General features: G+C 42.0%; 80 protein-coding genes and 1 pseudogene. 29 read left to right on the forward strand and 52 right to left on the reverse strand.

Annotated features, from left to right (window positions below; translation table 11 throughout):
- Positions 1 to 190, reverse strand: a 190-nt coding sequence (locus WG906_RS17105) for a hypothetical protein (protein WP_339994058.1), incomplete at its 3' end; no start/stop codon positions are given.
- A gap of 38 nt (positions 191 to 228) precedes the next feature.
- Complete coding sequence (locus tag WG906_RS17110) at positions 229 to 1,458, reverse strand: glycoside hydrolase family 88/105 protein (RefSeq protein WP_339994059.1); 1,230 nt, start codon at positions 1,456 to 1,458, stop codon at positions 229 to 231.
- 427 nt (positions 1,459 to 1,885) lie between these two features.
- Here WG906_RS17110 and WG906_RS17115 point away from each other — a divergent pair, with 427 nt between their 5' ends.
- Positions 1,886 to 3,898 carry an ATP-binding protein gene (locus WG906_RS17115; protein WP_339994060.1) on the forward strand — a complete coding sequence of 671 codons (2,013 nt, stop codon included), beginning with the start codon at positions 1,886 to 1,888 and terminating at the stop codon, positions 3,896 to 3,898.
- Between the two features lie 67 nt (positions 3,899 to 3,965).
- Here WG906_RS17115 and WG906_RS17120 read toward each other — a convergent pair whose 3' ends face one another.
- Positions 3,966 to 4,499, reverse strand: coding sequence for a YciE/YciF ferroxidase family protein (locus WG906_RS17120; RefSeq protein WP_339994061.1), 534 nt, complete (start codon positions 4,497 to 4,499; stop codon positions 3,966 to 3,968).
- A 406-nt stretch (positions 4,500 to 4,905) separates the two neighbouring features.
- On the opposite strand from WG906_RS17120, the gene WG906_RS17125 reads away from it, so the two are divergent.
- A complete protein-coding gene (locus WG906_RS17125) occupies positions 4,906 to 7,929 on the forward strand; it encodes a glycosyl hydrolase 2 galactose-binding domain-containing protein (protein ID WP_339994062.1) in 3,024 nt (1,007 codons plus the stop codon).
- Between the two features lie 619 nt (positions 7,930 to 8,548).
- Complete coding sequence (locus WG906_RS17130) at positions 8,549 to 9,808, forward strand: PQQ-dependent sugar dehydrogenase (protein WP_339994063.1); 1,260 nt, start codon at positions 8,549 to 8,551, stop codon at positions 9,806 to 9,808.
- 208 nt (positions 9,809 to 10,016) lie between these two features.
- On the opposite strand, the gene WG906_RS17135 is transcribed toward WG906_RS17130, so the two are convergent.
- On the reverse strand, positions 10,017 to 11,264 hold the full coding sequence (locus WG906_RS17135; protein ID WP_339994064.1) for a glycoside hydrolase family 28 protein: 1,248 nt from the start codon (positions 11,262 to 11,264) through the stop codon (positions 10,017 to 10,019).
- 3 nt (positions 11,265 to 11,267) lie between these two features.
- The gene (locus WG906_RS17140) at positions 11,268 to 13,403 is read right to left on the reverse strand and encodes a glycosyl hydrolase (protein WP_339994065.1); all 2,136 of its coding nucleotides are present in this window, start codon (positions 13,401 to 13,403) and stop codon (positions 11,268 to 11,270) included.
- Positions 13,404 to 13,803: 400 nt separating this feature from the next.
- Between WG906_RS17140 and WG906_RS17145 the strand changes: the two genes are divergently transcribed.
- Positions 13,804 to 13,968 (forward strand): hypothetical protein, encoded by a 165-nt coding sequence (locus tag WG906_RS17145; RefSeq protein WP_339994066.1) that lies wholly within the window; start codon positions 13,804 to 13,806, stop codon positions 13,966 to 13,968.
- Between the two features lie 958 nt (positions 13,969 to 14,926).
- Here WG906_RS17145 and WG906_RS17150 read toward each other — a convergent pair.
- A pseudogene (locus WG906_RS17150) lies at positions 14,927 to 15,097 on the reverse strand (NAD(P)-dependent alcohol dehydrogenase); the annotation flags it as partial.
- Here WG906_RS17150 and WG906_RS17155 point away from each other — a divergent pair.
- Positions 15,047 to 15,211 (forward strand): helix-turn-helix domain-containing protein, encoded by a 165-nt coding sequence (locus WG906_RS17155; RefSeq protein WP_339994159.1) that lies wholly within the window; start codon positions 15,047 to 15,049, stop codon positions 15,209 to 15,211. The pseudogene WG906_RS17150 and the gene WG906_RS17155 overlap by 51 nt on opposite strands.
- Before the next feature lie 65 nt (positions 15,212 to 15,276).
- On the opposite strand, the gene WG906_RS17160 is transcribed toward WG906_RS17155, so the two are convergent.
- The 9 genes from WG906_RS17160 to WG906_RS17200 all read right to left on the reverse strand — a co-directional run bounded on the left by WG906_RS17160 (position 15,277) and on the right by WG906_RS17200 (position 24,864).
- Positions 15,277 to 16,563, reverse strand: coding sequence for an Hsp70 family protein (locus WG906_RS17160; protein ID WP_339994067.1), 1,287 nt, complete (start codon positions 16,561 to 16,563; stop codon positions 15,277 to 15,279).
- 330 nt (positions 16,564 to 16,893) lie between these two features.
- Positions 16,894 to 17,394 (reverse strand): cupin domain-containing protein, encoded by a 501-nt coding sequence (locus tag WG906_RS17165; RefSeq protein WP_339994068.1) that lies wholly within the window; start codon positions 17,392 to 17,394, stop codon positions 16,894 to 16,896.
- A 371-nt stretch (positions 17,395 to 17,765) separates the two neighbouring features.
- A complete protein-coding gene (locus WG906_RS17170; RefSeq protein ID WP_339994069.1) occupies positions 17,766 to 18,875 on the reverse strand; it encodes a glycoside hydrolase family protein in 1,110 nt (369 codons plus the stop codon).
- Positions 18,876 to 18,942: 67 nt separating this feature from the next.
- Positions 18,943 to 19,641, reverse strand: coding sequence for an SGNH/GDSL hydrolase family protein (locus WG906_RS17175; RefSeq protein WP_339994070.1), 699 nt, complete (start codon positions 19,639 to 19,641; stop codon positions 18,943 to 18,945).
- Positions 19,642 to 19,700: 59 nt separating this feature from the next.
- The gene (locus WG906_RS17180) at positions 19,701 to 21,110 is read right to left on the reverse strand and encodes a family 43 glycosylhydrolase (protein WP_339994071.1); all 1,410 of its coding nucleotides are present in this window, start codon (positions 21,108 to 21,110) and stop codon (positions 19,701 to 19,703) included.
- Between the two features lie 97 nt (positions 21,111 to 21,207).
- A complete protein-coding gene (locus WG906_RS17185) occupies positions 21,208 to 22,575 on the reverse strand; it encodes a glycoside hydrolase family 28 protein (RefSeq protein ID WP_339994072.1) in 1,368 nt (455 codons plus the stop codon).
- A 124-nt stretch (positions 22,576 to 22,699) separates the two neighbouring features.
- Entirely contained in the window at positions 22,700 to 23,746 is a 1,047-nt protein-coding gene (locus WG906_RS17190; protein ID WP_339994073.1) for a glycoside hydrolase family 53 protein, read from the reverse strand.
- A 58-nt stretch (positions 23,747 to 23,804) separates the two neighbouring features.
- Entirely contained in the window at positions 23,805 to 24,122 is a 318-nt protein-coding gene (locus WG906_RS17195; RefSeq protein ID WP_339994074.1) for a nucleoside triphosphate pyrophosphohydrolase family protein, read from the reverse strand.
- An 88-nt stretch (positions 24,123 to 24,210) separates the two neighbouring features.
- Complete coding sequence (locus WG906_RS17200) at positions 24,211 to 24,864, reverse strand: GDSL-type esterase/lipase family protein (protein ID WP_339994075.1); 654 nt, start codon at positions 24,862 to 24,864, stop codon at positions 24,211 to 24,213.
- A gap of 618 nt (positions 24,865 to 25,482) precedes the next feature.
- Between WG906_RS17200 and WG906_RS17205 the strand changes: the two genes are divergently transcribed.
- Positions 25,483 to 26,841, forward strand: a complete 1,359-nt coding sequence (locus WG906_RS17205; RefSeq protein WP_339994076.1) for a rhamnogalacturonidase — start codon at positions 25,483 to 25,485, stop codon at positions 26,839 to 26,841.
- A 691-nt stretch (positions 26,842 to 27,532) separates the two neighbouring features.
- On the opposite strand, the gene WG906_RS17210 is transcribed toward WG906_RS17205, so the two are convergent.
- Positions 27,533 to 27,736, reverse strand: coding sequence for a hypothetical protein (locus tag WG906_RS17210; protein ID WP_339994077.1), 204 nt, complete (start codon positions 27,734 to 27,736; stop codon positions 27,533 to 27,535).
- Between the two features lie 5 nt (positions 27,737 to 27,741).
- On the opposite strand from WG906_RS17210, the gene WG906_RS17215 reads away from it, so the two are divergent.
- Together WG906_RS17215 and WG906_RS17220 are read left to right on the forward strand one after the other, a co-directional pair.
- Positions 27,742 to 29,166 carry an SDR family oxidoreductase gene (locus WG906_RS17215; protein ID WP_339994078.1) on the forward strand — a complete coding sequence of 475 codons (1,425 nt, stop codon included), beginning with the start codon at positions 27,742 to 27,744 and terminating at the stop codon, positions 29,164 to 29,166.
- A gap of 674 nt (positions 29,167 to 29,840) precedes the next feature.
- Positions 29,841 to 32,984 (forward strand): DUF6298 domain-containing protein, encoded by a 3,144-nt coding sequence (locus WG906_RS17220; protein WP_339994079.1) that lies wholly within the window; start codon positions 29,841 to 29,843, stop codon positions 32,982 to 32,984.
- Between the two features lie 145 nt (positions 32,985 to 33,129).
- Here the strand turns inward: WG906_RS17220 and WG906_RS17225 are convergent, their stop codons facing one another.
- Both WG906_RS17225 and WG906_RS17230 read right to left on the reverse strand, forming a co-directional pair.
- A complete protein-coding gene (locus WG906_RS17225) occupies positions 33,130 to 33,327 on the reverse strand; it encodes a hypothetical protein (RefSeq protein WP_339994081.1) in 198 nt (65 codons plus the stop codon).
- Positions 33,328 to 33,498: 171 nt separating this feature from the next.
- Positions 33,499 to 34,692, reverse strand: coding sequence for an MFS transporter (locus tag WG906_RS17230; RefSeq protein WP_339994082.1), 1,194 nt, complete (start codon positions 34,690 to 34,692; stop codon positions 33,499 to 33,501).
- Between the two features lie 362 nt (positions 34,693 to 35,054).
- Between WG906_RS17230 and WG906_RS17235 the strand changes: the two genes are divergently transcribed.
- Complete coding sequence (locus WG906_RS17235; RefSeq protein ID WP_339994083.1) at positions 35,055 to 36,041, forward strand: DUF2157 domain-containing protein; 987 nt, start codon at positions 35,055 to 35,057, stop codon at positions 36,039 to 36,041.
- Positions 36,028 to 37,191 (forward strand): hypothetical protein, encoded by a 1,164-nt coding sequence (locus WG906_RS17240; RefSeq protein ID WP_339994084.1) that lies wholly within the window; start codon positions 36,028 to 36,030, stop codon positions 37,189 to 37,191. The genes WG906_RS17235 and WG906_RS17240 overlap by 14 nt, the downstream gene beginning before the upstream one ends.
- 660 nt (positions 37,192 to 37,851) lie before the next feature.
- On the opposite strand, the gene WG906_RS17245 is transcribed toward WG906_RS17240, so the two are convergent.
- The 8 genes from WG906_RS17245 to WG906_RS17280 form a co-directional block, all read right to left on the reverse strand.
- On the reverse strand, positions 37,852 to 39,468 hold the full coding sequence (locus WG906_RS17245; RefSeq protein ID WP_339994085.1) for a RagB/SusD family nutrient uptake outer membrane protein: 1,617 nt from the start codon (positions 39,466 to 39,468) through the stop codon (positions 37,852 to 37,854).
- A 38-nt stretch (positions 39,469 to 39,506) separates the two neighbouring features.
- A complete protein-coding gene (locus WG906_RS17250; RefSeq protein WP_339994086.1) occupies positions 39,507 to 42,455 on the reverse strand; it encodes a SusC/RagA family TonB-linked outer membrane protein in 2,949 nt (982 codons plus the stop codon).
- Between the two features lie 147 nt (positions 42,456 to 42,602).
- Positions 42,603 to 44,093: a fasciclin domain-containing protein gene (locus WG906_RS17255; RefSeq protein ID WP_339994087.1), complete on the reverse strand. Its 1,491-nt coding sequence runs from the start codon at positions 44,091 to 44,093 to the stop codon at positions 42,603 to 42,605.
- A gap of 40 nt (positions 44,094 to 44,133) precedes the next feature.
- Positions 44,134 to 45,615, reverse strand: coding sequence for a RagB/SusD family nutrient uptake outer membrane protein (locus WG906_RS17260; RefSeq protein ID WP_339994088.1), 1,482 nt, complete (start codon positions 45,613 to 45,615; stop codon positions 44,134 to 44,136).
- 40 nt (positions 45,616 to 45,655) lie between these two features.
- Positions 45,656 to 48,910: a SusC/RagA family TonB-linked outer membrane protein gene (locus tag WG906_RS17265; RefSeq protein WP_339994089.1), complete on the reverse strand. Its 3,255-nt coding sequence runs from the start codon at positions 48,908 to 48,910 to the stop codon at positions 45,656 to 45,658.
- Positions 48,911 to 48,971: 61 nt separating this feature from the next.
- Positions 48,972 to 50,519 carry a fasciclin domain-containing protein gene (locus WG906_RS17270; protein WP_339994090.1) on the reverse strand — a complete coding sequence of 516 codons (1,548 nt, stop codon included), beginning with the start codon at positions 50,517 to 50,519 and terminating at the stop codon, positions 48,972 to 48,974.
- A gap of 568 nt (positions 50,520 to 51,087) precedes the next feature.
- The gene (locus tag WG906_RS17275; protein WP_339994091.1) at positions 51,088 to 55,236 is read right to left on the reverse strand and encodes a hybrid sensor histidine kinase/response regulator transcription factor; all 4,149 of its coding nucleotides are present in this window, start codon (positions 55,234 to 55,236) and stop codon (positions 51,088 to 51,090) included.
- 989 nt (positions 55,237 to 56,225) lie between these two features.
- Positions 56,226 to 58,778, reverse strand: a complete 2,553-nt coding sequence (locus WG906_RS17280) for a glycosyl hydrolase 115 family protein (protein WP_339994092.1) — start codon at positions 58,776 to 58,778, stop codon at positions 56,226 to 56,228.
- Positions 58,779 to 59,601: 823 nt separating this feature from the next.
- Between WG906_RS17280 and WG906_RS17285 the strand changes: the two genes are divergently transcribed.
- Complete coding sequence (locus WG906_RS17285; protein WP_339994093.1) at positions 59,602 to 64,926, forward strand: glycoside hydrolase family 98 domain-containing protein; 5,325 nt, start codon at positions 59,602 to 59,604, stop codon at positions 64,924 to 64,926.
- Positions 64,927 to 65,304: 378 nt separating this feature from the next.
- Here WG906_RS17285 and WG906_RS17290 read toward each other — a convergent pair whose 3' ends face one another.
- Positions 65,305 to 66,519: a sensor histidine kinase gene (locus tag WG906_RS17290; protein WP_339994094.1), complete on the reverse strand. Its 1,215-nt coding sequence runs from the start codon at positions 66,517 to 66,519 to the stop codon at positions 65,305 to 65,307.
- Positions 66,519 to 67,685 (reverse strand): FIST signal transduction protein, encoded by a 1,167-nt coding sequence (locus tag WG906_RS17295; protein WP_339994095.1) that lies wholly within the window; start codon positions 67,683 to 67,685, stop codon positions 66,519 to 66,521. Before WG906_RS17295 ends, WG906_RS17290 begins: the two co-directional genes overlap by 1 nt.
- Before the next feature lie 765 nt (positions 67,686 to 68,450).
- On the opposite strand from WG906_RS17295, the gene WG906_RS17300 reads away from it, so the two are divergent.
- The gene (locus WG906_RS17300) at positions 68,451 to 69,692 is read left to right on the forward strand and encodes a multidrug effflux MFS transporter (RefSeq protein WP_339994096.1); all 1,242 of its coding nucleotides are present in this window, start codon (positions 68,451 to 68,453) and stop codon (positions 69,690 to 69,692) included.
- A gap of 391 nt (positions 69,693 to 70,083) precedes the next feature.
- Here WG906_RS17300 and WG906_RS17305 read toward each other — a convergent pair whose 3' ends face one another.
- Both WG906_RS17305 and WG906_RS17310 read right to left on the reverse strand, forming a co-directional pair.
- Positions 70,084 to 72,927 (reverse strand): response regulator, encoded by a 2,844-nt coding sequence (locus tag WG906_RS17305; RefSeq protein ID WP_339994097.1) that lies wholly within the window; start codon positions 72,925 to 72,927, stop codon positions 70,084 to 70,086.
- A gap of 410 nt (positions 72,928 to 73,337) precedes the next feature.
- Positions 73,338 to 74,312: a hypothetical protein gene (locus WG906_RS17310; protein ID WP_339994098.1), complete on the reverse strand. Its 975-nt coding sequence runs from the start codon at positions 74,310 to 74,312 to the stop codon at positions 73,338 to 73,340.
- A gap of 306 nt (positions 74,313 to 74,618) precedes the next feature.
- Here WG906_RS17310 and WG906_RS17315 point away from each other — a divergent pair, with 306 nt between their 5' ends.
- Entirely contained in the window at positions 74,619 to 74,957 is a 339-nt protein-coding gene (locus tag WG906_RS17315; RefSeq protein WP_339994100.1) for an erythromycin esterase family protein, read from the forward strand.
- A gap of 92 nt (positions 74,958 to 75,049) precedes the next feature.
- Here the strand turns inward: WG906_RS17315 and WG906_RS17320 are convergent, their stop codons facing one another.
- The 4 genes from WG906_RS17320 to WG906_RS17335 form a co-directional block, all read right to left on the reverse strand.
- Positions 75,050 to 75,988 carry a TerC family protein gene (locus WG906_RS17320; RefSeq protein ID WP_339994101.1) on the reverse strand — a complete coding sequence of 313 codons (939 nt, stop codon included), beginning with the start codon at positions 75,986 to 75,988 and terminating at the stop codon, positions 75,050 to 75,052.
- A gap of 432 nt (positions 75,989 to 76,420) precedes the next feature.
- Positions 76,421 to 76,828: a hypothetical protein gene (locus WG906_RS17325; RefSeq protein WP_339994103.1), complete on the reverse strand. Its 408-nt coding sequence runs from the start codon at positions 76,826 to 76,828 to the stop codon at positions 76,421 to 76,423.
- A gap of 145 nt (positions 76,829 to 76,973) precedes the next feature.
- On the reverse strand, positions 76,974 to 77,288 hold the full coding sequence (locus WG906_RS17330; protein WP_339994105.1) for a hypothetical protein: 315 nt from the start codon (positions 77,286 to 77,288) through the stop codon (positions 76,974 to 76,976).
- 237 nt (positions 77,289 to 77,525) lie between these two features.
- The gene (locus WG906_RS17335; RefSeq protein ID WP_339994107.1) at positions 77,526 to 78,134 is read right to left on the reverse strand and encodes a DUF6266 family protein; all 609 of its coding nucleotides are present in this window, start codon (positions 78,132 to 78,134) and stop codon (positions 77,526 to 77,528) included.
- An 884-nt stretch (positions 78,135 to 79,018) separates the two neighbouring features.
- Between WG906_RS17335 and WG906_RS17340 the strand changes: the two genes are divergently transcribed.
- The 10 genes from WG906_RS17340 to WG906_RS17380 all read left to right on the forward strand — a co-directional run bounded on the left by WG906_RS17340 (position 79,019) and on the right by WG906_RS17380 (position 86,196).
- Positions 79,019 to 79,177 carry a hypothetical protein gene (locus WG906_RS17340; protein WP_339994108.1) on the forward strand — a complete coding sequence of 53 codons (159 nt, stop codon included), beginning with the start codon at positions 79,019 to 79,021 and terminating at the stop codon, positions 79,175 to 79,177.
- Between the two features lie 370 nt (positions 79,178 to 79,547).
- Positions 79,548 to 79,781 carry a 50S ribosomal protein L28 gene (gene rpmB / locus WG906_RS17345; RefSeq protein WP_339994109.1) on the forward strand — a complete coding sequence of 78 codons (234 nt, stop codon included), beginning with the start codon at positions 79,548 to 79,550 and terminating at the stop codon, positions 79,779 to 79,781.
- 20 nt (positions 79,782 to 79,801) lie between these two features.
- A complete protein-coding gene (gene rpmG / locus WG906_RS17350; protein ID WP_339994110.1) occupies positions 79,802 to 79,984 on the forward strand; it encodes a 50S ribosomal protein L33 in 183 nt (60 codons plus the stop codon).
- A gap of 90 nt (positions 79,985 to 80,074) precedes the next feature.
- Positions 80,075 to 80,239, forward strand: coding sequence for a DUF4295 domain-containing protein (locus WG906_RS17355; protein ID WP_339994111.1), 165 nt, complete (start codon positions 80,075 to 80,077; stop codon positions 80,237 to 80,239).
- A 152-nt stretch (positions 80,240 to 80,391) separates the two neighbouring features.
- Positions 80,392 to 81,357, forward strand: a complete 966-nt coding sequence (gene ftsY, locus WG906_RS17360) for a signal recognition particle-docking protein FtsY (protein ID WP_339994160.1) — start codon at positions 80,392 to 80,394, stop codon at positions 81,355 to 81,357.
- Positions 81,358 to 81,467: 110 nt separating this feature from the next.
- Entirely contained in the window at positions 81,468 to 81,647 is a 180-nt protein-coding gene (locus tag WG906_RS19500) for a GxxExxY protein (protein ID WP_431844489.1), read from the forward strand.
- Positions 81,637 to 81,846, forward strand: coding sequence for a GxxExxY protein (locus WG906_RS17365; protein WP_339994112.1), 210 nt, complete (start codon positions 81,637 to 81,639; stop codon positions 81,844 to 81,846). The genes WG906_RS19500 and WG906_RS17365 overlap by 11 nt, the downstream gene beginning before the upstream one ends.
- Before the next feature lie 266 nt (positions 81,847 to 82,112).
- Positions 82,113 to 83,459, forward strand: coding sequence for a 30S ribosomal protein S12 methylthiotransferase RimO (gene rimO, locus WG906_RS17370; protein ID WP_339994113.1), 1,347 nt, complete (start codon positions 82,113 to 82,115; stop codon positions 83,457 to 83,459).
- Positions 83,460 to 83,482: 23 nt separating this feature from the next.
- A complete protein-coding gene (gene bshC / locus WG906_RS17375; RefSeq protein WP_339994114.1) occupies positions 83,483 to 85,108 on the forward strand; it encodes a bacillithiol biosynthesis cysteine-adding enzyme BshC in 1,626 nt (541 codons plus the stop codon).
- A gap of 2 nt (positions 85,109 to 85,110) precedes the next feature.
- Complete coding sequence (locus WG906_RS17380) at positions 85,111 to 86,196, forward strand: Ldh family oxidoreductase (RefSeq protein ID WP_339994115.1); 1,086 nt, start codon at positions 85,111 to 85,113, stop codon at positions 86,194 to 86,196.
- Between the two features lie 461 nt (positions 86,197 to 86,657).
- Here the strand turns inward: WG906_RS17380 and WG906_RS17385 are convergent, their stop codons facing one another.
- From WG906_RS17385 to WG906_RS17405, 5 genes are all read right to left on the reverse strand, one after another.
- Positions 86,658 to 87,053, reverse strand: a complete 396-nt coding sequence (locus WG906_RS17385) for a GreA/GreB family elongation factor (protein WP_339994116.1) — start codon at positions 87,051 to 87,053, stop codon at positions 86,658 to 86,660.
- Between the two features lie 72 nt (positions 87,054 to 87,125).
- Positions 87,126 to 87,638 carry a hypothetical protein gene (locus WG906_RS17390; protein WP_339994117.1) on the reverse strand — a complete coding sequence of 171 codons (513 nt, stop codon included), beginning with the start codon at positions 87,636 to 87,638 and terminating at the stop codon, positions 87,126 to 87,128.
- 70 nt (positions 87,639 to 87,708) lie between these two features.
- On the reverse strand, positions 87,709 to 88,107 hold the full coding sequence (locus WG906_RS17395; protein WP_339994119.1) for a GreA/GreB family elongation factor: 399 nt from the start codon (positions 88,105 to 88,107) through the stop codon (positions 87,709 to 87,711).
- Positions 88,108 to 88,192: 85 nt separating this feature from the next.
- Positions 88,193 to 89,602 (reverse strand): glutamate synthase-related protein, encoded by a 1,410-nt coding sequence (locus tag WG906_RS17400; protein ID WP_339994120.1) that lies wholly within the window; start codon positions 89,600 to 89,602, stop codon positions 88,193 to 88,195.
- A 1,213-nt stretch (positions 89,603 to 90,815) separates the two neighbouring features.
- On the reverse strand, positions 90,816 to 91,085 hold the full coding sequence (locus WG906_RS17405; RefSeq protein WP_339994121.1) for a hypothetical protein: 270 nt from the start codon (positions 91,083 to 91,085) through the stop codon (positions 90,816 to 90,818).
- A 114-nt stretch (positions 91,086 to 91,199) separates the two neighbouring features.
- On the opposite strand from WG906_RS17405, the gene WG906_RS17410 reads away from it, so the two are divergent.
- On the forward strand, positions 91,200 to 91,424 hold the full coding sequence (locus tag WG906_RS17410) for a CDGSH iron-sulfur domain-containing protein (protein ID WP_339994161.1): 225 nt from the start codon (positions 91,200 to 91,202) through the stop codon (positions 91,422 to 91,424).
- A gap of 245 nt (positions 91,425 to 91,669) precedes the next feature.
- A complete protein-coding gene (locus WG906_RS17415) occupies positions 91,670 to 95,047 on the forward strand; it encodes a DEAD/DEAH box helicase (protein WP_339994122.1) in 3,378 nt (1,125 codons plus the stop codon).
- 507 nt (positions 95,048 to 95,554) lie between these two features.
- On the opposite strand, the gene WG906_RS17420 is transcribed toward WG906_RS17415, so the two are convergent.
- The 5 genes from WG906_RS17420 to WG906_RS17440 all read right to left on the reverse strand — a co-directional run bounded on the left by WG906_RS17420 (position 95,555) and on the right by WG906_RS17440 (position 102,318).
- Positions 95,555 to 97,972: a carboxypeptidase-like regulatory domain-containing protein gene (locus tag WG906_RS17420; RefSeq protein WP_339994123.1), complete on the reverse strand. Its 2,418-nt coding sequence runs from the start codon at positions 97,970 to 97,972 to the stop codon at positions 95,555 to 95,557.
- Entirely contained in the window at positions 97,953 to 99,302 is a 1,350-nt protein-coding gene (locus WG906_RS17425; protein WP_339994125.1) for an HTTM domain-containing protein, read from the reverse strand. The genes WG906_RS17420 and WG906_RS17425 overlap by 20 nt, the downstream gene beginning before the upstream one ends.
- A gap of 21 nt (positions 99,303 to 99,323) precedes the next feature.
- On the reverse strand, positions 99,324 to 100,451 hold the full coding sequence (locus WG906_RS17430; RefSeq protein ID WP_339994128.1) for an imelysin family protein: 1,128 nt from the start codon (positions 100,449 to 100,451) through the stop codon (positions 99,324 to 99,326).
- Between the two features lie 72 nt (positions 100,452 to 100,523).
- Positions 100,524 to 101,681: a DUF4856 domain-containing protein gene (locus WG906_RS17435; RefSeq protein ID WP_339994129.1), complete on the reverse strand. Its 1,158-nt coding sequence runs from the start codon at positions 101,679 to 101,681 to the stop codon at positions 100,524 to 100,526.
- A gap of 223 nt (positions 101,682 to 101,904) precedes the next feature.
- Positions 101,905 to 102,318, reverse strand: coding sequence for a hypothetical protein (locus tag WG906_RS17440; RefSeq protein WP_339994130.1), 414 nt, complete (start codon positions 102,316 to 102,318; stop codon positions 101,905 to 101,907).
- A gap of 178 nt (positions 102,319 to 102,496) precedes the next feature.
- On the opposite strand from WG906_RS17440, the gene WG906_RS17445 reads away from it, so the two are divergent.
- Positions 102,497 to 102,934, forward strand: coding sequence for an Hsp20/alpha crystallin family protein (locus tag WG906_RS17445; RefSeq protein WP_339994131.1), 438 nt, complete (start codon positions 102,497 to 102,499; stop codon positions 102,932 to 102,934).
- Positions 102,935 to 103,099: 165 nt separating this feature from the next.
- Here the strand turns inward: WG906_RS17445 and WG906_RS17450 are convergent, their stop codons facing one another.
- The 8 genes from WG906_RS17450 to WG906_RS17485 all read right to left on the reverse strand — a co-directional run bounded on the left by WG906_RS17450 (position 103,100) and on the right by WG906_RS17485 (position 110,686).
- Positions 103,100 to 103,732, reverse strand: coding sequence for a cation efflux transmembrane domain-containing protein (locus tag WG906_RS17450; RefSeq protein ID WP_339994133.1), 633 nt, complete (start codon positions 103,730 to 103,732; stop codon positions 103,100 to 103,102).
- 15 nt (positions 103,733 to 103,747) lie between these two features.
- Positions 103,748 to 105,916: a TonB-dependent receptor gene (locus WG906_RS17455; RefSeq protein WP_339994134.1), complete on the reverse strand. Its 2,169-nt coding sequence runs from the start codon at positions 105,914 to 105,916 to the stop codon at positions 103,748 to 103,750.
- A gap of 52 nt (positions 105,917 to 105,968) precedes the next feature.
- A complete protein-coding gene (locus tag WG906_RS17460) occupies positions 105,969 to 106,277 on the reverse strand; it encodes a DUF6660 family protein (RefSeq protein WP_339994135.1) in 309 nt (102 codons plus the stop codon).
- Between the two features lie 143 nt (positions 106,278 to 106,420).
- Entirely contained in the window at positions 106,421 to 108,037 is a 1,617-nt protein-coding gene (locus WG906_RS17465) for a glycerol-3-phosphate dehydrogenase/oxidase (protein WP_339994137.1), read from the reverse strand.
- A gap of 133 nt (positions 108,038 to 108,170) precedes the next feature.
- The gene (locus tag WG906_RS17470; protein ID WP_339994138.1) at positions 108,171 to 108,560 is read right to left on the reverse strand and encodes a phosphoribosyltransferase family protein; all 390 of its coding nucleotides are present in this window, start codon (positions 108,558 to 108,560) and stop codon (positions 108,171 to 108,173) included.
- A gap of 402 nt (positions 108,561 to 108,962) precedes the next feature.
- The gene (locus WG906_RS17475; protein WP_339994139.1) at positions 108,963 to 109,865 is read right to left on the reverse strand and encodes an alpha/beta fold hydrolase; all 903 of its coding nucleotides are present in this window, start codon (positions 109,863 to 109,865) and stop codon (positions 108,963 to 108,965) included.
- A 16-nt stretch (positions 109,866 to 109,881) separates the two neighbouring features.
- Positions 109,882 to 110,226, reverse strand: coding sequence for an SRPBCC family protein (locus WG906_RS17480; RefSeq protein ID WP_339994164.1), 345 nt, complete (start codon positions 110,224 to 110,226; stop codon positions 109,882 to 109,884).
- A gap of 142 nt (positions 110,227 to 110,368) precedes the next feature.
- A complete protein-coding gene (locus WG906_RS17485) occupies positions 110,369 to 110,686 on the reverse strand; it encodes an ArsR/SmtB family transcription factor (protein WP_339994140.1) in 318 nt (105 codons plus the stop codon).
- Positions 110,687 to 111,101: 415 nt separating this feature from the next.
- Here WG906_RS17485 and WG906_RS17490 point away from each other — a divergent pair, with 415 nt between their 5' ends.
- The 3 genes from WG906_RS17490 (at position 111,102) to WG906_RS19505 (ending at position 115,335) form a co-directional block, all read left to right on the forward strand.
- Positions 111,102 to 114,443: a PAS domain S-box protein gene (locus WG906_RS17490; RefSeq protein WP_339994141.1), complete on the forward strand. Its 3,342-nt coding sequence runs from the start codon at positions 111,102 to 111,104 to the stop codon at positions 114,441 to 114,443.
- A complete protein-coding gene (locus WG906_RS17495; protein ID WP_339994142.1) occupies positions 114,436 to 114,831 on the forward strand; it encodes a hypothetical protein in 396 nt (131 codons plus the stop codon). The genes WG906_RS17490 and WG906_RS17495 overlap by 8 nt, the downstream gene beginning before the upstream one ends.
- Positions 114,832 to 115,164: 333 nt before the next feature.
- Positions 115,165 to 115,335, forward strand: coding sequence for a transposase (locus tag WG906_RS19505; protein WP_431844490.1), 171 nt, complete (start codon positions 115,165 to 115,167; stop codon positions 115,333 to 115,335).
- The last annotated feature ends 8 nt before the right edge of the window (positions 115,336 to 115,343 follow it).

Raw genomic sequence — 115,343 nt, forward strand, 5'->3', positions numbered from 1 at the left:
GGCAGAATAGATGAGAAAGAAAATGAAAGGTGTTATATGTATCCTTATCCAGACGGGAAATGCCGCAACCCGGAAATATCATGTCGGTTTGGCGACCGACGAATCCTTGCGCTGTAATTCCCCGGTTTCTGTAATAATATGAACCTTTACCATTTATAATACTCAGTTCTTTTGCAGCTGCTCCGGCCACCCGTTTTCATTTTCTGTCCGTTCAATCAAGCACTAAACCTATTTAGCAGCCTTCTCAAGTTTTAATATTTCCACCCCAGCGTCAAGCAGCGGACCGGTTCCGTGTTTTTCGTTTAGTCCCACCGGGCGATTGTAATAAAACGGAAGATTATCCTGAATACCGGTTCCGACACAAATGTCTTTAAGCTGGCCCAGTTCATTGAGTTTATTCTTTTTCAATCCTTCCCAGCCAATTTTCGCCATTGATGCGTAGCGTTTATCTATCCAGCCCTGGTTTACTGCATGTGCAGTGCCATACACAAACATAGCGCTACATGACGATTCTGTGTACGAATCCTCCTTATCAAGTATTTGATGCCATAAACCCTCCGCACCCTGGTAATATGACAGACCAAGAATCTGGCGTTCAAGTAGTTTTATTAGGTTCTTCTTTTCAGGATGATTATCCGGTAGTATATCCAGCAAATGAACGGTAGACAACATAATCCACCCATTACTGCGCCCCCAATGTGCAACACCATTTCGTTTTAGATCGCTATAGTAAGTATGCCAGTAGATTTGTTTCTCAGCATCCCATAAGTATTTATTAAAGTTCTTAACCTGCTTAATTGCGTCGTTTATGTATTTCTCCTGACCGGTAAACTTTCCCATCCGGGCCAGAAACGGGACACTCATATATAAATCATCGGCCCATAAAGTCATCTTATGGGGAAAAGCTCTGACAAAAGATCCATCTTCCAGGCGTGGCCGGTCTTCTGTTAAATGCTTTGCGGCCTTTTCAAGGTAAGCTTTATATTCAGGCTTTTTAACCGGGTTGGAGGCCTCTATTATGCTGGCACTCATAGCACCAAAATCGTCAAGCTCTTCCATTGTAAAAAACTCGCCGTACGGATAGGTATAATGTTTTACATCATGTTTGAACCGTTTCTCAAAGGTTTGGTAATTATCGAAGCCAAAAGCTATATGCCTGGCTGCGTAATCAAGATATTTTTGATCATTTAAGTAGTTCCCCAGGTTAACCATAGCTATATTAAGAACCCCATGGGTATAATGCCAACCTGTATATGGACTCGCATACTTCACCTTTACAGTCTCAGGAATTTCTTTAGAAGATTTGTAAAATTGCTTATTCTCAACTCCTTCAAATCCTAATACGGTCTCCTTTATTATTTGATCAGCGATTTTTCTAACTACCTCTTCATTTGACTGAGCCTTAACAATAAACGCACAAAGGATGATCAAGCAGACGCCTGTAAGGTTTCTAAGCATAAGATTTATATAGGCTATAATTGAATAGCACGAATTAACCTAAATTCCACCAAATTTTATCCTGGCCCGGCAGCTATCATAAAAATGTTACAGTAGGGGAAAAATGCTATTTAGAGCTTTAAGATTGCCGGTCGATACACGGAACACGATGACTGGGTTTTTATGATGCGGGTAACACAAAGGTAAAAAATCCGGAACTCCTGGATTCGTGCGCCCAAATATTTAAACAGCAATTTCAGTTCCTGGGCAGGGCACCATAGTAAAAACAGAATGTTTTACTACTTTTATGTGCTTTGATCCACTGTTACAGGAATTCGAGGAGAATTCGATTGTACAGTAACGGGGATTTTAAAAATTTGAAACAAATCAATAAAATAGTTATTATCAAAAAGCGTTTTCTTGTTTTTCTTACTTTTCAATATCTTCAATGCTATTAAATGAACGTTCATCACTACCTTACCAGAAATATTTAGAAGGTGGGGGTGAGATGGGAATGCTGACACGTTCTTATGACTGGTCTCAATCTATTCTCGGGACTCCCGAAAACTGGCCTACAATTTTACTTTCCACAATCAGAACAATTCTAAACGCAAAATTTCCAATGTTTCTGTGGTGGGGACCAGATCTCATCCAATTTTACAACGATGCATACAGACCAAGTTTGGGAAATGACGGAAAGCATCCCACTGCTCTCGGACAAAAAGGTGAAGATTGCTGGCCCGAGATCTGGCCCATTATTAAACCATTAATAGACAGTGTTCTGGAAACAGGGGAATCAACCTGGGCTGAGGATCAATTGATTCCGATTTACAGAAACGGGCGCCTGGAGGATGTTTACTGGACATTTAGTTACAGCCAGGTGATGGACCAACATGGAGGGGCTTCAGGAGTGCAGGTAATTTGCCACGAAACCACCGAAAAAGTAAAAGCGTTAATTGAATTAAAAAAAGCCAAAGAGGAGCTTGAGCGTGCAAAGGCCGAAACAGAAGCTGAACGCGACCGGCTCAAAAGATTTTTCATGCAGGCGCCGGCCCCGATTTGCATTCTGGATGGGCCGGAAATGATTTTTGAACTAATAAACCAGCCTTACCAACAGCTCTTTCCGGGCCGAAATCTTTCGGGGAAGCCGGTTCTTGAGGCAATGCCCGAAATTAAAGGGACAGCCATACAGGATATTTTAAATGATGTCTACAAAACGGGGAAAACATTTGAAGGCAACGAGCTTCATATTTCACTGGCGAAGAATGATGATGGCCCTATTGAGGACAGGTATTTTAATTTCATATACCAGGCCCGTCATAATTCTGCAAAAGAAGTTGATGGAATTTTGGTGTTTGTTTTTGAAGTAACTGATATGGTTTTGGCCAGGGCCGAACTGCAGCGGGAGAAGGATAAGCTGAAATTGGCCATCACCGCTGCCGAAATGGGCACATTCGATATGGATCTAAAAAAAGGAACCATGGATTGGGATGCCAGATGCAGAACACTTTTTGGAATTAGCCACAATGAACCAGTGACGTATGAAAAAGATTTTGTTGAGGGTTTGCATCCGGAAGACCGGAACAGGATCACAGAAATAATCAACAACTCCTTTATAAAATTAAAAAGCAATGGAGATTATGATGTAGACTACCGTACAATTGGTGCGGACGGCCATCAGGTTCGCTGGGTGAGAGCAAAAGGCAAGGTTTATTTTGATAACCAGGACGTTCCCATTCGCTTTACTGGCTCCGTGCTGGACATAACTGAGCAGAAATTAGACGAGATCCGTAAAAATGATTTTATTGGAATGGTGAGTCACGAACTCAAGACCCCGCTCACGTCTCTCACAGCCTATGTTCAAATGCTTATGGCACGGGCAAAAAGAAATGACGATATTTTTGCGGCAGAAGCGCTGTTAAAAGCAAACCAGCAGGTTAAAAAGATGGGCACCCTGATCAATGGGTTTCTGAATGTTTCACGATTCGAATCTGGTAAAATACAGCTAACTAAAGAAAGTTTCGATGTAGTTGAACTAGTAAAAGAAGTTATTGAGGAAAAAAGGTTAACTTTTGCAAGTCATCCAATAACTTTTCATCCATCCGGGTCAAATTTTATAACTGCAGATAAGGATAAGATAGGCTCAGTAATTTCAAACTTTCTAAGTAACGCGGTAAAATATTCACCTGCTGGTAAACCTATCGTTGTCTTTTGCGAAAAGATTGGGGATAACCTTCATTTCAGTGTTAAAGATGAAGGACGAGGTATAAAGGCCAGTGACCTCTCAAGACTGTTTGAGCGCTTTTTTAGAGTACAATCCAGAGACAATCAATATATATCAGGATTTGGTATCGGGCTCTACCTGAGTGCTGAAATTGTAAAACGGCATGATGGCCAGATTTGGGCCGAAAGTGAACCGGGTAAAGGGTCAACCTTTCACTTTGAAATACCTGTAGAATAATTAAGAAGTCAGAAGTTTAAAAAAAGAAGCTGAATCATTCGGATTCGGCTTCTTTCTTAAAAGCTGTTTATTCGGCCGACGCCTCTTCATTAACAAAACCTTCGGCCACTTTAGTTAAAGCAACATCGGTTAACTTTTCGTTGTCTAAGGTTTGCTGCAAAAGATTAGCAACTTTAGTATGACCCATTGTTTCAGCAAGGGTCCTTAAGGTTCCATAGGTTGCTATCTCGTAATGTTCAACCTTTTGAGCAGCCAGTATTAAACCCGCGTCTCTGGTCATAGAACCTTTATCGGTATCTTCCATTATACTCTTTGCTTCTTCAATAAGCCCTTCCATTGCGTCGCATTTTTTGGCCTGGGGTTTCTCTTCCATTAAAGCAAATACCTGTTCTAAAGAATCAATGTGCGTCTGCGTCTCTAGGGTATGCTTCTCAAAAGCAGCTGCGAGTTCTGTGCTTGTAGCAGCTTTCTGCATTTTAGGAAGCTCCTTTACAAGATGCTTTTCTGCCCAGTAGATATCTTTCAGTTCGTCTACAAAGAATTTGTGAAACTCTGAATCTTTCATTTTCCCGGTTAGTCCGGTTGGTTTTTTAGTAGCCATGTCTTTTTGTTTAGATGTTTGTATTTTGTATGTCCTTCCCAAAGGGGCGTTTTTCATCGGTAGATGTAGGGTTATGCTTGGTACAAAACTTTTTTAATAACAGTTTCCTATATGTATGGTTTCAGAAATCTCACTTGCCTGGTCCATGCTTTTTTTTAAAATGCGGAACGATCAATTTTCAGAAAGAAAAACAGGATACATTAGGCCTTTACATAAGGACAAAATATCTAATGTCTCGGAATGTCATGTTTCAGCCGGGAATTCCTGAAGTTGTACATTATTCCATCTTTTTTGAAACAGATTTACCGTACCCGGAAGAACTAAAGCCGTAAATTTGCAAACCGGGTTTAGCTTTATTATTAATTACTCCCGGACACAAACCTGTCTATAAACAACCTGTACATACATGATCAAATCTCTGATAGTTCCATTGCTGGCCGTACTAGTTTTCAACAACTTATCTGCACAAAGCCCTGCAGGCCGAAACAAATACAATTTCAACAGTGACTGGAAAGTATCAGTTGAAGACCACAAAGAAGCCGGCAACCTTAACTACGATGATTCCGGATGGAAGAAAGTAACCCTCCCCTATGCATGGAACGAAGACGCCGCGTTCAAAAAGGATATTGTCGATCATCCTACCGGGATTGCCTGGTATCGCAAGCGCTTTAAAATACCTGCCTCAGCGCGGGGACAAAAAGTATTCATCGAGTTTGAGGGAATCAGGCAAGCAGGCGATTTTTACCTGAACGGAAAACATATCGGCCTGCATGAAAATGGCGTTATGGCTTTCGGTTTTGATGTAACGGATCTCCTGAAATTCGGTAACGAAGAGAACATTATTTCAGCGCGGATAGATAACGACTGGGAATACGAGGAAAAAGCAACAAAGACAAAGTTTCAATGGGAAGACAAAAACTTTAACGCCAATTATGGTGGAATTAATAAGAATGTGTACTTGCACATAACACCCCGGATTTATCAAACACTTCCTTTATTCTCCAACCTGAAAACAAGCGGAGTATATGTTTATGCGGATAAACATGACATTAAGGGTAAATCTGCAGTTGTCCATTCTGAGTCTGAAATCAGAAATGAAACCAATGCACCTCAGTTAGTGGATTACGAGGTCTCAATCTACGATCCTAGCGGAAAGATTGTTAAAAGTTTCACCGGAGAATCTGCAACTATTGCTCCCTCCGGGACGAAAATATTAAAAGCCTCATCGCTTGTCAGGGGCCTCAACTTCTGGAGCTGGGGTTATGGCTATTTATACGATGTGCGCAGCACTCTGAAAATCGGCGGCAAGCCGGTTGATGTTGTGAATACCAGAACCGGATTCAGAAAAACAGCCTTCCAGAACGGAATGATATACCTTAACGACCGGGTTATAATGGTGCACGGCTATGCGCAGCGAACTTCAAATGAATGGCCCGCCGTGGGCCTTTCGGTTCCTGCCTGGTTAAGTGATTATAGTAACGGACTTATGGTAGAAAGCGGCGGAAATCTTGTTCGCTGGATGCATACCACTCCCTGGAAGCAGGATATTGAAAGCTGCGACCGTCAGGGACTTATGCAGGCCATGCAGGCCGGAGACGCCGAACACGACATAGAAGGCGTAAAATGGGAGCAGCGAAAAGCAGTGATGCGCGACGCGATCATTTACAACAGGAACAACCCCAGTATCATATTCTACGAAAGCGGGAATGAGTCTATAAGTGAGCAGCATATGCAGGAAATGAAGGCTATTCGTGACCAGTATGATCCAAAAGGAGGCAGAGCGATCGGGTCGCGGGAGATGCTTGATAGCAAGGTTGCTGAATATGGCGGCGAGATGCTTTATACAAACAAAAGCGCTCATATCCCGATGTGGGCCATGGAGTATTCGAGAGATGAAGGGTCAAGAAAGTATTGGGATGATTTTACTCCCCCCTATCACAAAGACGGAGCCGGTCCGGATACCTACCGCTCTGCGATGACCAACACCATACAAAAAAGAACAGATGCAAACCTGTATAACCGCAATATGGACTCGCATGCGGTCGAGAACGTTAAACGCTGGTATGAGTTTTGGCGCGAAAGGCCCGGAACCGGAAAGCGTGTTAGTTCGGGAGGTGTAAACATAGTATGGTCGGATACCAATACCCATTACCGGGGCGAAGAAAATTTCCGCCGCAGCGGTGAAGTAGACGCTTTACGGATTAAGAAAGAAAACTTTTATGCCCACAAGGTGATGTGGGATGGCTGGGTTAACCCGGAAAAGCAACACCTCCACATAGTAGGACACTGGAACTATAAGCCGGGTGTTAAGAAAGATATTTACGTTATCAGCACAGCAGATAAAGTAGAACTGAAGGTGAACGGTAAAGCAATTGCCGGGGGGATAAAGAGCGATGGATTTCTCTTCACTTTCAAGGATGTTGAATGGAAGTCGGGTAAGATCAGTGCCCTTGGCCTTGATCTGAAAGGTAAAAAAGTATGCGGAGACACCATTGCTACCACAGGAGCTCCGGTTGCTCTGCGATTAAAACAAGTTGAAAGACCTACCAAATTTATTGCTGACGGCCATGATCTTGCATTGGTAGAAGTTGAAGTTATCGATGCCGCCGGCAACCGCTGTCCGACTGCACTTAACATGATAGATTACTCATTAATCGGGCCTGCAGAATGGCGGGGCGGCATTGCGATGGGTTCGGAGAACTACATTCTAAAAAAGACGTTCCCCGTTGAAGGAGGAGTAAACCGTTTCCTTATTCGCTCCACTACACAACCTGGCACAATCACTGTAAAAGCAACCTCAGAAGGGTTGAAATCAGCAAGCATTACATTGACAACAAGTCCTTTTGTTGTCGAGAATGGACTTTCTGAATTATTACCGGCCCGGGGTTTACCTTCCAAACTTGATCGTGGTCCTACCCCTTCTACCCCGTCATTTAACATTACCCGTATTCCCCTTTCTATAGTAAGCGCCACCGCGGGAGCTAACGCCGGCAGCGCTTTAGCCAGTTATGACGATAACGAACTGACTGACTGGGTAAATGATGGTGAGACTTCTACTGCCTGGATAGAGTACACCCTTGAAAAAGCGGCTACAGTGAGTGAGATAACGGTTAAACTGAACAACTTCGGCTCAAAGATCTATCCTTTGCTGGTAACAGTGGATGGCAAAGAAGCTTTTAAAGGAAGTACGAAAACCAGCAAAGGATACTACACCTTAATGTGTAAGCCACAAAGCGGCAAGACCGTGAGAATTCAGCTTATTCGTGCTGCCGACGCTGTGGCGGCAAGTTCAGGCGTTGAGGTATCAGGTAAGACGCTCGAAGATGGCATTGTCAGGAGCTTGAATAAGGCTCGGGGAACTCTTAGTATTATCGAAGCAGAGATTTATGAGAGTATAGAAAGAAACTCAAAAACTTCGGTTCGCAAGTAATTTCAGAAGACAATCCCATGAGAGCAGGTATGTGCGATCTCGTCGGAGCAAAGAAGACCAAAACACATCTTCTATTAAGGGTGTCTCAAAAGACGTACTCGTCATCTTGGGCCTGTCGAAAGTCATCTTGAGCCTGTCGAACGACATCTTGAGCCTGTCGAAAGACATCTTGAGCCTGTCGAAAGATTATTGCTACCAAGTCAAAAGGCTTCGACAAGGCTAGCCTGACGGCAAGTGGCAGTATTCGGCGTCTTTTGAGACACTCTCGTTTTTTAAAAACAGTTTCAAGAATTTCAGAACAAACAAGTTCGTTAGAACTTAGTACAAATGAATGAACCGATTTCTGTTGGCTTAGTTAATTTCTTTTGGAGCAAATTCCCTTTTTATGAGTAATCAGTACTAATGGTACATTTCCGTAAAATATATACAGGTATGCAAGATTTCGGTCGGAACTTTGTGGTGTTTTAAACTTCCATCTACTGAGATATTAGGAAGAGTATTTTTGAACAACGTGAAGAACACCCTGCTATGATGTCTCGCAGAGAACGGGTTTGGGAGAAATTTGAATATCAAATTTACAGATACTGAATACAATTGATAACTACTAACTAATAGCTTTATGAATTTACTCCGTCAAAAAAGGATCTCGGGAATTATTATTCTCGCCAGCTGCTCATTAGTTTTAATGTCGTGCTCTAAAAAGAAAGGTACTGTCCCTGATCCCGGAACCACTCCTGTCATCGAAAATCCAGGTACATCAATTCCGCCGGTAGAAACCCTTCCTCCTAACGCCAATTATGCTCCTGCATTCGCGGGGCAAACAAGAATAAGTGGTGTAAAGACTGCCGCAAATATAAAGGCATCAATTATCACTTCATCGTTGACAAGTCCCTGGGGTATTACCAGCCTGCCCGATGGTCGACTTTTGGTGACTGAAAAAGCAGGGCGTATACGAATTGTAACTAATGCCGGTTCAGTAGGTGAACCTATAACAGGGGTCCCGGCAGTAAATGCAGCCGGACAAGGCGGTCTTTTAGGCATTTGTATTGACCCTGACTTTTCGACTAATCGAATGGTTTATTGGTCCTTCTCCGAACCGGGGAATCTTACTGCCGTGGCCAAAGGCAGATTGTCGGATAACGAGCGCTCTTTTGAAGGAGTAACCGTTATTTACAGGGCAACACCGGTTTACGCCGGGGCTAATCATTACGGCGGCAGAGTCGTATTTGATCGCAATGAGAACCTTTTTGCGAGTGCAGGGGAGCGGGCAGATAACAGTACCCGGACCCAAGCTCAATCACTTAGTTCTGGTTTTGGTAAAGTTGTCAGGATTAATAAAGATGGCCAGGCAGTTCCCGGAAATCCGTTTATCGGACAAGCAGGAGCGCGCCCGGAATTATACTCTATTGGTCACAGGAATCCTCAGGGATTAGCAGTTCATCCGGTAACCGGCGACGTATGGCAGAGTGAACATGGCCCCAGAGGAGGGGATGAAATCAACCGTCTTCAGGCTGGCGCTAATTATGGCTGGCCGATCATCACCTATGGTCTTGAATATAGCGGACAACGCGTGGGTGAAGGCATCCAGCAAAGAGATGGTATGACACAACCTGTTTACTACTGGGACCCTGTGGTCTCCCCTAGCGGGATGACCTTCTACAGTGGAAATCACATCGCAGAATGGCAGAATAATCTTTTTATAGGATCTTTAAGCGGGATGCACATTGTTCGCCTTGTCATTGAAAATAATAAGGTTACAGGTGAAGAAAGATTGCTGAGGAGTGAAAATCAACGATTCAGAGATATTGCTCAAGGAACTGACGGTGCTTTGTATGCAATCACAGATGGGGGCCGGCTGTACCGGATAGACAGAGAATAAATACCCGGAACGCGATTCGAACGCTGCAAATAAAATACACCCCTAATACATCAATCATGGAAAACTCAATAAATAAAAATATTGGGTTAAACCGAAGGGATCTGCTCAAATCCGGGCAGGCTGTCGCCGGACCGGATTGATTTATTGAATCAGGATCGGTAGATTCGGCTGTGACAGATCTTTCTTTATACCTGGATTCTAAGAATTACTACCGCACATTGGTTTTCAAAATCGGCTCTCCTGTCACCCCTTTAATCATTAAACCACTCAGGTCTACATTTGTGGCATGCTCTATTGAAAAACCCCGCTGGGCGGTGATCTCACAATTCTTAAATTTCACCCCCACAATCGGGCTTTGTTCCAGTCCCTTCATGTTTCCTACCGCTCTTGCTGTTCCTCTAACGTTAATAATCCGTACATTTCTTACAACCGGCAATACTTTAGCGGGAGGTTTAGGATTCACCATCCGCCATGCCATGTTAAACTCAAATGCTTGCCTGGTATCTTTAAGAATGAGGTTTTTGTAGGTTATATTTTCTACCACTCCTCCCCTGCTAGGCTGCGACTTGAATCGTATCGGAGCCCAGTTATCGGCTTCGATGATGCAGTTTCTTACCATAATATTTCTAATTCCGCCTGAAGTTTCGCTTCCCATGGCTACTGCGCCATGCCCATAGCCAAAACGACATTTCTCAATCAACACATCTTCGCAGGGACGATTAACTCTTAAGCCATCTTCGTCCTTTCCCGACTTTATCGAAATGCAGTCGTCATTTACATCGATATCACAACCCGTTATCAGAATATCTTTACTGGAGTCTATATCTATACCATCCGAACTTGGAATATTATGTTCTGCCCTAATCGTCAGTCCTTTGATCTTTACCTTGTTACTATAAAGAACAAAGAGCCCCCAGCTAGCCTGGTTATTCAGGCGAAAATTCTCAACTACCACGTTCCTGCAGTTTTGGATTCCTATCAATCTCGGCCTTCCGTATCGCGGGCCCGCGTTCTGCTGAACGCTTCTTCCTCTTGCCGTCCACACATCACCCGAGCCGTCAATTGTGCCTTTGCCGCTAATTCTGAAGTTGCTTAAGCTAATAGCATTTAAGAGACAGGCGGTCCATTTCTTTTCCTCGCCTTCCCAGCGTGTATCGATCTGAGGGTAATCTTCCGGGTTTACTGATCCTTTTAAGACCGCCCCCTCTCCGACCAATAAATTAACTCCTTGCTTAAGGAATATTGAACCGCTTACGAAAGTACCTTCAGGTATAACAATCGTTCCGCCTCCTTCAGCGGTGCATTTGTCGATAGCTGCCTGGATAAAGGTCGTGTTTAAAGTCTGCCCGTCTCCTTTAGCGCCAAAGTCGGTTATCTTATACGTTTTTTCGTTTTTGAAACTGCTAAAGCTGAGACTAGTGATGAGCAGGCATGCCAGGAATAGTTTCTTTTTCATAATTTATTTCGATGAAGCGATGAGGAAATATCTTGTCCCGTGTCCGGGAATCGACATCTGAAAATTTACATTCTCGTTCCTGGAGACAACATCTTTAACCGGCTCAATCTGAGCAGTTAAAGGATCCCAGCAGCTTATTTCTCCGCTTCCTTTTAATGTAGTTTCCAGGTTCTGATCAGATTCACCTTCGTTAAAGAAGAAGTATAAATCGGCATCCTTTAACTTTCTGTGGAGATATTTAACCGAGTGAGCCACTTTGTTAAACATCACATCGCGTGGGAGCAGCGCTTTTATACGATCGGTTAGTTCTCCGGAAGCCTCTGTAACCGCCCATTCTGCTGAAGGAACCATGCTCATATTCAGAAAGTTTTTATCAGTAATGTATTTTGGCTGATTGCCAAGAAATATCACCATTCCTCCTGCTTTAGTGAAAGATTTCAACCTTTTGAAAGCCTCAGAAGATATCACTGTTACTGAAGGGATGATAATAACCTGATAACCCTGTCCGCTTTCATTAACCAGATGGTTCTTTTCCAGGTTCAGCGTTTCGGTTAATGCCTGTTCATCTACAAAATCGTAGTCGAACTGATTCTCAAGCAATTGCTTTGAAATCGCCAGGGTACTTTTATCCGCGTCCGCATCTCCCAGCCACATGCTGGTTGTTGGATGATAGAGTGCGATCTTCGCTGCAGGTATCCCTTGCGCAAGCAGATAAGCAGCCCGGTTTGAATAAACCGCAAGGTCTCTGAACTCGGGTTTACCCAAATAACTGTTTGGTATACCTCGTCCCCCGGCCGATCCGCTCCAGAACATATACTCAAAAAGATTTATCCCCCTTACCATCTGATAATCCACACACCATTTGGCCTGCGATACCGTTGGAGGAATAGTATAAGCGGCAAAGCTTTCACTTAATGCACGCGGCCGGCCGAAGAGGTGTGCTGCCGATGAAGCAAGCTTAGGAAAGTCGGCTACTTTATCAAACCATACCTGATTCCAGATAGCATCAACTCCGGGTACTTGTACATTCCGCATGTTCTTGAAAAAATCGCCGCTGGAGCGCACCAGATCCATCATTTTTTCCTCGTGGTTGAGATGCACCATGTATTCCAGCTGATTCTTCGCGCACCAGGCGGCCTGAACATCGAAAAAATTCTCTTTGAACAGATCCGACCAGACATCCCAGTAATCTGCTTTAGCCCTTTTTTCTTCTTCGCTTAAACCAGTAGTAAAAAAGGAGGCAAGATATGGCGCAATGTCGTAACCTTTTCGCTTTTTAAACTCTGTGGGCATCTTCGGAGTCCATGGCGTAAACCCGTAATCGGGTTCATCACCCCTGAAGCCCAGCACTGTTTTTCCAAACTCCTTACCGATATACTTTTTGTACTGTTCGTGGGTAAATTCGAGAAACTGCTTTGTGGCCTCAGGATTCAGGTAGTCGCAAAGTGAATTGGTAGTGTCTTTTCCACCCTTTGGATTGTTGGCGGCTCTTGTAACAGAAGTTTTGAAACGATGTTGTATTAAGAGGATTTGCCAGCTACCTTTCGGTGCCTTCCAATGCAGTGCCCTGTTGTTTAGACGAAGAAGAACGTGACTCCTATCCTGTAGATTTACGGCAGCAGCGCTTATGATGTCTGCCGGCAGAGTTTCTTTTATTTCCTGGCCTTCGGATAAAGATATCCTGCGGGCAACGACCAGCCCCTGCATACGTAACTCAGGTTTTTCCAGGCTAAACTTACCTCCGGCAAAGCCGCTTGGATATTTCCCCTCATCAATTATCCAAACCCGCATATTCCGCTTTTTCGCTTCTTCAACCGCAATCTTCACCGTTTCGAACCAGCCGGAGGAGAGATAGGGATTAACCATTTTATAACCGGCTTCGATAGTCACCACTTTCAGGCCCTGCCCCTGAATGGCATCGAGATCTTTGATAATTGATTCGCGACCGACGGGTCCATCCCAGCCCCAGGTTAATGTATGCGCATATTCCGGAGGGTAGTCCTTGAAATTTGATTCAAGTTGAGCCCTTGTAGGGTTGTTTAACTTCTGCCAGCTTTGCTGAGCTCTGGTCGGCGCAGAAATAAAAGATAGGGCTCCAATAGCCAGATAAGAAAATCTGACCCAAATTCCTTTTTTCATGTATTTTTTTGTGAGGCTGGTAATTGACTGCTCAAAATTAATTCTTTACGGCGCTTTTCTGTTTAAAACAGATCGTGCAACGGATATTTTACCATTTATACTTTAGGCATGCCAAATTATGTCAAGCCCCCGGGGATGTCTCCGCGGTATTAAATTCTTCGCGATTATTTCGATGGACGTCGGGGACCGAATTCCACTAAAAACATCCCGGATGATTTGTGCAGAAAAGATTAAATTCCGGGTCACCGGATCTAAAAGCTTATCCTAAAAAAAACCGGCAATAATACTAGCTATCCTGGCACGATGTAAATATTTGTCTGGTTTTTTCTCACAACTATACACTTATTGTGTCTGAATGTCTCTGATATTAGGTATAGATTAGTATCTCAAATCCACCCTTATGATTTATTTTGTTTATATCGTATTCGCAATTGTCGTCGGCTTTATAGGTGATGAACGAAAAATAGGTTTTTGGACGGCCTTCCTGGCTTCCTTATTATTTTCACCTATAATCGGTTTCATCCTTGTTTTAATGAGCGGAGACAGAGAGATTCGAAATGGTTAACAACGGGGCCGGCTCATAAACCTTTCCCGGCCATTTTTGCAAAACCCGTGTTAGCACTTTATTTGTTCACCACTGCACGCCATTTCTAACATTACGGACTTTCACACCATCTTTCCTGCGTGGGGTGGAAGTGGGAGCAGATCATTAAAACTTCGAGAACTAGCCGCCCTGCAAAATCTACTTGGTGCTATGTGAATCGATCATCAACAGGGCGACCAGTAATCTATTTTTGCTAGTCGACCCTTAAACAAAGTAAAAACAAGGGCGTCATCAGATCTTCTCCCGTGGTCTGTGTCTCACAGACCGCCCCCCCGCATCGATGGTCTGCCAGAGCATAAATACCAATCTCTCACTGTGGTGTCTGCACATTCTCTGTTCACGGCATTCACACCAGGTTTCAACGTCTTTCTTTCCCCCTACCTTCTTCTGCCCATGCTCTGATATGCCGGCCATCTGTTCCGTATCTGCACCGAATCACCATACTGTCTGCTCCGAGATTTCTCGGTGCATATACGGTTCAGATACGGTGGTGATGCGGTGCAGTTCAATACCTGGCAGAATTGACATGGAAGAAAATCCCGGGTTTTTTTTCACCTCATTATCCGGCAATCATCAGCGCGCTAAAAGCCCTCTCCCGTAAAATCGACAAGCGGTATAAACCAGGAAAAAAAATGAAAAAAGCGGGAAAAACCGGAAAGGTAAAGATTGTTTTTTCAGCTTTTCTGCAGCTCTGGTTACGTTTGCTCTGTCAGCAAAGCGTACCTGAGGGAAATAAGTCGCAGCGACTATTAACAGAATGTTTAAGCTTTAATTTATTAACATGGCAGAATTAAAAAACGGACCACTGGGGTCCAGGAAACAAAACCAAAGTTTAAGCCAGGAAATTAAAAAAGGTCCGGATTACCGTTCGTTTCCCTGGAAAATGAAAAAACTGCCTTTTTTTCAGGCAGCTTTAAAATTAATTTTTCAACGAAGCCATGTCAATGACAAAGCGATATTTCACACCGCCATTGAGCAATCGCTCGTAAGCCTCATTGATTTTTTGAATATTAATCAGCTCGATATCGCAGGTAATTTTGTGCTCTGCACAGACGTCGAGCATTTCCTGGGTTTCTGCAATACCCCCGATAAATCCGTAAGCGAAATCGCATATGGGTTAGGTTTCAAATATCCCCAGCATTTCACCCGCGCGTTTAAGCAATGTGTCGGCTATACGCCGAATGAATACAAAACGATGAATTAAGGGCAACAGGGTGAAGCCATAAATGCGGTTTAACCAGATATATCAGGATTTCTTTAAGGTGAATATCAATAAGCAGATGAATTTTTATCATCCTCAAACAAATACCCGCTATACGCAAGCCCCTTAGCCACACTGGTGAAATTGTCGCCCGAATTTATCTTACTTTGAGGGAATTTATTTTGAAACAGATCTTTTATGCCCCTGACCATCGAAGTTCCACCGGTAAGAAACAAGCTGTCAATATCTTCGGCTGCGATTTTATTATTTAGCATAAATTTGTCCAGATAAGCAGAAATCTTCAGTATATCTTTGTCGATAATTGCATTATAGCCCTCAATCGGGACTTCCTCATCAATCTCAATTCCCATATTCGAATACTGGAACGGAAACATATCTAGGTCTGAAAGGCCAATCTTTGTTTTTTCAATAGCCTGAAAGACCGAATATCCAAGGTTGTTATCTACAAGCGTGAGCAGGTTCTTAAATTTGCGGTCATTTTTTGAATAATGATAATAATCCTCCATACTCTTCTTTATTCTGAGACTGTTGAAGAAGTTTATCTTATCCCATGAGCAAATATTATCAAAAAGCGATACCGGTACTTTCAGTACTTTTCCGGGACTGGCCTCATATAAAGTATCTTTACCAAAGTAAGGCGTGCCTTTCTCCCACATAAAAGCAGAATCAAAACTGTCGCCGCCAATGTAAACACCTCCGCTGGCAATCATATCGTTTTTGCGGTCCATGCTGTTAACTCTGTCCGGGTCAAGCTCCAGGTAAGTAAAGTCAGTGGTCCCCCCTCCAATGTCTGCCACCAATACCTTTTCTCTTCGAAGTATCGTTTTTTCATAGGCGAAAGCTGCCCCTATGGGTTCAAACTGGTAGCGCACATTAGTAAATCCGGCCTTTTCAACAGCCGTAGCCAGCCGTGTTTGTGCAAGGGTATCTTTTGCGCTGCTGTCATCATCAAAAAATACCGGGCGGCCGATAACTGCTTTCCGGCAATCGGAGCCTGTAATTTTATCCGCCTTGGATTTAAGGTCTTTAAGAATGAGGGTCACCAGATCAGACGCATTGTATCTTTCGTTTTGTATCCGGGTTTCTATAAAACTTGTGCGCGACAAGATATGCTTGATAGATTTAATAAACCTCCCCTTCATTCCGTCCTCAAGATAAGCTGTAATGGCCTGCTCCCCTATCACGTAATTTTTAGTCTGGCCCGACGCGCTCTCCGGAAAATAAATGAGAGAAGGCACCCTTATGGTTTCAATGATCTCTTTTTTATCTTCATCAAAAATGGACAATACGGAGTTCGTGGTGCCGAAATCTAAGCCGTAAAGAAATTTACTCATAGAAAGAAAAATAGTATTTTGATTAGGCGCCGCCTGATTAATTAAGGTATTTGAAATAAGATAAACGGAATTTTTTCTGATGTTGACAGAAAACCACTGATCATTTGCCCTGCGGTATCATTTTCCTCTTGCGCCATCCGGCAAAGATAATAGTTAAAACAAAATAGCAAACCTTCTTTAAGCTGCATAATCGAAATCTGGTTCCAAATCAGCGTATAAAAAGAAGTATTACAGGAAGAAATATGGTGTTTTTCTGGCAAAGCAAATTCATCTGCTGAAGCTTAAACTCCAAACAGCACTACCTCTTCCTGCTTTTAATTGACGACCTGGTCAGGGCATGTTCCGCGGGTCGTCAGCTGTGTTAACATAAGTAATGGCAAAAGGGCCGGTGCCATGTATTTGTACAACAGTTGGAAGGTTACAAAATGCATAATGAACAAAGTTAGCAGGCATTACAGCGAAACCGCTTTTTTCTATTTTTCTGGCCTTTTGTTTGTCAAAAGTTTTCTGAGTTCCCATAAAAAGGGCGCCTTCAATAACAGTGATATTCTCAGCAGTCGGATGCCAGTGGGGTTTTACCGTATAATTCGATGGAAACTTCACCCTTATGGTAAACGATCCGGCTTTTGAAGGATCGCCTGAAAGAACGGCCACCTTAGCTCCCTTTGGTAATCCCGGAGGGGCATCCATCCATTTTAACTCTGCGGCGCTCAGCATGGTATGACTGGCGGCGCTATCAGATGACATCATTGGATGGTCCTGAGCCATTAAACCAGGTTTCCAGGCAATTAAACACACCATTAACACTGTGATTTTCAATAGGACTTTCATCTTAACCTCCGCTTTTAATGTATTCTAAAAAACAATCGGGCTCGGCATTGTTCCAGGAAATTATCCGATTGTAAACCCCGGTGAGAAATATTCACCAACACCATCACACTTTGTTTTCTTGTCTGTGCGCTATTTAAGATCCTATTCATGGTGTGTCCTGGCCTTTCTCGCCTTCCGGGAGAAGTGTCGTAAGACAGAGAGGTTGTTACGCTTTACATGATTTTTACCTGCACTTCAATTCATGGAATCTGCACACCTCAAAAAATCAAAGTATCATAAAAACAATGCAGAACACACCTTCGCCAATCGCCGAAGCTCCGGCTGGCCCGAACAGCACCACCCACCAAAAAGATTAAGAATAAACCGGCTCTTTATTTCCAGGCCAGAGAACACTTACCAATGGCATAAAAATTCTTATTATTAATTTTTGTCATGGCTGTATAGATTACAGTAAAGGTTCCATTTTCTTCTTCAATAGCACAAAGTGGCGTACGTGTAAAATGATCGCCCGGCTCTGCCCAGAGATTATTAGCTGACTGCACTTTTACCCGGGTTTCAGGTTTCCAGTTTATACCGTCCGTGGAAATACTATAACCTATCTCCTGATCTCCGAAGGAATCGAAAATCATCAGGTAACGACCGTCTTTTAGCTGTGTGACTATTTCATTCTCCATAAACACGCCGGCTACCGGAATCGGATTAAACCCTTCAGGCATTCTGGTCCATGGACCGTTTAATTTCGGTGAAAAAGCAATGCCTGTTGGCCAGGGGCCTCTGGGTGTATGATAATGCCCGTCGTACATGGAAAACCATGTATTGCCTACTTTATAAGGACTAAAACATGCCACAGCCTGTTGCCCTTCCCAGGGTTGTGAACTGGCATCCGGTTCCATTACTATACCCATATCGGCGTATGGCCCGGCAATGCCATCACGTCCTTTTAATACCGATTTCGCCCTCCAGATCCTGCCAGCATAATCGGCGTAGTCGAGTTCACCTTTCGCCGCGTCTCCCGCACGATAAGCGACATAGAAGATATTCCAGGCATCTTCTTCTTCATTGAACACTACCCCTGTTACCCATACTTCAGAACGGGGATTAAGATGGGTTCTCCCGGGTATGCTTTCCCTTATCGTCGATTGTCTTTTCCAGTTTATAGCATCCACACTTGTCCAATAGGAGATCCGCAGGTCCCGGTGCGGGCGATCAAACATTTCGTTCACAAACATGTGATAAACATTATTGACCTTTACCACCTGCCCGGTTTCAAAACCAGAACCATTTTGACTTGCTAAAACATCCGGATGATTTAAGCCTATAACCGGACCTTTGTGTTCAGTAACCATTTTCAGGACTTTAGTGGCAGATTTTTCAGGACTCAAGCTTCGGCCGGCTTTCAGGCCTTGAGCCCCCACCTGCCTGCCGGCAAGCAGCAAAGAAGAAAACACGATAATTCTCAGGGAAAATATTAATTGCTTCATTTTAAAAAAGGTTGAATCGTTTAAGCTAGCTATATTTTTTATCTTTCAGAATTGCATTAAAGCTGAATCACTTTTTGGCAATTATCCCCACTACAGGTTCGATCAGTTTTCTGGATCCGACAGCGTCAAGGTGCAAACCGTCAGCTGTCATTGTATTGATATCTAATCCGGGTGTTTTAAAGCCGTTAACAAACAGGCAATCGTTCCGCTTCGCTATTTTTTTAAAGGTTTTACTCATTTTCTTCACTCTTTTAGCTCCACCCTTATATTTCTCCTGCACTTCGGCTTTCACACCATAAGGAGGCGGAGAAATGATAACAATCTTTGCCTTGCTGATCGACGTATAGCCGCAACCCTTAATTTTTTTAATGAGCTTATCCAGGTTACCGGGCACACTATGCTGCCGGTCGGCAAATACTGCTTTAGCATCGTTAGTACCCAGTTCCAATACAATAAAGTCAAACGGGCGGTCTTTCGTATGCTGAGCAGCCTTCTTCAGGTTTTCGTCTATAACAAGCAGTGAATTCAGCGTACTGTCGCCATTATTAACAAAACCAATAGTTCTGCCCGATTTACTGATATTGAACACCTGTGCGTTCGGCAGGGCCCGCCTGATCTGGTTGGGCCAGCTGTGAGAAAAGGTGCCGTTGCTATCGCCAAGGGTAAAAATGTTAAGTGGTTTATCTGACAGGGCTGGCGCTTGTGCAGCCAGTAAAAAAGGAAGGGTCAGGAGAAATGCTAAAAAGGATGCTGTTTTAATCTTCATAAAATTTAAAGTCTTTTTATCTGTCTGTAAATGGATTACCTTTTTATTGAACCTCTTATTTATTTGCTGATCACAACCTTATCCAGAGAAACAAAGTATCCGGTACTGCCATATTTCGTTTTCCTCTTATCCGACCAGTTAGGCCGTTCTCCCGTTACGGAAACCTTCATAGTATACTCACCCTCAGGCAAAACCGGGCTCAGAAATTTCAATGATGACAGAGCTTTCAAACTATACATATCAACAATAGAACTGAAAATCAGGCTCCCTTTTTTATTATGAAGAGCAATACTCGCGTAGCCTTTATCCGGTCCCGACAAACCATAGAAACCAATCCGGGTCCCCTTGAATTTCACCGAGAAAGAAGCATCCTTACTATCCGAACTGCTTACCGATAAAGTATCGGAACCTGCAGCATGCTGCCAGTTTCCATTGTACTTAATACCTGTTTTATCAGAGTTCTCTATAATTCTGCCATTCAATGCTTTAGGCGATGTCTCCCCGGTTAAAGGATTGATCTGCCAGGCTTCCCGGTAGTTTGGAATAGAAACTGATAAACCCGATACAGAAAGTTCCTGCCAGACATAAGTGGCTGCCGAGGCCTGTTTTGGAAACGACCATCTGTCGCCCATAAACATATACGTGGTATCTTTAGTTCCTTCTACAGGCAACACAAAAGTGGTTTGCGAATTCCAGGTTAGTGTACCTTCGGGAGCGAAGAGGCCCCTTTGTGTCCATGGCCCCTTCAGCGAAGTTGCGGTATAATAGTAATTATCGTTCTTTTCCCAGCTTGTCAGGTGCGAGCCCAGAAAATAATAGGTATTTCCTTTTCTGAACATAGCTGGCGATTCGAAGCCAGAGGTCATGTTTTTATTCAGCTGTTCGCTGACGCTTTTATAATCGTCGGCAATCCTGTAAATTTCGCCTCCATGTATCAGTATATATCCGGAACCATCCTTATCCTGAAAGGTACCCATATCCCATTTTTTAATAGGACTGCCATTAAACAGAAGCGGCCCTCTGAATGTGTAAGGCCCGGTTATAGTTGTTGAACTTGCATATCCGACAAACTGATCTTTATAACCAAGAGTGTCTGCATGCATATACATTAAGTATTCCCCTGTTTTAGGGCATTTCATCACCTTCACCCTTTCTCCAACCCTGTCAGGGCCCAATTTGCCTGACTTCTGAACAGGCAATGCTACACGTTCAAATTTCCAGTTGTATAAATCAGCAGAGGAGTAGCAATTGAAACCTATGAACGCATTACTGGTATCCGTATGAGCTTCACCGAAAAGGTAAAACCTTCCATTCTCCTTGATTATGTTCGCTCCATGAGCGCTAACAACCTTTCCCCGATCGTCAAACCATGGAATGCCTGAATAGATAGCATCGTTTTTTCCCTGCTTTTGAGCAACTGAAACAGAGGAGACTAACAGGAATAACACAATCGTTAAGAGTCCTGACATACATTTTGGCACCATTGATTTATTCATTAGATGTTTAAAGTGCAGTATTGGCAAATAGAAATAAGATACAAGAATGGAATGCCTGAAAGCCACTTCTTCAATCCCTGATACTAATTCCAGTCACATTTTCATGGATGTGGGCTTTCTCCGCAACATTCTTTGCTCTTACGTTTTTGAGCTGAATATTTTTTACTGCTAAGTCCTTTTGTCCTAATATCCTTGAAAGGAACTTCACATCTGTTGCTTCTACATTACTCAGGTATATATTGCTTATCGGCGTCAGCCTGCGTTCTACCGTTGGTACCAGCGTTCTCCATTGATACAAAACATCGGTTTCAATACCCAGGATCCCCAGATCAATTTTGCCTGCCTTAATATTATTGGCATAAATATTTTTGACATAGCCCCCCATGCGCTCGTTGGTTTTTATAAAGAGAAGATGGTTTAATTTTGCCCCATCCACCACGCTGCAGTTATCGATAAATACATTTTCAATCCCTCCCGACAGCTCGCTTCCAAGGGCCACTAACTGGTGACCGTTTTTTACGGTATTATTGCGGATAACAATGTTTCTTGAAGGAGTCTTTAAGCGCCATCCTTCAGGATTTCTACCCGACTTAATCGCAATGGCATCATCTCCCTGGTCAAAAACACAGTCCTCTATAAGCACGTTCTGACTCATCTCCGGGTCAATACCGTCATTATTGTGACCATGGGCATATACCTTTATCTTTCTGATCACCACATTTTTCGATAAATAAGGATGAATCGTCCAGAACGGACTATTGGTGATTGTAATTCCTTCAAGCAGAATATTCTCGCTTCTATTGAACTGTATAAACTGCGGACGAAGATTTGCGGTATCATTCACCATTTGCCTGTCTGTTACCGGACTGTAAGCGGAGGCCAGATTATATAGTCTCTTAATACTTCCCATATGCCCCTTTGGTCGTGTGAACCAGGTTTTCCATATATCCATCTTCGCCTTGATCTCACCTTCTCCGGTAATGGCTATGTTTTTGCATTGATAGGCATAGATCAGCGGCGAATAATTATAACATTCCATACCTTCCCAGGAACTATGAACCGCCGGTAAATAGTCCGCAGGTTTTTCAGAAAACAGAAGAACTGCCCCCTTATTTAAATGAAGATTTACATTGCTCTTAAAATGAACCTTTCCGGTAAGCCATTCTCCTTCAGGGATTACAACTATACCTCCTCCTATCTTATAGGCTTCAGTAATTGCTTTGGCAATTGCATCTGATATTTTTTCTTTATTTCCCTGAACAGCTCCAAAATCAGTGATTAACAGCTTTTTACATCGGCTGAAATCAGGAACCTTAATTTTCGGCATAGTAAAGGGCGCAGTTACCTTGATTTTATTAATCGGGAGATCCTTATCCGTTTTAAAAGAAAACAGGAACAGGCTGCAGACCAAGCAGGCATATGCTAATGTGTGTTTCATCTTATATGGTTATATACAGGCAGTGCGGATCTGCTCACCAAAAATAGAAAAAAAAAGAAGAGTCGCCCTTAATCTTAAGCCCTTCAGCTTAAAAGCAAAGCCACCATCGAAAAATTCAGTTAATTCACTCCGCTAAGAACGCGTCAAGGGCTTTGGTAGGCTTACCATCAGCTCCCCATGCGCTCAGCGGGTACCGGCTCCAGCTTCTTGCGCCCTGCGGTTCCCAATAAATTACGCCCAGCCCTCTCCCTTTTGGTACTGCTTTCACACGCTGCTGCACGGCCACCAGCATATCGTACGTATTCTGAGGCTTGCTGTCTTCGCCGCCCACTTCCACTACCATTACGTCCTTTCCGTAACGCTCAACAAGATTGTTCATATTTCTCGACAAATCATCTATTGATAAAGTGTAGTCAGGCTTACCGTCAAGCCACCAGGGATAATAGGAAAGTCCTATAATGTCATATTTCGCGCCGTGTTTACGGGCATTATCAAACCAGCCCGCGAATCGGGCACTGTCATTCCCACGATCTAAATGAAGGATCACCTTAGACCCGGGACTAACGGCTTTGATGGCATCATAGCCCTTGTTAATAAGCTGTGCGAGTTGGGGCCAGTTCGAGCTGCGTCCCTCAGGATAGATCATGCCCCCTGGTGTCTCATTTCCTACCTGTACCCATTCGGGCGTAACACCGGCCTTTTTGACGGCCCTCATAACATCGTACGTATAATCATACACATCCTTAAGCAGGGTTGGAAAATCGTGACCTTCCCAGGCTGCCGGCTTCTTTTGCTTGCCGGGGTCGGCCCAGGTATCGCTGTAATGAAAATTGATCATTACCCTCATTCCCCATTTCTTCGCTCTTACTGCCATCGCAACCATTTCTTCTTTACTGTTATGCCCGCTGAACTTATTGTCGTTCGGATTAACCCATGTACGCAGACGAATAGTGTTGATCCCGTGATCTTTCAGAATTTTGAAACAGTCCTGCTCCGTACCGTCATCGCCATAAAATTTATAGCCGGTCGCTTCCATTTGCTGCAGCCAGCCTATATCGGCGCCTTTAACAAATGCACCCGGCCCTTTTTTGTGCCCGGTGAGACTCGCGCATGACGATAAAAATACCGCTGCGCTTAGAAGCAGATAAAAACACCTGAATTTTAATCTCATTACATAAAGGTTAATTGTCAATATAAATCTCCTGGAACAAGTCGCTTATTGCAAATTATTAAGTCCCGACTTGTTGCTCTGTTTTTCTGAGAAATTTTTCTATAGCTCCCTCAATATCAATCTGCATCCTGTCTGCCAGCACAATTAGCCACCAGATGGATTCCCCTAATTTGTGTTCCAACTCAGTATCTGTATTTGCTTTTGGCCATCGCTGTTGCTGAGACATTACATTTCGTCCTACCAGGCCGGCATCGGTCAAGAAAGCCAATGCATCCTCTTCCACTGTCCATTTGCTGCCATGGTGTGTTAGTTCCAATTCGTGGTATTTACCGCGTATTACTAAAGACCGTTCTATGATTTTTTTCAAATCTGACATTTCCATATTATTTTATTTGCGCCTTTACAGGCTTATATCTATAATTTTAATTCCATTAGTAAGGTGTTCTGCCATTCAGCACACCTGTTCATGGCTTCAAAAGATATGGCTTCAAGGCTTTCCTCCACAGTTCATATCCTTTTTTGTTCATATGAAGCATATCTCCGACAAAAAGCTCGGGTCTGGTTTTTCCTTCTTTTGTAAGCATGGCAGAGTAAACATCAACAAACTTCACATTCTTATCAGCAGCCAAAAACGTTTTGATAAGCCGATTAGCTTCTGCTGCTTTTTGAACGAATTGAGCGCGCACCGGGCTGGGCTTTATCGAGATATAGACCAGCGGAACAGACGGAAGTTTTGTTCTGATTTTGTTATACAGGAGCCTGGTGCGGCTTAAAATAGTATCCGCAGAAGCACTAGGTAAATCATTCTCCCCGACATAGAGAACTATCTGGCTGGGCTGATAGGCGAACACAAGATCATCCAGATAATATATAATATCATTAATTATCGCACCTCCGATACCCCGGTTCAATACATTATATTTTGGAAAAACCAGGTTCAGGTTGTCCCATTTACGAATGGAAGAGCTGCCTGTAAAAAGAACAGGATGCTCCGGGGCCTTATAAATTTTATCGATCTTTTTGATAGTCTGAACATCGTCCCAGAAATTTGCTTGTGTTTGCGCGGAAGCAGTAAACGCTATAATGTAAAAAGCAAAACAGACTATAAGATTCTTCATTAGTATTGGTTTAAGGTTTCGATTGGGCTGGTTTCAATATCCGTGATATTACGAAATTGTTCGAAATTATCTTCAAATTTTTCAGCGAAGCTATTTCCGCTTTCGCCGTGGTTGGTGTCTCCTCCATAGCCGTCAACCTAAAAATAACATATTGTTGCAATTCCTGGGATCCTTTGGAGGTGGTGCACAGGGACTACAGGGATTATTTATACTTAAGGAAATATATTTTTTTGTTGATATGAACACTGTATGAAGGGGCATTTTGTGTGGATTAGCCTTTCTCTCCCTCTGGAAGAGATGCCCTAAGGCAGAGAGGGTTTAATTTTCGCTGTTTTAGTGTCCCTTGACTTTTGTTGTATCTCCATCAACCACCTAACTTAAAAGCAATGAACCTTAGCACCACAAGAATTTTATTTCACCAAAGCCGGCAAGGTTAGGAAATGATATTAATTATTATTCGGAAAGAGTGCCGCGCAACGGTATTTTTACACATGATTGCCGGGAAGTCAAATTAAAGATCCGTCTGATGTTCGGCGATTTCATAAATTTGTCGGTAAACTGACAACATCAAATGTCTGAACGTTCCTGAACCAATTTTAAATAAGAAAACAGAACTTTATGATTACACCAAAATGCAGGCTCGCATTGCTGCTCATGATTTCCATAACGCTGAACCTTACTGCCTTTGCAAAGGAAGTGTTCCCGGATGGAACGCCGATACCCGACTGGTTCCGGCAAAACAAACTTACGGATATAAGTAAATTGGGAAAGCAGTACCGTATCACCGACTATAACCTGGTAAACGACAGCACCCTCATCCAGACGAAACTTTTACAGGATGTTATTGACAAAGCCTCGGAGAACGGCGGCGGCGTTGTAATTATTCCCAAAGGTACCTTCCTGAGTGGCTCACTGTTTTTCAAGAAAGGCACACACCTGCATCTTGAAGAAGGCGGCAAGCTTAAAGGCAGCGACGATATCAGCAATTTCCCCCTGGTGATGACACGTATGGAGGGACAATCACTTAAATATTTCGCGGCTTTAGTTAATGCCGACGGACTCGACGGATTTACCATTTCAGGTAAAGGAACCATCGACGGCAACGGACTGCGTTACTGGAAATCATTTTGGTTAAGACGTCAGTTCAACCCAAACACCACCAATATGGATGAAATGAGGCCCCGGCTTGTGTATATCTCAAACAGCAAAAATGTGCAGCTTTCAGGTGTTAAATTAATGAACTCGCCTTTCTGGACCACACACCTTTATAAATGCGAAAATATAAAGCTTCTCGACCTCTACATATACTCTCCCGAAAAGCCAGTAAAAGCTCCCAGCTCCGACGCAGTAGATATAGACGCCTGTAAAAACGTCCTCATTAAAAACTGCTATATGTCGGTAAATGATGATGCCGTAGCGCTTAAAGGTGGTAAGGGGCCACATGCCGACAAAGATCCAAATAACGGTCCCAACCAAAACATCATAATAGAAGACTGCACTTACGGATTCTGCCATGGCGCCTTAACTTTCGGAAGCGAATCGGTACACGACCGAAACATCATCTTACGGCGCATAAAGGTAAACCACGCTGAGCGTTTACTTTGGCTCAAAATGCGCCCGGACACGCCTCAGAATTACGAATATGTGCTGATAGAAGACATAGAGGGCCATGATATCGGCAACTTCATATTCATACGCCCATGGACGCAATTCTTCGATCTCAAAGGAGAAAAAGTATCGGGAACCTCGACCGCCCGAAACATAACCATGCGTAATATTAAACTGGATTGCAATAATTTTTTCAACGTAGGAATTGCAGATAAGAACAGCACTGCTCCGGGTTACAAATCCAGGTTGTCTGACTTCAAATTTGAAAACATTGAGGTAACAGCGAAGAATTTCCTCGAAATAGACACTTCCATCATAGAGAACTTCAAACTGAAGAACGTAACTGTTAATAAGAAAAAGCTTTTCTAAAAAAACTAAATATCCAATATGATCCGCCGGCTGAAAGAATGATATTTCTCTCAGCCGGCTTTTTTTTTTCTCCCAGCCAGTACCGCCAGGCCGGGCTGACCGGACAGACAGAAATTCTAACGCTGAGCACGATAAACCTCAATCGGCATACGCTATACGATGACCGATTCAGGAAATAATGGCGACAAAGGCAAGAAACCCTTCCCGTCATTTCTGCGAAAGCAGAAATCCTAATATTGAGCATGATAAATAAAACGCAGTTTCCACCAAGATTATAAAGTCCTCCTCCTATCCCAATTTAATAAGGTATATTTACTATCGATAAAATTCCTGCTGAAATGAAAATCACAAAAAAGCTATTAATTTTTTACATCGCTGTAGGAGTGTTTGGCATAACCGCGTTTTTTATACATATAACTAATTTTTTTTCTGAAAGCCCGTTTCAGAAAGCACCTCTGTGGACTACTTTCGCTTTGATCATATTTTCACTGATTGCAGTTTGTCGTAATTATTTAAGCAATCGCAAGAACCGCCTTGAGTAAAAGGCTGCTACTATGCATGCCTACGCCTTTCCCGGGTTTCTTAACGAGTTTGAAAACTCTTTTTTATTTAGCAATCCGTAGTCACGCTTCGCTTCAGACTACGGACAGAAAGGGGAAACAATGGCGCCAAAGGGACACGACACTCTCCGTCATTCCTGCGGAAGCAGGAATCCTAATGCTGAGCATGATAAGTAAAAAACTTTTCCTCTAAGAATATAAAGTGCATCCGGCGTACCAGTAAGGATTCTGGCAGTTGCGCATTCCTGGTTTTCACAGGGCCGGGAAGCTTTCGAACGCATACTCATACTCTTTTCATCCAGAATCCCATTAAACCCGTATATTAACAAACTCATAGCTTATGAAAATACTTTTAACAGGATCAACCGGTTACATTGCCCAGCGGCTTTTGCCCCTCTTGCTGGAAGGCGGGCACGAACTCTTTTGCTGCCTCAGAGATAAAAGCCGTTTTGATCTTGAGAAATATAAAGAATTCAAAATCACCTTATTGGAGGTCGACTTTTTGAACCCTGATTCGTTGAGCATTATCCCGGATGATATTGATGCCGCCTATTACCTCATGCATTCCATGTCATCCGCCTCCGGCGATTTCTCAGAAATGGAAGGACAAACCGCCACTAACTTTAAACTCCGGCTGGAACAAACTAAGGCCAGGCAAGTGATCTTTCTCAGCGGCATAATAAACGACAGAGAACTTTCCAGGCACCTGGATTCAAGAAAAAATGTAGAAAAGATTCTTTCATCAGGAATATACGCCCTAACTACGCTGAGAGCAGGAATTATTGTGGGCTCCGGAAGCGCGAGCTTTGAAATTATACGCGATCTGGTTGAAAAGCTCCCGGTGATGATTGCTCCGAGATGGCTCAAAACAAAGTGCCAGCCCATCGCTATCAGAAATGTGCTGGAATACCTTTACGGCGTCTTACTGTCTGAACCCGACTTTAACCAAACTTATGATATAGCCGGACCCGAAACAATCTCTTATAAAGACATGCTGATGCGGTTCGCTGAAGTGAGGAAATTGAAACGCCGAATTCTGGTAGTGCCTGTAATGACTCCGCGCCTTTCCTCTTACTGGTTATATTTTGTAACCTCCGTATCGTACAACCTGGCGAAAAACCTGGTAGAAAGCATGAAAGTGGAGATCATCGGAAAACCCAATACGCTCGCGCAAAGGCTTAATATTGAGCTCATCCCCTACAATGAGGCTATTAAACTTGCTTTCGGCAAAATTGAACAGAACCAGGTAATTTCCAGCTGGCGCGATGCCATGAATAGCAGGGCCTATCAGTCGGGCTTTGCCGGCCTGGTGGAGGTTCCGGCCGACGGTTGTTTTACGGATAAACGCCAGACGAAGGTGAGCAATCCTGAAAAAGTGATGAATAACATCTGGTCGATCGGCGGGCAGACAGGCTGGTACTATGCCGATTTTTTATGGTCGCTTCGGGGCATCCTGGATAAAATGGTAGGTGGAGTTGGCCTCCAAAGGGGGCGGACAAACCTGAATGAAATACTTCCAGGACATGTGATCGACTTTTGGAGAGTTATTCTGGCGGATAAAAAAGACCGGCGGCTACTGCTGTATGCAGAAATGAAGCTCCCCGGAGAAGCCTGGCTGGAATTTAGGTTGGATAAGAATAACGTACTCTTCCAAACCGCTACTTTCCGGCCATTGGGCCTGTTAGGTCGACTTTATTGGTATTCGGTTCTGCCTTTTCATTCCTTTATCTTTAAAGGGATGCTTAAAAAGATAGCAGCGGAATGAATTTAAGGGGTATGGAAAAAAAGCTTTGGTTTCTACAAAAGGCGCTGAGATATCTCACGCGCTACGCCTGGCCCAAAGCGTCGGAGTCGGAGAATCCTTTTCTGTCCGTAGAGTTCTGAAAGGCTCTACGGATTCACAAATAAGCAGGAGTCTCCGGACTGCCTGCATGCCGTATCTAAATTCTGTATCGTCCTAAAATTAGTTTACAGGTTTTAGAATAATCCTGTTATTAAGGTTACTGGTTCTACGCCTCAGTTTGTGTCCCGCGAACCAATTATAACTCTTTCCCCGCATCTTTTACCCGCCCCTAATCGTCCACGCTGTGCATCAGAATACGAACAGGAAAAAAATCAAAGACAATCCGCTAAGTACATTTAATTGTTACATAAGACCGGTAAAAATAATTGCAAATTCGATTCAGACTAACCCGATTTCAATGAACCATTTTCTAAAATCTGTCAGGCGCAGCAGGCAATAGTAGCCCGATCGCATATAAAAAGGGCGACATGGTTTCCGCTTCAACAATAAAATAACGAGTGGACAGACAGACTGAACGTTTCATGACGGATTATCTCTAATACTTACTAAATTGTGCACATGGTGAACAATCCCGATTCAGACAATTGAAGGTTTAAGCTCATCCAAATTCTCTAAAACATCATACAATCATTCATATGAAACTATGCTATCCTGGGCTCTTCGCAGCGGTTCTGCTCATATCAGCTTTCCCGGAACTAATATTCTCGCAAACAAGGAACGCTGCTGAACTATCTATCCAGGTAGGACCAAACGGAAAATTGGCCTACAAAGCTGATGCAAACGGCGACCGGGTGCCTGATTTTTCCTACTGCGGCTATATGCTCTCCGAAGCTCCGATCCCAAATGTGCCGGTCAAAGTTATCGTACCTCTAATGAAAGGAGATGCAACCACGACCATACAGAATGCCATCGACTATGTATCCTCACTGCCCCCGGACAAACAAGGCTTCCGCGGAACGGTGCTTCTTGAGAGGGGTACCTATATGATTGCGGGCGCATTAAATATTCGCAGCTCTGGCCTTGTATTACGGGGAGCAGGCCCTGACAGTGAGGGAACCATATTGAACGCAACAGGCGTCGACCGGCAAACATTAATTAAGATAGCGGGCCTCAGCGATAAAAAAATTGAAAAACCCCTGCCCCTGGCAGAAACATATGTGCCGGTATCCTCTACAATGCTAAGGTTTAAAAGTTCACATTCCTTTAAAGCAGGAGACCAAATAATCGTCAACCGCCCCTCTACCAAAGAATGGCTCGAAAAAATCGGGGCCGATCAAATCGGATTGCACGTGGATTATCAGCTTACCAAATGGGACGCCGGTGATTTCGATCAGAACTGGTACCGGAAAGTAGTGGCCGTCACACCCGGATCAATTACGATCGACATCCCCCTCACCAACTCGCTCGACCCTCAATATGGAGGCGGAAATGTGACTAAATATTCATGGAACGGGCAGATCACTAAAGTTGGTGTGGAGAATCTAAGGTGTATTTCAACGTTCGATAAAACGAACGACAAAGATGAAAACCATCGCTGGATGGCGATAACTTTGGAAAATGTGAGCGATTCATGGGTACGCAGGATAACAGCGGAACATTTCGTAAGCTCGGCCGTAGCGGTTTGGGAGTCGGCAAGCCGGATAACCGTAGAGGATTGCAAATCCCTGGCTCCTGTCGGCGAAACCGCCAACTACCGTCGCTATTCTTTCCAAACACTGGGCCAGCAGGTACTTTTTCAGCGCTGCTATGCCGAGAACGGGTACCACGCCTTTTCTGTAGGCTTTTCAACACCTGGCCCGAATGCTTTTGTCCAATGTTTTTCAGCGAACCCTCTCAATTTCAGCGGGGCAATCGGCGGCTGGTCGACGGGTGTATTGTTTGATAAGATGACAATCGATGGCGGGATCATCAGTATGGAAAACCGCGACGTCGACGGACAAGGCGGGGGCTGGAGTACCGCCAATTCACTTTCCTGGGCCGCCAAGGCTGCCCAGGTGCACGTATCTTCTCCCCCAACTGCACAAAACTGGGCCTATGGCAGCCGCGGACAAGGCTACGGCAATGGCCAGCACGCATTGCCACGAAATGGTCTCAAACCCGAAAGCTTTTTCTATGGCCAGCTCGAGGCCCGCACTGGCGCAAAATCTCCTGAAGAGAAAAAAATCTATGTTTATCAGGGAAGCCTGGGCCCCGACCTTACCCCCGACCAAACTGCTATCTGGAACGAACGGGCTAGAATCCCGGAAGTAACTACAAATGCATGGATTGATCAAATGATTAAATTATACCCGATCATCTCCGACATGTCGGCAGCGAAAAAAATTAATGAAACGGGGTTCAGCACAGTGCCAAAGGCCATCACGAAATCTCCTCCTGTTTCTATAAAAAACGGCAGGATCGTTCTCGGAAATGAAATCTTAACGGGAAGGAGAAACCGCACCTCTCTATGGCGCGGAACAACCAGGCCTGCTGAGCTGTCGAGAGCGGCCCCGAACCTCCTGCGTTTTGTTCCCGGAAGACAGGGCCGTGGCTTAACTGATGATTTGGATACCCTGGTTAAAGATATGCGATTGCGGAATGTGGTGGCTATGCAGAGCTTCCCTGCCCTGTGGTATGAACGCCGCCGCGACGACCATGGACGCAGCCGCAGGGCAAATGCCGATGTTTGGGCCCCTTTTTATGAACAACCTTTCAGCCGGAGCGGACAAGGTGAGGCATACGACCGTCTCAGCAAATACGACCTCACGAAATGGAATACATGGTACTGGCTCCGCCTAAAACAGTTTGCAGATTTGGCCGATCAGAATGGACTGCTTTATTTACAGGAACATTACCTTCAGCACAACATTATTGAAGAGGGCGCCCACTGGGCAGATTACCCCTGGAGAACAGCAAACAATATTAACAATATGGGATTCCCTGAAATGACCGCTTACGCGGAAGACAAACGGGTGTTTATGGGCGAGCAGTTTTACGATATCACCAACAAAGTACGGAAGGACCTGCACAAGACTTATATTCGTAAAAGCCTCGACAATTTTAAAGGAAATACGAACATCATACACCATTTAGGTCAGGAATATACCGGCCCCCTGCATTTTGTCAAATTCTGGCTGGATGTAATCCGTGAATGGGAAAAAGAAACCAAACAAAAAGTAATGGTCGCACTTCCCGGAACGAAAGATGTACAGGACGCGATCCTTGCAGACACTAAATATTCAACTACGATTGACGCTATTGATATTATACAATGGCAATATCGCAAGGATGGAAGTTTATATGCGCCCCCCGGTGGCGTCAGTCTGGCTGAAAGGCAATACGCACGAATATATAATGTAGGGGAAACATCGTTTGACCAGGTTTATCGTGCCGTGAATGAGATTCATACTAAACATCCGGAAAAAGCAATAATCTATACGCGCGGCGGACTTCGTTTTTCTAACTGGGCGGTATTTATGGCCGGAGGATCACTTGCACAGCTTCCGGAAATAAAGGACCGTACTTTTTTTGAATCCGCGGCCAAAATGGAAAGCAGGAAAATGAATGCGACCGATCCGCAACAGTATACCTTAGGCAAAAAAGGACTTGGCTACATTGTATTTTCAGAATCAGGAAAACTTAAAATCGACTTATCTGATGATCAGACCAGCTACGTTTTGCGCTGGATCAATCCGGCAACAGGCGAAATATTAAGTTCAACAAGCACAGTTGCAGGAGGAGCTATACGTTCTTTTGAATCAACCGGAAATGGTGCCGCAGTGGCCTGGCTGGTAAAATAAGCCCTCGCTAAGATTTATTTTACCTGTGCTCGGTGTTTTCACCCTACCACAACTATACGGTTTTTGATTTTTGACTAAGAACGGGATGGCGGACAACACCAACCGCAAGGAGAAATCAACCTATGAAAATATTCTGTAGCTCAGCTCAGGAAGACTTTACCTTCTTTCTGAGCCTGTATATAGTTACACCCGTTGTGACTGGCATTGTTATGACCTGTCCTTGTTCTAAGGTTAAAATGGCCATATCTGCATCAAAGGTTACCCCCTTTATTAAATAAAGATTCCCCTCCCAATGTAAAAGATCGCCAACAGATGCCTGACTTAAATGTTTAAATTTCTTCATGGGGGAAGCGTTTGATTATTATCTCAATACCAATTAAAGATACAGAATTTTTGCCTGTGGACGATGTGCGTCTAAGTTAACTTTTCTCTGATTTCTAACTCCTGAAAATCAACAGTATAATGTGCTGCTCCCTTCCCAATATGCACTGGTTATAGACTGCCTGTTCTGTCGTTATTGTCGATTCGTGTCGTTGGTTTTTGTTGCCGGTTTAGGAATTGTCAAAAAATAAACGATCACAATCAGTGTTATGACCGCTGTAGTTATGAATGCCGTTTTCGCACCGAACTGAAACCAAATCAGTCCTGTTAATGAACTTGCCAGCATTGTGCAAATGCTGGCAAGTCCTGAAAATGTCCCGATTGCTGTTGCTGTGTCTTTTTTTCCAGTGATGTTTGAAATCCAGGCTTTTGAGATTCCTTCTGTCGCTGAAGCATAAATGCCGTACAGGAAAAATAGTCCGAAGAAGAAATAAAGGTTAGTATTTAAAGCCATTCCGAAATATACTGTCGCAAACAATGCAAGTCCGGCGATAAAAATCGTTTTCAATCCCAGGTTGTCTGCCAGTATGCCGATCGGGAATGCAAACAACGCATAAATGAGATTGTAAAAAATATAAACACCAATAACCATTGTGTCGTCAAGTCCCGATTGTTTTGCTTGCAGTAAAAGAAAAATGTCTGAACTGTTAAACAGCGTAAATAGTAAAAGGCCTGTTACCAGCCTTCTATATTCTGTCGGGCTTACTTTCCAATAGTTTAAGAAGGAGAAAAAAGGCATCTTAATTTTTTGCTTATGCTCAATAACTTTTTTCTCATTTAAGTAAAATGATGATAACACTGCAAACAATCCTGGGATAAATGCTACAAAAAAAAGCGTTTTGTAGTCTTGCGGATAATAATACAAATAGACCAAAGCTAACGACGGTCCAATAACCGCACCTAATGTGTCCATAGAACGATGGAAGCCAAACACTTTTCCCTTTGTTTGTGGCGTTGCCTCGTCTGAAAGAATTGCGTCCCTTGCTCCTGTCCGAATGCCTTTACCGAAGCGGTCAATTGTCCGAGCAAAAAATATCCAGATCGGAAAAGTAAAAATTGCCATCATCGGTTTGGAAATTGCACTGAATGCATAACCAATCTGCACAAACGGAACTCGTCTGCCAGATGCGTCGGAGAGTTTGCCGAAATAACCTTTGCTCAAACCTGCGCTTGCCTCTGCTACCCCTTCAAGTATTCCGATAAGCACAATTGAAAAACCAATTGTCTTTAAGTAAATGGGCATAATCGGATAGAGCATTTCGCTTGCAGTGTCTGTAAGCAAACTTACAAACGACAAAATCCATACTGTCCTTGTTATATATTTCAAAAATCCTGTCCCGTTAACATTGGTTTATCGCCCGATCTATCTTCTGTCAGCCTTGCCTATGCATATATACGCTAGTGACTCTTTTAAGTTTGCAAAGTCTTTTATCTTGAGGAAATTCATTCTCTGCCCTGGTTTCAAGGCAAAGATATCTACTGGAAAGATAACAACATGCCGGTAATCCAGACCAGTAAACTCTCCCACCACACTATAAAAATAAAGTTCTATTCTGCTTTTACCGGTTCGCGTATCACCTTTGGCAAGCTATGAAGCAACGGATTTAGAATTCAAAAATAGGTTGCCGAAGCTTGGTCCCATCTTTCCTCAAAAAACCATATTATTGTATTACCAACCTTATCTTTTGAATGAACTTATCCGATTATGATGAATTGCTGGCCGAAGGCCTGATCACTGACAGTACTCTAAACCGAATCAAAAAAAAATATGCTGCCGGGATATTCTCACTCTATTGGGAACTAAAAACACTGTTATACATTGGCGTGAGTTTGCTCAGTACCGGCATTGGTATTCTGATTTATAAAAACGTAGACACCATAGGCCATCAGGTAATACTCGCCAGCATTGCAGCTTTATGTACAGCATGTTTCTATTGGTGCAATAAGCACAAACATCCATTCAGTAATATGAAGGTAGAGGCTGCGGATTCTTTCGCGGATTATATTTTACTGCTCGGCGTCCTCAGCTTCCTGACTTTCGTGGCTTACCTGCAGGTGCAATACGAGGTGTTTGGAACACACTACGGCATGGCTACGTTTATTCCGATGCTCGTGCTTTTCTTTGTTGCCTATGATTTTGATCATATAGGAATACTGACAATGGCTATCGCCAACCTCGGTATTTGGATGGGCGTTTCCGTTACGCCAAAAAAATTACTGGCCAGTAATACGTTTGATAGCGAACAAGCTATTTACACTTATCTGACCCTGGGCTTACTCCTGCTTGCAGCAGCATATTTTACCGAAAGCAGAAACCTTAAAAAACACTTTTTCTTTAGCTACCAGCACTATGGAGTTCATTTGACATTTATCTCACTCCTTGCTGGTTACTTTCATTACGACTATGGTATTTCCTTACTGTGGCTTGGGGCATTTGCACTCGCGGCATTGTTTGTTTATAAAGATGCTTTTGCCAGAAGGTCCTTTTACTTTGCGATGCTTACCGTGGTGTATAGCTATGTTGCCGTAAGTGGCTTTTGTATACGGTCGATGCTATTTATGAAAGACGATAGTGTACTCTTTTTGGGTTTTGCATATTTTATCCTTTCCGGAGCCGCGTTTGTGTCTGTTCTTATGAGCCTTAACAAAAAATTAAAGAGCAATGATTATCTATAACAAAACCTGGCTATCGAATTTGATGCTTTTAAACCTGGTTGAAGAGGACTACGAAAAAGGGCTTATTCCGGAAGAGGAATGGAAGGCGGTGCAGAACAAATGCATACATGAATTTTATAGTCCCAACATTTTTATCCGTGTTGGCCTATTCTTATTAACTAGTATAACCTCCCTGTTTTCCTCGGGTTTTTTGAGTTTAATCATGCTCGATGGCGACATTATATACAAGTATGGGTGGCCATTGTTTTTAGCTGTGATACATTACCTTGCTCTGGAATTTATAGTTCGTGAGAAAAACCATTACCGTTCTGGCGTAGATGATGCATTGCTTTGGATATCTGCGGGCCTGCTCACAACCGCTTTCGTGATGGCAACCAATGCAGATGAGCATTACCTGCTGCTGGCCGCCTTTATTTTTGTGCTAAGCGGGCTGCTGAGCCTGCGCTTTGCAGATTCGCTGATGAGCCTGGTATCTTACCTTGCGCTGCTGGCGCTTGTATTCTTTGGCTGGCAAAAGCTTGGAACAATTGGCAATATTACAATGCCATTTGTAATAATGCTCGTTTCGGGAGGGATTTACCAGCTACTGCGTCAGCATGTAGATACCTCCGGTACTAAGTTTTATGCGAACAGCATGGCAGTACTGCGGGTTGCAACCTTATTGAGCTTTTATGCAGCGGGCAATTACTTTGTAGTAAAGGAACTAAACGATATACTGGACGGATCAGTGAGCAGGTCAATTCCCTTGGGATGGTTTTTCTGGAGCTGGACGGTCGGAATGCCTTTAGTATATCTGTTTTTCGGAATCAGGCAGAAAAATACGATCCTTCTGCGCAGCGGCTTACTCTTAATTGCAGCTGCAGCCGGTACGTATAAAGCTTATTACAGGCTGATGCCTATAGAGTATACCATGGTTCTGTGTGGCGCTATTTCTTTGACCGTTTGTTATTTTGTTTCTCGCTTTTTACGTACCCCAAAAAATGGCTTTACCTGTATGGAGCTGAAAAAGGAATACTTGATGGAAGAATTGAAACTGGAATCACTGGTGGTTTCAGATTCCTTTTCGGAAACGGCTGTTCCGGTAGTTGAAACCGGAACCAGCTTTAATGGCGGGCATTTTGGTGGTGGTGGTTCGAGCAGTGGTTATTAGTACCTTTCTTTAAACGGTTTACTAGTTCATAGGCCATAAAGGGTTTACCATTTATTCCCCGCAAAGTCTCCTCCTTTATTCCCCGCAGAGTCTCTCCTTAGGGACTTTATTCCCCGCAGAGTCTCCTCCTTAGGGACTCTGCGGATCTACTGTGTTAAATTTTAAGCCTTGCGACTACCCGGAATGCAGGCTGTCTGTAATTACCAGCGCATCCGGCAGGCCTATCGCGCTTTTAAATTTTTACGCTTTAATCCAATTTTTTCCGCCTCTGTATCATTTATTCCCCGCAGAGTCTCCTCCTTAGGGACTCTGCGGATCTACAGTGTTAAATTTTAAGCCTTGCGACTACCCAGGATGCAGGCCCCCCACTGGTCGTAGCGTCTTGCTACGACCTCACTATAAAAATAAAATTTCTATTCTGCTTTATTCCCCGCAGTGTCTCCTCCTTAGGGACTCTTCGGATCGCATTTTTTAATATATGGCATATACCCAAATTCGCTATCTTGGTTTTAACATGCCCCTCAGCCGGCCGGCACCGGCACAGAATGAGGTGTGAATTATCAGATACTCTCTTGCAACCTTAACTTTCATTACTAAATAAAAGGGCTATTCTTCTCCAGAATAGCCCTTTATTGCCCTCGAACGCCTAAAGATCAGGCTCTAAAATTTAGGCTTTAAATTAGGGTTAAGCCTTAACTCATTTGCGTTATAGGGCAAATACCAGTTTTTAGAGTCAGCTAAAGTTGTTTCAAGATGAGGATGCAAAACTACAGGAGCCCGCCTTTTTACCGCATCAATAATAACTTGAGGTGACCCACGATGTTTGGCCATCCTCATTAAGGTATACCACCTTCGCCCTTCGAATCCCAGTTCCAGGCCAAACTCTCTTAAAATTACGTCTTCTATCTGCTCTGCTGAAGATGCGGTAGTGATTCTAAAAGGGTTAGTTGCAGCATCAGCAGCAACAACTCCGGCACGATTTCTTATAGAATTTATGCGTTGGATGGCCAGCCCCTTTTGTCCCAGACGGTTTAGGGCCTCTGCCCACATCAGGTAAAGGTCGCCCTGTCTGTAAACGTGCCATATCGCCTCACTTTGGTAGGGTTCTCTCACCGGAGCAGGAACATCCAGGGTTGCTGGGGCGACTCTTCCCAGGGCTAAAAACTTCCAGATCACAGGAGCACTTGTCACGCGGTTATAATATGGAGCACTCCCCACATATGACGACCCAAACCCCCTGTATATTTCATCTGTTGTATTAGTTGTCCGAATAATCGGATAACTGGGATTATAACTTTTAATCGCGACATCAGAAGGAGCAACCATATATTTCCCCCCGGAAGCGGGATCATTTGAAGTAAACATCATCAAAGGGCTGATTTCCCGGCTGGCGTACGTAAAGTTCACATCAAACATTGGCTCGTTAAAGGGGTTTGTATTGTAAAAAAGCGATATCCATTGTTCACCTGAATTCAAAGGCCCGTTGTTATAACGTCCTGTATTATAAAAATTCTGGCAGGCAGCTGCTGCCTCCGCGTATTTATTTTGCCACAGATAAACTTCTGCCTGAAGGGCGCAAACAGTACCCTTAGTTGCGCGAAGCCGAGTTTGTTCCGGACTCTCCCTTACACCTGCATCAAATGTATTCACTACATTTATCACCACATCTGTATATTGATATGCTTCTAGTAGGTCGGCTTCTATACTATCTAACACAACATCCTGAGGTGTCGCGCCTACATACTTTACCTTTGAGACATCATCTACAGTCTCCATAATCAGCGGCACATCACCAAAACTGCGTACCAAATAAAAATAACCCAGCGCCCTTAGAAATTTCAACTCGCCGATATACTGTTTCATCACTGCATTCGTAAAGTAATTAGCGTCCTTAGGTACACGCGGAACATTCTCAATAGCGTAGTTAGCCCGATTAATCAGGTCGTAATAGATACTCCAGTCGGTATATTTATTAGTCGAACTTATCCGGTGCTCTGCTAGCTCTGTAATATCTTTATCAGCGCCCGTTCCAGGCTTAACCCAATCAGCCCGCACTTCGCCTAATATAAACTCTTGCCCCACAATGGGCTGTAATGTTTGGTAGGTTCCGCTTAGCATAAACTGAGCGTCCCAGAAGTTATTCAAGAAATCCTTATCGTTTATAACATCTTTAGGCTCGACTTCGAGAAAGTTGCATGAGAAGGTAGTCAACAGTATGGAAGCCAGACTGACAAGCATCAATTTCCGCAGCTTGCTCCTATTAAAATAAATTTTCATAATATTTTCTATTAAAATCTTAAATAATTCAACACGTACTACAAGCCTAATTTAACACCAATTAAAAAGGATCTTAGCTGAGGTAAATTACCGTAATCCACACCATACATTGTTGCATTCACAGCGCTTCCCACTTCTGGCCCATACCCTTTGTATTTTGTGAACGTATAGAGATTCTGCGCAGTTACATGAATTCGTGCACTCTTGAAAGTACCTCCCAGGCCCCCGGCTGGTAAATTATAACCAAGTGTTATTGCCTTAAAACGTGCGAACGATCCATCCTCCAACCAACGGCTGGAGAAGCGGCTATTACCAACCGCATCACCGTGGACCGCCCTCGGAATTTCTGCGATATCGCCCTCTTGCTTCCAGCGGTTGCTTACAGTAACTGACTGGTTGTCGTAAGTTGCCATAGATTCGAGTGAGGCTCTCCGGGCATTATAGACATGGTTACCTACAGCAAAATCCATAAATACGTTAAGATCTAAACGCCTGAAGGAAAACACGTTAGAGAACCCTCCGAAAACATCAGGATTTGTATTTCCAATAACTTTCATGTCGCCCTCATCGATTATGCCGTTATTGTCAGCATCTTCAAACTGGATGTCGCCTCCCTGGAAAGGCGAAATGTTTTCCGCGCCATTTTTTACTTTTACATCGCTGCTGTTTGCATAAACACCTAAAGCATTGTATCCGTAAAAAGCTCCAACAGAATTACCAACCTGTACAATCCCCTGATAATTATCATAATTGGTTACACGGTTCATCAGGTCCGGAAGCGAGAGAATCTCGTTCCTGTTTTGTGCTGCTGTAATATTAGTTTGCCAGTTGAAAGCTCCGGTCAAAACCTTTCCTGTTATTGAAAATTCTATTCCATGGTTCCTTACCGCACCGCTGCTTACAAGATAAGTACCAATCCCGTTTATAGTTGGAAGGTTTATCGTATTTAACAGGTTGACAGTTTTCTTATTATAGACATCAACACTTAATGCAAGACGATTCAGAACACTGAAATCTAAACCAACATTGAACTGCCTGGTTTCTTCCCACTGCAGGTCCGGATTACCAAGAATATGGAAACGCACCCCCGCATAACCACTATAAGGGGTAGTCACGAGTGCATTATAGGCTCCGATATGGCCGACTTCTTCATTACCGCTTAAGCCATAGCTTGTCCGTAATTTTAATTGATTAACAACTGTACTTTCTTTTAAAAAGGGTTCCTCGCTTATCAGCCAGGAAGCAGATATTGAGGGAAAATACCCCCAGCGTTTTCCTTTGACAAACCTGCTCGAGCCATCAGTTCTTAAATTAGCGCCGACTGAATACTTCCCTCTATACGCATACTGGGCATGTCCAAAAAACGACAGAAGCCTCCAACGCGGGTCTGAACTGCTCAGTGAGTCCAAAAGCAATTTATTGTCTGTAGATATAGTGTTAAATTCATCAGAAGGTGAGTTGACTACCATCGCATAGCGAACCTCCCGGGCGGTAGTCTGAAAAGCGTTTCCAGCAAAGGCAGAAACAGCATGTTCGCCAAATGTTTTGTTATAGCTAAGAACGTTTTCATTCATCATCATTATTTCGGTACCATTATTTTCCGAAGAAGCCCTTATGATGTGCCTTTCGGGAAGAAATCCGGCGGAGGGCCTAAAGCGCGACTCGCGTAGACGGAATAAATCGGCGGCCAGGCCAAGACGAAGATTCAGATAAGGCGAAAAGGTATACTGACCTGTGATTCTACCCACGATACGGTTGGTACTGTTCTTATTGGACATTTTGTTGATAACAGAATATGGATTGCTGCGGCCGGCGTAATCCGCACTGTCGATATCACGGGTATCCAGTCCCGACATATCTTGTTGAAAGGGCGTAAGAGTAGGGCTTTTCAGGACCGCCAAATACAAGGGATTGGTATTGAAGTTACCGCCCTCGTCTTTGAGTGTTTTGTCCGATCTGGTAAACGATACACTGTTCAAAAAACTTATTTTTCGGCCCACTTTATAATCAAGATTAAGTCGGGTAGTGAAGCGGCTGTAATCTGTATTTTCGACTACCCCTCCCTGCTTAGTATAACCAACGTTAAGTGAATATCTTGCAATAGCATCTCCGCCTCTAAGCTTCAGATGATAATTATTATACAGACCACCTTTGGTAATCTCATCCTGCCAATTTGTGTTGTTATTGTAGCGCTCTGTCTGGTTGGGTGGAGTCGATATTAATAAATAACGCCCGCTACCGTTTTCAATTTGTTGTTGAGTTAAACCCCGGGCCTGCTCCTTTTCGAGCATGAACGCTCTGTACTGTTCAGCGTTAAAAACCGAGACCGGATCAGGAGCATTCATGATTCCGGTAGTACCAGAAAAGTCCAGATAGGTCTTCCCTGTGGTACCACCATAAGTATCGAGAACAATGACACCATTCGCACCACGCATTCCGTAGATGGCCGTTGCATAAGCATCCTTTAAGACAGTTATTGCTGCTATATCCTCGGGGTTAATATCAGCCAAAGGATTGTTATCCGCGTTAAGAGCAAGAGGTCTGTCGGATCTCGAAACCTTAACCGGCACACCATCGATAATATACAAAGGCGCAGTTGCCGCATTAAAGGTAGATATTCCTCTAATATTGCTTATCGCCCCCGAACCTGGGGCACCGGATGTATTCACCACATGCATTCCAGCCACTTGTCCCTGCAGCAAGGCATCTATAGAGATTGGCATCAAGCCCCGTATCTGGCTCTCCTGAACCGGAACAACCGAACCCGATATATTTTCTCTTTTAATACGTTGATATCCAATGTTGACATCCGCTTCTGTGCTTTGCGTATTTTGAGGGATCGACTTCCTGAAATTTTGAACGATCGAGTCTGCATTTGTAGCCGCTTTTTCAGGATTTTCCTGGGCGCTGGCTGGCTGATCGAGACTCACGAGTCCCACTATCATCAACACCGGGAAACTAACCGAAGAGAGTCTGAGTTTGAACATATTGAAAAGTTTATAATTAAAAAAATCGTTAAAAACATGATAGCTGAGACAGACAGCAACAAGGAAAGGCCTTACAGTGTCCCTTCCAGATTGCGGACTGAAATAGCTTAAATCAAATCTGATTACTCATGTATTGCATTATTCGTGTCAGTTTACCGGACTGAGCACCATTACGTCCAGAGCAGCACCCGAGACTCTCGATGCTTGAGCTACAAACTTTATTCGCTTATCGCCACTCGTTATAAAGTTATAGGTACCGATCACTACATTTTGATGAAAGGTTGTACCCGCACCATAATTTAACACCCCACCTATTTTATCTTCATTGTGCATTAGCTGAAAGTCACCGCGGCTACCGTTCTTATAATTTATTGCGAAACTATATTTCCCTTTTCGCACATTTCTGACTACCGTTACCAAAGAATCGTTTGGCGAATCAGGCCCAAAAAACAGGTGGACTATAGTTCCGCCCCGTGGATGATTAAATTCGTTAAACAGCCGCCAGTTGCCCGAAGCCTGGGTCGTAGGTGCAGGTGCTGCTGTAGAAGAAACACCGGTTACTCCAAAGGCAAAATTTGTTGCTGTACTAAAACTGTGTACAATCTGGGTGCGCGGAATGTCAGGACGAAAAGCCAGGGGTTTATCTACGTTATGCAGAACCCCGTTCCTCATAATCACATCGCTGGCAGAGAAATCAGTATCGTTATTAATAAGCTTAGGTGCGGCAAGATCGAAATACAGATATTCGTTTCCATTCAAAGAAAGAATTGTATTTCCCCAGGTTTGATTAACTTTTATAAGAGGTATTGCAGGAGTAAGCAACGAGTAACTGGAACTAAATTCACCTCCTCTAATGATATGGTATTTCATTAGCTTTTTCAACTCATCCAGAGGCATATTATCAAAGGTTGTGATTCCAGCCGCTTGCAGAACTCCGTTAGTCTCAGCGAATAAGGTTAATCTTATCCTTTCATTTAAATGATTTGTCAGATTAGTAAGGGTATCCATTAAGCCGGCCCGGTGTAAGCCGCCAATCATTATACTATACTGATCGGCGTTTTGCGAAAGAAACTGCCCGATGGTTAAGGTCGGCGGATCTAAAACTCCATCCATTTTATGAACAAAGCCGTTTGCAAATTGGATATCAGTTTCGTACACCTTCGCTTTACCGTTTGCAACAGAATTAAACTTGTACCCTTTTGATACATCAAGGGTAATGTAATCACCTCTCCCTGTAGGTACCGGCTGAGGGCCCTGTATAAATTCAGCCGCTTTGAGACGTGTCGGGAGAATATGATAGGCCATAATGGTTTTCAATTCCTCTGCCGAAAATTGACTCAGGCTGCTTTTTCCGGCATTGCGCAAAAATTTCTTAAAACCATTATTATCAGGCGCAAAGAACGTGAACGGCCCGAATGTATTAAGAGTGCTAGCCATTTTGGTTATTTCCAGGGCCTCAACAGTAAGGCTCAATGATGTGTCCTGACGAAGCATATCCATCATCAGCACGCTTCTATTCTGTTCCTGGAAGGAGAAGTCTTCTTTCTGACAAGCGTTTAGAGCAACCACCAGGGCAAGTACTGTCGTCATGCTGAAGGCCGCTTTTATTCCGCTAAAGAATGTCTTGTATTTTTTCATAATCATAATTTTAAACTCAATGCCATATTATTTACGAAGGTTATCTATAGTAAGAGGTCTGCACCAGGTTGGGGTTCTTGTTCAGCTCATTTTGAGAAATAGGCAAATACCATCCCCTTGGGTCGATGATGCGCGCACGAATTGACTTACGGTCACCAACAGGACGGCTCAGGAGAACCTTATTAATTAATACCTCCGGACGGCCATCGTTTTTGGCTACCCTAAGCAAATCAAACCACCGTTTACCTTCCATGGCTAGTTCCATAGCCCGCTCGTTGAGGATAACATCAACAAGGAAACCTGTATCAGGATCAATGACATCATCGAAAGGATCCAGACCAGCACGCACACGTATCTGATTGATTAATACTAAAGCCTCGTTTCTTTCGGCTACACCCAAATGTGCCAGCGCCTCAGCCCGCATTAATATAACATCGGCAAGACGGTACACGATAAAGTTAGGATCGTTGGTTGGCCTGCCGATATCCTGGTTATTAAGCCCATGGTATTTCCAGAAAGATCTTCCGTTACCCCTGTCTACAAATGTGTTTTTGATCCCCCTAACAAGATCATTCTCCTGGGTAAAAATAGTGTATAGCGTATTATTGAGTTCAAAGCTTCCGGCAACACCTTTCAAACTATTATTTTCATTCAGCCTGAAATCGAACTGAACTTCAAAAATGCTTTCTCTGCTGTTTTTCTGGCCAAACATGTTAAACCAGTTCTCGGCAGTCATAAGGGAATACAGAGCATTATTATCAATTACCTTTTTAGCTGCGGCTGCAGCCTCAGCATATTTGGCACGCCATAAAAACACGTCGGTTTGCAAGGCATTAACAGCTCCTTTCGTCACCCTCCCTCTGATTTTATCGTTCGAGGTATAGTCTGCGTTAGTCATTTTTTCCGCCAGTATTAAATCAGCTTCTATCTGATCAAGAATTGTTGATGCGCTTGATTTTGGCAGCCGGTAGTCTACTTCATCATTAGCGGGCGCCTCTAACATCAATGGCACTTCATCGAACGTTTTAACTAAATAAAAGTAACCAAGTGCTCTAAGAAAAAGGGCTTCACCTACTATCGCATCACTTTCCTGCTGGGTAAAACGCTGATCTAAAGAGGGAATTTCCGGCACCGCCTCAATCACTGTGTTCGCCCGGGCAATCATCAGATAAACGTGGTCCCATGTAAGAACGGGCTTAGTGATATCGAACAGATGATCGTAGAGATCAGTTAGATTAAGAGCATTAGTAATGGCGGTAGCATCCGTTCCAGTTGGTGTAACCGCAGTCACTAAATCTGCACGGCTTTCTCCCCAATTTAAAAATTCGTCAACATTAAGCTGAAGCGCGTCATATACACCTATGATAGCCGCGTTTGCATCCGCTTCAGTTTTAAAGAAGTCCTCTCTCGTTAATGAGTTACCTGGCTTCTGGTCCAGAAATTTTTCACAACCGCCGAAAAAGCTGGCTATACCGCAAAGTACAAGAGCGGTTATCCATTTGTTATTTTTTATGATATTCATTCTTTTTTTCGTTAAAGGAACATTATACATTCGCTCAATCTTAAAACCTTAGATTTAAGCCAAGGGTTGCTCCCATTGTCTGAGGAGTGAGTCCGCGGTCGATTCCTATAAAGGCAGGGTTACTGCCGACTCTTATTTCCGGATCTGCACCAGTGTATTTTGTCCATGTAAAAAGGTTATTCCCGGTAATAAATGTATCAAGGCCTTTTACTTTGAACTTCTTCAATAACTCTGTGGGAACTCTGTAGCTTAATGTAACAAACTTCAGCCGCGCGTAAGAACCATCTTCTATCCAGCGGGAAGAACCATATGTGTTCCTGCCATCTTCCCGAAGAGCTCTTGGCATACCGGTCACATCGCCCTGTTTGCGCCAGCGCTGCAGGGTAGTCACTGCCTGGTTATTAGTATTAATCATGCTTTCAAGATTGTAACGCATTCCGTTGATGATATCGTTACCATATTGAAACTGAATAAAAAACCTCATGCCGAAATTTTTGTAACTGAATGAATTGTTCAACCCTCCAAAAAAATCCGGATTGGCATTTCCAATTAATACCCGGTCTTGTCCATTTATAATTCCGTCGTGATTGAAGTCTTCATAAACAGCATCTCCTCCTTTGAACGAAAGGCCTGTTTCGCTATCAACTTTCATAATGCGGGGCGTAATTCCGTCAAGCTCATAAACAATATTTCCACCGGCATCTTTGACAGTCGCATCAGAATCGTAAGCATAGACACCTTTAAAAACCAAACCATAATATGTACCAAGTGGATCTCCTTCCTTAACCTGCGAGGAGAAACGTGCGTAATTATCTGTAAGATTTAAAGTCCCACCGGGCAGCGATGTCACCTCATTCTTATTATGCCCGATATTAAAGGTCATATTCCAGGTGAAGTTACCTGGCTTTTTAGCCCGGATGGCATCAAAGCTTAGATCGAACTCCATACCCCGGTTTCTGATGGTCCCCAGATTGGTTAAGTAAGAATTGGCATTCCCGAAATTAGATATCCAGTTCCCGGCCAGGCCGGCCGAACCCGGAACAGTGAGCGGATACAGAAGGTCTTTCGTATCCTTATTATACCATTCCGCCGTGATCAGAAGCCGCTTCTTAAATAACTCCATATTAAGCCCCAGGTTGGTAGTTTCACTGGTTTCCCAGCGAAGGTTCAGTAACTGAGGATTATTTTGATTTACTCCGTTCTCACCTCCATAATTACTTCCGGAAGTAAACTGACTGATATAGGCGTAATTAGCAATATTTGAATTACCTAACTGTCCCCATGATGCTCTTAATTTTAAATCATCGATGAACTTCAGCTTTTCAAGGAATTGCTCACCTGAAACCCTCCAGTAAGCACCAACAGATGGAAAAACAGCATATCTGTAGTCGTTGCCGAACTTAGAAGAGCCGTCACGTCGTACCGTGAAGTTAAACCCGTATTTGTCGTTGTATACAAAATCCGACTTTGCAAAAAGAGATACAATAGTTTCTTTGGCACGATCACTAACCGTTTGGCGATAATTTGCGGTAGAGCCGATTGTACGCACCTGACCTGAAGCTGATCCCGATCCGCTTATAAGCAGCCGATCAGAATTAAATGTATTAAAGGTGCTGCCTAAAATAATTTGAGTCTTAAGCTTCTCTTTAAAAAGTTTGTGATAAGTCAGGTAATTATCTACAATCATTTGCACCCGCTCATTCTCGCGTGCGTCTACCCTGTTAAAATTTGAATTGTTCCATATTTCGCCTGTAGCTTCGGGAGGCAGGAACAGCATTCCGCTTTCTCCGAGAAAATCGATCGATGCATTGCTCCTGAATTTCAATGCTTTTGAAAGATCATACTCGCCATAAATATTGGGTTTTAAATTTGTGCTGTATGCATCGTTACTAACAGTCAGGGCGTTGGCCAGAGGATTGTCAGTTCCGCTTACCCCTGGCAGGGAGAAAAAAGTAGAGAGAGAATTTCCATTAACATCTACGTCATAAGCGGGCATAGCCGAAGAACGGATCAGCGCAACTTCATAAATATTTTGGAAGTTGTAATTGGTATAGTTATTCACTTTACTCCTCGCGAATGAAGTATTGGAACCAAAACGTAACCTGTCGGACACATTATAATCAAGATTAAAACGCCCCGTAAATCTCTGGTTGCCGGTATTAATCATACTTCCGGTTACATCTGTATAGGATGTACTGAAGCTATAGCGCAGGCTTTCGCCTCCTCCGTTAACCGCAAGGTTGTACACCTGATTAAATCCCGTTTGTTTCAGAAGTGACATCCAGTCGGTATTAGCCTGGTAATACTGATACATGGGATAGCTGGGATCATCAACCAGGGGCAATAATGTTGCACCGCCGGGATTAATATTACCGAAGTTTTGCTCGGCTTCCAAACGCATTACTTTATAAGCAGAACCATCAAGCACAGGAATAGAAGGAGGGCCCTGCTGAAGGCCGAACTGTGTATTGAATGCAATGTTCGTAAAGCCTTTGCGCCCACGCTTGGTGGTAACCATAATTACTCCCCCGGCAGCTCTCGCACCATAGATGGCAGCGGCATTGGCATCCTTCAAAACATCAATACTTTCTATATCCATCGGATTGATATCGGCAATCGGATTAATCCTGGCCACATTCGCTCCATCATTCGTATTATCAAAGGGAGTAGAAATGATCGGCACTCCGTCTATTACATATAGGGGATCATTTCCTGCGGCCACCGAACCGGCACCACGAATGCGGATATCCACTCCGGCTCCCGGATCGCCCGAGTTAGAAGTAATCTGAACTCCTGAGGCTCTTCCCTGCAACATCTGGTCGATAGAGGTAGCGGGTTGCTCAGCCAGCACTTCGGCTTTCACCGTTGATACCGCACCGATAATATCTCTTGGACTAGTGGTCCCGAAGCCTGTTTGCACCTTTTCTTCTCTCTTACCTACTACTGCTACTGCTGCCAATTCTTCAGAAGCTGAACTTAGAGATATATTGATAACGGTCCTGCTCCCAATATTCTCCTCCAGGGAGTTGAACGTGATGTAAGAGAATCGAAGTTTGTTCTTGATATTCGATACTCGTAATGAATAATTTCCACTTTCGTCGGTAACGGTGCCACTTACCTGACGATTATTTTCGTTTACTTCCACGACGGTAGCACCAGAAAGCGGCAAATTGGCGGGCCTTTCGGTGACCTTCCCTTTTATTAGTGCAGATTGCCCCATCGCAGTCTGACAAAAACAGAACAGGGCCAGCAAAATACAATAGCTCTTTGCAATTTGTAATTGTTTCTTCAACATATTCTTTTTATTTAAAATGTGCCATATGCGGCCCGGTATTATATGATAAACTCAATCAACCCTATTGAAAAGGCAACAAAACCTTATCAACCTTATATACATACCCCTTCGAAGCAGGTCCTACTATTAGCGCCGGAATTTGAACCGTGGCTACAACGCCTCCCTGACTTCTTACCGTGGTTGCACCATTACTGGTGGCAAAAACCAGTTGTTGGGTATTGCCTAGATCACTGTCTCTTGTACCTGTTAAAGCAGCCTGATTCAGGTTCGAATTGATTAGATGATGTCTTACAATAGTATTAAACTGAGTCGCGGTGAGTTGGGCTCCGTTTAAGACGCGTTTTTCTACATCCAGTCCTGCTGCTTCAAATGCGGCATTAGTCGGCGCAAAGAAGGTACCGTCTTTTGAGGTGAGTGCCCACTGGCCCATTACACCAGCCCGTTGCAATGCAGCCATGAACATCGAGAGATCAGGGTCTGTCATTGCCTTTCCAACGGCGCTTTTTAATCTGTCTGATTCCGGAAAGATTATATTAATCAGGTGAACAATTCCGTTACTCGCTTCAACATTCTTTCTTATAAATCTCGAGTCGGGCAGGGCCGGAAGAATTTCACTATTGACGGTCCTGAGTACAACTGGCCTTGCTGTCAGTTCGGCGGCTGAGATTTTTCTTTCAGATAGAAAATAAGATTCGAGTACTGCCTCGGCATATGACGGGGATAATAATGTTATATCGTTTCCAACCCTGGCCAGTGCCGGAGCAAGGAAGGGATTTAACACAGCGTTAGAGGGGATTAATACTGTTGTATAAACTGGATCACCTCCCTGATTACTCACTGCATTATTTGCGCGATACTCAAGTGAAGTATTTACCTCCGACAGGAAAGGATAGGTCTTAAAGAAAACTGAGTCTATTCGCCCGTCACGATTTCTGTCGAAACTATTTCTGCTGTCGTATGCGCTGTCAGCAGTTAGCTGCATCAATTGATAGAATGTGCTGTTTACAAATTCCGGATCCTTTTGAAGCACTTGTTCCAGATTAGGAAGGGGGACTAAAACCTGACCGATACCATGAATAACCCCGTTGTCGGCATCTATATCTCTCAACGTGTTTATAACAGCTACATCATTTATCTTTAACGTATTCTCAGTAAGAACGTCAATTTTAACAAACTTTTTGTTTCGGGTGAGGTATAGCTCGCTCTTTGCATCACTATTGTACCGAGCCTTCAGATCATAGTAATACCACATGTTATTAACAATATGAAAGCTAAGAATTTCGAACAATTCATCGGGTGGAACATCGGAAATTGAAGTATATCCCCTTGTAGTGAAGAAATTTTGAAAGGCCTCGTTCGTCGGCGCGAAAACTGTATATAAGCCTCCCTTATTCACGAACTGGTCAATTTGAGTACGCTCTAAGCCTTCGACGAAAATACTAAATTCGGGATTGTCTTTGAGCTTGTTATAAAGATAACCGCCTTTCGGCTTTCCGTTGTCCCAATAATCATCAAACCCGTCTTTACATCCGTACAATAGAACAGATGAGAATAACACCACGGCCCATAAGGGGCTGGAGAAGAATCGTCGTTTTAAATATCTCAACATCTTATTTTAAATTATTATAATTTTATTCTAGGTTATATTGGTATCTACATCGGACAATTACTATTGAAGCAACTAAATAATTGAGCAGCTAAATCCTGTCATTTATTCTATTATCTGCACTCATCCCTTTCGTAGAAAAAATTCGGTTTCTCCAGGTTTCATCCGGATTACGACCAATAAAGGAATGACAACATTTCAAGCACCTTGCTCTCACCACGCATCAGATCGAATACAAAATCAGGCTGTTATATATTTGGTTTTTTATTACCCATGATATAGCATCCTCATCATCTCTGGTTTATTGGTCTGGTCTATATCCTCAAATGTAAACCCTAAAGGAATTGGCTTCCAGAAGTTTTGTTCAAATCGATGCAACGAATGTGTCTTTCACGCAAATGCTTGATAATAAAGCATTTAAATGCAGAAAACAACTTCACAACGTCATTTTTGAGAATAGCTTTAAAGCTTTGGGTGAAGAAGGAGGATAATTTGACTAACATCTCTCAGGTACCGATAAAACCAGTCACACCGCTTGTCTGTCTGTCGCGATAAAATCAGTGAGAATTCGTTAATTTGACTTTGCTTTATTCGGCACCTTTCTCTTTAAACTTATAAATTCTGAAGGCAGCATATCGAATTTAGATTTAAATGACTTTGCAAAATAATTGGGTGTTGGAAAACCTACCATATAAGCAATCTGTGCTATGTTCATATCACTTTTTTCAAGAAGGACTGCTGCTTTATCCAGCTTTACAGAACGAATGAATTCCACCGGCGACAAACCTGTTAATTCTAGTATTTTATGATATAAAGTCCCTCTGCTCATTCCTACATGCTTGCTGAGGTCTTCAACGGACAATCTTGGATCTTTCAGGTTTTCCTCAATGTATAACACTACTTTCTTCAGCAATCTGTCGCTGTAAGATTCTATAACAAGCTCTGGAGTCTGAACTTTAATCTGCTTGGTGTACGTATTTTTTAAGGTCTGGTTTAGAACGAGCAAGTTTTTAATCTTAGCGTTTAGAATTTCAAAATTAAATGGCTTGGTCACATAATCATTTGCTCCTGTTTCCAGTCCTTTTATCTGCTCTTCCTCGGCGGTTAAGGCTGTTAGCAGTATAATCGGAATATGACTTGTTCGCTTGTCCCCTTTTATTTTCTGGCACAGCTCAATTCCGTCCATCAGGGGCATATTTATATCACTGACAATAATCTGGGGATGATTTGCGAGTGCCCTCTGCCATCCCTCTTTGCCGTTTGGCGCTTCATATACTTTATAAAATTCTTTTAAATTATCTTTCAGGTAAAATCTAAAATCATCATTATCCTCTACGAGCAAAACAGATGGTCTTTCCAATTCGTCCGATACAACATCAGCAACCCATTGGTCTTCAGTTGCTCCGGGGGTATATTCATTGTCAGTCTGTGGCAGGATGCCTGAATCCTTTATAGCTACCTCATCAAGAGCAAGAGGAAGGCGAATGATAAAACTACTTCCCTCTTCAGGTATGCTTTCCACGTTAATGGATCCTCCATGCATTTTCACAAACTCTTTCGTAATTGATAAGCCGATGCCACTACCCTGGTTCAAAATTGAGGCGGCTGTGTCATGCTGAAAAAAACGATCAAACACTTTCTCTTTTTTATCCGCAGGAATACCGATCCCTGTATCAGTTACTGTTATCCTGATCCAGGAATCTGCGGAGACACCTGTACTCTCCTCTTTATCCACCTCCAGTGTAATCGTGCCACCTGAGTGGGTAAATTTGAAAGCATTAGATAATAAATTAAAGAGTATGCGCTCTATCTTATCGTGATCAAATGAAGTATTGAAGGTCTCTAAATGGCTTTTAAATATCAGGCGGATATTTTTCCGATCGACAAGATCTCTAAAGGAATCAAAAACATCTTTCAGGAAAGACACCAATTCACCCGCCGACAGCTGCAGCTTAAGTTCCTGCTCCTCCATTTTTCTGAAGTCCAGAAGTTGGTTAACCAGGTTCAGGAGTCTCCTGGCGTTTCTTTTTACCATCGATAGCTGACCCTTGGTGCGTTCATCTTTCGGCTCGGAAAGCATCTTTTCGACAGGCCCCATTATCAATGAAATAGGTGTCCGAAACTCATGACTCAAATTGGTCAAAAACTTGATTTTGAGCACATCAAGTTCACGCAGGCGCTCTGCTTCTTTCCGCTCCTGCTCAAATCTGAACTTTCTCTTCAACTTCTGAATACCCCGATATCTTATATAAAACATTGTTCCTATAAATGCCAGGACATAAAATATATAAGCATAAGCAGTTAGCCAAAATGGTGGCTTTACATGAACGCTGATTGTTGTGGGGTTTCCCAGGTAGAGCCCATTAACATCTCTGGCTCTCACTTTAAATACATACTCTCCCGGGTCGAGATTAGTGTAAGAAGCGGTTTTGGAAACTCCGACATCATTCCAGTCTTCATCGAACCCTTCCAATTTGTAGGAGTACCTGTATTGCTGAGGCACTGTGAAACTGAGAGCGACGAAATTAAGGGAGAAATTTTGCTTATAGTCGAGATTAATATCTTTGGCCACGGATATATGCTTATCAATAGGAGATCCTTCTCCTGGAGTAACCAGGGTATTCTCCACCTTTAATTCCGTAATTAAAACGGGGGGCGCATTTAGCTGAGGCCTTATGTTTCTGGGATAGAAATAATTGAATCCATCCACACCCCCAAAAAACAACTCTCCCCGGGAAGTCCTCAACCCGGCCCCGGGGTAAAAGTTACTATTTTGAATCCCATTATAAGGGCTATAGTTCGTGAACCTCTTTGTTTTAAGGTCGAAGCTGCTTATGCCACTGTTTGTACTAAGCCACAGCTTTCCCTGCTTATCTTCCAATATTTTGTGCACCACATCATTGGCCAGCCCATCTTTTTCGGAAAGAGTCTTAAATTGCTTTGTTTTCTTATCGAACAAACTCAAGCCACCGCCAAGGGTTCCTACCCACATATTCTGATACCTGTCGCACAACAAGGCATTCACATGATTGCTCGGAAGTTTGCTATTTGCCCTGTCATAAACTTGCGTTAAGTTTGTTTCAGGGTTTATAACAGCGATACCGGTTCCATGAGAACCAATCCACATATTACCCGCCTTATCTTCCTCTATCGCTCTGATATATCCGTTGGACGGCAGGCGAATAGCTCCATTCAAATTAGAACTCTTGCTGTAAATGCTGAAGGTTTTATTCTTTGGGTGATAAACATTTACTCCTGCTCCGTTTGTACCTATCCATATATTCCCTTTTGAATCTTCTTTTATAGAAAAGATGTTATTGTCACTTAAGGTGCCAGGCATACTTCCCTTTAAAAACTGCTCAGAACTTCCCGTTCGTGGATCAAAAACAAAAAGGCCGTCCGAATAGGTTCCAATCCATAGCCGGTTGTCTCTACTCCTCTCAAGGGCAAGAATGGCCAGCTTTCCTGATGCAGTCTTATTTTTAGATTTAAGACTTAAATGTTTGAACAATTCTGTGCGGCGATCGAATAAATTAAGCCCTCCTCCGTCAGTTCCAACAAAAACATCTCCATTTTCGGCCTCAGCAAAAGACGTAACAATAGAAGCGCTTAATCCTTTCGCATCAAAAGGGTTACTTTGCTTCAGATTAAAGAGATTGAGATTTTTGTCGTACTTATTTATTCCTCCCTTGAAGCTGCCGAGCCAGCAAATCCCCTCTCGGTCTATATAGACGCATCGTACTGATTTATTTGTTATGCTATATATATCCCGGCTATCTGGCCTATATTTTGCAATTTTTCCTGAATGCGGGTTAAAAATATCCAAACCCTCCTCTGTACCGAGCCACAATTTCCCATTTGGGTCCGGAGCAATAGAATAGATATCATTACTGCTTAATGTTTTCAAATCGCCTTCAATATGCCTGTAGCTTATGAAACCTTTTCCATCAGGCCTCAGCTTACTCAAGCCACCCGATGTGCCGATCCAAATTGTGCCATTTTTATCTTCAGCTATACTTCTGACATGATCAGCCGCCAGACTTGCTCCATCTTTAGATGATGAGTACCGATATCGCAAAAAAGAGTTCGTTTCTCGATTATGCAAAAACAAACCGCCGGCAGTTCCTATCCACATCCTGCGCTTGCTGTCCTCAAACAAACGAACTCCGCTCTTACTTTGCAGAGCTGTGCTACGAAAAGGTTCCGTTTTAAAGCTCGAAATTTTTTTAGTTCTTGCATCCCACACACTCAAGCCAGAACTACTTGATAACCAAATCCTTCCCAGGTAGTCGCTTTGTATATCCCATATTATATTGTAGCTACCTGCAACACCCAGATGGGACCTCAAATTTATAAAGCAATCCTTTTGCCTATCGTACAAGCTTAGTGATCCGCCGTTGGTTCCAACCCAAAGATTGCCAGTCGGGTCCTCATGAATAGCCGTGATATTATTGGATTGCAAACTATTCGTATCTGCAGAACTGTGCCGGTAAACCGTAAAATTGGTTCCATTGTATTTATTTAAGCCATCTTCGGTGGCAAACCACATCAATCCGTAGCGATCTTTGAGGATAGCGGTTACTAAATTGGATGAGAGCCCGTCTTTTGTTGAGAGTGATGTAAAATTGATCTTTTGCTCTTGCGCGATTCCAGACTGGGGTGTAGAAAAAAACCAAAAAAACAAAAGAATAGTTAGTTTTAAAATTAATCTGTTTGGCATGCTAAGTTCGTTAATTCACCGATTCGTCTATTTTAAACGTGCCTTAGGTATCGGTAACCTAAATTCTATGATGGGTCTTTTTCCCACGACAACAATAGTTAAAGTTACTAGAAACGTAGGTGCAAATTGGTTTTAACAAAAATAAAAAAAGAAACAGGAAGCCTCTAAGAACAAATGTTCAATATCATGTTATATACGTTCGATTACGCCCTTATTTTAAATAAAAACGGGCACCTGAATCAAAGCAGAGTGCTTTTACCGGATGTATTGAGAATTATTAGGTATACTTATTGCTTAACCCGGAGCGCCTGCAATATCAGGTAAGCGGTAAAAAAGAAGATCTGCCGGATGTTAAGGAGCTTAATGGCAAGAGGTATTCCCATTTTAGTGTAGGTTGCAGGCGAGCATTGTCCAATAAACACCCTTACCCATCCCAACTTGAATGGTCCATTGCATTTGTTCGACAGCTATGGCTGGACGACACCAGTCTTCAGCTTAAAAAGCTAAATGAAGTTATAAAATTCTGATTGTTTATTTTACGAGAAATCAGGTTTTTATTGAACAAACGTGCTAATTATTTGCTCGATGAAGGCAGGCTGCCCCCCCCTCACTCCACTACCTTTGCTATACAAAAAGATACAGAGATATCTATAAAAAAGTCTCTCCTTTTAAAATTGGTTATATATCGCCCCAACCCGGGGGCGATTTTTTTATAGCTGGGCATAAAAGGCTTTAATTCCTGTTTGCCATTCTACCTTAATTCACTTCGACATCTCTCTACGACAGGAAAACAGCTCTTGATTCGCAGGCTGAGCGCTTTAGATTCTTCCTATAACGGAAACAACAAACAAGGCATGTAATATTGCCATCGATCCGCAGGCTGGCGTAAGAGAATCGTTTTAAATTCCCCCTCCCGTCGAAATGAATGCTGGCGGTAATTGACATTATTACAGCACCATTCACAACAGTTAGACAGATCGCTTGAAATCTTAGTTTCCTTCCCGTTTATTCGGAGATTCTTCCATGAAAAGATAAGACTTTTTATACCCTCCAAAATCGACTACAATTTTCTCAAAGACAATCCCCGGGTCTAAAGGGGCTATAGTAAGCAGCTGAGCCCCGTCATCCGTAGCCGGAATATCAAGCTTAACCATTTTCTCCACCACCCGCCTTGCAACCGTTGGGTAGAAAACCGTATAGACATTTTTTCTATCTTCATTTAGGTCCGAATTAAAATTGATCACTTGTTCGCTCCCTCCTTTAAAGCCCACCTTATATCTATGTCCGCTTTTATCATGAAAAGCCAGGGTCGACTTCACAACGATATAGACATCGGCTGAACGTACATCTTTTGGCAATTTCATCTTGTAAGAAATTGCAGCGTTTGTTGTTGGCTTAGAGTAAGGCATAACCGCAACACCACTTAACGTGCGTCCCATAAACGGAATAATCGTCCACTTGGCGCCGGGTGCATTCCTGCGGTCATAAAAGTGCTCGGCTTCGATTGACACATAGCCTTTATCAGCCGAAAACACATAGCTGCCGGTTGCTTCCTCTGCATTTTTTATACGATATACCTGCGGCATTATATTTTTAGGAAAATTGTCGTTCCATGAAGTGTATCCTATATGTTTTTGATCCATCATATGTTTCCACTTCCCACCAGACATTACGTTGTTATAATCGTAAGTTAACAAAGAATCACGTCCGAAGGTCTGTTCTACTTTCTCTGCCCAAAAATTCGCTGCAGGGTTTTTATCAGCAAAAAGCTTATGGTTCATTGCCTGGGCGTAATACATTTCATAAAGGTTGGCCATTGCCTGAACAGGAAAGAGAATTATTTGTTTATAAGCATCTCTATACTGAGGTTCCAAAGCCATATACTGTCTTAAAGCTTCAACTTCAAGTTTAAGATACTCATCGGAGACTTGTTTCCATTCTCCTGTTTCAAGGTTATATGTATTCCTGTCCAGCATTTCGGGAGTTACCCTTCCTGCATACTTACTGTAAAGATTTAAAATGCGCATAGCTTCATCAGAATGGCTTTGGCCAAACTGTTGAGCACAAAATTGGCGCGTATGGGTCAATAAACTTTCAACAGTGAAGCGTTCCGGATCCCAGGCCATATCCAGAAACAGGGTAATCGGATACTCCATTGGCTTTAAATCGCCCACATTAAGCACCCAAAGTTTATCAACTCCATAATCGTAAGTGAGTTGCATTTGCTCCCATATGTTTTGTATCGGACTTACGTTCAGCCATTTGTAATTGCGCGGAGCACCAACATAGTCCACATGGTAATACATTCCCCATCCTCCCTTATGTTTCCGCTCGTCTTCATTGGGCAAGCGTCTTACGTTTCCCCAGTTATCGTCGCAAAGCAGCATGATAACATCGTCCGGCACACGCATGCCCGCCTCATAATAATCCAGTACCTCTTTATATAGGGCCCATACCTGAGGGGTTTCCTTAGCCGGCTTTTTGGTTACATCTTCGATGATCTTTCGTTGATTTTTGACAATCGATTCCAAAAGCCCAACATTACTTTCTTCAGACATGGGTTCGTCTCCGTCTCCCCGCATTCCGATAGTCACTATGTCTTCGGTCCCTTTAATCCTCACTATGCCTTCACGAAAAAAGTCGTCAATTACCTTTTGATTGGTGGCATAATTCCATGCTCCGAATTCATCTCTTTTACGGCTCCATTCCTGATGGTTTCTGGCCATCGGTTCATGGTGAGAGGTTCCGATAACCACTCCCATTTCCTTAGCCAATTCACTATTTTTCGGATCATCCTGGTAAAACGCCCAGGCCCACATGGCAGGCCACAAATAATTTGCTTTCAGGCGAAGAATCAATTCAAAGACGTGTCCATAAAATTTATGGTTGCCGTAATTGGTTCCGAATGAATTTTTCACCCAATTTGCTAAAGCAGGGTGTTCGTCATTCAGGAAGATGCCGCGGTATTTTACTTTCGGAGATTCCTGTATATAAACTCCCGGTTTAACAACCAGCGTTTTATTTTGTAGAACCGGTACGTCCGCCCACCAATACCATGGAGAAACTCCTATTTTTTCTGAAATATCATAAATCCCAAAGATAGCACCCCGTTTATCACTACCTGCTACAATGAGGTTATCACCTACGGTTTGGATTAAATAGGACTCCCACTGTCCCTGGATGCGGGAAACATCAATCTTCTTGTCGCTGATTAGCCTATCGATCAGCTTACTTTTACCAATGGTGCCAACAATAATACTTCCCTTAGCCGGGCTTCCTCCGGTTACAACGCGGGAAGCTATGCCAGAAACCTTCCGAATATCGTCGCTAAGATCACCTGCCGCCCGTATTACACCAGCCCATTCGTTACCATCGAGGTAAATGGTCGCCGAATTTCCATTCTTCGCAATTTCAAAACCCCGCGCAGATGGCAGCACCTCGATATATTGTGGCAGACCGATCACACGTGTTGCGACAGGCTGAGCACTTGAATAATTCCACAGGAATAAAACTGCTATAGTAAGGATTAATTTAATTTTCATACTTAATTCTAATGAATCTAAACTTTGTATTATTGAACAGTGCCAAAAGCAATCATTCTCCCGGCTGCATTTTCGATTTTCTGTGTCTGTGACCTCAAAGTATAGTGCACACCCCCGGCTCAAAACTCCCGCATCGAAACAAAAACCTCGTTTAACACATAATTCTAAGCGATTGTGTGCACATTGTTGTATTCACTTATCAGCATCGCTGAAAAGTGTATAATCATAATTGAGCATGATTTTAATTGGAATTGAAATACAGGAAAATCATAGCATTATATTATGATGCAAAGGTATACTTAAGGAAGAAACGAGAAGCGCACAAATGTTTAGATTGATAGATCAAATGTCCCCCTATCCGGCATAATCATAATTTAGGCCGCTCGAACACTATCTCAGAACGGTCCTTTTAGAAAACAATCCGTTGTCGGGCTCTTGCATTTTGAGATATTCTGCTCTTGAGTAAGCCTAATTATTAAGCCCCGCAACCGCTACTGGTATTTCATCAAATCAATACTTCTCACTCCTGGCCTAACAGATAAAATAGCTTATTGAATATTGAACTCCCGGAGATGGACCTTTGAGATTGTTGCTTCTGACACTGGAGAGCTGACCTTGTTTCTTTAGAATCAACAAATCGCGATGCGGTCAACATAAAAAACATTCGTTCTACAAATACAACGAAGTGTGTTATTCCTTTTGTTCTCAGCGGGGTAATTTTGATTGTTGCCTGGTAGGCTGTCCCCCACAACGCAATTAAACCTAAAACCAGATAATTGCAGGATGCGCCTCCACTTCAATTCCATTTTTAAACCATACAATTATGAACAATTTTTTACGATGTATTATTGCAGCAACAATGTCCATGCTTTATTACCATGGGGCATTTTCTCAAACCGAATTCATTTACGATTTCAACTCAGCGCAGCCTTTAAATGGCATCGAACAGTTATCGGGGACGGTCGAAGTAGTATCTCTTACAACTCCCACAGATAATGGTGTAGCCAACAATACGCCATTGCTCCGTCCGAAGACAGTGGGTTCTCCTAATGCCACAGGTGTAACAAACCTAAGCTCTTTTCCGGCTGGCTCTGACTATAGCATAACATGGAAAGAATATGTTACGCAGGGCAATACCAGTTATAAAAAAGGTTTCTTGTTACGGGGAAGCGGAGTCGGAGCTTATGCCACTGGAATGAAACGGGGATATTATTTCATGGTACAGAATAATGGAACTACCGGTTCTGTTAATTTCAGGATACTTCACTCTTCGGCATCAGGAATTTCGGACCTGAGAAATAGTGGTGCAGTAACAATATCCGGCTTCGGTATTAACAAAGCTTGTTGGTTTCGGGCTTCCGTTACAGACAATGTACTCAAATTTGAGTACTCAACGGATGGAGTAACCTTTGTTACCGGAGCAAGCTATACAGATCCTGCAAATCTATATTCTGCCGGAACGACTCAACTGGTATATGGTATTGGAAGTGGTGCCGGACAATACTGTTACGACGATATCAAATTCAAATCCACCACCTTGGCCAATTCAACAATAACAATAACAGGTAGTTCAAGTTATCTTTACAACGGCACGCCGCAAGGGCCGACGGCGATAGTTCAGGGATCGACAGGTCCAATTACCTATGCTTATTCCGGAACAGGATCTTCCGTTTACGGACCTTCCTCCAAACCTCCTGTGCTTGCAGGCACTTATCAGGTAGTGGCCAGTGTTGCCGCGGATGCGAATTATCGCGGAGCCGTGTCGGATGCTTTCGCATTTACGATTAATAGTAACCCTGAAATGCCTTTAGCGGCAATGAGACGCCCTCTTTCACCAACCAGCCCCATGTGGTTAATACATGCGGATGTATGGGCTCATCAACCGCAACAGGTTATTGATCTGATTCCAGAAGATATTCGCCCCTTCGTGGTAATAAATCTCTCCATGTCGACAAGTGTCCTCGGCTCGCACCGGGGTTACGAAACTGCAGAATCATGGTTAAATACATGCGCACAAAACGGTATCTGGGCAATGGTTCAGCCAAGTAGCGGTATAGAAAACTCTTTCCCTTCTGATACTGCTTTAACTACATACGAGTCACTTTATAAGAAATACCCCAATTTCATAGGATATAACTTCTGCGAACAGGCCTGGGGATTTAATTCCAGCACCTTCTCTTCACGATTGAACCTGTTTACCAATTTATTGGCTATGAGCCACAAATACGGAGGTTACCTGTATGTGAATGACAGCTTTTCTCTGTCCAATGCTCCCTTTAATTCTGTATCAAAGTTCAAAACAAGTGCCGAGTTCGCAAATGCCACCAGGGTGTACAAAGAAAATATGATTTTCGGCAATAAGTTTACCAGCTCATGGGCTTATTACGATAACGAAAGCGGAGCTTTAGGAGCCTTCTTATCTGGTCATGCCGGCAATTACGCTATCCGGTACGATCAGTATTCATGGGGATGGTCTGGCAGAGGACAGGTATTTGGACCGGAAACAGTTGGAGACCGTAATGCTGATGGAAATCGTTCTGTTTTTGGATGCCCCGAAGCTGTTATGGGAGTACCGATAGTTGAACATTTAATGTTATCCGGCGCTACTGTTATTGATGGGCCCGAGGTTCCCTGGATGTCTACCTTATTTGGCCCCCATCGTTTACCTGCTTTTAACAATATGGTTGCGGATGTATTCCGAAAAGTTTTAGATGGAACCATTCGAATTCCCACTGTAAATGAGGTAGCCGCCAGAACTAAAGTGGCATTCGTTAACGATGTAGATGTGAATACCACCGATTCGCTTTTTTCGGGCCTGTATGCTATGGATGGTTCGTTGAAAACCAACAGAACATGGTTCAAAAAGACCGGTCGCTACGCGCCTATTCCTCAGTTATTTTCGGGAGATGCTTATGAAACCTCACTATTTTCGGGGGCAAGCCTTGTAAAAAAATCACAATACAAAACCCGCTGGCCCAATGAACAACAAAAAATAGATGAATTTAACAGCCTTTACCCTTCCGAATATAAGGGCGATATGTTCGTGAGCAGGCTGGAGAACAGCTTATATTCTTATAATCCATGGATTAATAAGGATGTTGTTACCACAGCTTCCATCCCTTTAAAATACAACACCTGCGACAGTATCGCCCTTTCCTATCCCGCACACACCTTTAGCGTCATAAACGAATCCGGAAATAAGCTTCAGGTATACCTTAATAATTACAGGACAGACAAAAATCAGCTTTGGACAGAATATCCTAACGATTTTTCCTGGTATACCTTACAGAATACCATCCTGCCACAATTTGCAGTCAATCCTACCGATGGCACCTTTCGCACCAGTGTGATAAAGATATATGGCAGTACCAGCCAGCCCTCCTATGCGCTTAGCGAAAGAGGAAGTCATAGAGCGAGTATCGCAAACGCGACCTGGGCCAACGGAATTTTCACCTTAAGCATCAGTCATAATGGCCCGGTAGATCTAACAATCGACTGTGCCGGAAGCGCTACAGACAGAGGTACTGCGCCGAACGTTTCAACTCCAAGTTCACCCCTTCAGCCAATGGCTTATACTGGCGAAAAACAATATGAAGCTGAAGGTGCAATTATAACTGCCCCTGCTGCTACTGGCACCAATCCTAAAAGATATCATGGTACAGGATTCGTCAAATTCTCAAGCACAACCTCTTCATCTTCTTCTGTTAAGTTCCAGGTCATTAATGTGGACACAGCCGGTACTTATGCTTTAGACATCAGGTACTCTGCCGCCCTCGGAAATGTATCCAAAGTTGACGTACTGGTAAATGGCGCCAAAGTAAACACTCCCACTTTCCCTGCCACAGTTAACGACAGCACCTGGGCGGTTTATACACAAAAGGTGAGCCTTAACGCTGGGCAGGGCAATACCGTGGAACTGAAAGCTAATGCTTCGGGCGCAATGATCAATATTGATAAAATTTATCTGTCTAAACGATCCTTCCCTTTTGCATTTGTATCTGTTGATGCTGTTCAAAAAAACAGTTCACAGATTCAGGTAGACTGGAGGGTAACCGAAGAACAAAATCTATTGCGGTATGAAATCCTTAAAAGTACGGATGGCCTTAATTTCAACACTCTTTATACGGCTAATGCAAACAATACAGGCGACAGCTACTATGTCAATCTTGATAATGCACTCAGCGCCGATACAAACTTTTACAAAATCAAGGCAATTCATACAAATGGAGCAGAGACCTATAGTACCGTTGTCCGGCTTATGTTAAAAACCGCCGTGCTCGTTCAGGCAGAATCCGGAGCACCGGGTTCGGATTGGGAAACAGCATCAGCACAGAATGTAACCTATATGACTGCGAAAACAGATGTTTTAAACACAGCCTTTCCGGGTAACAGCTCTAAAGTAATTACCTGTACTGTCTCTTTTGAAAAGCCGGGCAGCTACGATTTATACGCTAAAATCTGGGTAGGCCCCGGGGCTGCAAATGATGATAGCTATTATTATGGCAAAGGATTTGGCACTAAAAACCCTGCAGCGGACAACAATGAATGGGTCACCTGCAACAACTTAGCAGGAGTAGGTTATACTGCCCTAAACGATGTGGTGGCAAATGCCGGAACCACCGGCGCCGGTGTATGGAAATGGATTAATGTTTCAAAATTTAGCGGAGGAGAGGCTCCTGTATCGTTCAGCGTTCCTATGGGAGAGCTGAGTCAAACCTTTCAAATTGGAGCAAGAGAAAACGGCCTGCAGCTCGATAAATTCGTCTTTGGAAATTCCAACCAAAGTTTTACAGTAAAAGAGTTAGATAGCTTGGCTCAAGCAAACCAGGCTCCTGTTATTGCTCCTTCTCAATCGTTTACTATCAACGAAAACGCAAGTCCTGGCACCCCTGTGGGTACAGTATCGGCAAGCGATGCCAATGCTGGCACTGTAGTGAAGAGCTGGCAGATTACAGGAGGAACAGGTATGCCTTCATTTACTATCGATTCTGCCAGCGGCTCCATTAAGGTCGCAGAGGGTGCGATTCTCGACTTCGAAAGCAGCACCTTTCACTCATTAACAGTCAGGGTTAGCGATGGTATATTACATAGCAGTGAAGACACAATTACGATTAACATCACAAACGAAAACGACAATACACCTGTAATCGCTTCTCAAGATTATTCTATTAGCGAAAGAGCAACCAGTCAGACAATCTTGTTCCAGGCCAGTGTTATCGATGCAGACGACATAAACCAATCAGGTTACTCCAAATTAGCCTGGCAGATAAGTGGAGGCACCGGAGCATCTGTTTTTACAATAGACTCTCTGGGGGCAGTGAGATTATCAGAAGGTGCTGCCTTAGACTTCGAAAGTCTTACCTCATATATTATAAAGGTTAAAGTAACTGACGGAAAAAAAGAGAGCCTTGAAGGAAGCCTGACAATTAATTTAAGCAATGAAAATGACAATACACCTGTTATCGCGACGCCGGAGAGCTTTGCTATTGACGGAAGTTCGAACAATATCATAGGAACATTAACAGCTTCGGATGCTGACGATATCAATCAGCCGGGATTCAGCACAATCCAGAACTGGACCATTACAGGGGGAACAGGTATGTCCGCGTTCGCTATTGATGCAGCTACCGGACTAATTACTCTTGCTTATCCGGAAACAATTCATTTCAATACCATGTCTTATTCTCTGGAAGTGAAAGTAAGTGACGGACTAAATTTGAGTGACTCAAAAACAGTTAATATCACAATTGCCGACAAAGTCAACATTTGCCACAATGGAGAACTAATTAATATCTCAAAAACCGCGGCGCTTGCTCATATTAAACATGGTTGTAGGTTAGGCCTGTGTAGCAGCGGGCCTGCAGCGATAAGTATTGTTAGCCCTATTTTGTACCAGCCTGTTGATTTTCAGCCATCAATTGCTGTTTATCCAAATCCTGTGCAACACCAACTTCAAATAGATTTGGTTTCTGAAACAAGAAATGTACGCCAAATAGTGATTATGAATTCAATCGGGCAAACTGTGTTGCAACATGCTATAAAAGGCGAAAGTTCAGTTTCATTAAACGTAGAGACTCTCAAAGCAGGCATCTATCTGCTAAAAGTCATTGGAGATGACGTAAAAACTTTTAAAATCTTGAAACATTAAGGGCTTACATGTATGAGCGAAAAAAAGCTGCCGGTTGAATCCCGGCAGCTTTTTATCATCTTAACCCCCTTTACTTTTATTTTTTTTACTGAGTCCTCGCAGATTCTTAAGTCTAACGCTTGCCACCAACTTTGTGGAATTTATCTATTGAAGGGCTACATCTAACATGATCGTTGCGTACTTCCAAAGTTGACGGTGAATGCTCTAGACCATAAAACATAATGGTGAGTCCGTGATGCCCTTCTAGAATTCAGCAGGATTGAAGGTTTGGAAGAAGTTTCTGATGAGTGTATGGGATTGGAGACTCTATTCAGCAACGCCGTTTCTAAGCTCTGGTTTCAGGGCCTGTGGTAAAATTGAAACTCAAGCCCAAAATGATTAGGGCCTTACTACTATTGGGATTTCAAAGTAAAATCGTGTACCCTGTTTATCACTATTTACACCAACATGTCCGCCATGTCGTTTGATGATTTCTGCAGAAATATATAGTCCGATACCCAGTCCCGGAAACTTTTGCGAGGAACTTTGAACGCGGTAGAACCGATCAAACACCAGCGCTTGCATTTCTGCTGGTATCCCAATGCCAAAATCTGTTATCGTTATACGTACATTTCCCTTATCCAAAGCTGTTGACACAAGTACTTTATCTGCTTCCGGTGAGTATTTAATAGCATTTGACAAAAAGTTTCCGATCACTTGCTCTAAACGTTGGCGATCGCTATTAATAATTGCAGGAATATTGTTTTCGACGATCACTTTGTGTGTAGAAACACCAACTTGTATTTGTGAAACAACCTCATTTATCACTTCGCTAATATCAAATTCGCTAAAATTATATAACATCTGCCCGGCCTGAATTTTACTTACATCCAAAAGATCGTTCACTAAAGCAGTTAATCTGTCAACCTGTGTGTTTGCGTGTTCTACAAAACGGATTGCATGTCCGTTATCACCTCTTGTAATTGATCTTTGAAGAATTTGCAGATAAGCCTTCATGGAAGTTAAGGGCGTCTTAAGCTCGTGACTAGCTACATCCATGAACTCGTCTTTTTTTCTCATCAACACCTCAATATCTTTTCTGTCCTTTTCCTGCTTTATCAATGCATCATTGAGATTCAATCGCATCAAGTCTATGGTATTAGCCAATTTCTCTGCTTTGGCAGCCGTTTTTTCAGCCAGCTCGGTGCGTATTCGGGCGCTCATCAATTCCTGCTCCTTCTTAAACAGTGATATCAGAATTGGTAAGATCTCTTTCAAGCCGGTCAGGTCAGTTTCACAAGGCTGTCCGCCCAATAAAACTACAGCAGAATGAGAAGGACCGGCTATTCCCACAGCAGGTTGCAAGGAAGCTTTGTCGGGAAAAGGCAACGTTCCTGTATGAAACTCCTGTGCAACGGTCTTATCCAGAAAACTATACCATTCTTTTCCATCCGGAATGGTTTGCTGGAAACCCGGAGCTGGTAAAAGGATATTAATTTCAGGGTCCCTTATAAATATTATAAGACTGCTGCCACCGAAGTATGCTGCCAATTTCGAAGCAGAGTGCATACGATCAAAGCTTTCGCTTAATCCCGAGATTAGCTCTAGTATCATTATTCAGGAATCACGCATACTACTGCTGTACAATTTTGAAACCCGCTAAACTGTCCGTTAACTCTCGCCACTTGACCATACGTGTTACAACCAGCATAGTTTACCCCGTTTAGGGTTTCCTTTACCTGATTCAGTTCAAAATCGAAGGTTTTACCCATTCTGAGCCTGGTAGCCACACAATCAAAGAACAAAGCCACATTGGGCTTATGATCCCCAATCTGCTCAATGGCATTTTTCGCGGCAAGCATTGCTGCTTCCTGCGAGCAACTATTATCTGTTGCCATAAAACTTACATAGACCCCATTGGGTACATCACTGGCCATAGCAATCGCCCCCTCCGGAAGTACTGCTAAGGGAACCCGAAGTTTATGGTCTCCGGCTATTTCTATACCGATGATATTATGTAAAAAAAAGGGAATAGGTTGATCTACATCTAAATGCTGTCCGGTAACCTTCGCATGTTCGAGAAATACTTCTATAGCCGGACGTGCGTTTAAGCTTACCAATGTCATTCCATCGGATTCGGTTACACGCATCTTCTCACCTACGGGCCTCCAGCCATGTGCCGCTCCTACTCCAATTGGCTTATTAGACAAAATTTCTAAGATCACCGCCGAATCGGGGTAAGCGTTTGTATCGTGAAATATATGTGTACGCTGAAAGTTTGCGTTATCACCGGCTCCGCCACCGAAAAACTGATACTTGCCTACTGTTTTTTCAGTCAAGAGATCAATTAATTCGTCGGTATATCCCGACAAGGCATCTGCGAAAATCATGGCAGAATAATATTGATACTGAGAGTCGTGTATGTCCGTCAAACTTCCACTCAGTTTTTCTGCAACACGGACCCGATCTTCCTTGATTCCCTGCGCAACTCCAGCCGTGAATTTCAAATCAGTTGACTGAATGGCCACAGCACACGCAGAATCGGTCCCGAAATCGTTAGAAGTAAATTCACCTGCAGAGGAACTTCCCACAATCACTTTAGGATTACAGCTTTTTTTCAATGCATTTAGAAAAGCTGAATAATCATATATTGAAGATGCAAATACAATTACAACGTCGGGAATCACCTCATCGAAATTGTCTTTGATTTTTTGTCCAAGTTCTCGTCCGGCATTAGCACCGTCATTTAATTTGGTAAAAACTACTGCAGATCGAGTCATGTATATATACGTGAAAAAATGTTAAGAATTTCCCCTCTAAACATACTGCTGGATTCTTTGTTTCAAAAAGTCACCGGTCTTTTAATTAAACTTGCCTAAAATTTTCCGAATGTCCGATTGAAGGTCGACCTTGCTTCTTTTTCATGATTCCCTAATTTAAGGTTCTAAATTAGTTCAGTTTTTTAGGGGCTAGTACACTATAAACAATAAAAGCCTGATTTATCTGAGCCAGGCTTTTGTTTTGCATCAATTCACAAGAGCTTTCCTTCCTGTCATTCCTGCACTAATGGAGCCTTATTTTTCCTACTCGCACGTTTTTCATTCTTGTATATAGAATTACCCAGATCACTAAGAATACAATTAATTGAACAACCAATACGGGCTCCTGAGCTGTTACATCTGAATACATTATTCCCACACCAATAAGGGTTTACCCTTTGTTGGTGTCCCGCACTGGTCGTGGCGTCTCGCTATACTGGCATAGAAGTTTTAACACCTCGCTTTCGCGGGAAGTCAAAGATATGACCTGAATTCCTTGTACAAGGAAATTTTTATGGAAATTGAAGGCTAAACTTCCGATAGAAAAAACATCAACTAATGGTTCTGAAACTACAGGGAGAATTCTGTCGCGGCTTAACAACACCTGAATTCTAACGATTAGTTCCGCCGCGCCGAAAAGAGAAATCAAATCTTTATAAATCCATTTTTTAAAACAGAAGGTAAGGCATTCGTCTTATCTTGCACAGGTAAACAAAGAAAAATTAAATGAAGAAAACGCCCCGCTCCTTACTGATATTGATTTTAGGGTTGCTTTCAGCTTTAGGGCCTTTTTCTATCGACATGTATTTGCCCGGCTTCCCTACCATAGCCGCTGATCTAAATACATCTGTTGACCAGGTCTCTTACTCGCTATCCAGTTTTTTTATAGGCATTTGTATCGGCCAGCTCATTTGCGGCCCTTTGCTCGACCGCTTTGGCAGGAAAAAGCCCTTGTATCTTGGATTGGTTATCTACATCATCGCCTCCTTTGGTTGTGCTCTGGCAACTTCTGTCGAGGTTTTAATTGGACTACGATTCCTCCAGGCCCTGGGCGGTTGTGTATGCATGGTGGCGCCTGGAGCCATTGTACGTGATTCTTTCCCGGCCAACGAAAACGCCAGGGTTTTCTCTTTATTAATCCTCATATTGGGAGTGTCACCAATCATCGCCCCTACAGTGGGAAGTTTTGTGATTGCGGTTTTAGGCTGGCACGCTGTATTTATCGTGCTCGCTATTATTGCGGCCCTGTTACTGGTTCTGGTCATCTTCCTCCTGCCCGAAAGCAAACAGCCCGATCGGTCCATGTCTCTCCGCCCTAAACCCATTATCACTAACTTCCTGTTTGTGTTAAAACAACCACAGTTTTTCACCTATGCATTCTCCGGAGCTGTTGCAGCCGCGGGCTTATTTGCTTACCTGGCTGGTTCGCCCTTTGTTTTCATGAATATTTACAAGGTTACCGAACAACAATATGGCTGGATCTTTGGATTAATTGCCGCAGGTCTTATCACCTGTAGTCAGCTCAATAATGTGATGCTTAGAAAGTATGATAGTTCTCAAATCATCAAAACTGTTTTGCTTGTTCAAACCACTATCGGACTGGCTCTGTTTTTGGGAAGTTATTTAGATTGGCTCAATATCTATACCACCATCGGCTTGATATTCCTGTTCCTGAGTTGCCAGGGCTTTAGCTTTCCTAATTCATCGGCTCTTTCGCTGGCCCCTTTTACACGCGAAGCAGGTAGCGCATCAGCCTTAATGGGAGCTCTGCAAATGGGCTTTGGTGCCTTGGCTTCTGCCTTCGTGGGACTGATCAATAATGGCACTACCTTACCTATGACCGGAGTTATGGCGGGCTGTGCATTATTAGGTTTGATTATTCTGAGTATGGGCCGTAAACGCTTAGATTATAAATCGAGAATTGTGGATGTGGAAGAGCAAGCTTTTGAGCAAATTGAAAAGTATTAGGTTTTACCATGCCTGGTTGGTGTTTACGCCCTGGCTGGTGTCTTTGATGGAGACACCAACAAAGGAGTAAAGCTGTAGAAAGGACCCTTATTAACGAGATAAATTTAATTACAAGCCAAATCAATATTCTTTAAATAAGAAACAATCAAATTTCGCCGCGCTTTTGCGCGACTTCTGAGGTTCTGATTGCTCAATCATCTTTGATAATGATTAAGTAAAGTTACGTTCGATAGATTGAGAATTTACGATCTGTATTAATGGTATTGCAGCCTTAAAACGGGACCAAAAGAAGTCTTAATTGAGTTTTAGATATAGAAAGATATCACCGTTTACTGCGACTAAATTAACTGAATATTTGTACATCGAATGTTCGCTGCTAAAAAAATAAATGTTATTCCTTAACTAAGGACAAAACGAACTTAAGTGATTCTATTTCAATTGGCTTTGTCAGATACTCATTCATCCCTGCTGCGAAACACAACTCACTGTCTTCCCTCATAGCGTTTGCTGTCAGAGCAATGATAACCGGCTGTTCTGCGAAAGTACGCCGAATCGCTTTTGTTGCCTCAATACCATCCAAAAGCGGCATCTGTAAATCCATCAATATAACATCGTAGAACCTGGTTGCGAACTTTTCAACAGCTTCTTGTCCGTTGGCTACCAGGTCGGCATCATACCCTAGTTTGCTCAATATCTTCATGATGACTTTCTGGTTTATCAAATTATCTTCTGCAACCAGGATCCGCAGGGGATACTGACTGGCAAATTCCCCGGCTAAGCTTAACTCCTTTCTCACATATGGCTTTATCTGTTTTTCACTTTTCAATAAGGCTGAACATACAGCTTCTTGTAACACACTGCGTTTGATAGGTTTAGCAATAATGTCATAAAGTAAGTTACCAAATTTCGCTTTTGATCCTTTGGCGTCCGAACTTAACAGAACGATAGGGATATTACGCCCGGTATCTGCGACTCTCTTTACAAGTTCGTCAAGCCCCGGCATCTGCTTATCATACAAGATGAGATTATAAATATCCGCACCCTGCAATAGTTGAACTGCCTCGGCAGTGGCAGATACTGTGACAGGAAAAGCCTTCCAATCTGTCAACTGTTTGCTCAAAACTGACTGGCTGCATAGGTTATCATCAATAATCAGTACTTTTTTACCCTTGCAGCCATCCGAATTCAGCTCCGCATGCGAAGTTGTCGAATTTATTTCCAGTGCTACGTCAAAGTAAAACGAAGTGCCTTTACCCACTTCACTGATCACTGAAATACTGCCGCCCATTAATTTTATTAGACGTTGAGAAATAACCAGGCCCAAACCCGTACCTCCAAAGTCCCTGGTTGTCGAGCCGTCAACCTGAGAAAATGGTTTAAATAAGCGTCCGAGTTTCTCTCGCGAAATTCCGATACCTGAGTCCTTTACAGTAAACCCCAGCTGCACACCTGAATCAGATTCCTCAGTTACAAAAACCTCCAGCAGCACCTCGCCCTGTTTGGTGAATTTTACCGCATTGCCAATTAGATTTATGAGTACCTGACGAAGCCGAAGTGAATCCCCTTTCACATTTTCGGGCACCTCAGGATGTACATAGTACATTAGCCTAACACCTTCAGAGTTTGTGATTTCTGCAAACAGGTCGAACACATCATCAATACATATGCATAACTCGAAATCTGCCTTGTTAAGTTCCATACTCCCCGACTCGATCTTAGAAAAATCAAGAATATCGTTAATGATTGAAAGCAACGCTTCGCCACTCTTTTTTATGATGTCAACATGTTCTCGCTGCTCTTCAGTCAGCTCGGTGTTTGAAATTAACGAAGCCATCCCCAAAATACCGTTCATCGGAGTCCGGATTTCGTGACTCATAGTAGCCAAAAAGGTACTCTTTGCCTTGTTAGCGTTTTCCGCAGCTAACCTCAAAGTCTGTTCGGTCACCGAATTTCTCATCAGTTCATCAGCCTGTGCTTTTAGTTCAACAGTCTGCAGCTGTAATTCTGCCAGCAGCTTGTTCTTTTCCTGCTCTAAAATTTTTGACTTTGTAATATCGGCAATTGCGCCAACCATTCGCAAAGCTTCGCCATTATTGTCTCTTATCACAAAGCCTTTATCGATGACATAGCAAAAAGATCCGTCTCCTTTTATAACCCTGTATTCTTTTGACCAACGGGTAATGGTCCCCGGCTTTACAAGTCTCCTGATTTCATCATAAACTTCCATTTTATCATCTGCATGTATAAAGTCAGTCCATTTCCCGTCCAGGCTGTCATAGCCAAACAGGGTTTTAAAGCCTTCGCCTCTAAATACCTGCTGGGTTTTCAAATCCCAATCCCAGATAGCCTCATTTGTGGCTTTTGTAGCCAGATCATACCTGTTGTTAGTTTCTGATAGCGCTGATTCTACTTCCCTTTGAGGAGTTATATCGTTGGCCATGCCGTAAACGCCGATAATTTCCCCATCAATAATTATCGGAAGGTTCGTAACGCGAAGGCTCCTTTTATTTTGCTTAAAAGTTATAATGTCAACGTAATAGGATTGAGCACTGCCTGTTGCAGCAGCCTCGAAATGTTCAAGTATTCCCGGCAAATCAGCGGGGTTCAATAAACAATGGAACGATATTTTTAGCAATTCTTCCACCGTAGTTTCCGCTAAAGCCGCCGCGCCCTTATTAACTTTGACGAAGTTACCCTTAAGATCGAATGCGAAAACTGCGTTTGGATTATGCTCAAAAAGCGATTGGTATTCGTTATGACTTCTAAGCAACTCCTGACCAGCAATTTTTTCCTTTTTCCTTGAAGTTTCTCTTTCGGTAACATCGGTTAAAGAGTGAAGTATATACTTCACCTCCCCATCTTCATCCAAAACCGGAATATTCTTAGGTATCCAATACCATTCACCTGGTGTTATAGAATCAGAAATGCGGGCTTGAAACGCTATCATCTCCATCTCATTCTCTGCCTTGTCTTTCAGCACCTTTAGTAATGATTTCCTTAACCGCTCCAGCCACTTATCATTCTCAGCCGTCAGGTCCGATAATACCTCAAAAACACTGGCTGATACTATCTGCGAATCGTCAATGCCTAAAATATTTTGAAAACAGGTAGTGCTTGCCAGAACAGGGAAGATGGTTGATTCAGTAGATAATATGAGTAGTGGAGTGGGAGATAATTTAAATATTGAAAAAAATTCCGGGGCTGCAATCATATTAAGAAAATCAAGTTTTGACATACTACAGAAAGGCCAGTTATAACTCAGCCCTGTTACGATTTAATTCGCTTTAGGTTCTAAAATTCCTTCTTGATCTTGAGCGGAATTGGGAGGCCGGGAATTTCGAATTAGAAATTCCTTCATTTACAGGGAAAGGGGCACTTAACTATTAATATATTTCTGCCTACAAACGGGGATGAAGCGAGAAAAGCGATTTAATCGCATTTAACCCGAACTAGCTAAAAGATTGCAGCATTAATTTCGTCGTCTGTAGGGTTGGGTTTTATTTTTATTCCCCGCAGAATCTCCTCCTTAGGGACTCTGGATCTACTGATTGGTGCTCTTACTTGGTTGAACATTTCGAATACAGATAGACTTTTCTCCATGGTGTCTGACTGAAGAATCGACCGTTATCTTTGTTTCCGAATCACCTACTGTTTATCAAGGGTAATTCCACGGGCATTAAGTACTCCATCTCGTTTTATTTTTAAAAGGTCTTCCGCATACGTTCCAACCAGCGGACGGGCTTTAGAGTCCTCTACCAGGTAATAAGGATCTGTATATACTGGACGTGGATGTAAAAAAGAAAACGTTTTTGTGTCAAACCAGAGGTCGTCTTTAAACCTTATTTGAACTGGTTTTATAGTTTTATCTTTTATATGCTGGTCATACAAATAGGGATCTCCAGGGAAAGCCCATCTATTATCAACAGTCGGATAAACCTCGAAAAACTGATACTTTTCCTGTATCATTCTTCCACAGTAGTCGGTAACGAACAGCATGACGTTCTTGTGCTCAAAGAATGTGGGCCCTGAATGAACAAACACACTAAACCGTGCAGTATCTCCGGGATAGTTCCCATGAATATTCTGGACCACCTTATATTCTGCTATTGATTCGGCATCAAACTTTATAATGTTGCAATAATATATATCAGGAACTGGTTTTACGCTCACTTTTTCGCCAATGAAGACATAAGTCTTATGAGGAATAGTGTCGGGACAGATCTCAGGGTTATATTCAACACAAGTTTCGGGTGTAAGGATAATGCGTAAGGGCTTCATTTTCAGCAGGTCCTTGACGGCATATTTACTGGTATGGTAGAAAGCTCTTCTAAAGTATAACGTATCCGTCCTATCTGCCATGATCCTAAAATTTTCCAATCCTGATACATGCAGTACCAAGGTAGAATCTTTAGTAAGTTGTTCATACATGTCCGAAGCTTTCGTGTTCCAGCCTCCGTTTATGACAACCTGGTTACGGAACCGTACTAAAGTATCGTTCACTGATATCTGAACAAAGCTATTATTCTTGCTGGTATCTCGTGCTATTCCTTTAACAAGCACCCTTTGGGCGAACAATAGTATAGGCAATGAGCAAATGATAATGATAATAAGTTTTTTCATTCTCACAGGAATCGGTTTCAGTAGCTAAAGTAAGGAAACTTTGGCAGATGCGCGTTCTCATTAAAAAGATGAAAAAAAGCATACACTCTTTGTTCTACAGTCTTTTTGTGTATTTAAAACATTTGCACAGGTATCAAATTCATCACTGCTTTAAATGAACGAGCTATTCCTCTTGACAGCAATCTATCGTTAAGACATTCTGATGCCCGCTTAAAATATCGGGCTAATTTCTTATAAAGCACTGGGCCACGGGGAGGCCACACATGGTATACATGATTTTTTTGTGGTAAAAGGTAACCTGTTTAAATGGCAGCAACAAGCCATTTTGATAGAATCGGGCTTGAGGCACCTTATGCTGAGGTAGAAGATCTTAATCAATATATCTTACTCGGCGGTGGCGACCTGAATGGTATCTTAAAAAGTTTCAGACAACATACCTATGAGACAAGCGAGTTCAGGGATATTGTTGATTACATTAAAAACTTTAATAAGACTGTGAAAGTATTGTTTTATGGATATGATTTTCAAAGTCCGTATAAAGTACTAAAAAATCTGCGAGCTGAGATTAAAGGTCCCCAAGCTCTTTTAGCAGCAGACAAAAAAACAAAGCTATTAGCCACACAATCACAAGGTTTGAAATTGTAATAAGGTTGCTCAATAATAGAGGTATTATAGAATTTTCATTAAAGCATAGAAGTGCTTTCTGCGTATGGAATGGGATAAGCGTTTCACTATTTTCATTCATTTTTAATCCCGAGGCGACCATCTCTCCTGGTTTTAATTAAAGACAGCACGATACTGGCTGTGATTACAATTGCCATAATAATTAAGGATATGAAAGTGGGAATCTTGAAAACGTCTACCATTACCATTTTTAGACCTACAAATACTAAAATTATGGCCAATCCGGTTGAGAGGAAGATAAAACGGTGTATCACCTGAGCAAGTGCGAAGTAAAGAGACCGGAGGCCCAGAATTGCAAAAACATTCGAAGTGTATACAATGAACGTGTCCTGAGTGATTGCCAGAATTGCCGGAATGCTATCGACAGCAAAAATCACGTCGGTAGTCTCTATGAGTATGAGCACCAGAAATAATGGAGTAGCATGTCTTTTTCCATTTTCCATAGTAAAAAACTTCTCTCCCGCGAGGTGGTTAGTCACCGGCATCACTTTTTTGAAAAATCGAATGACAGGATTTTTTTCGGGTTCAATTTTTTTATCCTTTTCGGTAAACATCTTATATCCAGTGTAAATAAGAAAAATCCCAAATAAGTAGATTGTCCAGTGGAATTTTTCTATCAGAGCAACTCCTGCAAAAATAAAGATGACGCGCATTATCAGAGCGCCAAGAATGCCCCAGAATAAGATTTTATGTTGATAGATAGATGGAATTTGAAAATACTTAAACACCAGCACAAACACGAAAATATTATCCACACTCAAAGATTTTTCGATAACGTAGCCCGTAAAAAACTCAATAGCTTTATGCTCCCCAAACCAGTAATATACAAGGCAATTGAAAATCAGTGAAAGACAAATCCAAACACCCGACCATGTTAATGCTTCTTTAACAGAAACTACATGAGCCTTCCGATTGAATACTCCTAAATCTAAGGCCAACATTAGGAGTACAAAAATATTAAAGCCTATCCAAAAGCTGCTGTGTACTTCCATATGTAATTTTAATAGTCTATTGTAGGTTGAGGTGGTTATGGAGCGGGCATGAATATTAAAGCTATGCGATTCAATATTCATGCTCACTCTAAACTCCAACAAAAGACAAAAGGCTATTGTTTCTGCATCACCCCTTTGGCAGGGTCTCCCAGGCCTCTCTTGGTTATTTATCAGCCTTTACTGAACTTTACTTAACCCAACTGAATACATTTGTCTTGCTTTACCTGTAATTATTTTGGGGAAATGTGGTGAGTTGGGGTTTTAAACTGCTAACACGATGAATGTTTAACGGAAACATGCGGTTATTAATTATCATCGTGTTACAATACAAGTCCTGGCCTCAATCTCGGGTTCTTCAAAGTCTGCGAACTTCTGTGATTTCGAATTGTCTTGCAGCACCTTTCAGAGTAGTTAAGATGGAGTATTGAGGTTCTACTTCAGCATACGCACAATATAAATAGACCCCATGGCTAACAGGCGACTTACTATAAATATCAGCCAGGAAATCACTTTACTACCCTTAGTGATAACAATTTTAAATTTAGCGGGGTCGTCGTCTTTCTTGTCAGCCTCGTATATGTTAAATAGTAAGTGGTAAAGTATAAATCCTGGGATAATCAAAACTAGGCCGACCAAACTACGTCGTCCGGTTGTTGCGATTATATTTAAATCGAATGATGCATTAATAATATTAAGGGAGGCTATTAATAGACAAAAAAAGGTCAGCAAAACCTGTAAAAAGGCATGACACCAATGATGCGAAAAGTCATCAGCGTACTTTGACCGAAGATGCCCCTGAAACCATACATAATAATAGGTCAAAATTAGCTTTTTTATCATCGTCTTTTGAGACTAACGGTTTGTATTTGTATTGTGCGGGATTAAAAGCACGTCACTTCATACCAGGAATAAGGTAATTAAAAAGCACAAAATTTGTTATCCTACGTTAACCCGCATAATTCAAATACTTTGTTAGGCGGCGGCTTTATTTTATGCAATTTCCTAGTCCGTCCTTCCATGCATAATAAAGTCCTTGAGATAAAATTCTTTTTAAATTGTCGTTACTTAACCATGGAAACTTACTGCTCATTTCATTTATTAGTGCGCTTTTCAAATCTGTCTCTTTAATAGTCTCTCTCCTGTCGCATACGTCTTTTAAAGTCGTTGAGATAAATCCAAATCCGACCTTTAAAACTTCTTGGCTTAAGTTGTTATATTCATCTAAATCAGAGGAAGATAATGAGTCAACCTTTGCAGCTAATCTTAATTGAATTGGTTTCAGCCAGTCTTGTCCCCCCATGCTAAAGCAAGGTCGACTGATAAATTTGAAATATCATCTTTGGTCAGGGTCTTCATCTGATGGTTCAGTAGCTGCCGTGGTTTTGTTAAGCTGCCGTCGAACGGTTTAGAGCTTTGCGAAGATGGCGGATAGAAAGCACTTCTCTGTCACCCGGCACAAAACTTAGTTAAAAGTAGAAAAATTTCGAGAATCACGTCACCAGCCATTTTTGCAAAGGCTGTGTTATAGGGCGTTTTTTTATTCATCAATATCTTCAAACGGCACGATAAAAGCCATCCAAACTTCGACCGTATCTCCCGAAAAGCTTCCGGGCAGAGTAATTGCCTCCGTCGCGGCATTCCTGGCGGCGGTTCCGGTAGTATAGACGTACTGAGATTTCGCCGGATTATAAATCATCAGCTTCGCCTTATCAGTAGCCTTTGCGTTTCCGGAACCTGTGTTATCCGTCCAATTCAGCGTTAGCACAGCCTCATCGGCAGAAGAGGCCGCCGCATTCCACGGACCGGTAAGATCACCCTGACTAAACATTACTTTAGTGTAATCTATCAAATAATCGGGATAGGTACCTGTTATGGCCTCCTTCACAATCAGCGAAGTTGCTACATTAAAACCTGTACTGTTTGCCGCCGCTTTTCTGAAGCCAATGCTCAGTAAAGGGCTCACGGGCTTCAAAAAGCCCACAGCAAGAGCCAGCTTAACACGCTGCTCCAACTGTTTGTCGGTAGGCGCCTTTGATGATTTCTTCGGTAAGCTGCGCATGTAATCTATTCCGTTCCAGTTGCTTCCGACTACTGTTCCGACCTTGCCGGAAAATGAACCGAGGATTCCTTTTGAATAAGTTCCCATAATCTTGTTTTTTAAGTTTTGAATTTTTAATTAAAATTTCAGCATTCTGTTTGTACCGGTACGCTGTGCTGCTGAAACGAAAGTAGAGGCTGAAAACGAGCGAAAAAATAGCTGACCCTATCTGACCCAGTGCTGACCTCTATTGACCCTGAAAAATGGCGTTTGTTCAGCTCTTGTTCAGTTCTTGTTCAGTTCTTGTTCAGCTAAAACCGCCTTCAGAGCGTTCTGAGCTGAACAAAGGGTAAAGAAAGTATGAGGGAGAACTGAACGAGGTATAGGGCCGGAGGCAAGATCAACTAATGACTTTTACCCACTTTGGGCTTTTCGAGCTCCTTTGTCATTGCAATCATCTGTCATTTCGACCAGCGGGAGAAACTTTCCCAGCATCAGATTTCCATCCATCTCAGAATGGTAAATGTGCTCCGTTATTTTGCGTGCTTAAAGGTAAATTTTATTTCTCCCTAGATAATTTCTGACACGGGTTACTACACGAAATGCTGAGTTGCCGTGACAAAATCACCATATGGGCACACGAAACGTTAAATTTCCTGTACTTAGCTCTTTAATTATTTATGAAAAGCTTTGCATTTTTGGTTAAGAGGGGGCCTCATATTTCTTGGTTTCATAAAAGATCCTTCATATGGTATACGCTTAATAAGTGGCGGGTATGAGGAGAGGATGACGTGGAGCGGCAGATTAAATTAATCTAACTTCATTTAAGAAATGATTAATTCTAATATATCGCAATGATGGGGATATCTATACCTATATTCACCTAAATCTTAATTCCCTGCTTATGAAATCATTACTACTAATTTTTGCCGGCTCGTTGTTTCTTTCAGGAAGTTTGATTGTACCCAAAACGATAGAATATCCTTTTAAAAATGCCGTTGCTACATGCACTGGCTCAAAATCTTGTAACGCATGCAAGAATTGTAAATATTGCAAAAACTGTGCGAAAAATGGCGGGAGTTGCGGGGTATGTAAATAGTTTACAGGGAGCCATTGGTTACTCAACAAATTTATCGGGCACTCTACCTTGATCATTTACAAAATTAAAAGGGAGCCTTGCAGTTGCGGGGTATTCTATAAAAAAGAACATTCCCCTCCTTAAACCCGACAGCAGCGATACCGGCCATTGCGCTTAAGGCCCGCAGGCGTATAGCTAATGGCGGGGCTGCAGGATCATCTGTGCCAGGTGCTTTCCTTTTCAAAAATCAAAACATCGATATCATTATTAAGATAATTCTTTAATTTCACAAAGAATTACATGGCATTTGTATAAGGTAAATAACCAGCCACAATTCGCCTCTAATATTTTTATTATTTCCCTTGCGTATCTAATTTCTTCTACCGATATTTGCAAACTCTTTAAAGAGGTCAATTAAAAAAGATACACATTATACTATAGTCATGTCGAGAATTTGTGATTTAACAGGAAAGATGTCAATGAATGGGTATAACGTTTCGAACTCGAACGTTAAAACCAAACGCAAATTTCATCCTAATTTGCACGTTAAAAAGTTTTTCATCCCTGAAGAAGGACGTTGGATCACCCTAAAAGTTTCTGCTTCAGCTATTAAAACGATCAATAAAAACGGTATCACTGCCGTAATTAATAAATTCCTTAAAAAAGGATCCATTTAATAAATTTATAAAGAAAAGAAATGGCTAAGAAAGGTAACAGAGTTCAGGTTATATTAGAATGTACTGAGCAAAAAGAAAGTGGCGTACCTGGGATGTCTCGTTATATCACCACCAAAAATAAAAAGAACACTACAGAGCGTTTAGAATTGAAAAAATTCAACAACTGCCTGAGAAAAGTAACTGTTCACAAAGAAATAAAGTAATAAAGGATAGAATGACTGAATGATAGAAAGGTAGATTACAATCCATTCATTCATTCATTTACTCACTCATTCAATCATTATAAAAGAAACATGGCTAAGAAAGTAGTTGCAACCCTGAAAACCGGAAAAGGTAAAGAATACTCCAAAGTAATTACTATGGTGAAGTCTCCTAAAACCGGCGCTTACACATTTAAAGAAATTATTGCGCATAACGATCACGTTAAAGACGCAATAGACGAAGCAAAAAAAGTTTAATTACTTTTTTCTTTAAAATATTTAGAGCCGTCCCGATGCAAAATCAGGAGGGCTTTTTTTGTATTAGCTTCACAAAGCGTCATCCTGAGCTTGTCGAAGGAACAGGTCGAAGCATGAGCTTGTCGAAGCATAAACAATTTGCACATATCACTATGGGATTATTTGATTTTTTCAAGAAAAAGGAAACTACTCCGGTAGAGCAGGAGGCCCTGGATAAAGGTCTAGAAAAAACCAAGGAAGGCATTTTCTCCAAGCTTACCAAAGCTGTAATAGGCAAATCGGTGGTCGACGAGGAAGTGCTCGACGAGCTGGAGGAAATCCTTGTCACTTCTGATGTTGGAGTAGGCACCACGCTGAAAATAATTGGAAGAATTGAGGAGCGTGTGGCACGCGATAAATACCTGAACACCTCCGAGCTGAACGGTATTTTACGGACCGAGATTCAGGACCTGCTTGCAGAAAACAACAGCAGTGATTTTGAACACTTTGATTATGGCAACCACAAGCCTTATGTAATTATGGTGGTGGGCGTAAACGGAGTAGGCAAGACTACGACCATAGGCAAACTGGCGAATAAACTGAAGGAAGCCGGAAATAAAGTGGTGCTTGGCGCTGCCGATACATTTCGTGCCGCAGCCGTAGAGCAGCTTAAACTCTGGGGCGAGCGGGTTAACGTTCGTGTGGTTGCGCAACCCATGGGCTCCGACCCTGCTTCCGTGGCTTTCGATACCTTACAATCAGCCGTGGCAAACGGTGAGGATGTAGCTATAATTGATACGGCAGGCCGCCTGCACAATAAAATTGCCCTGATGAATGAGCTCACTAAAATTAAAAATGTAATGCAGAAGGTGGTTCCGGGCGCACCGCATGAAATTCTTTTAGTGCTCGATGCCTCAACCGGACAGAACGCTATTGAGCAATGCAAGCAGTTTACCCAGGCAACAGATGTAAATGCTTTAGCTTTAACTAAATTAGACGGAACTGCTAAAGGCGGCGTTGTTATAGGTATATCAGATCAGTTTAAAATTCCGGTTAAATATATTGGCGTTGGCGAAGGAATGAATGATCTTCAGCTTTTTAATAAGAAAGAGTTTGTAGAGTCTTTGTTTAAAAGTTGATTACACTGATATGAGAGGATACCACTGATTATTAATGGATTAAAATAATTATAATTGACAGTATAGCTTGAGATCCGTATACCATAATTTAGTTTATACAGTTTATTCATATGGAGGATAAATTTCCGGCAGATAAGCTTACAGAAAAAATTATTGGATGTTGCTTTTCAGTGCATAGGGAATTAGGGCCGGGGTTTAACGAGAAGATATATTCAAATGCGTTACAAATCACATTAATTAAAGAAAATTTAAGCTTTGTAGCCGAAAAAAGAATTTGTGGTGATGTTTGATAGTAAGCAGGTAGGAAAGTTCAGATGCGATTTATTAATAGAAAACTCGGTAATTGTTGAGCTAAAATCTGTAACAGGCTATCAACCCAAGTTATTTCAAAATCAGTTGATCTCCTATTTAAAAGCAAGCAAAATTAAAACCGGCCTGCTGATAAATTTCGGAAATACCAGCTGTGAAATTAAGCGATTATCAGTATAACTTGAGCAAGTAAAAAATCACATGGAAAAAATCAGTGAATCATTTAATCCTCAGCATAATCTATTAAAACTCTTTACAATCAGTGTAATCCCCTTAAATCAGTGCAATCTTTTTTAAAATCAGTGTAATCATCATTAATCAGTGCAATCACCTTCAATCAGTGAAATCATCAATAATCAGTGCAATCACCCCAAATCAGTGTAATCTCCTCAAATCAGTGTAATCCCCCCAAATCAGTGTAATCATTAATAATCATAAAAAAACAAATGAGAACGAAATCAGTGAAGTTGCCCAATCTTTCAGAGACATCAAAAACCAAACCCAGAGTAAACGTAATAACCCTCGGTTGCTCCAAAAACGTATACGACTCTGAGGTTCTGATGGGCCAGCTTAAAGGCAACCTGATTGACGTGGTACATGAAACTGATAAAATCAGGAAGGACGATATTATTGTTATTAATACCTGCGGCTTTATCGACAATGCCAAACAGGAATCTATAGATACTATTCTGCAATACAGTGAGCTGAAGGAACAGGGTAAGGTGGGCAAAGTGGTGGTTACCGGTTGTCTTTCCGAGCGCTATAAACCCGAGCTGGAAGCCGAACTTTCGAATGTGGATGCTTTTTTCGGCACCAACGATCTTCAGAATATCCTGACAAATCTGGGCGCCGACTATAAATACGAGCTGATCGGCGAACGCCTTTTAACTACCCCCTCACACTTCGCATATTTTAAAATTTCTGAAGGCTGCAACCGTCCCTGCTCCTTTTGCGCTATTCCGCTGATGCGGGGCAAGCATGTTTCCAAATCCATTGAAGAACTGGTAAAGGAAGCCAAGGGACTTGTGCGCAACGGGACCAAAGAACTGGTAGTAATTGCGCAGGACCTTACTTATTACGGTCTGGATCTTTATGGAAAACGTAACCTGGATGAATTGCTGCGCCACCTTTCGGATGTGGACGGCCTTGAATGGATCCGTTTACAGTACGCTTATCCTTCCGGTTTTCCGATGGAAATTCTGGATGTGATGAACGAGCGCTCCAATATCTGCAATTACCTGGATATGCCCCTTCAGCACATCAGCGACAATATGCTGAAATCAATGCGTCGCGGCATAAGCAAACAAAAAACTATTGATCTGGTAGATGCTATCCGTAATAAAGTTCCCGATATCACCTTACGAACTACTTTAATTTGCGGTTATCCCGGAGAAACAGAACAGGATTTTAATGAAATGAAGGACTGGGTTGAGGAAACCCGTTTCGACCGTCTCGGCTGCTTCACCTATTCGCATGAAGAGAAAACATCTGCTCACTCTCTTGTGGATGATGTTCCTGACGGAGTAAAAGAGCAGCGTGTGGAAGAAATTATGGACGTTCAGCAGTCAATTTCCTTTGATAAAAATCAGGAGAAAATTGGCAATACCTACAAAGTGCTGATCGACAAAAAAGAAGGCGATTATTTCGTCGGACGTACAGAATTCGACTCTCCGGAAGTCGACAATGAAGTTCTGCTGCATGCCAGCACCAATTATGCCACCATAGGAAGTTTTGTTGAGGCAAAGATCGAACGCGCCGAAGACTTCGACTTATATGGACAAATTGTCAAATAAGCGTTGCATCACGGGGGATTTAAATGAATTCCCCTATTTTCGTGCCCACGATGAAAGCAACCTGCATCGATTATAGCGATACGCATAGTTTTTCTGAAACGCTGTTAAGCTACATATCCCGCGATCCGAAACTGGAGCCTTACCTCTCCTACTGGCCGGATTTAGAAAATTTCGGCAAACTGATTGGCGATAAGAAGGAAACCGTAAACCGGGATGTTCTGGTGAAAGCCCTAAGAAAACAATATTCCGGTCCACAGTACAATACCCCTGAATCTAAATTGGTACTGGAAAATATCGAGAGCCTGAGCAGGTCCGATACATTCACCATCACTACCGGTCACCAGCTTAATATCTTCACCGGTCCCCTTTACTTTATTTTCAAAATAGTAACGGCCATTAATCTTGCCTCAGAACTCAAGGCCGCTCATCCTGATAAACACTTTGTTCCGGTTTACTGGATGGCTACAGAAGATCATGATTTTGCGGAAATTAATCATACCAACCTGCATGGCCTGAAATTTTCATGGGATGAAGAAGTAAGCGGAGCAACCGGCAGAATAAACCCTGCTTCTATTCGCGACACCCTAAAAGCCTATGTGAATGCGCTCGGATATACCGAACATTCCGAAAAGCTGAAAGCTATACTGGAGGAAGCTTATCTAAAGCAGGATACCCTTGCCAACGCGACACGTTTTTTAGTGCACAGCCTTTTTGCCGGATACGGCTTGCTGATACTTGATGCCGATGATACTGATCTGAAAAGAGAATTTTCGGAAATTGTGAAGCAGGATATTCTGGAACAAAGGAGCCATAAAGCCATTACAAAAACTTCTGAAGAACTTGAAGAACTGGGGTTCGAAACCCAGGTGTATGCCAGGGAGATCAACTTTTTCTATTTGAAGGATAATCTCCGCGAACGCATAGTTTTTGAAAACGGAAGATGGGAAGTACTGAATACGGAAATCTCTTTCGGTAAACATGAGCTGATTGCCGAAATTGACGATCATCCCGAAAGGTTTAGTCCGAATGTGGTGATGCGCCCCCTTTACCAGGAAGTCATTTTACCGAACCTGGCCTATATTGGCGGAGGAGCGGAAATTGTTTACTGGCTTCAGTTAAAACAAAGCTTCGAACAATTCGGTGTAGACTTCCCTGTTTTAATACTCAGAAATTCTGCATTGATCGCCAATGAATCCCTGGGTCATAAGTTGAGCAATTTAACTATTCCTCTTAAAGATATTTTTAAACCTGCGGAGATCGTAAAGAAAGAATATGTTATTCAAAACTCCGGGCATAACCTGCATTTAAACGAGGAGTGGGAGGAATTCAGCGCTTTATTTGAAAAGATTAAGCTCAGGGCCCATAGCATTGATCCTACTCTCGCTCCCAGCTCCGAAGGGGTAAAAGCCAAACTCAGGAACGCGCTCGACAACCTGGAAAAAAAGTTCATCAAAGCGGAAAAAAGAAATCATGAAGTCGCATTAAGGCAGATTGAGAATCTTCGCAATACTTATTTTCCGGGCGACAGTTTACAGGAACGCACAGAAAATTTCGGCTTGCTTTATACCCGTTTCGGGGATAATTTTATTGCTGAGCTGATTCATCATTTTAAACCACTCGACCTTAAATTCACTGTTTTAGAATATTAAACATGAGTTCATTCATTATCCAGGAAGAAAACTTAAGAAATTTCACTGAATCTGTTTTTATAAAAATCGGTTGCCCTGATGCCGATGCGAAGCTTGCGGCCGACGTTTTGCTGGCTTCCGATCTGCGCGGAATTGATTCGCATGGTGTTGCCCGCTTAAGCGGATACATCAGGCTATGGGAGAAAAAAAGAATTAACCCGACTCCCAACATCACTATTGTGCATGAAACTGCCACCACTGCTACGGTTGATGGCGATAGCGGCCTGGGACTGGTTGTTGCTCCCTTTGCTATGAAGCTTGCTATAGAAAAGGCGGAGAAATACGGGTCGGGATGGGTATCGGTACGCAATTCAAATCATTTCGGTATTGCCGGATACCATGCCCTTGAAGCCGTAAGAAAAGACATGATTGGCTTCGCAATGACGAATGCGAGTCCGCTTGTTGCCCCTACCTTTACTACCGAACGCCTCTTAGGTACCAACCCCATGTGCTATGGTTTTCCGGCAGGCAAATACCCGCCTGTGATTGTGGATATGGCTACTTCTGCCGCGGCTAATGGAAAACTGGAGATCGCGCAGCGTTCTGGAAAGCCGGTGCCCGATGGATGGGTGCAGAGCAGGGATGGTGAAAACACTACAGATCCGCATGCTTTAAAATCAGGAGGCTCTCTGCTTCCTCTTGGCAGCGACAGGGATCACGGAAGTCATAAAGGCTTTGGTCTAAGCGCTACGGTAGATATTTTATCCGCTGTACTTTCCGGCGCCAACTACGGCCCCTGGGTCCCTCCTTTTGTAAGCTTCTTAGATCCTTTACCAAACCTTCCGGGATTAGGGATCGGGCATTTTGTGGGCGCTATGCGTGTCGATGGCTTTCGCCCGGTAGATGAGTTTAAATCCCATATGGATAACTGGATTGAACGGTTTAAATCGGCAAAACCTATTGATACTTCTCAGCCGCTTATCATTCCCGGTGAACCCGAGCTGGAAGCCCAGGCCGACCGTAAAATCAATGGCATCCCGCTGGTAGATTCTGTTGTAAAAGATTTGAATGAAATGGCCGCTCAACTGGGAATAAAAGGAATATCTTAACGTCAGGCTGAGCCCGTCGAAGCCGGAGCCTGTCGAAGCCTTACATGACATCATTTTCATCTTGTTCATTTTCAAGAAGTTTTACTTAAAGCACCTTGTCATCTCGACGGCTTCGTCAGGCTGAGCTTGTCGAAGCCCTACACCTTGTCATCTCGACGGCTTTGTCAGGCTGAGCTTGTCGAAGCCTTACAATGACATTATTTATATCCTTCTCATTTTCAGGAAGTTTTACTTAAAGCGCCTTGTCATCTCGACGGCTTCGTCAGGCTGAGCTTGTCGAAGCCCTACAATAACATAATTTATATCCTGCTCATTTTCAGGAAGTTTTACTTAAAGCACCTTGTCATCTCGACGGCAGGATAGATCCTGGGCGATACGCCTGACAAAGCGCTTTAAGATTATTTGGAATGTTAATTTGTTTTTTTTCGTCAGGCTGAGCCTGTCGAAGCCCGAGCTCAAGATTACACAGCCATTACCGCATCCGCCTGATGAACAGACACGATCTGAAAACGGTTTATTCCATCGCGCATTTCCCACTCTGCAATATCTCCCGTTTGGTACCCTAACAAGGCAACAGCCAAAGGATCCGAAATTTGAATATCGCTTGGTTTTTCTGTCGAATCCTCAATTGAGATTATGCGAATGTTAAATGTCTGCGATTTATCAATATTGCAGACAAGCACAATGGAATTCGCACTCACGACATTCCCGGGCAAATATTCCTTCATTACTATTTTTGCATTCTTCAATTCATTGGATAATATCTCTTTATTAAATGCTGAGATATGCTCAGAGAAGTAACATTCCATTAAGAATGCGAAATCCTCTTTCGTTACTATTAAATGTTGATTCTTCATAAAATCAGAATAATTAGATTAAACTTTCGGTTCTGCTATTCTTTTAACCATGTTTATGCTAAGCCAGGTAGACTAGCCGGAGATCCCATATTCAAACTCTCTGTTATTGGCAATTGCTTTCGTAATAAGATCCTTCCAGCGCCTTGCTTTGGCAGTTAGATTGCTCCGCCGGTATCCTGGATCTACAAATCTTTGGTAAAAAGTAATACGACATGCATCTCTGCAGGAATTTTCAAACTTAAGCTCCAATTGTACTGCTAAGCGCCTGACCAGCAGTTTACAGTCTTTTAAATCATGCAAATCAATGATGGTATTATTTTTATAATTGAAATAGTCTAAAAATATCACCTTTTTATTCACCTCATCCAGGACCAGCAACTTGTCAGAAAAATATTCCTTTTTACAGGAATCGAAGTGAATAAACTTTGTCATCTCATTTAGCCGTTTTCTAAGTTTCTCTTTACGCTGCAGGCTAATTACCTGATTTCTCAACAAGAAACCGATCCCAATAACAAGCGGTATTGCAACTATGATTATCATGGCAACCGGAAAATCAATCAAACCCATTTCTAAAACTCCTTTCATTAATTCATTTACTTAATTTTCACTCACATCATTTATCGTACATCAACCGACCATAAATGTGATATACTCTTTAGAAAATCATATTCTTTTCCTCCTTCTGCTTCACCTGCAAAACCTTAAAGGTTTTTACACCGTTTGGCATTTCCCACTGAACTTTCGATCCGGTTCTATATCCCAGAATGGCAATGGCAATTGGGGACAATACCGAAACGCGCTTCTTCTGCATATCAGCTTCTCCCGGTATTACGATCTGAAACCTGAAGTTTTTTCCGCTTTCCAGTTCCCGTATCTCAACCTCAGAATCCAGACAAACCGTTTCCGGTGGTAATTCGTCGTCTTTTACTATAATTGCTGTTTCTAACTCTGTCGCCAATTTCTTTTTATTGAAATCAGACAAAGTAAAAGCCTTAAGGTGCCTGGATAATAGATCCAGTTCTCTTTTAACCAGCATCAATTTTTCTGTTTTCATCGCTTTCGTTTTAAGTATTTTAATTGTTATTAATTTGCAGCCTCATGAAACCCAATTTGTAGCCGGTAGGTTCCTTAATTCGCATTTAACTCAGGCCCGAGAATAAATGCGCCTCCCTTACCGGATGCTCATCAAAGTAGATCTCCTTCAAACTTTTGACCTTAAAAAAATCCGTTTTCCGGTAAAAGTCGGCGGGTTTTACCTGGTCGAGGCTTTGGTAGCCGCATAATTCCATAAGCTTTACAGTGGCTTCAATAGTATTTCTATGAAAGTTTGCGACCCGCACTCTCTGATTCATCGCTTCGTTAGACCGGAACCTCGAGTTTGAACCGATTGCTAAAACCATGGGTGTTGTACAGTAACAGGCATTGGCTCCCAAGGCTACAGACCGTAAAATGTCATATTCTGAAACGAGCAGACCGGAGGCCAATATTTTGGTTGGTAACCCATAGCTGTCGATAGTTTTTCTGGAATACGTCAGCGCCTCAAAATATCCCCGGAGGCTTGCTTTGCTGATACTGAAAGAATCGGGACCGTCTGCTGAAACCGTTCCGTCGATCGTAATAAAATCCAGATAAATCCTTGCGGATAGCATTGATTTGCAAATACCGTTTATGACATCTCTGCCGGGGTTGAATAACCTGATTCCGATGGGTTTTCCTTCAGATAAAGTCCTTAACCTGTTTAAAAAACTGATCATTCGGTCACCCGCGAGCCGTTTCATAATATTCACCTCATGCCTTGGAAGTACAAGCTCAATCATCTTTACATAGGGCCTAGTAGCTGTTACCTGGAATAACTTTTCATTAAAAGAACTGTCCTCCTTTCTGAAGGCATAGTCTTCGTGAGATAGTTGCCAGATTAAATCGCTGCCACCTCTGATCAGGTAGGGACTAATACCGCCCTGTCCGGTATTTACTGCGCAAGCCTGAATATTTGCGCCCTCAGATAAAGCAAGTATTGACGCGTTACTCAAGAGCTTTTGGTTTAAGGCACCGATAGTCAATATGCTTAGGCTGTAAGGCTGCCTGCACTGCGGGGTGCCGATCGTAACTTTAAGATCTGTTACTTTAGGCTCAACAGCTTTTCTGTTATCGATATACCTTAAGCATTCAAAATCCGGATCGTCAGGATGTGTTAAGGTATTTCTTACGATATCTCCGGGTATATTTTTAGCCCGGTTAAGGATAAGCTCATATTGTTTTGAACTGACAACCCTGCGGAGAGAATCATCTCCAAAGAAAGATTTTGACAGGAATGGGCTTATCTTTCCCGACAGGTGTTTCAGTTTATACCGAAACGGATAATATCTCAATATGGAATGCTTCCGCCTGAAAAGGTTATGCAGCACCATCTGCCCTGCTGATAAAATGATTGCTGCAACAATGAACCATGTTAAATTGCTGATCAATCCTGCAGTGATTAAACTTATGTTTAAACTAAATAGAAATATAAAGCCAGCCCCAAGCAGGGTCCGGAATCGAATTTTTTTCATAATTGAACGTATTAAGACAGTAAAAAACCGGGAAGTTTCCTGACTGGCCCCAAACCAAAATATGGCCGGGGCCTACTTAATGAAGTCCTTGCTGCTTGTTTGGAAACAATAGCCAAAATGATAGTGTATCTGTATTCCCCGGGCATAACCGGCAAAAGAAACTCGTACACGTTTGAAGAAAAAGCTGTTAATAACGGTGTATATAGACCGGTATGATGAAATATTAATCATTTTCATTATTAATTAAAGACAGTGATGAAACTCGACGTTTGATAACTGGCCCCAAACCAAAAGCTGGCCGGGGCTTAATTAATAAAGTCCTTACTACTTATGTGGAAATAGTATCCGAACCGAAAATGACAAGCAGGGCTTTGATCAAAACCTTCGAATAAGGCTTTTAACTTTATCAAAAAGCTTTGAAAATAGCGTAGAGAAGTACTGTTAGGGCTTTGGATAATATTCATTTCTTTAATAATCAGCTTGGTAAAACAAGAATTTTGATAACCGGCCCCTTTGCCAGAATTACGGCGGGGGCTTAATTAATAAAGTCTTTGCTGCTTTTAAGGAATGAATATCCTAAAGAATAATTATGAGATTTCGGGCCACAGTACAGACCAGCCTTAATATGCATTTTTAATGCAAAGCTAAATTCTGATATTCTGTATATATGGTTAAGTGAACCCATTGTTACAAATCTCCGCTTTTAAAGTTCGAAAGCAAATTATAGATAGAAATGTTACATAGGCGGGACATATAAATTTCCTGAAAATGCAATCAAGAATAGCATCTAAACGTAACTGCTAAAGCGATTTGTGCGAAACAGCCTTTCTCTCCCTCTGGGAGAGATGCCGAAGGCAGAGAGGGTATAGCAGACTCTGCCCGGAATAGCAATCCTATTGTTCTTTGGTGATTTATCCCCGGGGTTGGTGTCCTAAAGCTAAAGCGATTTGTGCGGGGCAGCCTTTCTCTCCCTCTGGGAGAGATGCCGAAGGCAGAGAGGGTAGCAGAATCTGCTGGAATAGCAATTTTATTGTTCTTTTCCCCGGGGTTGGTGCCCTCACCACCCCCTTTCAAATCCTTAACTTATACCAATTGGGGAGACCTGAATCAGCATGGGTATGGTTTCCCTGGACTGCATTTTATCTCCCCGCAAAGGAAAGCAAGCCCTGAGGTAAAAAAACAGATCAAAAAGAAACCTGACAGGTGTTCTAATTTATGAACTGTAGTCCGGATCCGGGTCTGCCGAGGAATTTTCAAACTTCCGGGGATAAGTACCACCTTTCGCAGCACTACCTTTGATATGCGGCACATTTGAGAATTGACCTTTCCACTGGTCAATAAAAGGTTGTGCTTTATTCATCCACTCCGGTAGTTTACTCTTAATATCTTCAATGATTGAAGATCCGTCCGGACGCTTCTTTGTGATATAATGTACGCCTGCAGCAAAGGCCGCCCCTGTAATAAATAATCTGATCGTGCTCATGATTCTCTTTTCTTAATACTGGCAAAGAAAGTGCCAGTCATATAGATTTCAAAGCAGGTCAAATTAACACCTGATATACCAATGCAATCCTTAGCTTTGGCAAAAATTAAATTAATGGCATCAACAAAACTTACGATTAACAATAACGGTTCGGTTAGAATCGAGGGCGACTTTGAAATTGCTGACAAAAACGGTAATACATATGACTTACAAGGGCGTAATGTTGTTTCCATTTGTCGCTGTGGACTATCAAAAAACAAACCTTTTTGTGATGGTTCTCACAGTGGCCATTTTGAACATGAAGCAATAGCGTTTGATCTGCCTCCTAAAAAGGTTTAAACGATTTTTATTGGCACGGGCCTTATAAGGGCCGTGCCGCTTTTTGTATTCCGGCAAAGTCGAAATGACATTAAAGGTTTTTTGTCATCACAACAAAGGAGAGATCTTAGAATCATCCGCTATCTGCCAACGCTTTGAGATTTCTCCTAGGGTCGAAATGACAATAGCGCAATTCCCCCTTCGGAAACAATAAAAAACACAAAATTTCACAAAATCTCAATCAGCTGCCGCATATTTGAATATATATGGCGACAGGTACTATTTCTGATCATTCCCGCAATTACATCTACACCATTCCAAATTTCAGTTTTGCGGGATTAAACGAAATATTTATCCAGGCACATAGCGCCGAAAGCTTTAATCCGGATGAAAAAAACTTCCTGGATGTACACCCGGAAAGCATTGATATTAATTCGGCTTTATTTTCGAACCCCAACAATACTACCTTAACTTGGGTAATTCAGCAAGATGACAGCCTGCTGCTCTCCTGCCCCTGCCACTCTGTAAGCAATAAACTCTGTAGCCACCAGTCGCGGGCCCTGTATGCCATCTTAATGCGCCCCGAGATTCGCATCTTTTTTGACGCAGTTTTAAGGTCCGGCAGGTTAAAGAAATTCGCGGAGCCATATGGTTTGCAGAATGAAACCAATCTCGAAGAATATTTCCTGCTGAACTATGACAATAAAAACACTACGATAAAACCGGTTTCGGCCAGTTTATTTCCTGTTTCGGCAAACGGAGCCTTAAGGTTTGGAGAGCCATTGGAGATTCAAAACCAATATACAAAGCATGTGCCTCATACCGCTAAGGAAACGTTCCTTGTTTTTAAACAGCATAAATATTACAGGCATTTACAACTCGAAATTTTTGAATCGGGCACCACACAAAACGGTAAGCCTAAAAACCCCTTACATGCACTTAAGGTAGAAGACAAGATATGGAGCACCGAGGATGCTGCCGAATCAAAATTTTATTTTGGAATTAAACAATTTCAAAATACTCCCGCCAATGAGCGGTCTGCGGTTCAAATTGAAGGGTTAAAAGCAGTACTTAAAAATCCGCTCGGCTTTAAATTCTACCTGCATCATTCAGAAACATCGGAAAATATAGTTGCCGGCTCTTTACAGTTGTGTAACACCGGAAGTACAGTTCATAACATCGAGATCATTATAGAAAAGAAAGACCCCTTTTATGAAGTTAATGCACTGATCCGTGTCAATGACGCAAAGCATTTTCTGGATGCGGTAAGCATTAAATATGATTACTTTTTAGAGATCAATTCCCGCTTTCATCTGGCGGGAAACATAAAGCTGCTTAGCGCTATTGAGTTTTTCAAGCAACACAATAACCGTTTGTTAATCCATCATTCAAAATATGAAGAATTCAGAGACGGTATTTTAGCCGGTCTGGAAAACGATACCGAAATTAAGTATGCCTATCTGCCTGCAGCTACACCCGAGCAGATCATTGAGAACAAGCTGGACCAGCCGGCACAACGAATGATCTACCTCAAAGATTCTGATCCATTCGTTGAGCTTGACCCGGTAATGAAATACGGCGACACTGAAATTTCCATACTCAGCAAAAAACAGATCTATCCTAAGAGCATAAAAAGCAGCTTCACCCTTAGTCGGGATAAAGAGGCCGAGATAGCCTTTACCGCATTAATACTGCGGCAGCATCCGCACTTTAATGAGCAAATGGAGGATGGACTCCCCTATTTCTATCTGCATAAAAAACATTTCCTAAATGAAGCATGGTTCCTCAGCACCTTTGAAGAGTGGAGAAATCAGGGAATCAGTATTTTAGGTTTCAATAAATTAAAGGAGAATAAGCTTAACCCTAACCCGGCTAAAATAACGGTGCGCTTATTAAGCGGGATAGACTGGTTCAATGCTGATATTGATGTTTGCTACGGAAAGAAAAAAGCTACACTCAAACAGCTAAATAAGGCCGTTCGCAATAAAAGCAAATACATCTCATTCGATGACGGCACCCTTGGAATACTTCCGGCAGAATGGATAGAGAAGTTTTCGGAGTATTTTAATTCCGGGGAAATTGAGGATGACAGTTTAAAGATTCACAAAAGCAATTTCAATATTCTTAACGGGATGTTTGAAGATGAAAGCATAGATGGGCAGGTAAAAGCAGAAATTGCTTTCCTGAACGAGAAACTGCTGAACTTTGAATCGATTAAAGAAGTAGCTGTTCACCCCGAATTGAGGGCAACACTCAGGGATTACCAGAAACAGGGATTAAACTGGCTCAATTTCTTAGATGATTTTAATTTAGGGGGATGCCTTGCCGATGATATGGGGCTGGGGAAGTCAATTCAGATCATTGCCTTCATTCTATCCCAGCGGACCAAGAGATCGCAAAACACGAATTTGCTGGTGGTTCCTACTTCGCTGATCTTTAACTGGCAGGCTGAAGTTGAAAAGTTTGCTCCATCATTAAAGATGCATATCCTGTATGGCGCCAACAGGTCCTCAGACCTTAATTCATTTAAAAACTATGAGCTGATCATTACATCCTACGGAACTCTTCTTTCTGATGTGAGGTTTTTAAAGAACTATGAATTCAACTATGTCTTCCTGGATGAATCTCAGAATATAAAAAATCCCGATTCACAGCGTTATAAAGCGGCCTGCTTACTAAAGTCAAGAAATAAAATTGTGATAACGGGAACTCCGGTGGAGAATAACACGTTCGATCTGTTCGGACAGCTGTCTTTTGCCTGCCCCGGACTGCTAGGCAGCAAACAATACTTCAAAGATATCTATGCAAGTCCGATTGACACCTTTAAAGACAGTAAACGGGCCCGGGAGCTGCAGAATAAGATCAAGCCTTTTATTCTGAGAAGAACCAAGAGTCAGGTGGTGAAAGAACTGCCGGAGAAAACGGAAATGGTAGTTTACTGCGAAATGGGCACCGAACAGCAAAGAATTTATGATGCATTCGAAAAAGAATTCAGGGAATTTATCTGCAGTAAAACGAACGAGGATATCCCTAAAAATTCTATCCATGTATTAAAGGGCTTAACGCGACTGCGGCAGATTTGTAATTCACCGTTGCTCCTCAATGATGATGAAATAAATGAAAAATCTTCGGCCAAGATTGATACGCTGATGGAGCAGATCTCAGGCAAATCTGCCAATCATAAAATTCTCGTATTCTCCCAGTTTGTAAGTATGCTGGACCTGATAAAAAAGGAACTGACAGCACGGAACATCCCCTTTTCATACCTCACGGGCAGCACGAAAAACAGGAACCAGGTAGTGAAGGAATTCCAGGAAGAACAGGAGAAACGTATTTTTCTGATCAGCCTGAAGGCTGGCGGCACCGGTTTGAATTTAACGCAGGCAGATTATGTTTACCTGGTAGATCCGTGGTGGAACCCTGCGGTAGAAAATCAGGCCATAGACCGTATTTACCGTATCGGACAGAAAAAGAATGTGGTGGCTGTGAGGCTGATTTGCCCGGGAACCATTGAAGAAAAGATTATGAACATGCAGGCCGGCAAAACAGACCTGTTTAACGAGCTGATTAATACGGATGCAGGGATAGGGAAATCGTTTACTAAGGAAGGGTTGCTGGGATTATTAGGCAATCCAGTCAATTAAATTTGCGTTTTGTTATTTATGTATGCTGAAAAGATTACTCCTATCGTTATAATGACATCATTTATCTTGTTCATTTTTAACCAGTTTAAATAGGGCGTTTTGTCATCTCAACGGCAGGAGAGATCCTTGGCAATACGCCTGATAAAGGGCTTTTAAGATTATTTGGATCTTGTTATTTTCTTTAAGGTCCCAAATGCTTCTTCGAGGTCCTCCTTAGGTCGGAATGACAAAGTTGGTTAGTATATACTTTGAGCTCAATGTCCTCTCTATATTTTTCTTTCTAAAAGTTCCTTACTTATAATGAAATCATTTATATCTTGTTCATTTTAAGCAGTTTTAAATAGGGCGTTTTGTCATCTCGACGGCAGGAGAGATCTTAAATGATATTTATATATGCTGAAAAGATTCCTGCTATCGTCGGAATGACAAGCGGGCTTAGCCTGCATTGCTTCCATTATTCTCCATATATTTTTCTTTTAAATTTGGGCACTAAATCGTGGATGACGCTTAGAACTTCACCTGCAAAGTCAGGTAAAAAGTTCTGTTATCCGATGGAATAATACCCGGCCCGGGGTAACCGGTAGCGCGTCGGGTAAAATAGTATTCGTTCGTTAAGTTATTGACGTTCCCTTCTAACCTGAATCTTTTGAACTCATACGATACTCCCGCATCCATAACGGAATATGCCGGAATGATACCCACAATTCCGGAAAATCCGCCGTCAGGCGCATTGGTGGCATCCGAATATTGATCAGACAAATATGAATATTGAAAGGATGCTTTTAGCTTTTTATATCCCAGCCTGATCCCGCTTTTTAAATTCATACCGGGAACAAATTCTACCTCGTTACCTTCTATGTTTTGATCTACACTCTTTTTATACTCCGATTTTATAAAAGCGGCATTCGTGAAAACTACTCCAGTGAAATCAGTTTGAGGATGCAGAATTTTAAACAGGTCAGCTTCTGCGTACGACTCAATACCGGCAATTACAGCCTGACCAATATTTGTCCGCTTCCTGAGAACCATGGATCCCTGACTTATCTGGTATTCCCCTATCCTGTTGTTATAATTAAGATAAAATGCACTTACATCGTAATTGAAAAGGAATGTGCCTTCGCTCCGGATACCCAAATCGAAAGAATAGCCCTTCTCATCCGTCATATCCGGATCAATAACAGCAGAAGGATTTGCAATCCGTATATCACTAAAGGTAATTGAACGGTAATTCTGAGACAGATTTCCGTATATATTTACTTTGGTGCCGGGTTTATAACTTATTCCGAGGCCGGCAATTAAAAAATTTCTTTTGTTTTGACGCTTCTCCGGCGTTCTGGCGCCTAATTCAATGCTGGTCTCATCAAGGCTTGGCTTTCTTGAAGCATAGAAACCATCAGCTTTGGTATTGATAATTTCATATCTCAATCCCGGAACTACCGATAATTTCGGGCTTAGCCAGAATATATTTTCCGCGAACATTGAGACGTTTTGGTTCGGAAACTTATAATCGTTCAATATCAGCTCATCGGAATTGATATAGCTAAAATCGGCATCTTTTCCTTTGCTTCCGAAGCCCTGAACGCTGTGATTAAATCCGTGGTAATAACGGCTACCAACTAAAAGAACGGAATTGACATTTTTGATGGAATAACGTTTAAGATAACGCGCCTCAGCACCCCAGTTTTCAAAATCACCTTTAATTAAATCCCGCTCACTGTTATCGTCGGCTGTAGCTACCCGGTTTGGCCTGAAGCCTACGGTATACCTGGAAGCCGACAATCCGAAAACCCTTAAGTTAAATTCATTCTGTGCATTAAATTTATGATCGAGATTCAGAGCAAACAGGTTCCAGTTCACTTTGAACCAGTTTCTCTCTCTGTTACTTTGCAAAGGATCTCCGGCGAACATATCATCCGTTAAACCTCCCGGCTGATGTGCGAGGTAATCCATATGCGTAATATCAATTCCGGCTTTGGTTTTTTCAGTTAACTGATAGTTTACATTCGCATAGCCTGTATAACTGTCGAATTCCGAATTCGGCCTCCAGCCATTTCCTTTTTTGTATTGGAAATAAGTGTAATAACTCAGCTTATTTACTGTACCGCTGGCGCTGGTAAAAGCATTATAAAACCCATAGGAGCCTATGCTTTGGCGGGCAGTTAACTCAAGCTTCCGATCTGTAACCGGCTTTCTGATGATGAAGTTTATCAGTCCACCGAACTGGGTCCCATATTGTAAGGATGCGGCTCCCCGCACGATCTGAATTTGCCCGACTGCTTCAATCGGAGGTGTATAATAGCTTTCGGGATAACCCAGCGCATCGGCACTGATATCATACCCGTTTTGCCTGACATTAAAATTTGATGTCCGGTTAGGATCAAGACCCCGGCCTCCGATACTTAATTGTAAACCCGCCCCGTCATTTTCCCAGATATTCAGTCCTGCCACCCTCGAATAAACTTGCCTTGCATTATTCGTAGCCAGGTTGGCCACCAGCTGATCCGGAATAATAAGCTCTGATTTCTTTCCTTCGTAAATTCCCAGGTTTTCAACCGCATGAAGATGCCCAAAACCCAGCTCATTCTTTTTTACTTTTATAGCCACTTCAGAAAGCAGTTTCCTGCCGGAGCTGAGGTTAAGAACCACAGATACATCTTCACCAGCAACTGTTACAGAAAAAGTTTCTTTGCTGTACCCTATACAAGAGGCAAGTAAGGTATACTGCCCCGAAGGGATATTTTTAAAAATAAACTCGCCCTTGCTGTCTGTAACCGCAATGCTTTTATTATCATTAAGCAGGACACTGCATTTGATCACTGCCAGACTATCGTCAGTCGATATCACACTGCCAGATATTTTATATTGGGCCAGAGCCGACAGAGCAATAAAACAGAAAAATATTGTACTAAAAGCCTTTAATTTCATCGTTAAGGGGTAATATCCATGATTTGGGTTTGAAGGATTCTTCTATTTTCGCGAGGTCGGTATCGGGTGCGATAAATGCTTTGCCTCTCCTACCGTTAAGCGCGATGTAAGAATCCACATATACTTGCGGAGTGTTAAAACCGGAAATGGCATAATGATCTCTTAATATATGTGCGTACTGCAGGATCATATCCGCTTGTGCCGACATCATTTTTTCCTGCAAAGGTGTTAAAAAATCAGTGTTGTTTACCACAACTTGTTTGCCTGAAGCATCCTTCACGGTAAACTGGGCATAACCGGCTTTTTCCATTAACATTACTCTCCAGGAAAAACGGTATCCTTCCTCTGTCCAGAATAGCTCTCCGGGGTACAATAAATACCGGAACGGCATCAATAGCTGAACTGCGAAAAATATTGCAAAGCCAATTATTAAAATATTTTGACTAGGTATTTTATACTGGAAAGCATTCCGTGGCGCTAAAAAACCGGGTCCTGATTTTATCAGGATATTGATTTTGCTTATTATCTTTTTATGGAAGTCGTCGGAAAAGAAAATCAGCGCCGTAACTATCATTATATACGGGAACATCCCTATTGGGAAAAGAATAGCGGTGAGCCCGTGAAACAAAACAACTGTGATATATGCGAATAAACGGGTCCTATGGTTCCACAAAAACAAGCCGATAGTAAGATCGTAAAAACAGCCGAACCAGCTAAAGAAATAAGCGATCCAGGTATAATTAAAGAGAAATCCAATTATCGGCATGTCGTTTCTTGCTGGCAGCCAGATTTTCAGAGGCAAAGCGTGTAAAAGCCAATCGCTGTTCAATTTGGCAAGTCCGGCATAAAAATATAAAATGAAGACGAGCAGTTTTAAACTGTCGATACACCATTTGGGAATCTGATCTGCTAAGATAGTTTTGTTTCTTGCCCCGTCTACCGAAAAATAGCGATCCGCCGGAAGAAACACCATTAAAAGCAGAACCATACTGATAAAATAATAATGGTTGAGATAGGTGCTTTTATCTATCAGCTCGATATAAGTAAAAGACAAAAACAGTCCGACTATAGCCAGGCGATATAACAAGCCGATAGCAACCAGAATTGCACAGAGCGCACAAAAAGCAAAAAGTAAATAGGTATTATATCCAAGAGGCTTTACAAATTCAAAGCCGTAGAACGGGAAGTAATGAGCAGGAGTTATATAAAGATCATAAATCCAGCCTTTGCTCCAAAAACGAATGATGCTAAAGAAAAGCATCATCCCCAGTACTATTCTGAAAACAGCTAAAGGAGCTGCGTGAGTTAATTTCTGAAAATATGAATTCATGAAATTGCTGCAATGCTTTATTTAGTCGCCGTCATTATCAGTGTAGGTGATTGTGATACTGATTGCAGATGTCATATCCACTTTCAACAAGCGTACGGATTTTTGCATTTCATTATACACATCGATCATCTGCTGATTATTAGTTTGCACCACACTGCTCAGGTTTTCTGTTTGAATTGCGTTTAGCTTTTGAGTACTTGCATTAAACTGGCCGATCATCTCTTCCGGTAGTGTGGTTTGGGCATTTAGAGCCGTTAAATATGTTTTTAAAGAAGGACCTTCCACACCGGTCTTCACACTTTTACCATTAAAAAAATCTATAGCCGCCTGATGTGCTGTTTTGGCAAGTGTTAGTGAAATATCTTTTTTGTAAAAAGCTTCAACGTTTTGAGGAGATACCGTTCCGTTTAACATAACACCCGATGGAATACCGAATTTTCCGGATCTTATAGTGCGCTCGTAACTGCGAACATAACCGTTGACCATGTTTGATGTAGAAGACGACGCATCGGTACCGGTTTTACTAATAAACGTTTCTTTATAGCTGCCATTCCACTCCGCATGAACTGTTGTAAAAACAGAATTCATTTTGCTGACGATACTTTTTAAATAAGCTTTACGCTTTGCTGCATCAGCGTCGGTAGTATAGAAAGATACAATAGCAGCATCTGTATTTCCTAAACCATTAATTAAAAAATCCATTGCCGGAAAGCCTTGAGCTGTAAAATTTGAAGCAATATCCAGATTAGCAGTTCCTGAAGCAATATTAGCAGCAATAGTAACCTCATTAGCAGGATAAACATTAAAATATGAGCGCAGAGAGTATCTGTCTGCAGAACCAAATTCAAGCAATTCAACCTTTTGCCATTCAATATACGCATTAACCCAGGCTGATCTTAATTCGACAAGGGAGGCATTTGTAGGTGTAGTTGTAAAATTATCAGTTTTACTAACCAGCAAATCAAGCTTTGTTTTGAAGTTATTATAAGAGGGAATAACAATATTTTCTGTTACGTTTACAAGAACAGCTTGCCTGTCGGCCACATTTCCGGTTTCCTCTTTCTCAGGATTTCCCTTTTTTGAACATGCAAAAAATGTTGCCGCTGCCAGCAAAACCAATCCTAATCTTTTCCCTGCAAAACGTATCATATTTTTCAAATTAAAAATGGATCCGGGAGTATTCAGACCTCCGGATCCGTGGTTAACCGTGTGTTTATATTTTTAAAGCTTGAATTTTGCTTTTATGGCATCGTCGGCAGCAAGAATTTTTGCCGGTGTCAGATTATAAAAAGTATTTGTTGAACCTATTAATCCTGCTAAAATTGAATCAGAAAAACTTGCATCAGCGTCAAAAGCAGTACAAAAACGTAACGAATAAATAAAACCAAGACCTTCACCAAAGGCGTGTGCCTTTTGTGCTTCTGTTAAAGTTGCATCTTTGGATTTTGCCAGGTATCCTCTTGCTGCTAAAGCGATAGTTTTCTGCAAGATCTGTTTGATAAGAAGCGCCTGAACATTAATTTGTGCTTTATTGTTATTTACAATGGCCACACGCCCTTTTATAAATGCAGGTAAAATCTTTTTGTAATTCTCTGTATCTCTGTTATACTCCCAGGCATAAGAACCCAAAGCAAATTCTGTAGTTCCTTTCGCAGAAGCAGTTGATCCTATTAAGTAATTTGTATTTGGAGTAAGAGTCGCGAAAGCTAAATCCCAGTTATGCTCTAATTGGGTGTAATTTTTTCCGGATACTACAGCGTAATTCTCTGCATTTAACCCCTCATCTAAAAGTACATTACAGATTAAGTCGAGTTGATATGCTCCAATTAAGCCTTTTTGAATTACCTGTTGAGTTTCTATTCCTTTAGCATCTACGATATAAGCGCCACCCAACTTGCCTGCAACTCCGTCAGAGGCAGTTGTAGCAAATGATTGGCTTACACTACCCATTGTAGTAAAATCAGAAGCGAATTTTGCACGAACCACTTCAGCGGCAGTAGTATTCCATGAAGAAGCAGTAAGATTACGTAATTGAACCCCGCTTGTGTTTAAAGCAGCATCAGTAAAAGGATTACCGGTATTGCTATACATATTTACCAGAGCAGCTGCTGTGATAGCCTGAGTTTTTGATAAGGAGCAATAATTATTAATTGCCTGGAATGCTTTATATGCGTTACCTCCTTCAGTAAAATCAACAGTTGATTGTGCGTTTGCGTCAACAAATATGCTGCTGTAAGTTGAGGTTCCTGTGATTGATGAAGAGTCTATTGCCGTGCGTAAAGAAACCTTGTCATCATCATTCTTTTTACAGGAAGTGAAAACCAGTCCGGTAAAAACTATTAATCCAAGTGCTTTAAGATGGGTTCGGGTTATGCTCATTTATCCTTATGTTTATTTATACTAATTCTTAATTGCGAGCAAAATTAATTTTTAAACTCATACTATCAAAATTATTTAGAAATAATCTAAATAAAAATCACAAGCAAAGAAGATTGATCAGGAATTAATAAGCAAGGCTAAAAAAAATCCTGTAATCTGCCTTTAAAGAAGGGATTACAGGATTTAAACCCAGCGATGGGAATAATGGGGGCGTTCAATAAGCTTATATCTTTTCTAAGATCAGAACTTCTGTTTGACCATTGCTGTTAATATGCTCGAGTTTTACCTGAGTATATCTTTTTTCAAGAAACACCCATTCTTCATTAAGTTCGAGTAAAGCCAGTGAAGGAAAGGCTAAGGTCAGTTTATTCAGATTTTCATCTGCACCGGTGTTCCAGGTTCCATTTACTGTTGAATTGTTTTTCACTGCACTAACGGATCCGTTTGAATTAAATGTGAATTCATATCCTGAATAATTAGAGGTTTCAACCGCACCGTTATCGTTAAATAAAGTGACTTTCCATTTGCCTTGGAGAATAATAGATTTTGTTGAGGGAGCATCGTTGTCTTTGCTGCAGGAGGCAAAGAAAAGAATTGAAACTACTAAGAGAGTGAGTGTGTGTTTAATGTGACGCATAATTTTATCTAAATTGTTTAAACTATAAATGCAAACCTGCTAAATTGTTTTTAAAAACCCACTTTATTAAAAGTCTTGCGTGGGTAAATATTACAAATTATTGGAAACCAGGGCATTTAAGTATTGTTTTTTTATTGCAGCGTATTTATTACTGCTTTAAATAGGAGGATATTATATTATGGCACTGGTAAAATTTAATGAAGGCAACAATCGCAATGCATTGAACCCTTTAAACGACATGTTTGAATCATTTTTCAATGATTCTTTTATTTCAGACCGGTTGGTGTCGAGAGTTCCGGCGGTAAATATTTCCGAAACAGATGGCGAATATCATATCGAACTCGCAGCCCCGGGCTTAAAGAAAGAAGATTTCAAAATCAATCTTGACAAAAACATGCTTAATATCTCGGTTGAAAAAAAATCTGAAGATACTGAGCATAACAAGACGTATAATAAAAGAGAGTATAGCTATACTTCTTTTGTTCGTTCTTTCTCAATGCCCGATTCGGCTGACAGCGAAAATATTCAAGCCGAATATACTGACGGCGTTCTGAACATTGCCATTCCTAAAAAGGAAGAGGCAAAATTGCGTGCAAGGGAAATTTCTATTAAATAATTTCCCTGACTCTGACAATTTCACATTTAGAGGTATGAGAATTTCATACCTCTTGATGTGAAGCGAAGTCAATATAGCAAGTCCTGTGATCGACTATATTTTAAATGATTTTTAAGATTTAATTTGTTATTGCTTAATGTCTTGGATCATCTTGGATAAACCACACTAGCAACAATCCCCACATTCTTTGCCTTTCGCTTTTTCCAAAGCTTCCCGTCCTTCACTTACTGAAAAATAAATCAATCCCGCAGCTCCTATAGAATCTATGTATCCAAAACCAGTTAACTCATAAATAAAACTGGAAGCCAATAAAATTATAGACATATAAATACATACCATTGTACATTTCGCATCTGCAATTATCGGTGAAGAATTTAAAGCCTTCCCGGTTTTAATTTGTGAATGAGCTACATAATACATCACCCCGATAGAGAGCAATGCGATTACAATTCCCCAAAACGTATCCTGCGGTCTTCCCTTTTGCAAAATATTTTCAACGATACCTATTGCCAGACCTACGGATAACAAGTAAAATCCATAGCCTGTAATTTTCAGGGCCGTAGTCTCAAATGGCGTTCTGCTGCTGTGCAGGTTTTGCTGTATCCGTTTAATCATATAAATGACCCCAAGGTTCGAGGCCACTTCAATGAAACTATCTACACCAAACCCAAAAAGAGTCAGTGATTCATCTTTATACCCAAGGACCATCGAAACCAGACCTTCAATGACATTGTAGATAACAATAAATAGTGCAAAGGCATATGCTCGTTTATACAAAGTCTTTTCCTGCTCATCCATTTTTCTAAATTTAATTTACAAACGGATCTTTAAACCACCATTCACTACAAAACCGTCAAGCGGAGCATAAATATCCTTAAAAACAGGATCAGCTAAGGTGCCAGTATAAATACTTTCAAACTTAGTCTGCCGGGTATCCAGATAATTTTCAAAATTTATATACAATGAAAACTTTTCCCATAGCCTTTCAGCCATAAATCCGGTAGTCAAGTAACTTCTTCCGGTGCCGCCAGTGCTTAATCTCTGCTTTCCGAAGTAATAAGCTTCTGCCCCGATTTTCCATTTATCTTCAACTTCATACATTACAACCGAATTCACCCGGTGCTTTGGAGTAAGGGGATTCGGAGTTTTCGTATCCCCATCATGTAAAAAAGCGTCAGTGAATGTATAACCCAAAAACACCTTAAAATCATGAAATCCCAATTTCACATTCGTTTCTGTTCCTTTTGTATCGGTGTGTCCCTCACTGTTCCGAAACCGGAAGTTCCCGGCCTCTGGTAGTAAAATCAGTGGATTATTTAAGAACGTGTAAAAAAACAGATGATTCAAACTAAACGTCACTTTATCTCCAATAACTGTTTTATAATTAACGTCCAGATTTGCTCCGTAGCTTTTTTCCAGGCTATTACTTTCAGAACTCACGGGCATAACGTTCCGGTATTGGATGCGCTCACTTTCTTCGGTAAAAACCGTAGGGGCCTTATACCCCAGACCAGCGCCAATGCGGGATGACAATTTATTAGTTATCTTATACAAAGCCGATATGCGTGGAAGGATTACAAAGCCATAATCAATAACATAATCTCCTCTCAGACCGGTTTCAATCTCAACCTTTTTGCTGGCCTTGACAGTATTCTGGATAAAAACGCCTAAAGTGGTTTGTTTATAATCCCTGAGGATGGCCGCTTGTGCCGCTTTCTCCTTAAAATCGTCGGTCAGCAGGTTTCCGCCGGCTACCCATTCTGTGAGCTCACCAGCGTAAGAATATGTAGACTCAGTAAAAGTGCTGTTCTGAATACCCTTAAACTCATAAGCAGGTATAGTAATTTTCCTGTCGAAATAATTGTAGCTGTTCCTGATGTTCACCTGGCTTTTCTCATTCAGGGTATGATGCAAAGAAAATTGTGAACTGATGCGCTGGGTTTTATTGTTTTCGAAATAACTGTGACCTGCTTCATTATCGCCATTGATATAATGCAGGTCGCCTCCTGTCCGGTTTTCAATCGCTGTGTTTAGGCCAAAATCCAGTTTGGTTCTATCATTGAAATATACAAATAACTTAGGGTTAAAGTTGTAACGTTCGAATTTCGGTATAGCCGTTAAATCAATATCAGCGGGATCGTATGCGGCATTACTATTCCGTGAAGCAAATACGGTTAAACCGATTTTCTTATTTAAACGATGCCCATAAAAACCATTCAGATCAAGTCCGGATGCTGAGGTACCATTAAGATGAAATCTCAGCTCTCTTTCTTCAGAAGGAGTTTTAGATATGAGGTTTACCAAACCCGCAATGGCGCCTCCCCCATATAATGTAGAGGCCGAACCCTTAATTATTTCGACCTGCTTTAAATCCAGGGGCGGAGTTTGCAGCAAACCCAGACCACTTGAAGCACCCGAATACAAAGGAAATCCATCTTTTAACAATTGAGTGTACCGGCCATCCAGTCCTTGGATACGGATGGATGAATTGGCAGAAGTTGCAGAGGTTTGCTGTGTTTGAATTCCTGTGCTTTCACTCAGCATCATCCGGATATCCCCCGGCTTCATATTCCCTTTTTCTTCCAGCTCCTCACCTCCGATATACTCGACCCGCGAAGGAATATTCTGTATGGTTCGGGAGCTGCGGGTGGATGTTATCACCACCTCTTCTATTTCTTCAGAGGAAATGTCCAGTAAAACCAGCATGGTATCTGTTCCGACAGGGAAAGTCAGCGTATCTTTACGGGTATCAAACCCCATTGAACTGAACTGTATGATTTGCTCCCCGTCCGGAATATTGTCCAGCTGGATATAACCATTCTGATTTGACAGCGTTTTGATTAAGGTACCCTTAAGCAATGCTGTTACTCCCGGTAAAGGTTCATTTGTTTTACTGTTTTTGATAACAGCTTTATATGAGCTCTGACTATATCCGCTCAGTGTACTCAAAAGCATGAGTACTGAAATTAAATATAATTTCATTTAATAGAATTATTGAAAATAAAAGAAGAAAAATATTGCCTGTTAATACGGTTTAACAAACAACAATTTGAGGAGGTTGCCAGATTTCATCGAAGTAAGCATTCGAAAAGCTTTGATTAAAAATATAGAACTTACTTGTACTTTCAATTCTGGCTATTTCGACCAGGCAACAGGAAGAGCTGAATGTAAATCCCGCACATGTACTGCATGAAAAGAATGGAGAGCAATGCTTACAGCCGTTAGTATCCGGCGTATTGTTCCTGGAGGTTTCTATTGTGTCTTTACAATTATCCAGTATACTACAAGGCACATTGGCAAGTAGCAGTACATACAGAGATAAGAGCAGACATGCAATTTTCATTGGGGGCAAATATACTAACAGAGATCTGGATTCAAATACTATAATCTAACCCTTGTCATCTTCCCGCAAATGTAGTCAGGGCAGTGCCCGGCACAGGGCTATTACCTTAAAAATGAAAATGTATTACCATTATGAAATTTGGATCAACTTAAACTTTTCTCAAAATCCGGCTTGCCCGATTCTATTAAATAATTAGCTGCTAACGCCTTAAAGCTTTCTATTTGCTCATATTCCCATTCTTTACCAAACCCTAGTTCTGCCGACATAAGTCGGGCAACAACCGGAGACATTGTTATAGCAGCCTTTGCGTCGAGAAATAAGACCCTGAGTCTTCGTGCCAATACATCCTCTACCGTACGGGCCATTTCATTTTTTACCGCCCAGACCACTTCTGCACAGAGATAGGGCATGCCCGGAAGCAATTTCGTTCCTAATTCGGAAGTTGCCCTGATTAAATCCTCTATTCCCTCCTGATCAGTACCATATATGGCCAGATGACAGAGAGAAATTCTCGTGGTAGCCCCATGTATCCTCAGACTTTCGGATGAACAGGCCACCGGATTTAGCTGAGCTGTTTTTATGGCTTCATCAACCGTATCTTCGGCCATCTTCCTATAGGTTGTCCATTTACCCCCCGTTATTGTAATTAAGCCTGAATTGCTAACCAGAAGCTTATGACTTCTTGAAATATCTTTGGTGTTGCCAGAAGCTGCAGCAGGAACCGCTAAAGGCCTTAATCCGGCAAAAACAGACAACACATCTTTTCTGGCAGGTTTATGCGAAAGGTACCTGCCAGCAGTTTCAAGTATAAAATCTATCTCCTTATCTAATGCTTTGGGTTCAAGACTGAGTTTCTCTAAAGCGGTATCCGTGGTTCCTACCAACACATAATCATGCCAGGGGACTGCAAAAAGCACCCGGCCGTCTGAAGTTTCAGGAATCAAGATTGCCCGGTCTCCTCCTAAAAATAATTTATCAAGAACGATATGGACACCCTGGCTGGGTTGTATCAGAGCTTTACGAAAAGAGATATCCATTTGCAATATTTCATCCACAAATACCCCTGTAGCATTTATTACAACCTTAGAGCGTATATGATACTCTTGTTCACTTTCAAGATCATGTGCGATAACCCCGTTGATTTTTCCCTTGCTATCTTTAGATAAGCCCTTTACCTTAATGTAATTTAGCAGGGTAGCGCCTTTTTGGGCAGCCGTTTGGGCAATATTAACTGCAAGCCTCGAGTCATCAAACTGACCGTCCCAATATTCTACTCCCCCCTTCAAGCCTTCTTTTTTGATCTCCGGAATTCTTTGCAGCACTTTTTCCCTTCTCAGAAGTTTAGATTGTCCAAAGCTGTATCCCCCCGATAGCCAGTCGTATATTTTTAAACCTATAAAATATTTAACTAAGGAATACCTGGTATAACAGGGTATTATAAAGGCCTGTCGTTTCACAAGATGCGGGGCATTTTTCAATAACAAACCACGTTCACGCAATGCCTCATAAACCAGGGCGATATTCCCCTGCGCAAGATACCGCACACCTCCATGAACAAGCTTGGTGCTTCTGCTGGAAGTTCCTTTTGAAAAATCAGATTGCTCGAGCAGCAAAGTCTTGTATCCCCTTGAAGCAGAATCCAATGCGGTTCCCAAACCTGTTGCACCCCCGCCTATGATAAGAATATCCCAGGTGATATCCTGCTTAAGTTCTTCAATAAAATTACTACGGTTTAAAAACTCCTGATTGCTGGCTTTCATTATACTTGTTGCATAAAGGATAGCGGCGTTACATTATTAGGGCAATGGTTTTCTAATTCAACAAAATTTGGACAATCAGGTTTCATATTGGGCAAAATCATTCGCGAATACTATTGTCAGAAGTCTGCCAACGTCACTCGTTTTCCGACAGGCGCAGCAGATTCAATAGTTCCCCATCTGTAAAGTCGCCAAATGTTTCGTACACCTGAGCCACAGCATAAAAATGTTCCGGCTGCAATAAGACTTCAATAGCGTCTGCCTCATTCAGGTTTTCGTCGTAAGTGATACCCGAAACCGGGGATGCTATAATTATTTTTGAAGCATTCTTTTTACGGCAAAGTTTTAGTACAGGGACCAGAGTTACCCCGGTAGCAATTCCATCATCATCCAGTATTACGGTAGGCCCTGAAATATCAGGTAAGGGTTTTCCATTACGGTAGGTGCTGATCCTGCGGTTTATCTCCAGAATCTGCTCTTCAATAATTTGATTGATCACTTTAGGAGTTTTTCTTTCCGTTCCCATGGGATAGACATACACAGAATATTCTTCAGATACCGCTCCAACCCCGGGTTCCCTCCGGCCCCGAAAAGATAATTTTAGAAATTATTATTGATAAATTGAGCTTCCAGAGCCTTTGCGACATAAAATGCTACTTCTACCCCACCCCTTGGAATACAATAACAATTGGATTGAGATCCTTGTATTTTGGTTCAAGAAATTCTCCAAGCAGTATTCCGGCATGCTGTCTGTTTCTAAAATATAAGCCATTCTGCGCATTATACATAATATAAAAATTACATTGACACTTCAGCAGCTTCAATAAATGAAGGGGTGAATAATCCTTTGAACTTCTATTCTCTCAACAGATGGTGTAATTATCAGTTCTTGAAATTATTTGAAATTATGGTGTTCTAGAGAAATAGTTTATTGCTTTGCTTTTGAGGGATCAAGGAATCGTTTAATCATTGGAATAACAAAGTCTGGTTGTTTAGAATTAGATTTTAACGTTGTTATTTCTCCGATATACTCGCCATGCACGCCTGGAATAATAGCCAATTCAGCCCCACCAATCTTTCTATGCATTTCAATAGCATGTTCAGGGCTTATAATATCTCTATCACCTATTATGATTAGCGTTTTGGCCTTAATAGTTTTAATCTGGTCATCAGGGATATCCTTGAAATTAACCATCCTTTTCGCATCCCTGTCATGCATAATTTGAAGACCCTTACGATTTGGGCTCACCGCCAAATAGGCATCGACCAGCTCTTCAGGCATATTGGATAAGGTTGCCTGTTTCATAAAATCCCAAAACTGTGCAGGAACACCATTCCGTTTATAAAGAGCAGAGCCCAAAATGATTTTATCCACAATCTCCGGGTGACGTAGCGCTATTTGGATGGTCGTCGTCCCGCCGTTACTAAAGCCAAAAAAATCTGCTTTATCAATATTCAGATTTTTCAGAAGAGTCGCAACATCGTCTGCATCCTGCTCAAACGATGAATCCTTATCTCTGTCACCGGTTCTTCCGTGAGCTTGCAATTCCATCGCAATTACCTTTCTATCTTCAGCGAACATTTGAATAACCTGCCCGAAGTTCGACTGGATGGTCGAGCCGCCGCCGTGGATCAAAACGAGCGGCTTACCCTTTCCGTAAATTTCATAATACATTTTAATGCCGTTGACTTCAGAATAGCCATTTTGGACTAAGGCATCATTTACGTTCTTCCCAATTGTTTGTTTTTTGCCTTGTTCTGATTGGTTTTCCTGAGTGCAGGATGATAATATCAATATCGATAAAATAGCATGTACGAAGGCTTTCTTCATTTTATAATTTTAAAAATCATTTCTGGTTCAATAGCAGATTAAGCTTACCAAGCATATTAATCCAACTTTGATAGGCCCCCGTTTTTTTAGCTTCTTCTTCCGACACAGTCTGATGAATCGTAACCTTGGTTTGTTGTCCAATCGACTCAAAAGTGACAGTTGTGATTTGCGCTTCGGGCCAGTCTTCAGTTTTACCAGCGTCAACTGAACTTACAGAATTGCCAGCTTCATCTGACATCACCATAATGAAAACTAATTTTTGATTTGGGATCACTTCCAGGTAGGTGCCTTTAACCCAACATTCTCCATGCACCGGATCATGGATGCAAGAATGAAAATTGCCTCCTTGGGTGGTATCAATAGTTGTAAATTCAACTGTACATCGTCAGGTGCATACCAATATTTTAATTGTTCTGGATTTGTCCAGGCACCGAATACGACCTCCCCTGGAGCATCAAACAGGTGGGATATTAAGAGCTCTTTTTTGTCTGAATTCATAACCGTTATTTTTCTTTTTCTTTAAGGAATTTATCTAATTTTTCAAACCGCTGATTCCATAACTTCCTGGATTCAGTTACCCAATTGGTCACCTCATTTAATGAACCAAGTTGTGCTTCGCAAATTTGTTCCCGTCCATTTTGACTCATAGAGATGATGCCACACTCATTAAGGATTTTAGTGTGTTTGGCAATCGCCTGTTTACTCATACCAAAATTTCCACTAATCTGGGAGATATTTAGAGGCCCCTGAGCCAACTTCCTGATAATCATTCGCCGAGTAGGGTCAGCAATAGCCTGAAATACGTCTCTTCTTTCTATCATAACACAACCAAATGGTTGTCAAATATAAAAACAACCATTTGGTTGCCAAAACATTTACCTTAATAAGTTTGTCGGGGCAACATCGCCAAAATCAAGCTTTAAGGGTATGCCGGTGCAGCATTTGGCGGGAAAAAGAAAGAAATAAAAAGGGGGGATAGGACTCGGTTCGAACCGTTTTGCAAAAGATTTAAGCGATATAGGAAATTCTTTCGTTAATAGATCTATAAGGTGTAAATACATTTAAATTCTAAACAAATCTTAGTTATCGCAATTTGTTTGGAATTAAATAAGCAACTTTACATCTCTACTGCCGTAATGTAATACATATCTCTAAATACCAGTTTTTATAAAACCAGAGGTTTGTACTTCAATTTTTAATCAGCTAATAGCGCCGAGATTGACAACTATGATAAACATGGAACTGTTTTTTAATGCTTTGCCTACCCCCTGCTTACTATTATTGAGTGATACGCCCCGCTTCACAATTATAGGCGTTAACAAGGCTTACTGCATCGCTACTAATACCGGCGAAGACGACCTGCTCAATAAAGGAGTATTCGAAGCTTTTCCTGATAATCCAAATAATCCCGGGGCAACTGGTGTTAGTAATATCAAAGCCTCTCTGGAATTAGTTATTGAGACTAAGCTTACTCAAAAAATAGATATTCAGAACTACGATATTCCGGTACGAGGCACAGACGAGTTTGAAAAGAGGTACTGGAGAGCTGAAAACTCCCCTGTTTTGAATGAACATGCTGAGATCGATTATATCATTCATAGTGTAACCGATATAACCGAAAAAATCAAAGCCGAAGAAGGGACAGAAGTAGAGAAAAGAAACAGAGAGGCCCTAATCAACAATACCGATGATTTAATCTGGAGCGTTGACAGTAGTTTCAAGCTTATCGCAGCTAATAAGGCTTTCATTCAAAGCATTCAATCTTACACGGGCATTACATTGAAACCAGGCGATGATCTGGTGATGAATACTTTTTTTCCTGAAGAATTTTTGGAATCCTGGCAAAATGCATATCGTAAAGCATGGTCCGGTGAAGCGTTCAATGAAGAAATATTTACGCCTTCGAGCAATGATTTTGTCGGTGCCTGGTCTGAAATAAGATTCAATCCTATTTTAAAAGAAAATAGAGTGGTTGGAGTTGCTTGTTATTCAAGAGATATTACCGAAAGTAAACTTGCTGATGAACAGCACAAAACAGCAGAAAAATTAATAAGAGATAGTGAAGCTAAATACCGCGCTTTTTTTGAGAATAGCTGCGATGGTATGTTACTGACAATAACTGACGGAAATATTATAGCAGCCAATCCTGCAGCCTGTGAAATTTTCAGAATGACTGAAAAAGAAATTTGTGATGCCGGAAGATTCGGCCTTGCAGATAAAACAGACCCTCGTTTAAGAATATTGTTAGAGGAGCGACAACTAACAGGTAAAGCAAAAGGTGAACTAACCCTTATTCGTAAGGATGGCAGCAAATTTCCCGGGGAACTTACGTCATCCGTATTTGAAGATGGCCATGGGAAAATAAAAACTTCCATGATCATTCGTGATATAACAGACCGTAAAGTAGCTGAAACTGAACTAATCACTACTTCAAGGGAACTGGAACAGACGTTGAGAGGTCTAAGTAAAATCATGGATTCATCTTTAGACGTTATTTGCACCATGGACGAAACGGGCAGGTTTGTGAAGGTGAGTGCTGCGGCAGAAAAGATGTGGGGCTATAAACCCCGGGAATTAATTGGTGAGCCTTATATAGATTTTGTTTGCCCTGAAGACTATCACATAACATATGCCGCCGTTGAAGAAATCAGGTCAGGTAGAGAAATGACCAATTTCGAAAACCATACTCTCTGTAAAGATGGATCTAAAACAGCAAATGTTTGGTCTTTGAAATGGAATGATACTGAGAAAATCATGTATTGTATTGCCAAAGACATAACCGAGAAAAAAGGTCTGGAAAAAGCATTCGAAATTGAAAGACAGCGATTTCAGGATCTGTACTCTCAGGCTCCATCCTGTATGGGAATAATCAAGGGCCCAACCCATATATATGAACTTGCGAATCCTCTTTATTTACAGTTAATTGGAAAAAGTGATATCATCGGCAAAACAGTAAAACAAGTATTACCGGAACTGGAAGATCAGGGAATTTTTGAGATTTTAGATACCGTTTATTACACAGGTGAAACTTTTTCTGCGAATGAAATGCTTGTCAAATTTGATCTTCAGGGTACCGGAGTGCTTTATGATACCTATTTGAATTTTATATACCAGGCGCACATAAACCACGAAGGCTCTATAGACGGGATCTTCTTTTTTGCTGTAGATGTAACCGAACAAGTATTATCACGCAAAAAAATAGAGGAGAAAGAAAAACACTATAAAGAATTGATTCGGGAACTACCGGTAGCAACATATTCATGCGATGCGGAAGGACGTATATTAATATACAATAAAGCAGCAGCTGAATTGTGGGGCAGAGAACCTGAAATCGGCAAGGACTTATGGTGTGGCTCTGGAAAGATTTATACAATGTCCGGCGAGCTCCTTCCCCTTGATTGCTGCGCTATGGCTATCGCTTTGAAAGAAGGTAAATTAGTGCCTCAAAGAGAGATAATAATTGAACGTCCGAATGGAGATAAGCGAAACGTAATACCTCATCCGGTTCCTCTTATAGATTCATCCGGACAGGTAACAGGTGCTGTTAATATGCTAACCGATATTACAGAAATAAAAGCAGCAGAACAACACCTTAAATTGCTAGAGTCCGTTATTACCAATACACATGATGCGATCATGATTACAGAGGCCGAGCCGTTCGATGAACCCGGTCCACGTATTATATATGTGAACGAGGCTTTTACCGAAATGACCGGTTTTTCTTTTGAAGAAGTCATTGGACAATCGCCGCGGATATTGCAAGGCCCCAAATCGGATAAAGATGAGTTGCGACGTTTAAGCGAATCATTACGGAGATGGGAGCCCTGCGAGATTACTACAATCAATTACAAGAGAAATGGTGAGGAATTCTGGAATAATTTTTCAGTGAGCCCGGTAGCCAATGCAAACGGATGGTTTACACACTGGATTTCCATTGAACGGGATGTAACAGAAAGCAAAAAGGGAGCACAAAAAATAAAAGAGGAAAGAAATCTTCTGAGAACATTGATTGACAACCTGCCTCACGCCATCTATTTCAAAGATGAATTTGCAAGAAAACTGATCAGCAATAAGGTTGATTATGAGTTGTTAGGGACCTCAAGCGAATCAGAAGTATTGGGCAAAACAGATCAGGAGCTTGAACAAACTGAATTAACAATAAACGGCTACCATCAGGATATCGAAATATTAAGTACCGGAAGGCCGCTTATTGATTTCGAGCAGTATTTTATCCATGAAAACGGGAAGGGCTCATGGTTTCTTACCACTAAAATTCCACTTCGAAACGAGCAAGATGAAATTGTGGGCCTTTTAGGCATAGGAAGAGATATCACAGAAAAAAAACATCATGAAACTGCTTTAAGATTGAAAGAACAGCACTTTAAAGCTTTGGTACAGGAAGGATCCGATTTGATTAGTATTCTGGATGAAAAACAGCGCTACACGTATTTGAGCCCAGCCTATACAAGTATTCTCGGAATCGAATACGAAGAATTAATCGGTACTAAGGCACTCGATCGGATTCATGAGGATGACCGGGAAAACGGTTTATCAAACGTCAACACGTTTAATGACTGAAAAACGCGTTCAATTTTTGCCCTATCGATATAGGGTTGGAAAAGGTAAATACCGCTGGCTAGAGTCGCTGGCGACCAACCTGCTCGATGATTCTTCTGTTCAGGGTTTCCTCTTTAATTCAACAGATATCACAGATCGGATGAATTACATCCAGGCGATTGAAAATCAAAATTCAAGATTGAAAGAAATTGCCTGGATACAATCCCATCTGGTTAGGGCTCCTGTAGCCCGAATTATGGGTTTGATCGAATTAATAAAAAACTATAAAGACAGCATTGACGAAACAGAACTTTTGAATCATATTTATGATTCGACTCATGAACTTGATCAGTTAATTAAAGAAATCGTTGATAAAACTCAAAAAATTGATTTATCGTCAACCCGATAGTCTTATAAGGGATCAAGCGAAATAGTGAGGGGAACAGAATAAATTCTTTTTTTTTGCAGGTTCAAAATCCACACACTTGCAAGACAGTTACCACACCCTTATTTTTTTTTTGGTGCCAGAGGGCATTCTTGTCTTTGCCTTCGTTAACAGCTCTTGCCCAGAAGCTTTTCAGAAGGAACTTGCCGATCCTTTTTCCCAGGTGTTCCATGGCTGCTTGAAGCATTCCGGGTATCGGTAAGGCTGGGGAATATCTTTACAATATGCAAAAGTAAAGAACGGGCTTTCAAAGTACAATGAGGTGGCAGCTTCTGATATATAATCCTTCAGAACGGTATCCAGCTTAATCAGGCCCATTACTTTTCCGTTCTTAACTTCTTCAACAACAGGAGTACTAACGCTTCAGCAGAATCTTTCAGTGCAAAAGTAAAAGCATTAGGAGGTACTTCAAGAGGTGTAAGAGATACAGAATTCTTCTTGTTCAGGCAAGCTAAAATCTATGCTTAAACTGCGAA

The sequence above is a fragment of the Pedobacter superstes genome, assembly GCF_037622515.1.
In the GTDB taxonomy this organism is placed as follows: Bacteria; Bacteroidota; Bacteroidia; order Sphingobacteriales; family Sphingobacteriaceae; genus Paradesertivirga; species Paradesertivirga superstes.

Excerpts from the sequence above, each read along its gene's own strand:
- ftsY (WP_339994160.1), top strand. The coding sequence starts at position 80,392 with ATGGGATTATTTGATTTTTTCAAGAAAAAGGAAACTACTCCGGTAGAG.
- WG906_RS17385 (WP_339994116.1), bottom strand. The coding sequence starts at position 87,053 with ATGAAGAATCAACATTTAATAGTAACGAAAGAGGATTTCGCATTCTTA.
- WG906_RS17275 (WP_339994091.1), bottom strand. The coding sequence starts at position 55,236 with ATGCCAAACAGATTAATTTTAAAACTAACTATTCTTTTGTTTTTTTGG.
- WG906_RS17425 (WP_339994125.1), bottom strand. The coding sequence starts at position 99,302 with ATGAATTCATATTTTCAGAAATTAACTCACGCAGCTCCTTTAGCTGTT.
- WG906_RS17235 (WP_339994083.1), top strand. The coding sequence starts at position 35,055 with ATGAACTTATCCGATTATGATGAATTGCTGGCCGAAGGCCTGATCACT.
- WG906_RS17130 (WP_339994063.1), top strand. The coding sequence starts at position 8,549 with ATGAATTTACTCCGTCAAAAAAGGATCTCGGGAATTATTATTCTCGCC.
- WG906_RS17335 (WP_339994107.1), bottom strand. The coding sequence starts at position 78,134 with ATGGGAACTTATTCAAAAGGAATCCTCGGTTCATTTTCCGGCAAGGTC.
- WG906_RS17135 (WP_339994064.1), bottom strand. The coding sequence starts at position 11,264 with ATGAAAAAGAAACTATTCCTGGCATGCCTGCTCATCACTAGTCTCAGC.
- WG906_RS17270 (WP_339994090.1), bottom strand. The coding sequence starts at position 50,519 with ATGTTGAGATATTTAAAACGACGATTCTTCTCCAGCCCCTTATGGGCC.
- rpmB (WP_339994109.1), top strand. The coding sequence starts at position 79,548 with ATGTCGAGAATTTGTGATTTAACAGGAAAGATGTCAATGAATGGGTAT.
- WG906_RS17455 (WP_339994134.1), bottom strand. The coding sequence starts at position 105,916 with ATGAAATTATATTTAATTTCAGTACTCATGCTTTTGAGTACACTGAGC.
- WG906_RS17260 (WP_339994088.1), bottom strand. The coding sequence starts at position 45,615 with ATGAATATCATAAAAAATAACAAATGGATAACCGCTCTTGTACTTTGC.
- rimO (WP_339994113.1), top strand. The coding sequence starts at position 82,113 with ATGAGAACGAAATCAGTGAAGTTGCCCAATCTTTCAGAGACATCAAAA.
- WG906_RS17255 (WP_339994087.1), bottom strand. The coding sequence starts at position 44,093 with ATGAAAAAATACAAGACATTCTTTAGCGGAATAAAAGCGGCCTTCAGC.
- rpmG (WP_339994110.1), top strand. The coding sequence starts at position 79,802 with ATGGCTAAGAAAGGTAACAGAGTTCAGGTTATATTAGAATGTACTGAG.
- WG906_RS17185 (WP_339994072.1), bottom strand. The coding sequence starts at position 22,575 with ATGAAACACACATTAGCATATGCCTGCTTGGTCTGCAGCCTGTTCCTG.
- WG906_RS17265 (WP_339994089.1), bottom strand. The coding sequence starts at position 48,910 with ATGTTGAAGAAACAATTACAAATTGCAAAGAGCTATTGTATTTTGCTG.
- WG906_RS17225 (WP_339994081.1), bottom strand. The coding sequence starts at position 33,327 with ATGAAGAAATTTAAACATTTAAGTCAGGCATCTGTTGGCGATCTTTTA.
- WG906_RS17200 (WP_339994075.1), bottom strand. The coding sequence starts at position 24,864 with ATGAAGAATCTTATAGTCTGTTTTGCTTTTTACATTATAGCGTTTACT.
- WG906_RS17445 (WP_339994131.1), top strand. The coding sequence starts at position 102,497 with ATGGCACTGGTAAAATTTAATGAAGGCAACAATCGCAATGCATTGAAC.
- WG906_RS17220 (WP_339994079.1), top strand. The coding sequence starts at position 29,841 with ATGAAACTATGCTATCCTGGGCTCTTCGCAGCGGTTCTGCTCATATCA.
- WG906_RS17470 (WP_339994138.1), bottom strand. The coding sequence starts at position 108,560 with ATGGGAACGGAAAGAAAAACTCCTAAAGTGATCAATCAAATTATTGAA.
- WG906_RS17320 (WP_339994101.1), bottom strand. The coding sequence starts at position 75,988 with ATGGAAGTACACAGCAGCTTTTGGATAGGCTTTAATATTTTTGTACTC.
- WG906_RS17110 (WP_339994059.1), bottom strand. The coding sequence starts at position 1,458 with ATGCTTAGAAACCTTACAGGCGTCTGCTTGATCATCCTTTGTGCGTTT.
- WG906_RS17190 (WP_339994073.1), bottom strand. The coding sequence starts at position 23,746 with ATGAGATTAAAATTCAGGTGTTTTTATCTGCTTCTAAGCGCAGCGGTA.
- WG906_RS17390 (WP_339994117.1), bottom strand. The coding sequence starts at position 87,638 with ATGAAAGGAGTTTTAGAAATGGGTTTGATTGATTTTCCGGTTGCCATG.
- WG906_RS17295 (WP_339994095.1), bottom strand. The coding sequence starts at position 67,685 with ATGACTCGATCTGCAGTAGTTTTTACCAAATTAAATGACGGTGCTAAT.
- WG906_RS17410 (WP_339994161.1), top strand. The coding sequence starts at position 91,200 with ATGGCATCAACAAAACTTACGATTAACAATAACGGTTCGGTTAGAATC.
- WG906_RS17165 (WP_339994068.1), bottom strand. The coding sequence starts at position 17,394 with ATGAAAGTCCTATTGAAAATCACAGTGTTAATGGTGTGTTTAATTGCC.
- WG906_RS17485 (WP_339994140.1), bottom strand. The coding sequence starts at position 110,686 with ATGATAGAAAGAAGAGACGTATTTCAGGCTATTGCTGACCCTACTCGG.
- WG906_RS17120 (WP_339994061.1), bottom strand. The coding sequence starts at position 4,499 with ATGGCTACTAAAAAACCAACCGGACTAACCGGGAAAATGAAAGATTCA.
- WG906_RS17250 (WP_339994086.1), bottom strand. The coding sequence starts at position 42,455 with ATGTTCAAACTCAGACTCTCTTCGGTTAGTTTCCCGGTGTTGATGATA.
- WG906_RS17305 (WP_339994097.1), bottom strand. The coding sequence starts at position 72,927 with ATGTCAAAACTTGATTTTCTTAATATGATTGCAGCCCCGGAATTTTTT.
- WG906_RS17170 (WP_339994069.1), bottom strand. The coding sequence starts at position 18,875 with ATGAAGCAATTAATATTTTCCCTGAGAATTATCGTGTTTTCTTCTTTG.
- WG906_RS17300 (WP_339994096.1), top strand. The coding sequence starts at position 68,451 with ATGAAGAAAACGCCCCGCTCCTTACTGATATTGATTTTAGGGTTGCTT.
- WG906_RS17400 (WP_339994120.1), bottom strand. The coding sequence starts at position 89,602 with ATGAAAAAAATTCGATTCCGGACCCTGCTTGGGGCTGGCTTTATATTT.
- WG906_RS17140 (WP_339994065.1), bottom strand. The coding sequence starts at position 13,403 with ATGAAAAAAGGAATTTGGGTCAGATTTTCTTATCTGGCTATTGGAGCC.
- bshC (WP_339994114.1), top strand. The coding sequence starts at position 83,483 with ATGAATTCCCCTATTTTCGTGCCCACGATGAAAGCAACCTGCATCGAT.
- WG906_RS17180 (WP_339994071.1), bottom strand. The coding sequence starts at position 21,110 with ATGTCAGGACTCTTAACGATTGTGTTATTCCTGTTAGTCTCCTCTGTT.
- WG906_RS19500 (WP_431844489.1), top strand. The coding sequence starts at position 81,468 with ATGGAGGATAAATTTCCGGCAGATAAGCTTACAGAAAAAATTATTGGA.
- WG906_RS17175 (WP_339994070.1), bottom strand. The coding sequence starts at position 19,641 with ATGAAGATTAAAACAGCATCCTTTTTAGCATTTCTCCTGACCCTTCCT.
- WG906_RS17160 (WP_339994067.1), bottom strand. The coding sequence starts at position 16,563 with ATGAGTAAATTTCTTTACGGCTTAGATTTCGGCACCACGAACTCCGTA.
- WG906_RS17490 (WP_339994141.1), top strand. The coding sequence starts at position 111,102 with ATGGAACTGTTTTTTAATGCTTTGCCTACCCCCTGCTTACTATTATTG.
- WG906_RS17395 (WP_339994119.1), bottom strand. The coding sequence starts at position 88,107 with ATGAAAACAGAAAAATTGATGCTGGTTAAAAGAGAACTGGATCTATTA.
- WG906_RS17240 (WP_339994084.1), top strand. The coding sequence starts at position 36,028 with ATGATTATCTATAACAAAACCTGGCTATCGAATTTGATGCTTTTAAAC.
- WG906_RS17430 (WP_339994128.1), bottom strand. The coding sequence starts at position 100,451 with ATGATACGTTTTGCAGGGAAAAGATTAGGATTGGTTTTGCTGGCAGCG.
- WG906_RS17315 (WP_339994100.1), top strand. The coding sequence starts at position 74,619 with ATGGCAGCAACAAGCCATTTTGATAGAATCGGGCTTGAGGCACCTTAT.
- WG906_RS17125 (WP_339994062.1), top strand. The coding sequence starts at position 4,906 with ATGATCAAATCTCTGATAGTTCCATTGCTGGCCGTACTAGTTTTCAAC.
- WG906_RS17195 (WP_339994074.1), bottom strand. The coding sequence starts at position 24,122 with ATGTCAGATTTGAAAAAAATCATAGAACGGTCTTTAGTAATACGCGGT.
- WG906_RS17115 (WP_339994060.1), top strand. The coding sequence starts at position 1,886 with ATGCTATTAAATGAACGTTCATCACTACCTTACCAGAAATATTTAGAA.
- WG906_RS17215 (WP_339994078.1), top strand. The coding sequence starts at position 27,742 with ATGAAAATACTTTTAACAGGATCAACCGGTTACATTGCCCAGCGGCTT.
- WG906_RS17210 (WP_339994077.1), bottom strand. The coding sequence starts at position 27,736 with ATGAGTTTGTTAATATACGGGTTTAATGGGATTCTGGATGAAAAGAGT.
- WG906_RS17460 (WP_339994135.1), bottom strand. The coding sequence starts at position 106,277 with ATGAAAATTGCATGTCTGCTCTTATCTCTGTATGTACTGCTACTTGCC.
- WG906_RS17415 (WP_339994122.1), top strand. The coding sequence starts at position 91,670 with ATGGCGACAGGTACTATTTCTGATCATTCCCGCAATTACATCTACACC.
- WG906_RS17280 (WP_339994092.1), bottom strand. The coding sequence starts at position 58,778 with ATGAAAATTAAATTAATCCTTACTATAGCAGTTTTATTCCTGTGGAAT.
- WG906_RS17145 (WP_339994066.1), top strand. The coding sequence starts at position 13,804 with ATGATTTATTTTGTTTATATCGTATTCGCAATTGTCGTCGGCTTTATA.
- WG906_RS17310 (WP_339994098.1), bottom strand. The coding sequence starts at position 74,312 with ATGAAAAAACTTATTATCATTATCATTTGCTCATTGCCTATACTATTG.
- WG906_RS17450 (WP_339994133.1), bottom strand. The coding sequence starts at position 103,732 with ATGGATGAGCAGGAAAAGACTTTGTATAAACGAGCATATGCCTTTGCA.
- WG906_RS17405 (WP_339994121.1), bottom strand. The coding sequence starts at position 91,085 with ATGAGCACGATCAGATTATTTATTACAGGGGCGGCCTTTGCTGCAGGC.
- WG906_RS17355 (WP_339994111.1), top strand. The coding sequence starts at position 80,075 with ATGGCTAAGAAAGTAGTTGCAACCCTGAAAACCGGAAAAGGTAAAGAA.
- WG906_RS17440 (WP_339994130.1), bottom strand. The coding sequence starts at position 102,318 with ATGCGTCACATTAAACACACACTCACTCTCTTAGTAGTTTCAATTCTT.
- WG906_RS17205 (WP_339994076.1), top strand. The coding sequence starts at position 25,483 with ATGATTACACCAAAATGCAGGCTCGCATTGCTGCTCATGATTTCCATA.
- WG906_RS17245 (WP_339994085.1), bottom strand. The coding sequence starts at position 39,468 with ATGAAAATTTATTTTAATAGGAGCAAGCTGCGGAAATTGATGCTTGTC.
- WG906_RS17330 (WP_339994105.1), bottom strand. The coding sequence starts at position 77,288 with ATGGGGGGACAAGACTGGCTGAAACCAATTCAATTAAGATTAGCTGCA.
- WG906_RS17340 (WP_339994108.1), top strand. The coding sequence starts at position 79,019 with ATGCCGTTGCTACATGCACTGGCTCAAAATCTTGTAACGCATGCAAGA.
- WG906_RS17465 (WP_339994137.1), bottom strand. The coding sequence starts at position 108,037 with ATGAAAGCCAGCAATCAGGAGTTTTTAAACCGTAGTAATTTTATTGAA.
- WG906_RS17325 (WP_339994103.1), bottom strand. The coding sequence starts at position 76,828 with ATGATAAAAAAGCTAATTTTGACCTATTATTATGTATGGTTTCAGGGG.
- WG906_RS17285 (WP_339994093.1), top strand. The coding sequence starts at position 59,602 with ATGAACAATTTTTTACGATGTATTATTGCAGCAACAATGTCCATGCTT.
- WG906_RS17495 (WP_339994142.1), top strand. The coding sequence starts at position 114,436 with ATGACTGAAAAACGCGTTCAATTTTTGCCCTATCGATATAGGGTTGGA.
- WG906_RS17420 (WP_339994123.1), bottom strand. The coding sequence starts at position 97,972 with ATGAAATTAAAGGCTTTTAGTACAATATTTTTCTGTTTTATTGCTCTG.
- WG906_RS17380 (WP_339994115.1), top strand. The coding sequence starts at position 85,111 with ATGAGTTCATTCATTATCCAGGAAGAAAACTTAAGAAATTTCACTGAA.
- WG906_RS17435 (WP_339994129.1), bottom strand. The coding sequence starts at position 101,681 with ATGAGCATAACCCGAACCCATCTTAAAGCACTTGGATTAATAGTTTTT.
- WG906_RS17290 (WP_339994094.1), bottom strand. The coding sequence starts at position 66,519 with ATGATACTAGAGCTAATCTCGGGATTAAGCGAAAGCTTTGATCGTATG.
- WG906_RS17475 (WP_339994139.1), bottom strand. The coding sequence starts at position 109,865 with ATGAAGAAAGCCTTCGTACATGCTATTTTATCGATATTGATATTATCA.